We start from the raw sequence: 115,343 nt of genomic DNA, 5'->3' as shown, positions 1-115,343 counted from the left end.
TCCTCGGTAAGCATCGATTTGCTTTTAACCATTTGACTGATACCATGCTTTTTGAGCAGGCTGTAAACTATTTCGTTATGCTCTTTAGCGTCCGCGGCCCAGTGTACGGTGATGCCGTTATTGATGGCGTTCTTTTCAAACTCTTCTAAATAATTGGCAAGGTTTGATAGTACATTATGCTTAATTTGCGATGCGGTTTCCCGCAGGTCTTCCCAATCGGGAATTTGATGTGATGCCTTGTCGCGCTTTTGGCGAACGAACCAAAGGGTTTCGTCGTGCCAGTTTACACGCTGCTCATCTTTATTAAATACTTCGGCAAGTTCGGCGTGGTCTTTCATGCTACCACCTCCTTTACACCATTTAAGATCTCGGCAATATGGATCACTTTTACCCTGCTGTTTTTTCTTTTCAGGACGCCTTCCATGTGCATGAGGCACGACAGATCGGCAGCGGTGATGTATTCGGCGCCATTATGTTCATGGTCGGCAACACGGTCTTTCCCCATTTTTGATGATACCGCTTCCTCAGCTACACAAAACGTACCGCCAAAACCGCAGCATTCATCGGGGCGGGTAAGGTTTATTAACTCCACCCCTTGTACCATGTTTAGCAATGAAGCCGGTTTTGAGAATGGTGATGCAGTAAGTTCTGTCATCTGTGCAAGCTTAAGCCCGCGCTGGCCGTGGCAACTTTGGTGAAGGCCTACCTTATGAGGGAATGATGAGTCTAACTTTTCGATCTTTAAAACATCGGTCAAAAATTCAGTCAGTTCATATATCCTCTTACGGATGGACTCTGCAGCAGCCCCGTTTGTTTCTGAATGCAAGTGTTCCTTGATATGCAAAGCGCAACTACCCGACGGCGAAACGATATAATCGTACCCGGCAAAGTTGTCTACAAACAGGTCATTACAACCACCCGTTAAATGTTCGTAGCCGGAGTTTGCCATAGGCTGCCCGCAACAGGTTTGCTGTGTGGGGTAACCTACTTCTACGCCCAATTTTTCCAATAGCTCTAAAGTTGCTATGGCCGCGTTAGGGTAAAACTGATCAACGTAACAGGGTATAAAAAGACCTACTTTCATAATCGGGTCGGCTAAAACATTGCCGTGGTTTATGGGCGTAAATTAAAAACCCTGCGGCATTTAACTGTACTTAACTGTTTGGTTACACTAAGCTTTAGCGTAGGCAACCACGTTTTGTTTTGATGTACCCAAACCATCAATGCCTAATTCTACAATATCACCGGCCTTTAAATATATTGGCGGTTTAAAACCAAGGCCAACACCGGCAGGCGTACCTGTTGAAATTACATCACCGGGCAGCAAAGTCATGAACTGGCTAACGTATGATATAAGGTAAGGCACTTTAAATATAAAATTGGCTGTTGTGCCATCCTGCATTTTTCGGCCGTTAACGGTTAGCCAAAGGCGCAGGTTATCCACATCGCCCGCCTCATCGGGTGTTACCAGGTATGGGCCCATTGGCGCAAAGGTATCGCAGCCTTTACCTTTGTCCCACGTGCCGTTGCGCTCCAGTTGAAATTCACGTTCAGATACATCATTATGCAGCACATATCCGGCTATGTAATCCGCAGCATCGGCTTCTTCTACGTAAGATGCCTTTTTGCCTATAACCACGGCCAGCTCCACCTCCCAATCGGTTTTTACCGAGTTTTTAGGGATCATGATATCATCATTTGGCCCCACCAAGGAGGTGGTGCTTTTCATAAAGATGATAGGTTCGGCAGGCAAAGGCGCGTTGGTTTCTTTAGCATGGTCGGCGTAGTTTAGGCCAATACACACAATTTTTGATGGCCTGGCTATAGGGCTACCCAAACGTGATCCGTGGGGTATAACCTGCAATTCGCTTTGGTGCTCCTTTACATATTTGGCCAAATGCTCAATGCCGCTTGCTTCAAAAAACTTTTCGTCGTAATCTTTAACGTAAAAAGATGTATCGTAGTTTACGCCGTCTATTTGTACACCCGTGCGTTCTTCGCCGGGGTTTCCGTATCTTATCAGTTTCATGTTGTTAGTTATTCAATGTTATAAATCCGCCGTCTATCGGGTAATCTACGCCAGTTATAAAGCTTGCCTCGTCAGAGCAAAGGTAAAGTGCAAGCGCCGCTATTTCGTCGGGTTGCCCCATACGGCCTATTGGCTGGCTTTTAGATAGCTTAGCAAAGATCTCTGCCTGGTTATCCGGGTAGTTTTTGGCGATGAAACCGTCTACAAATGGCGTATGTACCCTTGCAGGCGAAATGCTGTTGCAACGGATGTTATCGGCAAGGTAATCTCGCGCTACCGACATGCTCATGGCATAGATGGCACCCTTACTCATCGAGTAAGCAAACCTATCGCTGATACCTACATGCGCCGCTATCGACGCCATATTAAGTATAGCCCCCTTGCCGGCAGCCTTCATTAAAGGCACCGCCGCGAATAGGCAATTGTAAGCCCCTTTAACATTTACGTTATAGATACGGTCGAGGTCCGCCTCTGATGTTCTTTCGAGGTTACCCACGTGGGCTATCCCTGCATTATTTACCAGGATATCAACCTTGCCTATAGCGTTAAATACATTTACTACCGATTGCTGCTCGGCAACATTAGCGGCATGTGCCTGTCCATTGCCACTCGCGCTTTTTATTTCGGTAATAACATCGTTTGCCGCGTCAGTATTCAATTCAATAATATGAATGGTAGCCCCTTGCCTGGCAAACAACAACGCAATTGCTTTACCTATGCCGCTGCCACCGCCGGTTATAACGGCTATTTTATTTTTTAAGCTAAACATTTATAATGGTTTATAATGAAACGCCACGTTTCCAGGGAATAAAATCGTCCTGGCCAAGCAGCACTGCTTTGGGTTTTATATCGCCATTGGCAACATCTATCACATAATTTAATAAACGGTGTGCCGACTGCTCAATAGTTTCTACTCCTTCTATCACTGTACCGCAGTTAAAATCTACAATATCGGGCATCTTGTTAAACAGTGCAGTATTGGTTGATAATTTTACCACAGGCGCTACCGGGTTACCGGTTGGCGTGCCTAAACCGGTTGTAAACAATACAAGGTTAGCGCCCGATGCAACTTCCGCTGTAGTACTTTCCACGTCGCTGCCGGGTGTACAAAGCAGGTTTAACCCGGGTTGAGTAACCTTTTCAGGATAATCTAATACCGCAGTTACGGGCGATGTGCCGCCTTTTTTAGCCGCCCCTGCAGATTTTATAGCATCAGTTATTAAACCATCCCTGATATTACCGGGTGATGGGTTGGCGTAAAAGCCCGAGCCAGCTGCCTCAGCTTTGGCATTGTAGGTGCGCATCAGGTCCATAAACTTTAACGCGGTGGCGTCGTCAACACACCGGTCGCTTAACTCCTGCTCTACACCACAAAGCTCCGGGAACTCGGCCAATACCACGCTGCCACCCATGTTCACCATCATGTCCGACAGGTAACCTAAAACCGGGTTAGCCGAAATACCCGAGAAGCCATCAGACCCGCCACACTCTAAACCTATACAAAGTTTGTTGAGTGGTGCAGGTTGGCGCTGCTGTTTATTAACCTGCATTAAACCCGCAAAGGTTTGTTTAAGCGCTTCGTGCAAAAGGCGGCTCTCGGTGCCCAATTTTTGCTGTTCTAAGATCACCAAAGGTTTAGAGAAGTTAGCGTCACGTTTTTTGATCTCGTCCTGCAAAATCCCCGCTTGCGCGTGCTGGCATCCCAGGCTTAACACAGTAGCGCCCGCTACGTTAGGATGGGTGATGTAACCTGCAAGTAACCCACAAAGCGCGTCAGAATCGGTACGGGTACCGCCGCAGCCCATATCGTGGTTAATGAACTTAATGCCATCAATATTGTGGAATAGTTTGTTGGAGATGCCGGCCTCGGGCGTCATCTCCAGATCGGCCTGTAAAATTTCCTCTACTGTTTTGCCCGCGTGCAGCATGCTTACCAATTGATCAACCTCGTTCTCATACCCACGCGGTTTAGAAAAACCCAGCTTATCCAGCAATGCATCTTTTAATACGTTAATATTCCTGTTCTCGCAAAACACCAACGGAATAACCAGCCAGTAATTAGCCGTACCTACCGAACCATCGGCCCGGTGGTAGCCCATAAATGTGCGGTTTAAGAAAGCGCTTACATCGGGTTTTACCCAGTTCAATTTTCGGTTGCCAAGGGTAAAATCCGCGGCGGCGTGTTTTAAATTATGCGTGTTAATAACCCCGCCCTGCGGTATATATTCGCTTGCTTTGCCAACAAGCACGCCATACATATATACCTCGTCGCCTGGTGCTAAATCAGTAAGGGTGAATTTGTGTTTGCCAGCAACATCGTCGGCGAGTGTAAAGCCTACCCCCTCATGTTCAATGAAGGTACCTTTCGCCATATCGGTAAGTGTTACAAGCACATTATCGGCCCGGTGGATATGTAAAAAGGTACGTTTAACTTCTTCTACCATAATATTGAATAGTTACGGATATAGTATCCGTTGTTACCAGTTCGCTAAATAGTACACCTGGTTATGTGGTTATAATTTCAAGTAAAGATAACGCACTTATATTGGTTATAATACTAATCTGAAACAAGATAGACAATTACTCAATTAGCTAAATTACTCAATCATATCAGTAATCTGCACAGGCATACAAAGGAAACGGATGCCTGCCAACAATACTTTTGCTTTATTGGCCAATTATTAAGGGATATTGTAATTATTATTAGGCACAACTGAACAGTATTTATAGACTCCAAAACAATATAACGAATAGTTGCAGGCAGTAGTTAAATATGGCTGACAGGTTTTGACAAAATGGGTGTTTTCACGGTTTTACCGCCATGTTAATGTGCGTAGATTTAAGAAACCATAAATCTCGCGTTATGAAAACACTAAGCCGCTTTTTAACTTACTTCTCAATTGTATTTACCAGTAGCGCCATGGCGCAAACCACTGAATTTTTAGGCACTGTAAAACTCGGGCCAAAAGCACATGTAGTTAAAATTGTAACCATTCCCGATTGCCCGCAGCCCTACACACCGCCGGCGGGAACCGCAGGAACACAAATTAAGTTTGAAACGAAATTAACCAACGGTAAAACGGATATAACCATTAAAGACAAAGTTACCCCAACGGCAGGCAACGCTATAATGATCAAAGCCAATAAAGTATTAAAAATCCTAATGTCGCCCAATAGTGAAGGCAAGGCCGAGCTTTATACCGACGACAAAGACAAAACGGTACTATATGTAAACTATTGGCTTAACGGAACCAATACCGTATTAGCAGGGCAAACTATAGAGCGCTACCAACCCGAGTATGATTGCAATGGCACTGCAAAAATGGTTCCTGTTGCCAACAGCAAGCTTGTTTTACAAAAAAACGAGGATTATTATCTGGCCAAAGTTTTGCCCGGTGCTAATGATATGCAAACAACCTGGTTCAAAAATTCGGAACACCTTAGGGTTTATGACAAGGCAGGTAATATGTTATATTATCTTGTAGACCATTACAGCCGCAATACAAAATACGTTTTGGAGTTAGATAACCGCGAAAGCATCAACTTCAACTCCGCATCTGTAACCCTGGGCGCATTGGTTATTCCATTCAAATATCGTTTTGGCTACAAAGGCGATAAAGCGACCGTTAAAAGCGATGCTACAGCAGCCTTGAACATAGGTGCGTTTGGCGGTATTAAAGTCACCAACTATTCCATCATTAATAAGGCGGGCACATACACACAATCATCTAACTTCGCGCTAAGGGTGGGTCCCTTTTTAAATTTGGCAACCACCAGTTTAGACAAAACCACCACCACTAATGGCCTTACCCCACTTACTGCCGACGAAAAACAGAATATAGGCGTATTTTCGACGGGTGTTGGGTTAACGGCCGAGATAAAGAAGTTTCAGTTTGGAGCTTTTGGTGGCTGGGATTTTGGCTTAGGGCCCGAACACGTAAACTGGAATTACGACAAGCGCTTTTGGATAGGCTTTGGTATAGGTTATAAATTAACCGACCTGTTTAGCCAATAATTACACGTAAAAAAACCCTCTAAACTTTCGGTTTAGAGGGTTCTGATACTTGGTATCGCTTGTTGTCGGGATGGCAGGATTCGAACCTGCGGCCTCCACATCCCAAATGTGGCGCGATACCGGGCTACGCTACATCCCGATTGGGATTGCAAAGGTAGCTTTTTTGTATAGCTGTGCAAACTTTTTTTAAAAGAATTTACAGCTGTTTATTTAATCAATTCATTTGCAAAAGCTTAGCGTCAAAAATATTTTTTACAGGCACCTTAATAGTACCCTGCAAGCATAAAATAGTACATATGTAGTATTGATAGCCGCTTTGATTGTACGTTACTTTATAGTATGCAATATTACCGGTACAAGGGTAAATGTTGCAAAAAACTTATAACCCGATAACTGGCGGGCTTTAAGCTTTATTATTATCAAAAGACCGTACTATTAAATATAGGGGGAATACGGTCTTTCTGATAAAAAGCCCCGCATCAGCAAGTGAAGCGGGGCTTAGTTTTTGGTGATCCTACTTCCCTACCTTAAAATCAACCACCTGCCTTACCAGTTTCCCCTCTAAATTCAGGCCCTCAGCCACAACATGATATGTTCCCGGCTCGTCGGCTGTAAAGTAGCTTATGCTTGCTTTGCCATCGCTATCGGTAACCACATTTGGCTGCCAGTAAATGGTAGACCTAAAGTCGGCTTCGGCATGTTTCTCGTTTGGTTGGTCGTAAGCGGGCGAATAAAATTCGCGCTGTGGCGAGTAGCCTCTTACTAAAATTTTGTCGAGATAAAATATAGGCACGTGGTACATCTCTCCCCCTTTTTTGAGTGTAATTTGTATTACGCCCCAAACGCCCGCGTCGCCATAGATAACAGTACTTGCACCAGATGTAAATAGCTCTATACCCTCAACGTCAAACGGAGAAATATCTTTAAGTGTACTTGGGTCAATGGTCATACCATTTACCATTACGGTCATTGGCTCGCCGCGCGGCCTTGTAATAGATGATACCCGGCCAATACGATAAACAACGTCATTACGCACCTCAACTCCCGCAACCCCGTAAAAAGCCTGTAATAAGCTGGAATAGGCTACTAACTTATCCTTCTTGATCACCCGGTCGGCCCCGCTTAAACCCAATGCAGCCGAGCCTTTAATACTGTTGTCACCATTTTTCCTTTCGCGAATAGTAACCTCTTTCAGCATAGTGGTTTTACCCGGCATACCAGCCGCGAACTGGTCAAAACGCTTTTGTGTATTCATCAGGTAATCAATAAAGTTATTTGCTGCCGCATCGTCAACCACGTTAAAGGAATTATATTTAGGCACAGGTACTTTATTAAGCACAATCCTAACCCTATCCTTACCCTTGGCATTTTTTGCGCGCACTACAAATTTTACATTATTGGTAAAATTAAGACCGTCTACAACAAAATTCCCTTTATCGTCGGTTACGGTATCAACCAAAAGCGGGCCCTGCGGGGTATTGCCGTACAGGGTAAGTTTTCCGTTTGGTATAGGTTTGTTACCTATAGTAGTTACCATACCGCTTACACCAATACTTTTTTCGGGCTGATAGGCAATGCCATCAACCTTACCTGCTTTTGCATCAACCCATTTAAAACGGCGCCAGCCTTGGGTAAGCAATAAATAATCCAGGTGTTTAGCCCTATCTTCGTTAGCGGGGTTAAAGTAATAATTGGGCTTTTCTACAAACCCTTTAAGGTCTGATGTAAGCAGCAGGTTTGAAAAGATGGTGGTTTGCTCATCCTCGCTTGTTTTAACCTTGCCGGCGTCTGTAATAGCTACAGAAAGGTTCCCTTGCATAGGGCTGCCATCGGCATCTTTTAAAACTAATTGCATCTGTACCTTTTCGCGCTTGCCGTATGTTGTTTTGTTATTAATAACGTTCAACTTTAATTGGTCGTTGCGTTCTACAAATAACAGGCGTTCGGCAAGCGGGTTAGCCTCTGCAGATAGTAGGGTAACCTGCAATATACCTGTGCTGAACAAGCTTTTGGCAACATTCATTTTAACATATGGCTGGTCTATTTTAGCTTTAACCGCATATTTTACAACGTTATTTTGCTGCATTATCAATGCCGCTGCTTTGCCTACAAGTAATTTACTGGTTGATATGATGATACCAAGGCTATCCGCGCGGTTATTGTTAACGGCAAGTACGTAACCTTCCTCATCTGCAGCAGGCATTGCGTAACGGCTTTCTTTACCGGAGGCATCTTTAACCACCGCCGTATATTTGTTGCCTGCAACCGGCTGCAACGGGAATACCCCCATACCGGCATGCGCCGATTCAAATTCTGCTACCGTTTGGTTTGCCTGGTCAACCACATAACCCGTTACATTGGCACCGTACCCACCGGGTAATGTTGCCTTAAACGCTACTTTAGAACGCAGGCCGTTAACCAACCGCCCTCCTTCAGGAAAAAACTGCACATCAACCTTGCCCGCGCTGTTTATCACCGCAAAGCGCCTTTTAACTGAGGTTGTTTTATTAATAAAGATCTCGGTTTCCAAATAAGCGTCATCTAAAAATTCTTTCCTGATGGTTTTATCCAGGATTATTTTACCCTCGGCATCGGTGATTAACTTGCCCGATGACAGCTCCCTGTCTTTAGATATGAGCGAGTAGTTTACCTGCTTGGCAACCAACAGGCTTTTATCTTTAACATTTGCATAGGTAATAGTGGTTTTGACTTTAGAGTCGGGTTCAAAAGCAAACCTTGCAGTGGCAAACACATCAGTTGATACGCGCGCATCGCCAATCTCTATATCCTTATTAAAAATAAACTCGTCGTTGTAGTTTTGCATCCAGCGGGTATAAGCTTTAAGGTGATATTTACCTGCCGTAACAAGCGAATCGCTAAGGGCGAATTCGCCGTTACCCAAGCCGTTATTAAGCGGCACTACTTTGGTTTCGTGTATCGAGTCGCGGTCATCAACCAGATCAACATATAAAATATTGCTTAGGGTAGAAAGCTCGTTCTTTTCGGAGTTTACAACGTATGCCTTAAACCAAATATCATCGCCAATACTGTAGTAAGGCTTATCTAAATGGAGGTGTACTTTTTCCTGCGGATGTGCGTCTCGCCATTTATTTATATTGGTTATCAGCGCGTTTAGCCAATCGTCATCGGTAAAAGCTGTGAATAAAGCCACAAATGGCAGTGTTAAACAAATAAGGAGTAGGTTTTTTCTTTTCATGTGATATTATTAGTGTTGAAAGATAGGCCAATTTAACAGAAAAGAAAAAGTAAAAAATGTTAAAAAACTATGGTAAAATCAGCTTCAATTCAGCTGTTTAACGCAAATAAATTACATTAGATCTAACATTTTTGGAAATTTAAATATCCCGTACAAACAATTTTCCCCTATTTGCATTCTTAATCATTATTTGCTTTCTGTTATAAATATTTGCTAATCATATCATAATTGAGAAATAAAAACAACGTAGCCATACTTGGCGGCGGGCCAAGCGCCCTGTTTATGTTTAAGCGGTTTGTTGACACCAAAAGGACTGATCTTAAAGTAACCATTTTCGAGAAAAACAATGTATTGGGCGCCGGGATGCCTTACAGTGCCCAGGGCTCTAATGACGAGCATGTCACCAACGTATCTGGAAACGAGATACCAGACATGGTTACCTCCATTAACGAATGGATAAAAACGGTTTCTAAAGACACGCTGGATAAATATCATATCGACCCTAAAAAATTCAATGAATACAAGGTATTGCCGCGCTTACTTTTTGGGCAATATTTAACCGCGCAATTTGGCCTGCTGCAAAAAAAAGCTAAAGACCAGGTCCTGGAGTTTGAGATTAAATATAACAGCGAAGTAACCGATATAACGGATAACCCCGATAAGGAAAATGTAATTGTAGAGATAAACCATGAGGCAAAGCATGAATTTGACCTTGTGATCATTTGTACAGGCCATAATTGGCCTAAAAAGAATGAAGGCACGGTACCGGGATATTTCGATTCGCCGTACCCACCGGTAAAGCTTGCCTTTAAAACCAATAACCCGGTGGCCGTACGTGGATCATCCTTAACGGCTATTGATGCTATACGCACGCTATCGCGGCATAATGGCACTTACACAAAAGATGACGCCGGTTTACTTACCTACAACGTTTTAGACGAAAGCAAAGGCTTTAAAATTGTGATGCATTCGCGCAATGGCCTGCTGCCGGCCGTACGGTTTCATCTGGAGGATTCGCACCTGGCTACAGGCGCCGAACTTACGCCGGATGAGATCAAACTAAACCGCGAAGAAAATAACGGTTTCCTATCGCTCGACCTTGTTTTCGAGAAAGATTTTAAACTTGCCTTTAAGGAAAAGCAGCCCGGGTTTTACGAGCGTATAAAAAACATGCGCATGGAGGATTTTGTAACCGATATAATGAATCAGCGCGAAAGTGTAGCCCCCTTTCAACTACTTAAAAATGAATATAAGGAGGCAGAAAGTTCCATTGAACAACGCCAATCTGTTTACTGGAAAGAAATGCTTGGCGTACTTAGCTTCGCGATGAATTACCCTGCCAAATATTTTTCGGCAGAGGATATGATGAGGCTGCAAAAAACGTTAATGCCATTAATATCAGTGGTTATAGCCTATGCACCACAAAGTTCGGTTGAAGAGATGATGGCACTGCACCAGGCGGGTGTTTTAGATATTGTAACCGTTGGCGATGACAGCTATGTAGAGCCTGTTGAAGGTGGCGGGGCTATTTACCACTATACCGATGAGGATTGTAAAGAACATGCCGATGTCTACAAAACTTACGTAGACTGTGTAGGCCAGCCACATTTATCTTTTAATGAATTTCCGTACAAGGGCCTTAGCGAAAACCGCACGGTTACTACGGCTAAGCTATGGTTTAAAGAACCGGAAAACGGTCAAAGGGAATTTGAAAACGGTAACGAAAAGGTTAAAGCTGACGGTAAGGGCGGATATTATTTAATAGTACCCGGCATAGCTATAAACGATAGTTTCCAGGCGGTAGACGATTATGGGGCTTTTAACGAACGTATCTACGTAATGGCCGTGCCTTATATTGGAGGCTACAACCCCGACTACTCAGGGCTTGATTTTTGCCAGGAAGCATCGGGCCACATTATTAATACTATTTTATCAAATTAGATATGACCAACCAAATACCAACCGACGCACCCAAACTTTACATGTTATTATTAGGCTCAAAAGCGCCGGGCAGGCACATAGAACAGCACGATATTTTTTTTGGAATAGGCAATTCGTTAAAAGAACTGGTGCCCGATATTAAAGCCTTTTGGCGTAATACAGGCACCAGCCTGCATATTGACGGCTACCGCGAGGTTAATGCTGTTAATGGCTACCGGGTAAAAGTTGTGCCGAAAGGTGCAGATAACCAGCCATCGGGCAACAGGCTGTTTTTTGTAAACCTTGGTGGCTACCTTTCCGGCCAGTTGGCCGAGCAGCATCATATTGTGCTTACGGTACAAAGTGATAAAGGGCTTGCCATACAGCAATCTAAAAAAACAGTGTTTTTCCGCACAAATAATATTAGCGGACCTAAAGGGGCAAGCGCACATGTAGATGATAAATATGGTATTGATGTGGATGACATTTATAATATTGAAGAAATGCTATCCCCCGCCCTTAAAGATAAATACTATATAGACATTACCCCCGCAGAGGATTTAGCCGAGGATGAGATCCACCTGGGTTATTTTAAATTAGATAAGCTTACGTAAACATTTATTTAAAGCAACGTCCATTTCAATAGACAGGTCTTTTAAAATCCCTTATCATAAAACTTCTAATTTAAATTATTTCCAACAGGTTAAAACAAGTTGGTGTTTTTTTGCTTGTATCTGTACAACTTATTGTGCTAAATAGAAACTCAACAAAAAACATCATGGCTAAAAAAGAAACCGGCACCGAGCCGAAATTCGCGACCGCGTCGCCTGAGAAAACAGATACCGGATTACTCGACCTTTTTAAGGATGGCATTATGGACATCTACTGGGCCGAAAACCACCTGGTAAAAAACCTGCCTAAAATGATAGCGGCGGCAAATTCCGCGGAGTTAAAAACGGCTATAGAAGATCATCTCGAAGAAACAAAGGGCCACGTAAGCAGGCTTGAAGAAATATTTGGTTTACTTGAAGAAAAAGTGATAGCCAAAAAATGCGACGCCATGGAAGGCCTTACCAAGGAAGGCGAAGGCATTATTGAAAGTACCGAAGCCGGCACCGACGCGCGCGACGTGGGCATTATTATGGCATCGCAAAAGGTAGAGCATTATGAAATTGCTACCTATGGCGGCCTGGCGTCATTAGCAACAAACTTAGGCTTAACAGATGTTGCCGCTATTTTACAGCAAACACTTGCCGAAGAAAAAACCGCTGATGAGAAATTAACAGAAGTTACCACAACCATTACCGCACAACCATAATTATGGCTAAAAATAAAAAGGCCGTAAAACCGGCTACCGAACCAACAAACTTAAAAAGCGAACAGTTAGGCCAGTTTAGGGATGATGCCGGCGGCCGTCAAATGACTACCAATACCGGTTTAAAAATAAACGACGACCAGAACTCTCTTAAAGCAGGCGACCGCGGCCCTTCCCTTTTGGAGGACTTTATCTTAAGGGAAAAGATAACCCATTTTGACCACGAACGTATCCCCGAGCGTGTGGTACATGCACGCGGCTCGGGCGCACATGGCGTTTTTAAATTATACGAAAACCAGGCGGCAGTTACCAAAGCCCTGTTCCTGAACGATACCGAAACAGAAACGCCTGTGTTTGTACGTTTCTCTACCGTTGCGGGTTCGCGCGGTTCTACGGATCTTGCAAGGGATGTACGCGGTTTCGCGGTACGTTTTTACACACAGGAGGGTAACTTTGACCTGGTGGGTAACAATATGCCTGTATTTTTTATACAGGATGCCATTAAATTCCCCGATCTTATACATGCCGTTAAACCCGAACCGGATAACGAGATACCACAGGCTGCATCGGCCCATGATACCTTTTGGGATTTCATTTCGCTGATGCCCGAATCTGCGCACATGGTTATGTGGGCCATGAGCGACAGGGCCCTGCCACGTAGTTACCGTATGATGGAGGGCTTTGGCGTACATACTTTCCGCTTTGTTAACGCGGAGGGCGTAGCAAGCTTTGTAAAGTTCCATTGGAAACCGCTACTGGGCGTACACGCTGTTGCATGGGACGAAGCGCAGAATATATCAGGTAAAGACCCCGATTTTCACCGCCGCGACCTTTGGGATGCCATCGAAAGCGGCAATTTCCCTGAATGGGAATTGGGCGTGCAAATTGTGCCGGAAGAAGATGAATTTAAATTTGACTTCGACCTGCTCGATTCAACTAAAATAATCCCGGAAGAGCTGGTACCTGTACAACGCATTGGTAAAATGACACTAAACCGTAACCCCGATAACTTCTTTGCCGAAACAGAACAGGTTGCGTTCCACTTAGGCCACATTGTGCCGGGTATAGATTTCACCAACGACCCATTGTTACAAGGCCGTTTATTCTCGTATACCGATACGCAGTTGCTGCGTTTAGGCGGGCCAAACTTCCAGCAAATTCCTATCAATCGCCCGGTTGTGCCGGTTCATAATAACCAGCGCGATGGCTTTTCGCGGCAGAATATCGACGCGGGCAAAACCAGCTATAGCCCCAACTCGCTTAATAACAATTCGCCGGAACAGGTTAAGGCCGAGCAGGGTGGTTATGTAACGTTCCCCGAACGTATTGAAGCGAGTAAGATCCGCGCCAGGAGCAAAAGCTTCCGCGACCACTTTAGCCAGGCCAGGTTATTTTTCCATAGCCAGTCGGATCCTGAAAAAAACCACATTGTAGATGCCTTAAGCTTTGAGCTGGGTAAAGTAAAAACCATCGCTATACGCGAACGCATGCTGGGCATACTATCATTAATTGATAAAGGCCTTGCAGCAGAGGTTGCTTACGCCCTGGGCCTGCACGTACCGCAAGTATTAGAAACGCCGGTAAACAAAAGTATCCCTGCGGATGCCAATGTAGAAGATTATGAACCGGTACAGGTAGAAGGCCCGTTAACCAGATCTGAAGCGTTAAGCATGGCTAATACGGTTAAAGATAGCATCCAAACACGCAAAGTTGCGTTCCTTGCTGCTGATGGTGTAAACGAGAAAGCATTGTTCGCTGTAAAAGAAGCTATTGAGGCCGAGGGTGGCGCTGTAAATGTTATCGCGCCAAGGTTAGGCTTTATCACCTCGCTAAACGATGAGCAGATACAGGCCGATGAAAGCTTCTTAACAGCAGCTTCCGTTTTGTTTGATGCCGTTTACGTACCGGGTGGCGGTAACAGTGTTGCTTCCATTGAGGCAGACCCTGATGCTGTACACTTCCTGAATGAAGCCTTTAAACACTGCAAAGCCATAGCGGCAGACGCTGATGCCATGCAGGTTTTAGAAGCGACATACTTTAGCAAAAAAATAGAAGTTGATGAAGGCGTTATTGTAAGCGATGATACCGCTACTTTAGCTGCCAACTTTATTGAAGCTATAAAACAGCACCGTTTCTGGGAACGCGAAAAGCCGAGAAAGATCCCGGCTTAACATTAATATTTCATTTTAAAGCGCCTTGATAACAAGGCGCTTTTTTATTGGTTTAAAATAGCGAAAGCGCCCTCATTACCCTGTTGGGCAGCAATATCATAAGCCGTTAGCCCGCGTACATCGGTTAGGGTTTTATCTGCGCCTGCATCAAGCAATTGCTTTAACATATCGTTACGGCCAAACATGGCGGCAAACATTAACGCGGTACCGCCGTTGCCGTGCATCTGGTTAAGGTTTGCATCCCTGTCAATAAGTAATTGGGCAATATCGGTATAGCCTTTAAAACACACACCCATTAAAGCTGTGTTACCGCCAAAGTCGGCGCCGTTAATATCAGCACCATTATCCAGCAAAAAACGAACGGTCTCTAACTGGTTATTATAACAGGCTATTATTAATGGCGTGTACCCTTTAGCATCTTTTGCTTCGATGCTTACACCTTGCTTCAAAAGCTCCTCAATAACGGGGATCTCGCCCTTACGTGCCGCGTGTATCAATACTTCATTCAAGTCTACGTTTTCCATATTTAACTAACTAATAATTGCCGGTATAGTTTGCTCTGCACGGTATCAATCCCAGTTAAAGGTTACCTCGCGGTTGTTCAGCTTCCATCTTTCGGGGAACTGTTTGGTCATCCAATCTAAAGGCTCGCCGTTGGGCTGCACCCTGGCAGCATTTGCAAACGCTTGCCTGATAGCCGCTTTCTTTTCCGCGTCTAATATATCCAGCTCGGCAGAAATAAATAACGGCGAACCGCTTTCGGCCAGCAGCTGCATCCATTGTTTATTTTTATCCCACGGCACATCTTTAGTTAAGCCAACACAGTCACCATCAGCCGCGTAAAAGGTATTATTTTGGGGCAGGCGGAAACCAAGCGTATTTACACCCATCTTTTTAGTGCGCGCCCACTCCTTTCCGCTGGTATCATCCCCGGTACGGTTAAGTTCAAACACCCCTGCCGACAGGTGGCTCATGGTATTACAGCCTATGATATACATATCCCCTGCCGATTCGCGGATAGCGCCGTACAGGTGGTTAATAATTTCGGCGTTGGTTTTGCTTTGATCCTGAAATTTCCAACCGGGCGCAGTAAAGTTCTCCTTCATCTGGAAACCCCATTTACCAAATATATCCCAAGTGCTGTAATCATGCTTTACCAGGTGGTAGCCCCATTGTTTATACAGGGCCATATTACGTTTTACACGTGCTATATTTTCCGGGATGGTTGGGTCGAGGATAAGCTCATCATCGTTTTGCGCGCGCCCTGGTATTTTGGGGGCAAGCAGGGCTTTGCTGTCGTCTTTACGGGCAATTAAGGGGCGTGTCCATAAACCGGGGCGCATGCCATGGCTCTTTACCTCGTCGGCCATTTTATGCATATCCTTAAACTTATCGTTCACTATCGAAAAATCGTCGGGCTGCTGCCAGCCGTCATCTATTACCGAAAAGGGGCGGTTATTGGTATCGCTCACTAATTCGGCCATGGCCGTAGTTTGGTCTTTAATGGTTTGGAAAGAGTTTTTGCCGTACACCACATACCAATCGTTAATACCGTAAACAGGTTGCTTCGGCAGGCGTGGTTTGGCACACATTACCTTACAAAAGTTGGTTAATGTTGCATAAGGGGTTTGGCCAGCTTTACCCAGGCTGCTTACAATATCCGCGGCATGCAGGGTACGCTGCCCCAGTTTTACACCTACCCCGCCGGAATGGGTATCCATAATCAATTCTATAGCCGCGGGTTTAACTTCCCAGTAACACATCGTATTCGCGCCTGTTTTTACACCGAAACAAGCTGTTTGCTTATCATCATGTAACAGCACGTACCATGGGTTTTTAGTGCCGGCGTCCGGCGAGCGCCATGCCAGGTCGCCATAACCGCGTTCCCAGTGGTCGCCAAAGATCTTATTGTATTTTACGGTCTGGTAATTCCATGTAAACTTAATGCCCTGTAGTTCGCTATTGGGCGCTTGCACATACACCGCTTGCGCATTGCCGCTGGCTTTAACTTCAACTTTAATATCCTGGTGGCTAAATGCAGCCCCGCCTTTACCTGTAAGTTTCACCCATTGGTTGTCAACTTGTGCCCAGGCCTCATCAGGATGGTTAATAAGTGAATTGCCTATAGCATTGGCAAAAGTTAAACGGCTGTACATAACCGCGGCAAAGCCTGCGGCAGATAGTTTTACAAAATTACGTCTTAGCATAGATTGATTTGAATAGTGACTAATTTAGTGATTAGAACGTTTTAAGCAACCATTAAAAAAGAAAACACGCTAACCAGCGTTAATACATTTATTTCTTAAATTGCGATCTATATGAAAAACGTTTTTGCAATATTATCATTTATAGCTGGCACTTTAACAGCATCAGCGCAGGACTGGCCAAATATTAAACGTTACCAGGAAGCCAATAGTAAACTTGCCGCGCCTGCAGCCGGGCAAAAAAGGGTGGTTTACATGGGCGATTCGATAACGGATTTTTGGATAGTTAACGACTCAACATTTTTTGCGGCCAACAATTATATAGACCGCGGCATAAGCGGCCAAACAACCGGTCAAATGCTGCTGCGTTTCAGGCAGGATGTAATTAACCTTAAACCAGCCGTTGTTGTGATACTTGCCGGCATAAATGATATTGCCGAAAATAACGGCCCGTCTAAAATAGAAGATGTAGCAGGTAACATTTTTTCGATGGCTGAGTTAGCGAGGGTGCATCATATTAAAGTAGTACTATCCTCAGTATTGCCTGCCAATAAATTTCCCTGGAGGCCCTCTATAATCCCTACAGAAAAGGTTACGATATTAAACAACATGCTGAAAGATTACGCGGCTAAAAACAATATGGTTTACCTGGATTACTTTACCGCCATGGCTGATGATAAACGAGGCCTGCCGGCAAATCTATCTAAAGATGGCGTTCACCCTAACCTGGAGGGCTATAAAATAATGGCGCCTTTAGCCAAGGCGGCTATAGCAAAGGCACTCGCCAAAAAGTAAAAAACAGGGTGTCCCATTCCGTCCCGTTTTTCAAAAAATGGGACACATCTTTAATTTGATTTAACTATTTGATTATAAAATACTTAAACCTATTCAGGATAATGTTTACTTTAAGTAAAATTGAATTTATAAAATTAATAAATACTTGATTAACAAATATTTATGTTTTATTTTTTATTAGTGTCATAAATAGTGGGACAGTGTAAACATCTCGCGGTAGAAATAGCGGTTTGTCATTTAAAAATACAATTGCTGTCACCTATTTATCAGGAAAAGAAAATCGGCATTTTATTTAAAATGTTTTGGTGAGCTTAGCGTCTACAATAGTATAACGGATGCTAAACACTATGGAAAACACTTACTTATCATTAAATACATGCCCCGCCATAAACAATTCCTCTCCCGATGAGGAGCGTGAATTGGCCATACTCTTTTTAGATATTCGCAACTTTACGGGTTTAATGGAATCGCAGCCCCAGCAATCGGTAATCACGGTGGTCCGCCGCTTGTTTACAGCCTTTAACCAGATCGTAAAAAGCTTACAGGGTAAAGTAGTAGAAATAGCTGGCGATAATCTTTATGCGGTGTTTGGTTTACAAACTTCCCTTACCGAAGCTGTAAATAATGCCTACCAGGCAGCAAAAACCATGTTTCACACAGTGAACCTTTTTAATGAGGCATATGCTGTGCCTTTTCATGGCGGGCCTTTGCAAATTGGGGTTGGCTTACATGCAGGCCGTGTTTTTGTTGGCGAGTTTGGCCTGGATGCACCTGCAGAGCTATCTGTAATGGGCCTGTCGGTTAATATAGCGGCGAGGCTGCAAGCGAAAACAAAAGAGCTAAATAACGACATGCTGATATCTGAATATGCTTACAGCATGATAAATACTATTGGTACAAGCCCCGACAAACAAACAGTGCAATTACAGGGCATAGCACAAAACCAGCAAATTCGCCTGGCGGGCAAACCTTACGATAATAGCCGCCAGCTGGCATCAAACGCCCTTAGTATGGATTATTTATTGGCTATATCGGGATAACAAGCCTTATTTTATAAGTCTATCATATATTAATGCGAAAGCCACTTTATGAAGTGGCTTTTTTGGTTTGGATAACAGTGTAACAGAGTTATATGCCGGCATTTAATTACTTTGGCCCAACCATTTACATACTTATGCAAAAAGGCAAAATAACCTTCTTAAAAAGATGCTCCCTTTTAATATTTATAGCGATTCCCTTATTATCGCTTATCAATCAAAAGGAAATTACCTGGGTAGCCATAGGCGACTCTATCACCTACCTGAATGATCATCGCGATGAAACAAAAAACAGGGTAAAGAAGGGTTATTTAACAGGCGTTACCGAGGCATTACCCTATATTAAATACATTAACCAGGGGCATAATGGCTGGACCGTACAAGGCATTGCCCGCGAGATTGAGAACCTGGGTATTGTTAAGGCCGATTTGTACACAATTTTCCTGGGGACAAATGATTGGTGGGCGGGCATCCCGGCAGGTACATTAAACGATTATAAAAATGATACCGGAATTGGCACTTCATCGGGCGCTTACCGTAAGATCATCAATAAGATCCGCAGCCTCAACCCTACTGCCAAAATAGTACTGATAACTCCCATGCAGCGAAATGACTTTGTTTATATAAACGCCCCAAACAATAATGCTTATGGCAGTTATAAAGATAAGAATGGGCAGTCTTTAGCATCCTTTGCCGAGGCTGTACTTGCAATAGGCAAGTATGAGAACTTACCTGTTGTTGACCTCTATCATAACAAGGACTTAAGCATCAAAAACACAATAAAATTTAAAAGGCTAAAGGACAACACAGGGCACTACAAGAATTACAAATACCCCGCATCTATCGGCATTCCTTTTAACCCGGGTATTGATGATTACCCTTACCCTATTGAAGCCCAGAACATGACATTTGACGGCCTGCACCCATCTGATAGAGGATATAAAGTAATTACAAAAGCCATTGTTGCCCTGTTTAAAGAACTAAAATTATAATCGCTGTCAAACAGGGGGATGTTCAAAAATATATAAACAAAAAAGCTGTTGTTGTAGTTGTACCAATAACCGGATAGTAATTTAATACATCCATTTAAAAGGAATTGATATGAAAAACCCATTTAAAAAAAAGGATAATAGCGGCATATTAATAGCCGGTTTAGCAATAGGCGCAATGTTTGCCGGAGCGATAACTTATTTGTACATCCGTAAGCAAAACGAGATACGTGCCGCAGCTGATAAACTGAAGGAACACGCTCAGGATTACCTAAAAAAGAAGGCGAAGAAAAAGCTAAAAACAGATTTGAACGAATTGTTATAGCTATTATTTGGCGGAGTGCGCACCAACTACATGGCCAATAATATAGCCAATTATTAATGCAACTATAATAAGCGCCAGTAATATATATTGGCGCTTATCCATATTTCTTTGAATCTCTCTAAGCTGAGACTGGTGCAGCAATTTTTCATTTTGCAGTTTCATGTTTTGCTGCTGTAATTTAGATAGCGTACCGTTTACCTCAACAGGCTTTTCCTGCTCTGCCTTATAACGCTTAACAAAGCCCCCAGCTTTAAGAAACTTATCGCCTTTTGGTTTTAGTACAAGCTTTTCCGGCAAATCATAATCCCCGTGTTTACCGGTTACGGCAATAAGGCCTTCCCGGGTTAATATTTGTACCAGGGCAAAAGCGGTTGCCTCATCCTGGTCAAACAATTCAAGCAGCTGGTTCCTGGTCAAACTGTCGGGTATGCCAAAGGCTTCCAAAACAGCATCCAGCATTTCGCATTCATATTCATTCAGCTCAATCATCCTTGCAAAAATAGTAATATAGCTTTACTATTTGTATTTGTGCATAAAAGAGATTATGAACGCATAGGCATGTTAAACAATCATAAATACCATTTCCCGATTTTTCCACATCCGTTTTGTGCCTAAAGAGTTTGGTTTACCTTTGGGGGTTACATTTATTTTTACATGACCGAAGAACTAAACCTGGTAGAAATTGCCAAAAAACATGTGCTGCTGTTACAAAGCCGCAAAGCTTTAAAAGGCCGTTGCCCTTTTCATACCGATGAAACCACTTCTTTAATGATTATCCCGCACACCAATATGTTTAAATGTTTTGGCTGCGGTGCTGAGGGCGGCCCTGTAGAATTTTTAATGAGGATAGAAAATAAAAGCCGTAACGAGATAATAAGCCGGTTGGCTAAACAAAACTTCCCGGCTTAATGAAGGTTATAATAGCCGAAAAGCCATCTGTAGGGCGCGAGATCGCTAAGGTGTTTGGCGCAACCAATAAGAAAGATGGCTATATTGAAGGTAAAGGCTACACCTTTACATGGGCATTTGGCCATCTGCTGCAACTTGCCGCTCCGCAGGAATACGGCTTTTACGGTTGGAACGTGCAAAACCTGCCCATGCTACCGCAAAAATTCAAATTAGCCATCCGTAAGGTTAAAACAAAGGATGGCCTGGTAGATGACCCGGGGGTTAAAAAGCAACTAAATATCATAAAAACCCTTTTTGATGAAGCTACCGAAATTATCGTAGCTACTGATGCCGGACGCGAAGGTGAACTCATCTTCCGTTATATATATTACTACCTTAAATGCAAAAAGCCATTTAAACGCCTGTGGATCTCATCACAAACAGACGCAGCCATTAAAGATGGTTTCAGGAATTTAAAGCCAGGGGCTGACTACGATTCCTTATTTAATTCCGCGCATTGCAGGTCGCAGTCAGATTGGTTGGTGGGCATGAATGCCACGCAGGCCCTAAGTTTATCGGCAGGTACACGGTCGGTACTATCACTTGGCCGCGTGCAAACACCAACGCTTGCCATGATCTGCGCGCGTTATATAGAGCATAAAAACTTTGTACCGCAAAACTTTTACCAGGTGGTGATACAGCCCGATAAAGACGGGCAGGCGTTTAAGGCTGTATCCGTAACCAACTTCAAAACTAAAGAAGAGGCCGAGGCCGTGCTGCAACTGGTAGAACCAACCTGCACAATTGAGAACGTAGAAGCAAAACCGCGAAAAGAGCCGCCACCACTATTGCATGACCTAAGCAGCCTGCAGCAGGAGGCCAATAAGCGTAAAGGTTTTACCGCCGACCAAACCCTCACCCTATTACAAAATCTTTACGAGAATAAACTTGTAACCTACCCCCGTACCGGAAGCCGATACATTGGCGATGATGTATTTGCAGGTGTGCCACAATTAATAGCAGGATTTACGGAGCACGTTGAGTTTGGCAAACAAGCTATAATACTTACTTCGGCGAAGCTGAATAAACGAAGCGTAAACGCCAAAAAGGTTACCGACCACCACGCGATATTACCAACCGGAGAAAAACCCAATCATCTTACTGACGACCAACAGGCTATATACGATATGGTTGCCGGGCGAATGCTGGAGGCTTTCCATGCCGATTGTATAAAGGAGATCACGAAGATCACGATACTATCAGGCACAAAGTTTCTGGCAAGTGGTACAGTTATACAAACCGCGGGTTGGCGGGCGGTTTTTAATGATAAGGACGAAGAGAAAAAGGACGAAGAAAACGCAACGCTCCCGGCAGTTAAGCCAGGAGAAATATTGCCTGTAACAGCTAAAGACATACTGGAGAAGCAAACCAAACCCAAACCACTTTACAACGAAGCCAGCCTGTTAAAGGCGCTGGAAACGGCCGGCAAGGAAATAGACGATGATGAGCTACGGCAGGCCATGAAAGACAGCGGCCTTGGCACACCGGCCACACGCGCCGCTATTATAGAAACACTATTGAAACGGGATTACATAGCCCGCGAAAAAAAGAACCTGGTTCCTACATCAACGGGCCTGTCTGTTTATAACGTGGTAAAGGACCAGCGCATATCGCAGGCCGAATTAACCGGCGCCTGGGAAAAACGCCTTGAAGAGATCCGCAGCGGCGCATCAGTGAGCGCATTTCAGGAGGAGATTAAGGTTTATACGAGGGCTATCACCCAGGAACTGTTACAAGCCGGTAAGGGTATGGCGCTCAAATAGCACTATAACCTTAACAAGTTATCCGATCAGCTTAAAATATTGTTATTTGGCTACCGGGAATGCAGATATCCTTAACCTCGCGCCGCCCATTGGTACTAAAGTTAGCTGAGTAACCAGCTCGCTGTTTTTAACCGGGCTTTGCGGCAGCACGCTGCATAAACCGTATTGGTCTATCGTCCAATCGGGTATTTTTTTGCCTTTTGCTAAAAGCCGTATCGGCGCGCCTGCGTTGGTAAAGGGGTTATTATCTTTAGGCCATTCTTGCTGTACAACTTTAAAAGAGTTTTCGGGATGCTGCTTATCCAATACCAGCCCGTAATTCCAGGCCGATGCCGGGTGGATCTCGTATGACGGCCATTTCTCAGGATCGGCACCGGCCTGCCAGCGCGAATCGCCTATGGCCGTTTTCTTACTATCCTCTTTTATATATTTCTCGTCTATCTTTAACGAGTAAGTTAACGGGCCGTAGTTTACACTAATACTGTTTTTATTTTTGGCCCATTCACGCACTTCTATCTTCATTGGTAATCGCAGGATAATCTTGTCACCGTTCTTCCAGGTTTTAGCCAGGCGTATATAGTCGCCTTTATCGCTCGTAACTTTTACCGGCAAGCCGTTGACTTTAACTGAGGCGCCCTCACACCATTCGGGCACGCGTAAATACATCGGGAAGTTTGTGGCCTTAGCTGTGTTAACGGTAAAATTCACCTCGTCCCTAAAAGGATAACGGGTAGTTTCGGTTATGGTTACCGCTGCACCGTTACCAACTTTCGCTTTTACCTGGCCCTGCGTGTATAACTGGGCTACCAAACCGTTATCCGGAGTAGCCATCCAGCTATTTTCGGCATAATAAACCCAACCTGCGGCGTGGTTATGCTGGCAACAACGGCTACTAAAAGGGTTCATCATTAAAAAAGGCCCGTTATTATCAATACCCGGGTTATGATTTTTGCCATCGCTTAATACCATGTTGGGCGCGGTTAAATAGCGTAGCGACCTGTAATCGGGCATAAAAGCTGCCGAAAATGTATTGAAAGCAACGTCTTCGCAATTGGCGGCCCAAAAGCTGTCGCCGGTAATGCCCAGCAGCATTTGGTCTGATGTCATTTGCTCAACCATTCCACAGGTTTCTACTGCCTGGCGTGGGTCGTCATAACCTTTACGGGCATTTTCGTCGGCGCCAAACATACCTCCCGGCACCTGGCCGTAAATATCACGTATCAGCTTAAAATCGTTATAAGTGGCTGCAATATCTTGCGGGTTATGGCTTTGCAGATAAAAAGTGGCCGGCTCCCTAAAGCATTGTGCAACGTTTACATTGTGCCAGTTGGGCAGATTGTTGGCCTGTCGCCAGTTGGCGGTGTTTTTATCAAGTTTAGATGCAAGCTCCAGCAAAAATTTGTCGCCCGTGCGGTTGTAAAGCCAGTAAACACTAGCAATATTATCCCCGCCGCGGCTGTTCTCCCAATAATCCTGCAACAGCTTACTATCCGGTAACGACAATTGAAATTTAAAATATTTGGTCATGAAAGGGATTACACGCTCATCTTTACTATATTCATAATACGACTGCAGGCACCAAAGCATAGGCATATTGGTCCATAGGTCGCGGTTACTATCATGTTCAACAGCAGGCCCAAAATCCCCGTTATCGCGCTGATTATTTAGTACGGCATCTATCCAGAACTTAGCTTCGGCTATCATCTTTTTATCGTCGAGCATATAGCCAATATTAGCATAACCCTTTAGCCAATAAGGTAATTCCTCCCAACCATATTCGCCTTTTCCCTCTTTATTAAGCCAGGCGTTGTTGGTTTTTGAGAGCCAGATGCTTATTTCACCAAGGTTACCGGTAAGGCCATCGCGCTGTAGCTCAAGCGCTTTTTTTAACCACCCTCCTGCTTTTATACTGCCTACAGGTAACTTTACAAAATACGCCTTTTGCAAGGGCGCGCGGTTGCTGATATAATTTGCATTTAAAGTACTGTTATTTATTTTTTTAAGCATAGTAGCCTTTACAGCCTGGGCAGATGATATTTCTATACACGCACAGCTAAGTATTAACGATAAACTAACAAGCTTACCAAGTGTGTTGAAGTAATTCATTCGATAGGTTTTATTTGGCAATTAGGAGAATACAATTTTACGTGTTCAGAATGTAATTTCCCTACATGCTTCGAATTAATTTTATGGCACAAAAATAAGGCACCTACACAAGTTTTGTCATCCAATCCTCATTAGTTTTATCCCGATAAAATGTTTGTAAAACTTGCTCGTCATCATATTATGGCAAAACGACTCCCTCTTGTACTGTTACTTTGGTTAATAACCAATGTATATTTTTTTCAGGTTCTAGCAACACTAACTGCAAACCCTTTGGTCCACCTGGCTTACCGCTTAATTGATATAATCCTGTTAACCGGCATGGTTTCGCTTGTTTTTTTACCAAAGGGTGGTAAAATAGCACAACATATTATAACCGGGCTTATGGCATTTATGCTGCTTACATTTGTACCACGCCTGTTCTCGGTACCTGTATTACTTATTGAAGATATTACCCGCATGTTCAGGGGCTTTCCGCCACGGGCTGTATGGGTTAGCCAGCTTACCGCGGCATTAGCAGCCGTTATATTTTTGGTGGTTTTATTTGGCGTTACCCGTGGCCGGCACTTTTACCGCATACGCCGCGAAACACTTTATTTGCCCGACCTACCGGAGGCTTTCGACAATTTTACCATAACTCAACTGTCCGACATCCATTCCGGCAGCTTTACCAGCGACACCGGTGTACAAAAAGGGCTTGATATGGTAAATGCACAGGAAAGTGACCTAATTTTGTTTACCGGCGACCTCGTTAACAATAAAGCATCAGAAATGGACCGATGGATACCCGCATTTTCAAAATTAAAGGCTGCTTATGGCAAGTTCTCAGTATTGGGCAACCACGATTATGGCGACTATATTCCCTGGGAAAGCGAAAAAGCTAAACACGATAACTTAACCCGTTTGAAACAGGTGCATGGCGATATTGGCTTTAACTTATTGCTTAATCAGTCTATCAGTATCAAAAAAGATGGGCAGGCCATTAACCTCATAGGTGTTGAGAACTGGGGAAAGGGCGGTTTTCATAAATATGGCGACCTTGAAAAGGCAGCAGCCGGCTTACCTGCAAATAGCTTTAACATTCTCATGTCGCATGACCCTTCGCATTGGGATGCGGTAACACTTGGGCATCAGCAGCATATTCATTTAACGTTTGCAGGCCATACCCATGGTATGCAGTTTGGCATCGAGCTTTTTGGCTTTAAATGGAGCCCAATTAAATATGTGTACAAGCAATGGGCAGGGCTTTACGAGCAAGCAGGTAAATACCTTTACGTTAACCGCGGCTTTGGCTATCTGGGTCTAAAAGGGCGCATTGGCATGTGGCCCGAAATTGCGGTGATTACCCTGAAACACGGTTTGGCATAATAAACCATATAGAAGCACGGCAGCTATTTAAAATTCCACCATACTGCTGTTTTAGGTGCTTGTCCCAAAGTATAGGGTTCGCCAATACGGGGAACGTTTACAGGCATGCCCAGTTTTTTGGCCGCGGGAAGTAACTTTTGAATGGGTTCATTCCAGGTATGGTCTGATGCTTCAAACCTGGCCCAATGAACAGGTTGTAGCATATCTGCCTGCAAATCAACGGCGGCCTGGGCGGCCTGCCCAAGCCACAAATGCGCCCATGGCCAATTGGGGCTATATTGCCCGCACTCCATCAGTGCGAGGTCAAACGGCCCATATTGGCTGCCAATTTTTTTAAAGTGTGAGCCATAGCCACTATCTCCACTATAAAAAATACGGTAATCACCCATTTGTAACACATAAGAAGCCCAAAGCGTTTTATTCGTACTGCCGTAGGTGCGGTTACTTCGGTGTTGCGCCGCTGTAGCTGTAATTTTAAGGCCGCCGGGTAGCGTTGTGGTTTGATCCCAATTTAGTTCGATGATCTTATTAGAATCAAATCCCCAATAAACCAAGTCAGAGCCTACCCCTTTTGGCACAACAGCCATTTTAATGTGGTTCCGCAATTTTTTGAGGGTGCTATAATCTAAATGGTCATAATGGTCATGAGATATAACCAGCACATCTATATGCGGCATATCCTTTACATGGTAGTTTGTTGTACCTTCAAAGGCCGTAACCAACCCGGGCACAGGCCCCGCATGATTACTAAAAACCGGATCAATAAGTATATTGCCCTGCGTGCTTTTAATAAGTAACGATGAATGCCCAAACCAAACTATGGTTGGCGCCGGTGTTGGCAATGTTTTCAAGTCTGTTTTTACCCATGGCAGGGGTTGGGCGGGCCGGGTAATTTTAGACCGGTTGTGTAATAATAATAGAAACTTATTGCGCTTAACCGTCGAATCAGACTGTTCAGCCAAGTTTACAAACGCCCCGTTTTTAAAATTAGGCAATGTATCTAACCGGGCAAGCGCCTCGCCTTTAGGGTTTTCTCCTACCGACTTTACCAGGCCGCAACCGACAGCCATCAATAGCAACATAACCAATCCTACCCCTATGCAACTAATCTTCATATAATAAGCCTAATAACGTTAAGGGCAGCTTATTATTTCGCCATTTCGATTAACGTAGGTACCTCAATCACTAAACAAAGGATTGGGGTAACGTATAGTTGTTATCTTTTTTTTAAGCGATCACCGTCGTGTAAACGCCTGGATCTCAAATAGGCAAGCAACTCTTTAGGCCGGTCTGTTTGTAACACAGTAGCGCCGTGGCTTATCAGCCAGTCCCAGCTATCTTTTTTGTTATTTTCTTCAACGGCCAAATCATCATCATGCCCGGCGTTTAGGGATGCCCATAACGAATTAAACCAGATCTTTGAACCGGCAGCGGTTATAAAACGGTTATCCTTAAGTATGGATGAAGTATCGCTCCTGAAGTTAAACTCGAATGCCCAGGGCTTTATATTTTTAAGATACTCTACAATAATTGCCCTTGCATTGGCCTTATCAAGGTTTACTATTGGCATAAATACAATGCTGTCTATAAGTTTGGGATACTTTCCTTTTAATTCGGGATAGGTAACTTCTGCCTTAAACAACGCTTGTTTAAGTGTGCCTGTTTCTTTTAATACAGCGTATGCTTCTCGGTAGTAAGGATAACTTTTATCGAGGTTTACCAATACGGGTTTGCCTTTTAGGGCCAGCATCACTTCTTTAAAAGTAGGTATAGGGTTGCGGGTAACGCGGCCAAGGCCATTCCTTAGCCTAAATTTTTGTATCTCGGCCAGTGTGTAGTCTGATGGCTTGCCTTTGCCGTCGGTGGTGCGGTCAAGCGTTTGGTCGTGTAAAATGATCAGTACGCTATCCTTCGTTTTATTAAGGTCAAGTTCAACAATATCTACACCCATAGCTGCCGCATACTCAAAAGCCCGTAACGAATTTTCGGGTGCATTGCGCCAGTCGCCACGGTGCGCTGCAACCATTACCTTATTTTGAGCTGCTAAATTTATAGTCTGCAATAATAGCAGCACCAGTATCAATTTTGCTTTCATAATATATGAAAGGCAAGGAGTGTAACGCCCCTTGCCTTTGTTTAATTTTGGTTATTTACTGTAGCCCGGATTTTGATACATTTTTTCGGGATTAAGCTTATACTCATCAAAAGGTATTGGATAATACCTGTCTTTGGCGTTAAAGTTGGCCAATTTAGGTATGCCAAAATCCGATTGATTTTTTGCCTTAAAGTATGCTACCAGTTCGTCGGTGGTAAAGGTGCGCAACAGATCGAACCAGCGGTGATGTTCAAAGGCCAGCTCTACGCGGCGTTCATGCAAAATAGCAAGGCGCAGGTTAGGATATTTGGCTGCATAGGCCGGGTTTGCTAATGATGCGGTATAGCCCGGCAAACCTGCCCTGGCGCGTACCATATCTAAATATCCGGTTGCACCTGCTACATCGCCTAAATAATTGCTTACCTCGGCCAGCATCAGTATCACATCGGCATAACGTATCAAAATCCAGTCGTTACCGCCGTAACCAAGGTTTGAAGCTCCGGAGCTGGCATCTCTAAACTTAGTTATAAAATAATCCTTTACAATCGGGTCGTTGGCAAATTTAACCGAGAACGCCATACGCGGGTCGCCCGTTTCGTAATCTTTGATCAGATCTGGTGTTACGTTACCACCTACCCCGGCCGATTTTACCAGCGAGTTAATAGTTTCGCCCTTTGCCTGGTTATTGGCCGCAATGGACGAACTATAGTTGATATCGCCCTGTTTATTTACGATTTGCCAGATGATCTCAGGACAGGTGGATTTTTTGGTTACGTCGAAAATATCCGTATAAGGGATTGTGCTCAAGTTACCGAACGTGCGCACATTGTAAGCTGCTAACAGGTAAGTTTTGGCATTATTAAGGTTTTCGGTACGGCCGGCTTGGTCTTGTGTGGTAGCCATAGTTAAATACACCTGGCCTAATGTAGCATTTATAGCTGCTTTTGACGCACGGCCAATGCCCGCCCCCGTTTGTAAGTTGGGCAGGTTACTGTTCAGCGCGTCTTTAAGGTCGGCAACTATCTGTGCATACACAGCGGCTTGTTTTTCGCGGAAGGTGTTCTCGGCCACTTCCTCAAACGACAGTTGTTTGGTTACCAAAGGCACATCGCCCCATAACCTTACCAGGTGGAAATACATTACAGCGCGCAAGAATTTAGCCTCGGCGGCGTATTGCTGCTTTTGCGCCGGATCGGCAAAAGTAACCTTGTCGATATTTGAAAGCACTACGTTAGCACGTGAAATTGTACCGTACAGGGATACCCAGTGGCTTTTTAAATAAGTATTACTGGCGAGGATAGAAAAATCTCCAAACTGGAATGGCTCGCCCGCGTTGGATTGATTGTCGTTACGGCCGGTGTCATCAGACCGTTCATCCGTCCATAGGCCGCTATTTTCGCCAATGTTGTTGCTGCTGCGTAACGATTGATAGATACCGTTTACCGCGGTAAGAACATCATCAGGGGTACGGAAACTTTGCCCCAGCTCAATTGCGTTGGGGTCTTTTTGCTCCAGAAAATCTTTTTTACATGAAAACTGCGACAGCGTTAGTATGGCTGCGCCTGCTGTTATGATGATTGACTTTTTCATTTCTTTTTTCATTTAAACGTTAGAATGTAGCCCTGATACCTAAATTGTATGAGCGTACCAATGGGTACACCCCGTAATCTACGCCCGGTGCCAGGTTTGGCGGCTGTGTGTTATTTGATGCACCGCTACTGTAATTGTAATCAACCTCGGGGTTGTAACCTTTATACTTGGTAATGGTAAAGGCATTAACTACCGACCCATATAAGCGAAGCCCTCCTATACCTAACTTATCGGTAACCAGCTTTGGCAGGGTATAACCTAAAGTGATATTGTTACAACGAAGGAACGAACCATCCTGCAGGTAGAAGGTTGATAAGCGTGTACTATTGCTTTGTGTACCCGCGCGAGATGCACGGTAAACGGTACCATTCCCGGGGTTGGCAGCGTTGCGGTAACGGTTTGCTACATCGGCATAGTTGTTACCGGAGCCTTCCATGTTGTATAAGTAGTAATCCTGTCCATCTAACACATCATTACCCTGCGAACCGTTAAACGATGCGCTCAGATCTATCTTCTTATAGGTAGCGCTCACGGCAAATCCGTATGTAAAATCAGGATAAGGGTTACCAATAATAGTTTTATCGGCATCGTTTACTACTCCGTTATGGTCTGTATCTTCAAAGTACAGGTCGCCCACGTGCAACGGGTTCGATTGTGATGAAGATGGCGCCACTTTATTGATGTTTTCTTCGGTAACTATGCCGGCTACTTTAAACCCATAAAACATACCTACAGGCTGGCCTTGCTGTGTAATACTGGTTAAGTAAGAACGCTCGGCACCATTAATAATAATGGTATTGTTGCTGCTAAGCTTAGTTACTTTATTACGGTTGATGGATATGTTACCACTGATGTTAAGCGTAAAATCTTTTTTGCTGATAGCCCGGCCATCTAACTGGAAATCGAAACCTGTGTTGCGGATCTCTGAATTACGCAGGTTGGTAAGAATGGTAGTAGCTCCCGAAATAGCCGAGATGGGCTGGTTATACAGCAGATTATACGATTTACTTAAGTAATAATTAGCAATAACCGATAAACGGCCTTTAAACAAACCAACTTCGGCACCAAAATTATACTGCGAGGTTGATTCCCAGCTCAGGCTTGGATCGGTTAGGCCATTTGCATAGGTGGCAGATGAAACCGTGCTGTTATTGCCAAACACAACACCGGTTGGGCTTGCTAAAGTTTGCAGGTAGCCATAGTTACCAATGTTATAATTACCGCTAAGGCCCCAGCTTGCACGCAGCTTTACGGTAGACTGATCGCCCAGGAAGTTATTGTAGAAGGGTTCTTCAGACAATGTCCAGCCGGCAGCTACCGACGGGAAGTAACCGTACTTATTTTGAGGCCCAAAACGCGATGAACCATCCGCCCTGAAAGACCCGGTCAGGTAATATTTGCCTTCGTAGTTATAAGCTACGCGGCCAAAATATGATAACAGCGTAAAGTTAGATTTACCTGTTGGGCCGCCGTTAAGCGTAAAGAAAGTCGCGTCAGCGCCTTTGCCTGTAACTTCGGGAACGTTATCGTTCTGGAAACCTTTGGCTGATACGCTAAGTGCATCGCGCATGTTTTTTTGTATTGTGTAACCGCCAAGCGCGTCTATACGGTGTTTACCCAGCTGCTTACTAAAGTTCAGGGTAAATTCTGCCAGTTGGTCGGTAACCGAGGTGGTTTGTGCCGTAGCTGTTGCAGCCGCTATAGCTTGTGGCGAACCCGGAGGATTTGCACCACTGCTAAGCGTGGTTGGCAGGTAGTAATCGTACTTTTCATTATACGTGTTATTTCCTACGTTAACCTTAAAAGTTAAATCGGGCACTATCTTATAACTTGCTAACGCGTTAATACTGGTACGATACCCTTTCCGGCTTATTTTAGTACGTGTAGCCAGAGCAACCGGGTTCTCTATACTTTGATAGCCGTAAGCCGATGATTGCGCAGCGGCAGCGTTTGTAGCCAACGAACCATCGGCATTATAGGCCGGGAAAAACGGCATATAAATAAGCGCGCCTAATATTGGCCCGTGGTCAAACCTGCCCTCTTGTATCTCGCGGTTGTAGTTTGATGTATAAGATACATTGGCGCCAACATGCAGTTTCTTGCTAATATCAGATTCAATATTCGACCGGAAATTATAACGCTCCTGCCCGGATGACAGGATAATACCCGGCTGGTTTTGATAGGCACCGCTAATGTAGTAACGCGTACCGCTACTACCGCCAGAAAATGAAAGCGTGTGTTTTTGAAATAGCGTATTACGGTAAAGCTCGTCCTGCCAATCAGTATTTACCGTTTGGTCAATAAGTTTTTGATTTGGAAAGTCGTACAGGTAATCAGGGATCTGTACGCTGCCGGCATTACCTACATTCGCCACGCGGGTTGTGTTTGGGTCGGAATACATGGCGTCGTTCCAGGTATGGCCGGTGTTCACCCACAGATCATGATAGGCATTGTTACGTCCATCGATTACCAACTGGGCAAAATCATCCGAGTTAAGTAATTTCACCTTGTGGGCCAGCTGATCTGAGCCTATCTGAATATCATACTCAAACTTTCCTTTTCCTTGTTTCCCGTGTTTGGTAGTTATTAAAACTACACCGCCTGATGCCCGCGAACCATATATGGCAGCTGATGCCGCATCTTTTAGTATATCGATAGATTCTACATCTTCAGGATTAATGTAAACATCATTATTTGCCGGGTAGCCATCAATTACATAAAGCGGATCGGAACTGGCGTTGAAAGAACCGACACCACGCACACGTATCTTTGTGCTTTGATAAGGTGCGCCGCTTGTTTGCGACACCTGCACACCCGCAACCTTACCAACCAATGCCTGCCCTAATGTAGGCGCTGCAAGGTTAAGCTCACTGGCTTTTACGCTGGATATGGCACCTGTTACATCGCTTTTGCGCATGGTTTGGTAACCTATAGCTACTACTTCATTCAGCATATTAGCCTGCGGATTTAGCTTTATATTAACCGGCCCTTCTTTTACAGTTACCTCTTGGCTTATATAACCTATAAAGCTAAACATGAGCACAGCGCCCCTATCCGCCTTAATCGTGTAGCGGCCCGTTGCATCAGTACTTGTCGCTATTGTAGTATTTTTAACCTTAACAGTTACACCGGGGAGCGGCTGGCCTGTTTCATCTATCACCCGGCCGGTGATATTATCGATATTAGCGGTACCTGCGGCTGTTGGGCCGGCTATTACCGGGGCAGAGAACATTAACAGTAAAACAATAGTTATACTGTTAAATGCTACTCTTAAAAGATTGTGGATAATCTTTTTTTGCATACATTTAAAAATTAATTGTTGAAAAACTTATGGTATGAGTTAATTGACAAGCATCACAAAACCGGATAAATGTTAGCGCAGTTTCCGGTTTTTGTGTTTTACGCTTTAAATAGAATGGAGATGGTTAATGTGCTACATAGGCAAGTAATTAGTAGAATTTAAACTTAATTAACAACTTTTATAAATTAAGCAAGTTAAAGGCTATAACTTTGTTATTTTGGCAACAAAGCTAAAGGAGCTGTCTTAATTAAACAGCCTATAAAAGTTAACTTTTTGTTAAGGAAGCAGGCTTACCAGGCGGTTTTGGTGTAGTTAACGTTATTTTTTCGCGACGAACTTACGGCAATACCTTTTTGAGCATTTATCAACGCAAAACCTTCCAGTTCATCAGCCCTGCTATCTACATCAATTTGCTTAATTACCTGCATTGTGCCCGCCTCAACAGACTTGTTAAGATCCACGTAAGTAAAGCGCCATTTACGCCCTTCTACCTGGTTTTGAATAAGTATCAATACATCTTTATCGGCCACCCAACACAAATTTTGCACCCATGGCGAGCAGGTAAATTTTTTGTAGAGTACACCTGCGTCTGATGTTTTGCTGCAATGTGCCAGTTTTTCTGGGTCGTAAAGCCTTACCTCATTATTTTTACCGCCGTAATCAGCTGTGGCTACAAACCATCTGTTCTTATATTTAACGTACTCGGGCCTGGTGCCTTGTATACAGGCATCATCATTAATTGTGCTAATGAGGTTACCATCAAGTGTGCCGGTCTTTTTTAGCCCCGGCCAGTTCACCTGGTATATCACGGCTTTCCATTGCGTGCCCTCTTTATTTAACCTGATAGAATTACCTATAAAAACCCGGTCGCCACCGTTATAAGCTATACCGGTAGGGTGGCCAATTACGTCCTGCCCATTTTGTGTAAGTTTGTATTCTTTGCCGGTATATAAAAGGCTATCGTGTTCCCACTTAAATTCCCTTATCATTCCAATCTCACGGTCGCCGTATAAAAAAAAGCGGTCGCCCTGATGAGATACGCCCTGGCAAGCGCCTAACGAATCCACAGTTGTTTCGCGGTAAATGGTATTATTGATACCCGTTTGTATAAAGCCGGTAACAAGGGCGCCAATAAATAATAATATTAAAACGGGTAAGGTACTTTTCATTGTTATGGGTCCATTGGCTCATCTGCATCAATTTGCAACGAGTTGATGAGCGGGTAAAATTCAAGTTCGGTTTCATTCACGCGTTTACCCAACCTATAAGGCACATAGTTAAGCTCGGTAAGGCACCGTTTATCCATCGTAACAATAAAATCGTTTTGATACTTATCGGTAATAATTAAGCCTGGTTTGGTAAAAGGCATCCCATATCTGAATACCAGACGTGCATCATTACGGATATTAGTGGTTGTGTGGCGGGCATGGGGTTCGATAATGATGGCATAGGCAGGCACATGCAGCTTATCAGCCATGTATTTACGCATTTCATATGCCTCATTATACTTTGTTTTGTAGGGGTGCACATTACCACCGGATACAACTATAAATGGTGCTTTGCCGGCAAAGTAAGCCCTTGCTGCCGTTTTACAACGCAGCATCCCTTCGCCGCTTAGTGGGGTGGTTAAATTATCGGGGCCCGCGCCCGGCACAAGTATGTGACTATATGGATATGCCGACCACTTTGTAGTTTTAATTTTAACTGCCGCTAAGTTATTTGCGCCGGTGGACATGGGTTCAAAATCGGCCGCGTTTTCCCGCTCATTCACTTCGAGATAGGTTAACGCCGCGGTTAAGGGTACATCAAAAAAAAGCCCGTTCTCCTTTACTGCCGCTTCAACTTCGCGTGCGCAATCATACATCAGGATGTAATACCCTTTCTTGTTCACCTCGAACGCAATAGAATCAATTTTAGGATAATTTGGCTTTTTACCTTCTGCATAAACGCCAATAGCAAAGTTTACAGCCTTAGCGTCCTGCTCCCAGGCCTTTACAAGTAAATTTGCAGGCTTTTCCGTATGGTTTAATATATATGTGCCTGAAGGTATAAGGTGTGTTTTTACTAAATTATCCAGCGCGTTACCGGGTTTATATAAACTCATCAACCGATCGCTTACTATACCGATCTCATCGTCGGTAAATTTAAGAGCGGCAGGCAGGCAAAGCCCATCTTTACAATTATTAAGAGCGTTTGTTAAGGCCGATAACTTCTTATCCCGAATTTTGTTAAATACAGAATCCTTCCTTAACAATGCCGATACATTTTTATCGTTTTGTAACAAGGTAAGCAAGTAATAATTTTTTGCTTTTACCCAGTTACCACCCGGCATTATCTTATATGCCGGCAATGCACCCGAAAATTGTGCCCATACGGTTGAAGAAAATAACAATAACAGAGAAAACAGCAGGGATTTTTTCATGTGTTAATTAGATTACGCAAAAATAACCCTACATTGTTAAGTGCATATTATGCTGCAATTAGCATAACGTTATACTATTTAACTATTTGCTGTTCCCCCTGAAGTTAAGTTAATAAATTAAAATATCGGCTATTAAAACGCTTAATGTGAACCACCTGATGTAATTAAATCGCTTTATCAATCCTTACCGCCAGCCACCACCAAGTGCACGATATAGCCCCACTTCGCTCAGGTAAATGTTCTTTTTGGTGCTTGCCAACTGCAATTCGGCATCTAATACATTTCGCTGCGCTGTAATTACCTCTAAATAACTTGCCCGGCCTAACAGGTACAGGTCATTCGCAACCGAAACAGCATTGTTAAGTGCGCTAAACTCTTGTTGCTTTAGTTGATAGTACTTGCTGTAATTCTCCATACCGTTCAAACCGTTCATCACTTCCTGGTATCCGCTTAAAACGGTTTTTTGATATTGATAAAGCGCTTGTTTAGCCTCTGCAACTTTGTAGTTGTAGTCGGTTTTAATTTTTTTACGATTAAAAACAGGTGCCGTTAAACCACCAACTAACCCAAACACCGCAGATGAAGGGTTAAAAAGCAATGCGGCTTTAAATGAATTGTAACCGGCATAAGGTGTTAAGGTGAGACTTGGAAAAAAGGCGGCACGTGCCGAACGGATATCCGCATTGAGTGCTGTTAACTCAAGTTCGGCCTGGCGAATGTCTGGCCGGTTAAGCAATAGCTGGGTGGGCACACCCGTTTTTAATTTACCGGGAAGCGGAAGCGCCGTAATGGATGTATCCCTGTGAATGGTACCAGTAAACTTGCCTGTAAGCAAATGCAGGCGATTTTCTGTCTCGGTGATCTGTTGCAGGGTGCTATATTGTAATGCTTGCGTATTTGCCAATTGCGCGGCAAATTGCTGTACAGCCAACTCAGTGGCCCTTGCGCCATCCTTCTGGATTTTTACGATCTCCAGCGCATTTTGCTGTAACACAATATTTTTCCTAATGATGCTTAACTCTTTGTCTAAAGCCAGCAATTCATAATATGCGGTGGCTATTTGCGCGGAGAGCTCAGTAACTACCATACGGTAACCACTTTGGGTTGCCAGAAAGCGCGCCAGTGCGGCCTTATTTTGATTTTTTAATTTTCCCCACAAAGGCACCTCCCAGGAACTTCGCAGACCTATAAAATAATCAGGTGTGGGATTTGGGATGCGCTGATCGCCATTGATATTGGGCGATAAGTTGGTATCGTAATTACCTACCCCATTCATTGTATAATCGCCATATCTTTCTATACCTGCGATGGCGTTCAAATTAACGGATGGCAACCTTAGGGATTTGTTATACTGCAATGTAGCAGAAGCCATTTCTATCCGCTGCAGTGCAGCCTGCATATCAAAGTTATTTTTTAAGGCCGTATCAATCAGCTTACGCAGGCTGGTATCGGCAAAAAAAGTATTTATAGGGATGCCTGCGCTGTTCAGTGTATCGGTGCCGCCTCTGTAAGTAGAAGGTAACGTCATGGTAGATTGCACAGTAACAGCTTTATAATTTTTACAACCAGCTGTAATTGCCACCATTAAAAGAACAGACAAGTAAGCGGTGTATTTATTGTACTTATACATATTAATTCAGATTTATGGGTTCGGTATCAACCACGTGTGCTTTGTGTTCGGTTACAGGTTGTGCAGGCAGCATCGTTTTAGGCGCAAATATCACATACAGGCCGGGAATGATAACCAGGCCGAAGATGGTACCAAAGAGCATACCTCCTGCGGCGGCGGTACCAATTGAACGGTTACCCAAAGCCCCCGCCCCATCGGCGATACAAAGAGGAATTAAACCGGCAACAAAGGCAAGCGACGTCATTAAAATTGGACGCAATCGAGATACGGCGCCCTCAACCGCAGCTTGCAAAACAGTAGCACCTTGTTTTTGGCGCTGCACTGCAAACTCAATAATGAGTATCGCGTTCTTACCTAATAACCCTATCAGCATTACCAGCGCAACCTGGCCATAAATGTTATTTTCCAGCCCCAGCACCTTCAAAAAGAAAAAGGCGCCAAACACGCCGGTGGGCAGCGATAAAATAACCGGAAGTGGTAACATAAAGCTTTCATACTGCGCTGCAAGCAGTAAGTAAACAAACACCAAACAAACCAAGAAAATATAGATCACCTGGCTGCCAGACAAAACCTGCTCGCGCGTTATACCCGACCACTCAAACGTAAATCCTTTGGGTAGTTTTTTCCCGGCTACCTGTTTAATTGTGTTCAAAGCGTCACCGCTACTATATCCCTCGGCTGCATCGCCTGTTATCATGGCTGAGGTGTACATATTATAACGTGTAAGCTGCTCGGGTCCAAACACCCGTTTCATACTGATGAAGGTGGAGAAGGGCACCATTTCTCCCTTGTCGTTTTTTATAGTGAGCCTTAATACATCCTCGGGCTTGGTACGAAACTCGGGCGAGGCTTGTACCATCACTTTGTATAATTGACCAAAGCGAATAAAATTAGACGCGTAAAAACTTCCCATCAGCGTTTGCAGTGTAGACATGGCCTCATCTATGGTAATACCTTTTTGAGCTGCCATAGCCTGGTCTACAGAGATCATGTACTGCGGAAAACTGGCGTCGAAACTACTGAACGCGCCGGCAATCTGCGGTGTTTTGTTAAGCGCTGCAACCAGGTCGTTAGTTACCTGGGCTGTTTTTTGCAGATCCTCAGAACCTGTTTTATCCAAAACTCTGATCTCGAAACCACTGGAGTTACCAAAACCCGGTACTGTTGGCGGCGGAAAATATTGAATGGTAGCATCAGAAAGCCCTTTTGTTTTTTCCTGCAATTCATCCATCATTTTCTTAACAGATAATTTACGTTCATCCCAGGGCTTGAGGTTAATCATTGCCATTCCATAAGATGCACCCGCCACACCGTTAGCCAAACTATAACCCGAAAGAGTAGATACCGATTCCACATCCGGCATACTTTTGGTTTGTTGCTGTATAGCGGTTAAAACCTGTTCGGTACGTTCTACAGTGGCACCCGGTGGAGTAGTGATATTCGCGTAGATCACACCCTGGTCTTCTGTAGGTATAAAACCCGATGGCAGTATCGCATTAACTCCCCACGTGGCAGCAACAAAGAATACCAGTATAATGATGGTAATTAATCGCCTGCCCGCAATACGGCCGATCAAACCGGCGTATTTGTTTGATACGCCATCATACCCTTTATTGAAACGGTTAAAAAAGCGCGCCAATAACCCTTTATGTTTGGCAGGTTCCTGATGCTTTAACATTAAGGCGCAAAGTGCAGGGGTAAGCGTAACGGCATTAATACCCGAAATTACAATTGCAAAAGCCAGCGTTAATGAAAACTGGCGGTAAAACACCCCCACCGGGCCCGTCATAAAAGCAACAGGCACAAATACCGCCGACATTACCAGGGTAATGGCAACAATGGCACCGCTTATCTCTTTCATGGCGGCAATGGTTGCCTCCATAGGCGGCAAATGTTCTTCGGCCATTTTTACGTGCACCGCCTCTACCACAACTATCGCGTTATCTACGACAATACCAATGGCCAGCACCAGCGCGAATAAAGTGAGCAGGTTGATGGAAAAGCCCAGTAACTGCAAACAAAAAAGCGTGCCCACAAGCGCTACCGGCACTGCCAGCGCCGGTATAAGCGTGGAACGAAAATCCTGCAGAAAGATAAAAACCACTACGAATACCAACAGAAATGCTTCTACAAGTGTAACGAGCACTTCGTGGATAGAGGCATCTAAAAAGCGGGATACATCATAATTGACATTATAGCTCATACCCGCCGGGAAGGAGGTATTTTGCAGCTCGGACATGCGGCTTTTAATATTATTGATCACTTCGCGGGCATTAGACCCGGGTCGCTGCTTGATCATGATAGAGGCAGAAGGCCGGCCATCTGTTTTAGATACCATTCCATATGTAAGTGCGCCAAATTCAACATCAGCCACTTGCTGTAACCGCAATACGCTGCCTTTACCATCAGCCCGTAGCACAATATCTTTATACTCTTCTGGTTTAAAAAACTTACCGGGGTACCGCAATACGTATTGCAGCAACTGTGGTGCCCTATCCGAGCTTTGGCCTGTTTTACCGGGTGCGGCCTCTACGTTCTGGCTTCGTATAGCTTTAACAACATCGTCGGTAGATACGTGGTAGGCTGCCATACGGTCGGGTTTTAACCATACCCGCATAGCGTACTCTTTAGCACCCATAATTTCGGCCCTGCCTACGCCATCAATACGCTTAAGCTCCTGCAGTACATTAATGTCCGCGAAGTTGTAAATGAATTTTTCGTCCAGAGTGCTGTCCTTACTCATTACGTTAAGGTACATGAGCATACTGTTCACTTCCTTTTCGGTAGTTACACCAGCTTTTATCACCTCTTCCGGCAATTCATCGATAATAGTTGATACACGGTTTTGCACGCTTACAGCGGCCACGTCAGGATCAGTACCAACCTTAAAAAATATCTCTATGGAAGTTAAACCATTGTTGCTGCATACGGTAGACATGTAGGTCATGCCCGGCACACCGTTAATGGCTCGCTCTAAAGGTGTGGCTACCGCTTTTGCACAAACTTCGGCGTTGGCACCGGTGTAAGTGGCGGTTACAGTAACCGATGGCGGAACAATATCAGGAAACTGGGTAACAGGCAGTTGCAATAACGCCAGTACACCCAGCAGGGTGATCAATAAAGAGATCACCAGAGACAGCACAGGCCGCCTGATGAATATATCAAACATGGTTGAATATGGTAATGGGGTAAATAATTAGTAAGACTGCTGCTTACTTTGCAATTGCTAACGCCTTGTTGGCTGCCTTTATCGGTTTAATGATCATGCCGTCCCTTACGCTTTGCGTACCTTCAAATAAAATGCGGTCTCCGGGCTTTAGGCCATCCTTTACCACATAATAGTGCGCAAGGCGTGTTATGGGCGTAAAGCTTTTTATGTGAAGCTGGTTATTAGCATCAACCAAATAAACATAACTTTTGTCCTGTATATCAAATACGGATTGCTGAGGCAGGAGAATAACGTCATTAGCACCGGTGCTTACAAAAAGTTTGGCAGTAGCACCATGGCGCAGCAAGCCATCCGGATTGGGAAAACGGGCCCTGAAATCAATAGAACCGGTGCTCTGTTCAATCTGGCCTTCCACTATTTCGATACGGCCCGGATGTTTATATTGACTACCATCAGATAGTACCAATTTTACTTCACGCCCATCTTTATCAGATTTACGCGAGCGCTGATATTGCAGGTATTCGTTTTCAGGAAAGCTGAAATAGGCATACATAGCACTGATGTCTGATAGATCGGTCAGCAGTGCCCCCTCTTCCAGTAAACTACCGGCCTTTAGCGGAATGCGGTGTATGATACCATCAAAAGGCGCGCGGATATTGGTGTAAACGATATGATTTTCAGCGCTTTTAACGCCAGATTGCGCTTCTTCTATGGTTGCTTTATCGGCATTTAGCCTTGATAACGCCACATCAAGCTCCGATTTAGAGATCACTTTCTTATCAACCAGCAGCTTTATACGGTTAGCTTCCAACTCGGTAGCCCGTGCATCTGCCCGTGCGTTGCTTAAAGCGGCTTTTGCCTTACTCAATTGTGTGCGGTATTCTTCGTCGCTTATCTTAAAGAGCAATTGTCCTTTTTTAACCAACATACCTTCGTCAACATATATTTTTTCGAGGAAGCCTTTAACCCGTGTACGGATCTCTATATTTTTTATAGCCTGTATATCGGCCACATACGGCGTTTGCAACACGGTATCAACCGCTTTAAGGGTAAGCACCGGCAAGGTTGGTTGTTCCTGTTTTTCATTGCCGTTATCTTTACTGCTTGCTGTGCAGCCTGCCATAAATAGCAAGGGTAGTACCATAAGCGCAAGGCCCGGTATAATATTTAATTTCATTTTTTTTGCTGTAAAGTATAAGCACCGGTTTGGCGCGTAATTTTTTTAGATATAAGCCAGCTTAAGGCTGGTGACATAACTAAACAGCAAATCAGAACGGACTTAGCCTGAAAAGAAAATGGTGTAACGGCGGTAGTAAAAACCTGTTTACCCAGGGAAAAATATGGTTATTGGGTATGGCTTTAATTAAATCGAGGTAATTTAACAGATCTATTGCCGGTAGCTGGATATTAAAATCAATTGTACGGGTGTTAATATATCGCCTTCGGTGATTGATCTTATGATGCTCGTGCTGGTCGTGGTCGTCAGATGCAACATGGTTAAAGAAAATGTCGACCAGGGTATTATCAGAAGATACCTGTGCTGAAGTTTGAGATACCGGGGAATTGTTGCCTTCTATAAAATTTGTAGGGTGAAAGCAAACCAGCGTATTAACTAACCACGCGGTAATAAGTATGAAAAACCATCTCTTTGGTACCATGCGCGGCAAAATTAGCGAAAAATAGTTTAAATAGCTAAACGAGTGTCAAATGCATTATAATGTATTTGTAAAAAGTACTCAACGGAATATTCTAATATTCCAAAATATTAAAGAGCTGCAAAACCTTATCATCTTCCAGGTTTACCAGGCCTTGTGCTACCGTCATTGAGGGGCTTTCTTTTAAGGCCATCGCCCAATCAGGAAAATACCGCTGTTCTATTGGCCCTTCGCGCAAGGTTGTAACCCGCATATGGCGCTTGTCGCGCTGTATATTATTATATAATTGGTCAATATGCGGCTTAGGGCCTTCTATAAGTTGAATATAATTTTCGGGAAGGCAAATGAGCATGCCGGTTACATCAAAGCGGCTATTTAAGTCCCGGGATACCTTCAGTAGTTCCCGCAGGCCGTCATCGTCCAGGGTCCGGGTGGGCGTGCTAACATAAACAGTGTAATACAAGTTCATGACTAACTGGCTTTAATGGGTAATGTGAAATAAAATACCGAGCCTTCACCGGGTGTGCTTTCCGCCCAGATATGGCCATGATGGCGTTCTACTATTTGCTGGGATAAATATAACCCCAAACCAAGCCCCGAAATGTTCTTATTTTCGGTAACACGGTAAAAACGGGAGAAGATCTGTTCTAATTTATCGGCCGGTATCCCGATGCCCTGATCGCGGACACTTAGCTTTGCCAAGCCGTTCTCCTGAGAAAGATGAACCTCTACTTCATATTTTCCCGGAGAATAACGAATAGCGTTGGTCAATAAATTAAGGATCACCTGCTCAATGCGCTGGGCATCCCCCTGGATAGGAAGCGTTTCCAGTTCGGTTTTAAGAACCACCCGATGTGTTTGATTAGAGTAGGCTATCAATTCAATGGCATCGCGTGTCACCTGGCAAAGATCGAGCGTTGCAAGTGTAAATTGCAATTTTCCCGCCTGTATCTTTGAAATATCGAGCAGATCAGAAACCAGGTCGTTCAGTTTCTTGATCTGCCGGCTTGCCCGGTTAAGAAAATCCTTCCGCCGTTCTTCGCTCATATCGTTATTCAATATCTGCAAATATCCCTGTATACTGGTCAAAGGCGTTTTCAATTCGTGGCTGGCAAGGCCAATAAACTCATCTTTTTTATCATTGAGTTCTTTGATCTCGTCATACAGCCGGGCCTTTTCTTCCTGAACGGCCAGATGCTCGCTGATATCCCGGGCTATTTTAGAGGCCCCTATTATCTTGCCGTTCTCGTCTATAATTGGCGAAACAGACAGGGATATAGGCACTTGCCTTCCCCCTTTGGCTACACGTACGGTTTCAAAGTGGTCTACCTTGTTACCCTTGCTTACTTCTCCAATTATAAATTTCTCCTCGTTTAACCGTTCGGGAGGTATGATCAGCGAGATGTGCTGGCCTAATGCTTCAGCCTCCGTGTAACCGAACATTTTTTCTGCCGCCTGATTCCAGCTGGTGATAATACCTTCCAGGGTTTTACTAACTATCGTATCATCAGAACTGCCTACAATGGCAGCCAGCATTCCCTGTTTTTCAGCGGCATGTTTAATGGCCGTAACATCACGCGCTACTTTTGAGGCACCTATGATGGTACCGCTACTACTAACAACAGGAGAAACGGTGACAGATAAATGAACTTCCCTCCCATCCTTATGGCGCCGTACAGTTTCAAAATGATCTACCTTTTTACCCTTGGCTATCTGCCCTATAATAAAGTCCTCTTCGCTCAGGCGGTCGGGCGGTATAATAAGAGATATATGCTTACCAATGGCTTCTTCCTCTGTATAGCCGAATGTCCTTACTGCAGCCTGGTTCCAACTGGTAATGATGCCTTGCAAAGTTTTACTCACAATGGCATCATCAGACGTAGCTACTATTGCAGCCAGTATTGCCTGTTTTTCGTTGGCAAGCTGCCGGTCGCTTATATCTTTGACAATCTTTGATGCCCCAATGATCATCCCCTTATTATTACGAATAGGAGACACTGTTATAGAAACCGGCACTTGGTGCCTATCCTTAGCTATCCGGAATGTATCAAAATGAGCTACCTTTTTGCCCAGCAATATCTGTCCGAGTATATAATTTTTTTCGGCGCTCTTATTCTGTGGAATGATTAGACTGATGGATTTCCCTAAAGCTTCTGCTTCTGTATAACCAAACATTTTTTCGGCCGCAGGGTTCCAGGTAGTGATGATACCTTTTGTTGTACTGCTGATAACGGCATCCTCCAACTCAGCTATTATTGAGGCTAATATGGCCTGCTTCTCATCGGCAAGTTGATCGGTTATAGTGATTAGCGGGTTACCGGAAAGCTTTGTCATTGCCATTTAAACAAAATAGGAGTTAAAATGTTCGCACCATTTAATATTTATAAAAACAATAACGGGATTAATACTTCTACTTTAAACATCATCATTTGTAGACTTGATAAATGTTCGCAGTTATTAATAGCTAATAAACAACTACTCAATTTTATTACTCATTAGTTAAAACCATCCTACTCACTGTTGGTTTAAATAATACGTCCGATACGCTTTGCATAGTTGCCAATAACGAACCAATAAGTTAAAGATAAATTTTATGAATAGATATGAAATCCAGTTGAAAGATTTTGGACGCATCCTGCTTGGGCAGGAGCCATCTATTTTTTGCTTAAAGTATTCGTGCGGATATTGATAACTTAAACTTTGTTAATATGTATAGTTAGATGGCTTGGCAAACAAATGACAGGCGAACTTACCCTGATGGACATGGCAGTAATGTTAACCTTAGGTGCAATAGTATCCTTTGCTACGCTGTGCGGTGGCTTCCCAGTGCGGCATTATTTATTTGGGATACCGCAGCCATAAGTTTGAAAACCTGGTACAAGGAAAAGCCGGCACAAGCCATGGCAGAGCAATAAAAATAAATGTGAAAGTTGCGGCCACGAGATATAGACGCCGGCTGTAACCAAACAACCATAAAACCATGCAAAAACAAACAACTATTTGGGCGCTAAGCGCCGCGGACAAAATTGCCAAATATAAAGGCGATATCCATTATCAGTACAAAGCAGACGCATATGTGTTTGATGTACGTTCAATAGATGAATCATTGTGCATCGTGAGTAATTGGAATGATAAAACCAGCGTAGCATTCCGTACGGCCTATGCGCCCGGAGGCATAACTGTTGACGATGTTAAAGAAAGCGATGCCGGAGCAATAATACAAGTTACAGGTAATACAGGAACTTTTATTGTAGAGATCAACTTTCCGTCAACTAAAAACACCCTTTTACACTACCAGGTTAAGTTTACACCCAGGGGTAATTTAAACATCCCTTACTGGCCAAAAGATGTATTGGTATTCAAAAGTGATGGCAGTTTGGCAGATACTGAAGGGGACCTGTTTGTGAAACAGATAGGTATTCGTAGCGGGGTACTATATGCAGGTGTGCAAAAACCCGGGAAAGGCTCATTCCTTTATTTTCAAAACTTAACCGCCATTAATGAATACTGCATTGAAACAGAAACATCAATAGCCGATACGGTTACCGGCCAGTGGCCGGAGTTCGGTTTTTCGTTACCGGCAACTAAAGAAAAGCCATTACCGGAAGGTAAAGAGTTTACTATAGCCGACGCTTTTGTGTCATTCAGCACGCAAACCCCTGCAGATCAGTTTGAGGTTGCCACAGCATATATAGATCACCTTGCTGCGATATACCAATTTATCCCGCGTCCCGATACAAATTACCAGCCTTATAACGAAATTATACACAACTGCATTCATGATCTAAGAACCAATAAAGGCTGCTGGAGCCAGCATAAAGGATGCTCATACCTTAATGCCTACGTATGTGATTATGCTACCCCTCCCGAAATTATGGTGCAGTTAGCCGTGCTATTACCCATGTGGGATTATTGGAACTGGAGTGGCGAGGATATGGAAAGCAGTAACGAGATATATGATAATCTGGAGACCTTTTATGATGAGGACATCCATACTATAAACCGGTGGCTGCCCGCCGCTCAGGATATGCTTGACGAGTCGGAAGAGCAGAAAGTGCCCTACACCATGGATTCATGGTACCTGCATCATCCGTTGCTTAATCTTGGCCGAATGGCACTTGCCGGCAACGAAAAAGGAAAAAAACTTTTTTTAAACTCAATAGATTATGCCATAAAGGTAGCCCATCACTTTAATTATAAATGGCCTGTGTTTTACAACATGAAAACGCTGGAGACCTTAAAAGAAGAAACACAACCGGGCATGGGGGGCGAAAAAGATGTTGCCGGCGTGTACGCTCAGGTAATGTTAATGGCTTATGACTTAACCGGCGAAAAAAAGTATTTCAAGGAAGCCGAAAAAGCAGCGCAATCACTTGTACAATTCGGTTTCGATATTTTTTATCAGGCTAATAACGTAGTGTTCTCTACAAAAGCAATGCTAAGGTTGTATAAAGACACAAAGAAGGAAGTTTATCTCAATCTGTGCCATTTATTAATAGCCAACATGCTTAAAAATGTGGCTTTGTGGGAGTGCGAATATGGCTATGGTAAAAACTTTCCGCTGTTTTTTGGTTTGTTTCCGCTTAACGATGCCCCCTACCTCGCCGTTTATGAGGAACAGGAGTGTTTTGCTTCGATACATGATTTGTTAGAGATGGCCGAGGGCATACCATTGTCTGATAATGCGCGCTTACTATTAGCCGAGTTTGTGAAATATATGATCAATCGTGCGGCGTACTATTGCCCGCCTATGCTGCCGAAAGATATGTTGTCTGAAGAAGTAAAAACCGGTGAAATAGACTCAAAACTATGGATAGCGCTTGAGGATATGCACGATGGTTGGGAAAAAGCTGGTGTTGTAGGGCAAGAGGTTTATGGCGCCGGATTATGCTTCGGCATAGTACCACGGCACTACGTTATTATCCCCGATCAGCCTTTTTTAGTTTATGTAAATTACCCGACAGGTAAAAAGCAAATAACGGGCAACACCTTAACGATGCAAGTTTTAGGTAACGAAGCCTATACCTGCAATCTTCGCTTTGTTAGGCATAACCAAGACAGTAAACTGCCAGAAATTTCGGTTATGCTGGGTAATAAGGATGACCAGAAAAATATTGATAACAGCGTGTTATCTGCCGATAGTGATATTACTATTCACGGCAATCAAACCATCATTATCAAATGGAAATCATCCACCAAAAAACAAAAAGTTAAGTAATGGAAGACAAGATGAAAGCAGCGTTTAAAACACTGGAGGGTACAATTGAAATGGCGAGGCCGAACCGGACTACATGACTGGGGAACGGAACATAAAGCATTGATTCCACACACAAAATAGTGATGATGAATGCCATATCAGCTCTATTGTTTAAGTCCATAAGCCCGCAACAGGATGCAGACTTATGGACTTAGTTTAAAGGAGATATGCTCTATTACATTTCTAACTAAGATGCAGAGATCACTCCGTTGGTTGTGCATACCCCGGCAACTCCTATCAACACTGCAACAATTCTTGAACGCTCGTTCGCAATATTAACTTATAATGGATCAATATATTTTCTAATATATTGAAAATCTGCAATACATACTTTTTAGTACATAAGATACAAATAAGTACATACTTGCCACATTTATTTAACTGTGTAATTTTGTAACACCAAACAAAATAGGATCCATAATTCATATAAGATGGCACCTCAATTAAAACACTAAAATGAGCATACAAGAGTTAGAAGACCGGATATTACTAAGAGAACTTGTAGATAATGTATCTATCCTTGGAGATCAGAAAGATTTTAATGCGCAATTGAACCTCTTTGCAGAAGATGCGTTGTCAGAAACGTTTGCCGAAGGGGCCTTAGTATTAGAAGTGAAAGGCCGGGAAGAAATGGCAAAGGCATTCAGTAAGTTTCTTAAAGAATATGAAACCGTTTATCACTTTAACGGGCAGCATGTAGTAACATATAATGGTGACGAGGCAAGCGGTACATGCTATTGCTTTATTACGTTAATAAGCAGCGAGAACGGAAAAAAAGTGAAGACATATATAGGGGCCGTTTACCACGACGAATATATACGGCAGGATGGGCGCTGGCTTATAGCAAAGCGAATAGGTAATTTTGAATGGCAGGAAAAAATGCTTTTAACCAACCGGAAGATTTAAATTACAACAAACATAACGACAGGCTGCCATATTTAGAAGCCTGTCGTTTTATTTTAGCGCTCGGGCATTTTTGCTAAACCCGGTTTGTTCGGTTAATATGCCAAAATAGTTTTTAGTTAGGCTTGTGCTAAAGAAGCAAGCAGTTCAGGCAGTGTGGTAATGCCCCAGTGCTCAACGTATTTGCCGTCTTTCACCCTTACCATGTCTATCACCTCAATGTTTACTTTCTTCCCGGTAGCAGCAACACCCAGCAACGGCCCTGTTTGTGTACCACTAATGGTTTTGCGAGTAGTAACCATATCCTCTTCCGCAACCTGATCATGTATAGCTACGCTTACATCCGGCATGGCCGGGCGTAACACCTCATTAAAGAACCAGATCATGCCTTGCGGCCCGTTATCCATTCCGGCCGGGGCCGACCGGTTTACAAACTTATCATCTATAAGTGCATTAAAACTGTCTATATTTCCCTGCTCAATTACTTCTTTGTTAAAGCGGCGCACTACGGCTTTGTTGTTTTCTGTCATCGTTTCCATTGTTATTTGTTTTGATGATACAAATTTACCTGAGCTAAGCGGTGCACGTTAGGGCCAAACGTTCAGGTGTTACGGCACAACGTTCAACCGTTGTAATTGATAATCGCTTGGGGTGTTACCAAAATGGTTACGAAAAGCCTCCGAAAAGCTGGAATGGTTTTGATAGCCCACCTTTAAATAAACGCCCGAGGGGCTCTCCCCGGCCGATCTAAGCAATTCGGCGGCCAGCTCCATTTTCCTGGTGAGCAGCCATTTTTGAGGAGTGGTATGATAGATCATACTAAATCGTCTTTTAAAAGTGGAAGTGCTCATATGGCAAAGGAATGCCAGTTCGTCTACCGTTATTAACTGACCTATATGGCTTTCTACTACTTTTTTTATCTGCAATTGCTCCTTGTCTTTTGTAATGATCTGGATAGCCCCGAAACGCGCAGGGTCGGAAAGTAAAAGATACAAAAGCAATTCTTCGAGTTTGAGCTGCCTCACCGCAGCAGGTAACCTGTATTCCGTATTTACCAATGCCTGTGTTGACGAGATAAATTGTTTAATATAATTATCCTGCTTAAAAATGAGGAAAGGTTGTTTACCGCTTAGCGGCGTTACGCTTTGCAGCAAATGATCATACTTAATAAGAAACCTGTTAAACACCTCGTTACTAAAGTAAAACAGTACGCTGGTAAACTGTTGCCCCGTTGTTAAAAGTTCGGAAGTGAGCACGTTTCCGGTTGATAATACTACGAGTTCGCCGGCATTCACTATGGCGGTAGCATCAGGGTAAACAACGGTTTTTGTACCACTAACCAACAGGTTGATCATATTTTGATTTAAAACGATCCTGTTTTTAACAGAGTCATGCCCCGAGGTATATGAACGGATCACTACCTCATCTGCACCGGTAGCAGGTTCATCTAAAATATCGTCGGGTAAATAATAGGTATTCATACGGCTACAGCCTTTTATACGTTTAAGTTAGCATTTATACGGTGCATATTTATGTGGCCAATTATAAGCTAATGAGCAAAATTAATAAAAGCAACTTTTGGAATCCACTGGGCTGTTTGCCGTTATTGAAGGCAACAACCCGGTGGAGATTTAACCAGATTTTGAAATTATGTGTTAGTAGTTGCATATTGGTGCAAAATTATAACTCAGGACGGACTATAACATTGTAAATTCCTGATGACCTCTTGCAATACAACTATGCATAAAAAGATATTGTTAATCTGCATTAATCTATTGGTGATAATGGGTTTTGCTCAAAGTCAGCAATTGCCTGTAGACCGGAATACCCAAGCAGCTTATTTAAATAAAACGCGGGCTGTAAACGGACTGCCGGGCCAAGCCTACTGGCAAAACAAAGGAGATTATAAAATAGATATAAGCTTTGACCCTACTACCCGAAAGGTAGATGGTACTGTTTTTATCGACTACTATAACAATAGCGCAGACACTCTTAAGGTTCTCGCACTCAAATTATATCCTAATCTTTATAAAGGGAACACGATGCGCAACACCGTTATTTCCACAACCGATATTGGAGAAGGGATGCTTATAAGCGATTTAAAGATTGACGGCCACCAGGTAGAGAACAATGAGCAAGTAACACGGGGTACCAATATGACTATTAAGGGCGTACAAGTATTACCCCACGGCAAAACCATGGTGTCTATTAATTTTAATTACACGCTCAACAAAGGCTCTTTTAACAGAACAGGGCAAATTGATGAAGGAACGTTTTTTATTGCCTATTTCTTCCCCAGGATCACCGTGTATGATGACATCGACGGGTGGAACCAATATCATTACTTGGGTAAAGAAGAATTTTATAATGATTATGGAAACTTTAAAGTTTCTGTTACCGTTCCCGGCGAGTATCAGGTTTGGGCTACAGGTGATCTGACCAACAGAAATGATATTTATCAGAAAACGATAATCGACCGTCTAACAAAGGCAGAGTTAAACAACGACATAGTTGATATTATTACTAAAGATGATCTGAAGAACAGGAACATCCTAAAAAACAACCGACCTAACACCTGGAAATTTGAAGCCAAAGACGTTACTGATTTTGCATTTGCCGTAAGCCGGAATTATATATGGAAATCTTCGAGCATAATGGTTGACAGTGTTTCACAGAGGCGTACGCGGGTCGACGCGGTATATAATCCCATTCATAAAACCTACGATCCGGTGATAATATATAACCGTAAAATAGTTGAAATCATCAGCCATAGCTTTCCGGGCATACCCTTCCCATATCCTCATCTTACCATTATAGATGGGCTTGACGCTATGGAATACCCAATGATGGTTAATAACCTGCCTTTTGAAGATCCTAAAGATGTTGTAGAGTTTACCGCGCACGAAGTATTCCATACTATATTTCCGTTCTATGTAGGCATTAACGAAACTAAATATTCATTTATGGACGAAGGCTGGGCAACTATGGCGGAGTTTATGTTTCATTCTAAAATCGCACCTGAGATCCCTTTGAAATATGACATAAGCCCGGTTAATGATTTTGCAGGGATGGCCGAAGATGTGCCTGTGATGACACCAACAGCTCAGTTATACGGTAACGCGCGTTATGCTGATAAGGATCTAAAACCGGCTCTTGCGCTATGGTATATAAAAGATCTGCTCGGCGAAAAAAAATTCGCCGAAGCAACCCGATATTATATACTTGCCTGGGCAGGCAGGCACCCAACGCCTTACGATTTTTTTAACTGTTTTAACAAAGGCGCCAATATAAACCTGAATTGGTACTGGAAGAAGTGGTACTTTGACAAAGCTATACCCGATTTATCGATCAGCAAGGTATTGGTTAATAACCAGAACTATCTTATCACAATATCAAACATTGGCGGTGCACCTGTACCTGTTCACCTGAATATTTATTTTACTGATAAATCAAAACAGGTTATTTCTAAAAATATTACAGTATGGCAAACGTCAAACAAACTCAATCTAAAGATAAAGGCCAAATCCAGGATCGTTAAGATCACACTCGGTGATGCTTATGATGCCGATATTGATACTAAAAATAATGCCTGGAGTATCGATTGATAAAGGTAATTAGTTTGCTTGCGGTCAAGATTTGCGCTGATAACCCTAATGAACAAAGTGTATTAAAAAGCCCGTCCATTCCTGGACGGGCTTTGATATGAAACAGCTAAACTAACACTTACAACTCGGGGCGTTATTTTAGATATAGTTATTTCGCTTCTATCTCGCTCGAATACTTGTTGCCAAACCTATCTGTTACCTCTACCCTTACTTTATTTACCGTAGGCGAAAAATGTGTCACAAACAGGTGGTCGGTTTGTATAGGCTCAACAAATTTACGCCCAACAGGCAGCTGGTCGCCTTTGTATAAAGTAACCGACAATGGGTCGAAGCCGGTTTCCCGAGGCAGCGCACCCATTGGTTTACCGTCCAGCAGGTACTCTACTTTCCACTGCGGGTCGTAGTTCCAAACATTGGCCATCAGGCGCATCTGGTCGGTAAGCTTCTCTACGTATAAACTTAACTGATTTTCTTTTGGCAACCCTGTGGATTTGTAATACCATTTCAGCTCGGTACCATTCACCTCGTAAACAGCATAGCCACGTGGGGTGCCGTCGCCGCAGATAGGGCCTGTCCACCAGCCGCCGCAAACGGTGCCGTGGTTGTGCTCGTAAACGCCGTTGCCCAGATTATTATCGTTATAATGCGTATGGCCCGACATGATGTGCACATTTTTAAAGCCTTTTAACAGCGCGTAAAAATCCTGGTTGTTCTTCACCTGGTTATAAACCGGGATGTGCAGGTTAATAATAAGCAATTGGCTTTTATCTACATATTGCAGATCTTTAGCCAGCCATGCCAGTTGGTCTTCGGTAATGTAGCCATCGTACTCACGTTCGGTTCCTAAGTAGCGTACATCATCCATCACTACGTAATGTGCCTTGCCGCGGTTAAAGGAATAATAGGTAGGTCCGTAAACCTTTTTGAAGGTAACGTCTGATGTTTCGTCGCCGCCCATGCGGTAATCCATATCGTGGTTGCCCAACGCCTGGAAGAACGGAATCCCCATCTGCGCTACCGCGGCATTATAGTCAGGATATAATTCATGGTTATCCCAAACAATATCGCCCACGCAAATACCGTGAATGAGCGCGTCTTTGCCGAGGGATTTGATAGTTTCGATGGTATCCGGCACAGAGGTATCCATCATTTGTTTCACGTCCTTTTTATTCTTCACCTGCGGATCGGCCCAAATGATGAAATGATGGTTAGTATCGTTACGTTTTAAAGGTTGCAGCTTAAAATCAAAACTGGTTTTGACAGCGATATTCTCATACTGGCGCACCACGTTATAATCTGTTTTAAACTCATAACCCGCCGGGGTGCTCATGAAAATACTGATTGCCTTCTCGTGCGGGGTAAGCGAATAATTACCTTTCGCGTCGGTGACAACTACCGAAAATCCGTCGGATATCACCACATTTTTAATGCCTTTTTTGCCGTCTGTCACCCTGCCCTTTACCGGTGTGCCGGTTTGTTTTACGCCTAATGCATCGGCATTAAATGCTATGAACGCGCTTCCGGTTAATATCCCAACGCTTTGTATAAATGATCTTCTGTTCATCTTTTTATATTAAAGCAGGCCGATATTGCCATCGGCCTGCCGGATTTTTAATTCTGAATCTTAGTGCTTTTATCAGTTTCTATCTCGCTCAGTGCCGATGTTTTGGTAAGCGGGATGCTGGTAACGGTCCGGCCGGTTGTCCACCTGCCTGTTACGGCATCATACACGCCACCCAACTGGGTAAAGTTCACCAAAAGGTCAAATTTGAATTAAATATTACTTCTGCCTTTGCATTTTGACTGTGAATATATCGCCAGAAAATCCTGCTCAGCATATTAATGCGCTTCCAATTGTTCAAACTCACCACTTTTCTCCAAAGCAACATAGCCTTTAAAATATCCTTTCTCCGTGATCATGTAACAAGGCCGCGCCTCACCCGGCATAGCTTTTATCAAACTGATGTTTTACTTCCTTGCCCCCGATCAGACATTTAATATGTTTCCCATCCATTTTATAGATTATGAAATGATCGGATTGGGTACTATTGGCAGTTTTGCAAACTTGTGCACCTCTATGCTCGCAAACCCGAATTTTCAACCACCTTACTCAGTATCAGATAGCAGCCTGCCCCGCGAAAGGATAAACGGGCATGTTATTCAGAAAATGCACCGTATCAAACGTATTTCCCTCCACATCCAGGAAATTGCCGAACCACATCCTTTGGTTATTTTTAGTATGGAGCGTCTTCTTACAGACGTACTGACCAACCATTCGCACCACCTGCCCGACATGATTGACCAGGTCGTTCGCCCCTATTTCAAGGAGGTATCCCATTTGAAGCAGTTCAAACATCGTCATACTTAACGGAAAGCCAAGCAGCTCCAGTTCATGATAAGCGTTTTCCAGGCGTGTATTGACCAATATTCGCAGCCGGAAAGCTAAATCAGAAGGTATTGTACCTGATGCCTACGCCGATTGGGGCGAAAAACTGCCGATATACGACTGAAACCACCTTCGGAAGAACAAACCAGTCTTTTCTGAAGCAGTGAAACTTATTTTTTGCCGAATCCTTTAGCGGTTAGCTGGAAATTATATAGGTCTAGTTGATAAGATTTTTGAAACATTGCCGCTATACTTTTACGATAGGCGTCTGCGGTGTTGTTTTTCAACGATTCCTGTAAACCCAAGGCTAGTATTACCGTTTGCAATTTCAGTTCTTCCGCCGTTCTCGCCCGGGTCGTCTCTGAACTGAATTTTGAATTGTTCGCCAGAATCCCGGCAATCTGCGCTCTGGCAGCCCGCTCCTTATCTTTGGTAACCTGGTCATCAGAGACATTATTCACAATTTGGTAACCCGCTAAAATAAGACCTGTAAGAGCGTCGGCGGCATCGTTGTCATGCAATGCGGATGTCTTTAACATTTCGGTATAGACAGTTCCGTAGTCAGCTTTGCCGGGGCCAAATGTGGTCATCACCGCCTGGGCGCCTCGTGGACTTTGGGTTCGTAATCGTTTTGTGAATGAGGTCACAACCGCTTGCCTGAGCGCCGGTGTTGATTTATAGGGATAGCTGCTCTTTGCCTTAGTTGAACCTCTTGGCCCCCAGGTATTGCCATAGGCGAGATTGCCCGACCATCCTGCCATAAGCGTCGGGTCAAGTGCCATGATGGGAGCATCCTGGGCTATAGCAGTGGATAGCCAACCTGAAAAAATACAAATGAAAAGGCTGATCTTCTTTTTCATGATCAAAAATCTAACCCCTATATAACAAACCCATTTAAAAAAGTTTGTCCGAAAACCTCGCGGTAAAGAAATTGTTAGTCAAAAGATGGAAACAGCAGTACCTGGATTTTTTCTTTACCCTGATTTTATTGATGAAGCGCGAGAACATCAACTCATAAATGAAATTGACGACCAAACCTGGATCGTCGATTATATGCGCAGGCTACAGTATTACGGTTATCGTAACGAATTAGAAAAGCCGTACAACTTGGTGCCTTTCCCGGTGGAAATGCCGGTGCATATGCGTGAATTTTCAGCAGAGTTGGTGGATAAAGGCATTATTCAGTTGGTTCCTGACCAGGTGATTATCAACGAATACCTACCCGGTGAAGGGATCAAGCCACATAAAGATAGAATGTATTACGAAAACCAGATCTGTGGAGTGAACTTGGGAAGCGGCTGTATTATGCGGTTCATCAAGGGTGAGAATGAGGAAGTGATCGACATTGAAGTGCCAAGACGCTCGGTGTATGTGATGCAGGATGATGCCCGGAAAAAATGGAAACACGCCATCCCGCCTCGAAAAAAAGACGTTATTGATGGGGCGGCTCAACACCGGGATAGACGGGTATCAATTACTTACCGCAAGGTGAAGCCGAAACAAGTACATGCAATTAACCCGAACGGCAAAGTCTCCGGCATGCTTGAGAAACTACTTAACATCGATACAAAATAAGTTAAGCGGTGATGTTAACCACTTACCGCAGTGTTCAGGAACGTCGTGAATGTACCGTTTATATTATTCCGGTTTACGACAAATCTTCGAAACGGTCGGATACAGCGTGGTTTAAATTAAAGATAAGCAAGCCGGTAAGAACTTTAAATAGCCGCAAATGGAGGAAACCGGCATTCGCTCCGATAAGATGCTTACCATCCTGAATACCTGCAATCCCCGGACACAGCGCCTACCACATTCACTTCGGGTATCTCCGGCACACTCCTAATTTGAATTGCTTTTATTTTTTGACGCCTCCTCCATGGCCTTCTTGATCTCATCGCCCCAACTGGCGGTTTCCTTATCAATGATGCTGTAAAATTCTTTGACCAGCGTGTTGGACAATTCAAAAAATGCGACCGGCTCAGCAGACCTGGCTAATAGTTCATTCCAGGCAACCCGGTAAGTTGTCAATTCTTTCTCCAGCATTAATTGTGTAGTAACCAACCGGATGTGTCCGGATGATATATTGAACAACCTGTCAAATAAAAACATCGCTGTAGAGATACCGAAAAAAATATAGCCCAATGGCGCTAGCTTATCCCAGTCATAAATCGGTTTTATCAACGGGCACAAAAAACCAAGGGTGGTAAATATCCATATCAACGCTTTAACCCAGGCGGAACCTGTTTTTTTCCTTTTTCTTTTCCAATAGTAATATTCAATTTCCGCGTGGAATAGATGGTTGATCTCTTCAAATAATTTATTGGACGCTTCCTTGGGGGCGCTCCAGTCCAAACTTAGCGTAGCGGTTAAAAAATTCTTTAACCGGACAGGATCGTCAATCCTTACTTTTTTCTCGAAAAACATTGGGATAGATTTAGGTAAATAATCAGCAATGGTTGGCTTCCCCCCCCATTTCTTCCTAAAGGAAACAATAATCTTAAACAAATCAAAATCTTACGGCGAACGCCGGGTGATGGACTATGCTGTATGCTAAGCCTCCCTTATTTATGAAGTAATTTGCAAGACGAATTTTATGTTTTTACGCTTTCCTATCATCAGATCAGTTGTAAAGTCGCCTTATCCTTTTCTCCCTGAAAATATTTGCCGATCACAGCTTCAAAAACCGGGTCGGCTCCCGGTACGAGGGAAAACAAGGTCATTGACGAACGCAGTTTCAGATCGTCCGGGCTGCCCATAACGGCCGTCGCATTACTCCCGGGTAAGGCCAGCAATACATTGCTGATCTCCACCAGGCGCGCGCCTAATGCCGGATGGGCAAGGTAATCGATCGCTTCTGCCAGGCCCCTAATGGCATATCGCCTGGACATCTCGGTGTATCCCAATCCGGCCACCTGCGGAAAGATATACCACATCCAATGGCTGCGTTTACGGCCATTCCGTATCTCTGCCAAAGCTGCGGCATAATCTACGGATTGCGCTTCAAGGAATCGTTTCAAATCGTTCATCGGTTTTCTGATTTCCAAAGGAACAAAATTAAGGGCATTTTGATTGTACCATTCTTCTTCCGCATCTGTCCTGTGTATTAAGGCGTTTGGCCGCTATCTTTCATACCGTATTGGTGATACTTTCGACGTCGAATTGCAACTGGTGATTTTTTTAGTTCTGCCGTCCCGATTTTCCATTCTAATTGATATTGACTTCAAAGAATGTTGTGCCTGCCTTCGATAAGATAGTTAGAGTTCCTTTTTCATAATAACGCCGTTGACCTTCTCGCCATTCTTGATGCCGATATCGGCGATGAATTCGGGGCTGACCTCGAGTGGGATGAACACGTCGTAACCCGGTAGCTGGATAAAGGCATTATAAATAGTTGGATTTAAGATAAGACTATTGTAATCATCAAAGGCAATCAGGCTACAATAGGTGTGAAAGCGATGATTCTATGTTTATCCACAACTGACAATTTCAGTTCTATTTGCAAAGGCTCGAACGCCGCCTTTTCCATTCTGTACCTCGTTACGAACTAAGGATTACTACACTTATATGTCGGATGAGTATGAAAGCCACCGCGCACTCCATTAGACGATAAACACCAACGACCTTAGCCTGATCCGGATGAACAATATGCATTTAAGTGACCAATGGCTCCTTTGCATTCATTTAACTAAATAACACAAAATCTAAACAATGCGCCGTGTGTCGGGTTAAGTGTCTACAAAATGCCACCTTCTTTACAACTTTACCCCCTATTGGTATGCAGGGCGGCTGCGCGGCCACTCCTTAGTCATCATACCGAGACATTACTCTCAGACGCTTATTTTCGGACGGCCATTTGGCTGGCTAGCCCCGATTTCTATGCTGTGTTGGAGAAACATACCTTTGATTTTAACAAATTGGACAGCAGGTCCAAAAGATCATTGTCCAACTACGTCAACAGAATCTGCAACCGGGCAACGCCCTTTGGTGCTTTCGCGGGCTTTGCCGCTTTAAGATTCGGGGACAGTAACCAAAAGATCCGGATAGGCCTAACGGACAGCCTCCTTTTCCTTTCACCGGATTTCAGGGAACTGATCGCGGCGGATAAGCGGCATTCTGAAACTGCGATGCCTAATATTATCAAAACGAATACGACTGTTTATTACCCAGCGCACGACATTCGTTTTATCGCTTTTGATCAGGAAACGGCAGAGAAGCGCCGGTTCCGCATCGACTGCATCAGAAAAGATCCGTTGACGATGCGCATTCTCAGTTATTGCAAATCTGAAAAAAATCACGCGGAAATTATGGATTACCTCCATAATTACCTGGGCAACGACGAGGCAGACGCATTGATCCGGGAATTACTAAAGCTGCAGCTGCTGACGGGCACTGCCTCGCCCCCCCTTACACTTACCGAAGCAGCTGTTCAAACCTCGTTCTCCAAGGCCATATCAGTTTCTTCAGAAGAAATGAACCAGATTCCACTACATCATAAAGGCCATTATTACGCTAATCTCAGGCTTTCTGTCAAAGGGATGATGCCTCCCAGTGTCAAAGAAAAATTAACTCAAGCAATCCATAACTTATCATTTTTAGCCAGCGGCAGCGAACCGGAAACGCTTACCCGCTTCAAGAAAGATTTTAAAGAGCGTTTTGGGGGCCAAGCCGTACCACTAATGGCCGCGTTGGATCCTGCAACCGGCGTTTCATACGGTGGGCTTGGGCAAGCTATAAACGATTCGCCACTTTTACAGGATCTCATGCAGGATGTTAATGTATCCGTGCGTGAAACGATACTTGAATGGCGGCCAATTCATCAGCTGTTGTTAAAGAAGTGGCCCGAGGGCAGGAGCAGTGAAATAAACTTAACATCTTCGGAACTTGAAGCGCTGGGAAAACCAAGCCTGCCCTGGCCTGCCGGTTTTTCCGTCCCTTTCCGGATCAGTGGAAATCGGTTGTTACTCGGCCAGGCAGGCGGCGTCAGCGCCACTGCCCTCATAGCCAGGTTTGCGCCTTTTGACCCCGAGCTGAGAGATGCTGTAAACAATATTGCCGAATCGGAATCGAAAAATAATCCGGGCGTTCACTTTGCAGAAATCATTTGTATCACCGACGGCAAAACCGATAACATCAACCAGCGGTCGGTGATCCTGAAAAAAGAAATTCCTGTCAGCGGTGCATCAAGCGTCCCTGAAACAGACCAGTTGCTTCCTTCAGAATTATACTTAAGTATGCATGGTGATGAACTGATTCTCTGGTCACCGCGGTTCTCCGAAAGAATTGTTCCCAGACTCAGCAGCGCTTATAATTTTCAAAGGGCAGAACTTCCACTCTTCCGCTTTCTTTGCGACCTGCCATATCAGTCTGTACTTTATAACTGGACGCTGGACCCCGCGCAATTATTTCCGGGCCTGAGCTATTATCCAAGGATTTCAGTTGGGGACAGTATATTGTCTCTGGCCAAATGGCAGATTTCCGAGCAGGAGCTATCCACAGTAAAAAAAGCCCCATTTAAGTACCAGTTGGCCGCTTTTCGGGAGCTAGCTGCAGCGATTGGCTTACCGGCAAGGGTGGCGCTTACGCGGCATGACCAGTTCCTGGTCTTTGACATTTTACAAGATCAAAGCCTCCGTTCGCTGCTAAACGAGGCGCTGCCTGAAAAAACGATCGGCCTAACGGAGGTCTTTGAAGAAAATACCCTAAGCGGAACAGTAGTCAATGCGGAAGGAAAAACACATGCAAGTGAATTTGTTGCATCGGTGACATCCACAGCTCCGGCCTATAATGGGAACACGCCTAAGCCACCAAACCCTTACCGCCGAAAAGTTAAAATCAGTTGTCATCCCGGCAGAGAGTGGCTGTATTATAAGTTGTATATGCCCGAATTTAATACCAATCCCGTGCTTTCAGTAATAGGACAGTTGATTGAAAAGCTGGTCAAGTCAGGAATAGTAAAGGAATGGTTTTTCGTTCGGTATTACGATCTTAAACCGCACATCAGGTTAAGAATAAAACCGACGAACATAATTTCCGGCGAGGTTATGCATCGGTGTCAAAGCTTGTTTGAAAGGTTTCTGAGGCAGGGAAAGATTCATATGATAAGCGTTCACACCTATGAGCCGGAGACCGCGCGATACAAGTATGCTGGCATGGAAACTGCCGAGCAGCTATTCTGCCTGAGTTCCCGGATGATCCTGGCCGTGGTCCGTAAAGGCGCCACACCTGCCTATTACACCGGTATAAAAATTTGCTACGACACCATAAGGCTATTTTTCCCTTCACCGGCAGAAAGACTGGGACATATTAAGCAAGTACATGACAGCCTGCGAGCGGAGATAGACCCAGACGGATTGATGAAGAGCAATCTTGAAAAAACAAAAAGACGAATGAATAAAGATACAAGAGAGCTGCTGGATAATGACAGGTTTTATATAGAAAATAACATTTCAAAGCTCGCCCGTAACTACCTAAGGATACTAAAAAGTGTCCGTTCTGCGTATGCTGTTACCGATGATAGTTTCGTTGCTGACATCAACCACATGCATATCAACCGGTCCCTTTTGCGGGACATGCGCAAACAGGAAATGGTCATTTACCACCTGTTGTACCAGTATGAAATTTCGCAAATCAAAAGGCAGTTATAACTTTTTCTGCACCTGATCATTTTTGACACGGTCAAAAAAAGCTTCTCGGTATTGCGGCCCTACGGTCAGTTCAGGAGACTTCTCCAAGAATATCCGGTTGCCTTCAATCTGTTTGATACGGGAATAGTTGATGATGAACGACCGGTGTATCCGGCAAAACCGGGCCTCAGGCAATTGTTCCAGTATATCTTTTAGCGGCATATAAACAATGTGTTTTTGATCACTCGTATGAATAACCACATAGTTATGTAGACCTTCAATATAGTAAATGTCATCCAGCCTGATTTTAAGAAGTTTTGATTTAGTTTCCGTCTGGACAAAAATAAAGTCCCGCGTTGATCCGGTATCCGCGGCTTCATTTCGCACCGGACCGATCTTTTGCAGGCACTTCAAAAAGCGTTCATAACGGATAGGTTTTAGCAGGAAATCGCGGGCATCCAAATTGTATGCATCAACTGCATATTTGGGGAAGGCGGTTGTAAATACGATAGTGCATTTACCGCTCAACAAATCATAAAGGTCAAACCCTGAAAGAACCGGCATATCCACGTCCAAGAATAAAATGTCAGGTGGATTTTGTAAGACCTCATGCAGTCCCAAAACAGGATCTAATGAAAAGCCAGCCAAGCTAATGTCTGGTGTACGCGAAATATAATCTTTTAAGAGCTCAACAGGGTGCTCTTCATCGTCTATGATATAGCAGCTAAGCATAAGCAATCCGTGTGGATAGTAAGGTCTGTAAAAAACATATCTTCCGTTTCGTTGGTCCGCAGACTAAATTTACCCGCATAGGCATTCTGCATCCGCATTCTAATATTTTCCAGACCGAGGCCGTTACCTTTAAGTTTATGCAGGTCGTTTAACTTTTTATTCCTTGTTGAAAAATGCAAAAAGCCATCCTCCAATTGAACTTTGATCAATGCCGGGTGTTCTGCATCGTGCAGGTCGCCGTACTTAACCACGTTTTCTACCAGGGTCAGCATAACCAGGGGCACGATCCTGATTTCGCCACCTTCGACCTTATTCTCAAAACGTATATGCAGCCTGGAACTGAACCGGATTTGATTTAGACTGATCAGGTCTTCAATACTGGCCAATTCGTCCGATAGCAGCGCCATACCATTTTCGTCCGTTTTGGTGATGGAATACCTGGTAATGTCCGCTAACAGCATGACTGCCTCTCCTGCCTTGTCAGAAACTTTATAAACGGCGTTATAGATAAAGTTTAAGGTATTAAAAAACAAATGCGGGTTAATTTGCGCACGGAGCAGAGCGTTTTGCGACCTCAGCAAATCCTTTTCCAGGGAAATACGGTCGTTTTCCTTCTGCAGCTTTTCTTCCTTTAAGGCATTGATCGTTCTTCCCGAATACAACAGGTTTGAGGCAAATCCATACAGTGTACCCAAACCGATGAAATAGATCCCCCTGTAAAAGCTAGAAACAAGAAAACTTCTCAGCGAATTCACGGGATGGCTTTGTTTGACCACATAGGATTCTAAAAACGTGTTAAGCCAATAGTTGATAAATATATACGAAAGAAGGATGGAGGTTACCCAAAGGTATTTATAACGGTATTTGTTACTGGTGATGATTTTAACGATCAGGTAAAACAGAACGATGTTCATTACATAGTGTGGCAGGTAATCCATAAAGGCTGCTGTCCTTCCTGTCAGGAAATAGATGGTGGATACCTCATAGGCAATAAATATTATCCAGGCAATCGCATGGTAAAAGACTACTTTTTTGATAATTATCATTCGAATACGGTCATTTAGCCTGTGGAAATGACTCCTAAGATAATAATTTTTTTCACTGCCCAAAGCCAACTTAATTTTAAGGAAACCTTAAAAATAATGCGCATCAATCAAAAAAAACGCCCGGTTTTGAAAGCTTCAACACTTTTCAATTTCACTGAGACGACATTGACCAACCAGGGATTTCCAACCAATGACCCAACTATCACAACGATCAGTTCGATCGGTATTTTAAAAACCAGGCCTTCGCGATAATAGCTTCCCTTACACGTTAACTGAACCTTAGTAATGCGGGTGTTAAGCCATCCGCATTACGTACTATGCACTATTGATTTAATTCTATCATCCGATGAAAAATTATTTGAACAGCTTACTCGAGCCCCAAAGTAACGCGACCGAAATAACTTCGCTGCTGGTTAAAATATTGAATGTCAATATTTCTGATAGCTCTTTAAAAAATAACATTGAACATCATCCCAATTATCCCAGTCTGCTGAGTATCAGTGATGCGCTCACGTCCTTTGGAGTAGAGAACCTGAGCATTAAATTTGACACAGCCCGCTTTACCGAGATCCCTTGCCCCTTTGTCACACAAATCAAGGGAATGCGCGACGGAATATTTTACTTTACGGTCGTTAAAGAAGTGAGTACTTCGTCTGTAAATTATTTTGATCCGGAGACCCATCTCTGGACACAAAGCAGTCATGAAACGTTTCTTGAAATCGCATCGAATGTCGTTTTACTGACCGAGACGAGCGCAATAGCCGGCGAAGGCGACTTCATTAAAAAGGTCAGATCGGAGAAACGCCGTAAACAGGCGAGAAACCTGATAATTTTCACCCTTCCTTTGTTAGTGGTGCTGGCGGCTGCATATGATCTCGTACAAAGGGGTAACGCTGTTTGGGTTCCTTTTATATTTTCAATATTTGCTTTGACCGGCACATTGGTCGGCGTGCTTTTGTTATGGTATGACCTGGACAAGTTCAACCCATTACTACTGCAGATATGCAGCCCTCAAAAGAAAGTGAATTGCGGGGCTATATTGGAGTCCAAAGGGGCCACGATAGGTGGAATAAGCTGGAGTAAAATCGGTTTCAGTTATTTTACCGGACAATTACTTTTCCTGATATTCCGGGGCTTTACAGATCCTGCGGGGCTAACGCTTTTGGGCTGGTCAACTGCCCTGGCATTACCTTACACCGTTTATTCTATATATTATCAGTCGGCTGTCGTTAAACAGTGGTGCAAACTATGCTTGTGGGTTCAAAGCTTGCTGGTTTTACAATTTATCGCTGCTTTAATCGGAGGATGGCATACACTTGCACAACTACAGTCAATTCCGGTGAATGTCTTCCTGCAATGGATTACCGCTTCGGCGATACCTTTTATTGCGGTCGTAATTTTGTACCCCGCGTTGCTGGATGCGAAGGAAAAAAAGAGTGTTACAGCCCGATTAAAGCAACTTAAACACAATTTCAGTGTATTCTCAACCCTGCTGGAACAACAAAAAGCACTTAGCAAAAATGCAGAAGGTTTGGGAATTAGTTTTGGAAAACCAAATGCCAAATATCAAATCATCAAGGTATGCAATCCCTATTGTGGCCCCTGTGCCAAGGCGCACCAGCCGATGGAGGAGTTGCTTCACAATAACCCGGATGTACACCTCCGTATTGTATTTACACCAAAAAACAACGACCCCTATCAGGCCGTGGAACCGGTAAGGCATTTCATGGCGATTGCTGAAAAGTTAGGTACGGAACAAACCAAGGCCGCGCTGGATCAATGGTATCTGCCGGAAAAGAAAGATTACAAAATTTTCGCTGACAAATATCCGATGAACGGTGAGTTGCTAAAGCAGGGAAATAAACTTGACGCGATGGGCGACTGGTGCAATGCCGTTGATATCCGGCATACACCAACTTTTTTCATCTCGATCAAGTCCAACGAAAACCAACCGTCAAGGTTCTTTCAATTGCCGCCGGTATACGAAGTTTCCGACCTCAAATACCTGCTGGCAGAGTGATGCGTAGCTGCTAAAATAATATTTTCATTCTGTATAAACTCGAGTACTTACAGAATGAACTTTGCCTTAATGTTTCCGGGCAATAAAAAAGGGAACAGGTATATCTACTAAAAATTAAATTATGAAATCTTTAAAACTGAAAGCTTTGAAACTTGGTGCTGAACAAGTACTGGACAGAAGCCAAATGAAAAACGTAATGGGTGGTTTGGTAAATGAAAGTGCATCAACCCAGGATTGCGTTAAGGATGGCAACACTTGCCCTTGGGGCGTGTTTGCACATTGCTGTAATGCGTGCGTAGCGTTTGTATGCGGTGGTAAAATTCTTAACTAATCGTATCAGATGACTAAAAGCGGTAGTGAACTATTACCGCTTTTATTTCAACTTTAAGAATCGCTAAATTACGAAATCCATCCATGATCTTCTTATCCTCACAGCCCGACGATTACTATTTTTTATGGCAGCTACAATTACAGGTTTTTAATTTCCGGTCATTAGGAATAAAAAGATCAGATATCCATATCCTATTGGGATATGATGTTGACAAAGGGCTAAGTTCAGTCTTTGAACAATTTATATCCGATAATCCCGGAGTTAACATTCACGCTTATCCGGACACGAGAGAAAGCAAATCCTATGAGCCATCCCTTCGCTGGCATATCATCGCCAAGCATTTCCGCAAATTTCCGGCCCTTCAGCAGGCGACTGTCTTTCATCACGACTCGGATATACTTTTCAAATCCCTACCTGATGTTAAATTGCTGACTTCAGACGATACCTGGTACGTTTCGGATTGCAGGCATTATCTGGAAAGTTCCTACATTAAAGATAAAATCGGTGAAAGCGGCTTTAAACGCATGTGCAGCCTGGTTGGTGTCGAAACACACCATGTGATCGCTGAAGATCACAATGCGGGCGGGGCTCAGTATGTCCTTAAAGCTCTTGATGTGGCTTTTTTAGAAAAGATGGAAAAAGACTCCGAGATCATGTATAAGTTTCTACTTGAGGAAAATAAAAAATTGATTGGCCTTTGCACACATGATGGAGACAATAGAACGATACAAGCCTGGTGCGCAGATATGTGGGTAATCTGGTGGACAGCGCTGTATTTTGAAAAAAAATTTGTTATTCACAAAGAACTTGAATTCGCATGGGCAGGTAGCCCCGCCGAGATGCTGGAAGAACGTAAAATACTACATTATACCGGAGCAGGGCAAGACCCCGCTTCCATGATATTCAAAAAGGGCGATTTTATTCATTACAGCCCTATTGATCATGATCTTAGCAGCATAGACAGAAAATCAGCCAGCGGATATTTACTGGAAATTATAACTGGATACAAACGAAGCAATCGTTCCAAAAGGGTCGATATGCTTGATGTTACCATTTTCCTACCTGTCAACATCAGGTCGGACGAGGACCTGGAAACAGTTTACGCAATAACCCGTTTTCTCGACAAGCACTTCAGCACTTGTACGATTCTTGTCGAATACGGGCTGAAGCCTAGTATCGACCGACAAAAATTACCGGAAGAACTGAATCACCAATATCATCGAAATGCGTATTTAGACACTTATGGTCTGGTCAGCACCATTAATACGCCATATTTCGCGATATGGCCGGTTGACGTCATAGTAACTATAAAGCAGATTCAGCAGACTATGTTTAACTTGCGTACCGGTCAACACTCACTAATAAGGGCTTACAGCGCAGCAGGAACTCAGGTTGACCTCCTACTGAAACAAATGTTCTTAAAGATATTGAGCGTGGATCTATTTGAAGAAAATCATGACAAAATGCGCCCAATATCCAATGGCCAGACATCAGGTCCAGTTTTCGGCAGCCTAAAAAAGATTCAAGAAAATATAAAATATCAAAAATTGGATTGGCTGACAGCCAATCTTACAGATACTGATATTGCCTTTGTTAACGGACCAGTTTACCGTTTAAGTTCCCCCGTCCATCAATGTATTCTATCATGAGCGAACTGGTCAAACAAATAGAACGCTGGCTGGTCGCCAACGAAGAAGTCATGAGTGCATCTTGCAGTTTGAGAGACGGGCTGGCCGGAATGATCCTCGTCTATTTTAAGCTCCATGTCATCACACATGACCCCCGCTATAAGGCAAGCGGCCTAATGATGCTGGACCAGCTGAGTGAACAGGTCGCCGCTGTAGAGCGTGCTGATTTCAGGGATGGTATGGCCGGTATTGGCTGGTTGATCGAATGGCTGGCACAAAACAAGCACATTGAAGCGGATACCAACGAACTACTTGCGGACATGGATGATGAACTTTATAAAAGTGTGTTATACAATGTCCATCCTTCAAACGCTTCCATTGGGCAATTTACTGGCAGAGGCCTTTATTTTTACCGGCGCCTGTTATCAAAAAATAAAAATTCCAGCCGTTACAGAATGCTTTGCCTGCGCGAATGCTTGACCCTGATGACCGACGGGATTTGCGACCAGTTGCCTATTCTCGTAAAAAAAATGATTTCCTGCGCGCATCCTCACCGCATGGACGAAGCAGAGTCTGTTTCGATGGGTCTTATATTTCTGTCATTGACAAAAAATTCAAAATTAAATGCAAATGAATGCAAAAATATCATTTGCGAAACGCTTAATGAGCTGTCTAAATATCTGCTGTCCAAGCCAGTTGAAAATTGCTGTTCGTCAGCCGATCTTGTCCTGATCCGGGCGTATTATCGATCGGGCATCCTGTTAAACGATGCCCGAACCATCACTAGAGCGAGGGATATGGCTAATATGCTGCAGGATTTAAACCGTCCCTTAACGGAGCGGCTTATGCTTGCAGAACTGCGGCCTGAAACGGATGCATTCAAAGCTAATGATATGGAAGCATCAGTACGTTGGACACTGCCTGATGTGCTGAATATCCTAAGAAACACATACAAAAAACAGTCGCTTCCAACAGATGAAGAAATTTTCATCTGACTAACGATTCCAAAAGCCCATTTAAAATCAACAAGCGCCGATAAGATATATTAGCCAATCGAAAAAATCGGTAGAGTGTTTTGGCTCATAAGCGCCGGTGTCGTCGCCCTCAACCTTGCCATTTATAACAGTGAAACCTGCGCATGCTATACCTTATGGCAGCACCAATGATGCTTGATCTAACTTCCAGTAATATTATGTAGATCATATGATATCAATCAGATTCTGGATGGAAAACCTTTGACGGCCGAATACAAGAAAAAGGTTGACTTGCAGGAATCAGATCTGCAAAAATTCATCGGTACTTACGTTGATAAGCATAACAAAGATGAGATCCAATACATCACGTCTCTCAACGGACATCTTATCCACAACTCAAAACAGGAGGCCTGGAGCATGCGCTTTTTTCCCATATCATCCATCAGTTTCAGGCAATAAGACAAGGTGGCGCAGATGGTGTTTTGAGATTTACCGCTTTACAAATGGAGATATAAGGCTTGAAATCTTAGAAAACAGTTAGACAGATGTAAGTTTTCCATCTTATGAATTGTAAGAAATTTGTGTAATTGACCTTGGCATCGGTTTCTAATAACTTGATGTCCGTATGTTCACACGATTCTTTTAAATTTGCACAATCTGATAAAAATGGTGCGAATACAACAATTGTTACAGCTTAAAATCATAAGTGACTAAAATTAAACTTATGCTAAAATCCGTTCGAGTCCCGACCACAATTATAAAGCAATGCAGGGACTGATCACCAATTTATACAACTGTCAGTGGAGGTGAACAGCCCTTTCAATTGATATAAAGTTGCCAATTTTTTCCCTGGCTCTAATGTATTTAGTAGTTATTAAATCCAGCGATTAGCATAGACCCATCAAAACTAACCTGGTTTCTCCTCGTAGTAAGTATCACTCAACATGATCTTCGACATATCATGCCTTGTGGCAGCCGTAATTCATGCAGCCGCAAGAGTACATTTATATCTGATCAAGTTAACAGATAACAACGGTTTTTAGCCCTAATAATTCACCAAGTTTCTCAATTTTTGAAGCGATATGCCCCCTCCCTATCGCACAGTGATGGGCCGGACCCTGTTCATTCCATTTTTCTACAAAAACGGCAGCATCGATAGGGAACCGATAACGGCTGTTTGTGTTACCAATTTCAAGAACCGGCCCCGGCACGCTTTCAGCTTCCGCCACGAGGAACAGGAGCTTGCCATCAGGAGTTTCTACAACAGATAGGAGCGTTACCTTACCATGTGCCACAGACATTTCTACCGACAGGCCATTACCGACCTTGCCATGGTAGATCTTTAGCGGCTTTACTTTAACCCTTCCCTCTGCGATTTTGGGGTGGCACGGGCCATCATGCCCCATCAATACAACGTTATCATTAAAATCCATTGCATAATACTCGGTAAAAGATCCTCCTGCCCCAAAAATATCCATAATTTTCATGGCCTGAACATTCTTCACCTCATATTCTCCTGCAACCGGAACACCATTTGCCGTAAGCATGGAAGTGCCTAAAATGATAGAGCTCATGCTATGCTCATTTGCCGGTATCCCTACCCCTTTATGATAGTAGGCTAACGAGCCCAAACCATATTTTTCCACTAATTTATCAAGCGCAACGGCTGTGTTTGCAGCGCGCGTAAGCTCTGTTGCAGAACAATCCGGTTCAATGTCAAATGCTTCGTTAAATTCGGTTATTTTAGTCTTTACTTCATCCGCAGTAACATTTTCCCTTAATTTTGATAGCTCATCAACCTCAATGATCTCTATATGGCCGCCAAAGATGGCACAGTGAAGCCGCAAATTGGAATAGATATCCAGCATACCCGAGTAATAATTACCCATTAAACCAAGCACATTGCGGGACATTTCGTGAGCTACCCTGGCAGCCTCTATCCATTCGCCGGCTTTTTTCCACACATGCTCATCATCCAGTGTCCCGGTGATCTGATAAAATGGAACTCCCGCGCTTTTTAGAACATTAGCGGCTTCGGGCACCGGGCAACTGCCGCAATAGGCCAGCCATTCCGCCGTCATGCTGGAACGGTCGGGTAGCTGATTGAATGCACTGTAATCAATTGCGGCAGCGGGGCTAAGGTTAAGCATAATAACAGGTGCTTTTGACTTACGGACCGCAGGCAAAACTGTTGACGAGAGTGCATATGTGGTGGCATAAAGAAAGATAAGCTCCACGTCGGCCTTCCGGAAATCAACGCCGGCCTGAAACGCCTTTTGTGCATCGTCAATAAGGCCGAGGTTTATAACTTCTGCTTCGAAGATGCCAAGACGCTGGCTTACGGCTTCTATGTAGCCCAATAAACGATCTTTTAAACCAGGGAACTGATCCCAGTAGGTCTTTAAACCGATTCCGAACAAGCCCACTTTAAATGTGTTTTTTTTTGATGTATATTTTTCCATTGGGAAGCCGTTTAAACCTAAACGGGCGGTTATTATAATATAATATTGAGTTGTAAATGAGCTAAAGACGGTTGCAATTTATGAGGCCGTATGTGTTAAAGCATCTTAGGATGATCCCATTACTCATCGCTTAGAAAACCCGAACCTTTATTTATCCGCTTCCGGTATTCTAAGGGCGTCATGCCCGTTCTGCTTTTAAAAAGCCGGCAAAAGTAAAAATACGACTCAAAGCGCAGGTCGTTTGCTATCCATTTGGTTGACAGGGACGGATCACTTAATAAATTTTTAGCACGTTCTATCTTCAGTTGTATGAAATATTGCCCCGGAGAAAGACCCGTATGCGCCTTAAAAACCTTCCGAAACCATGAATAGCCGACCTGAAGCTGATCGGCGGCAATTTCCGGAGAAAAATCCTCATTTATGTTTGAACGGAAGAGCAAAAGAGCCTTATGAATAACCGGGTTCTTGATATCAAAATCAACCGTCCCCTGCCTTATAATGGCATGGCAACTACCCAACAACGATAATGCCGCGCCTGAAATGTCTGGCTGATACCCGGGGTTCTCTGTCTTTGTTTGCTCAATAATATAATTAAGGGTGTTAAATACCTTTTCATTATAGCCAATAAACAAACACGGCAATTCCTGCTTAAAAAAACCGTTAGAAACTAACCTGTCCATTATTTCCCCCTTTAAACCTATCCAGTATTCATCCCAGCCGGTATAAGCATGTGGTTTGTAACGGTGCCTGTCCCCGGGGTAAAGAATGATTATGGTTCCGGCCCGGATATCCACAACACCCGAACTGTCTGACTCAAAAACCCCCTTCCCCGCCGTGATATAAATAATTTGATATTCGTTTAATACCCTTCCTTTTTTCCAATTAAAATTATGATGCCCCGGATGATTGGGCACCGGATAACAACTATCGGGCTTTACGCGCGTGCATCCGGCATTGACAATGGATAGGCCCCATCCTGCATCCTCATCACTTATTGGTAAATATTTGTAATAATTGTTCATCCAAACATAATAGGTAAGCATTAGCCATTAAAATTCAGTATTGATGTATTTGATCTGCAAATAAGGCATAGCTGTTCATAATGCCTTTATTACGGTTTTAAGATGCATTGTTTCACCTGGTATTTTAGTAAAGGTATTACCGTCATCCTTGCTGCCCGTAAGGTAAATACCTGCAAGTTTAGATTGCTTTTGTGCTAAAAAACCGTAATAACCTACAGTAGAAGTAGTACGTAAAATAGCCGCATACCCCCTACCCTTTTTCACCTTAAAACCGGGCAGGATCGTGAGCTTCTTCGCCGACCAGCCAATGTCAGCCACGGGTATAATTTTTTTGAATATAGGTGCAGACATTTGTACCTTATTATTCGCTATAGCGCAAATATAGATCTCCAGGTCCTTATCAGGATGGTGATTTTTAAACAAAACCATTTCAATTTTTGTAAGCCGGCCATTGCGATAAGCAACAAATGTTTGACCCCATTGCGTTTTTTTATCGATCGTATCCTTAGGAATAAAATAGTTTTTTTCGGGCATCGAAGCGACGACACGCTTTTGCAGAGATGAAACTTTTGCTTTAAGGTATGCTTCTGCACACTGTAATGGTTTGATGCTGCCATCGGTATCAAACTTTAATTGCGCCCAATAGTAATTTGCAAGGGCTTCATTTTTGGCTGCGTTGTTCCATAGATCGCTGCCATAAAGAAATATATCGTCTGATTTGATTTTGATGGTTGAGACAAACGATGGCTGGCCGCCACAAGAATTGTTGCTGATGGAAACACCTTCGCTCCACGGGCCTAATGGGTTACCTGCCATACGGTATGATGTGCCGGTACCTGAGCAATAACCGCAATTCGGATCGGAATAGGTGACGTAATAGCGGCCTTTTCTTTTAAAAAGCGCGGGTGCTTCAGTTGATCCAGGTGTTACCATTTTTACACATTCGCCGGTACCTGATAAATAATCATTGCTTAGCTTTTCAATAACGATCGTACCCTTGGTTCTCCAGTCTGTATAGGCGATATAACCCCGGCCGTCGTCATCAATAAAAATATCATGATCCCCATTGTTTAGCCCTGCCGCGGGTTTATCGGCATTTACAGCAAGCTCTGGCTCTGCTGTCTCTTTAAAGGGCCCTACAGGCGATTTGCTGGTAAACACCCGGTAGCCGATAACGTTATCGTAGACATTTATCCATAGAACGTAATTGTTATTGAGCTTGTTATAGACCACGTGCGGGCGAAAACAGCCATAAGTTTTACCATCGCAACGACTTTGCCATACAGGCGTTTTAGCATCAAACAGATACCCTTTATCTATCCAGTTAACCAGGTCTTTAGAAGAATAAACTTTAAAGCCGCAAAACGGGGCGCCTTTATTCCCCCACTCAAACCCGCAATCATAACTGGTGCCATACAGGTAGTAGACACCATTGAATTGTGCAATTTCCCCGTCATGAGCATCTATTGCATCCCCTGCCTTGCTAAGCCGTATAAGTTGGCGTCCTTCTTTGTCAAAATTTTTTATTTGGCATAACGCACCCATACTGCCAGACAGGCAAATCAGTAAGGTAAGGGTAAAAGTCAGTAAACGTACATGAGTCATCTGCAAAAGGCTTATATTGATCAAGGTTACTATGAATAAAACAAATTCGTTGGTTAATCAAATTTATAATTATATAAGGGCCTGCTCCTGACTTGTATGGCTTATTGTTTGTCTTTTTTGATAATTTAAAATAGGATAATATCGTTTTCGGGATCACATATTACTCTAATTGAACCATTATTTTTCTTTGCACTAATATCAAAAAGGTTAAAAATTAGTGCGTTAAATCCAATGGTGCTGCTATCGTTTTACAATACATTTGATTGACCCTAATATGAATCTTTCAAAATGCCTCAGTATTTGCTTACACCCATGAAAAGCCACCAGAAACGAGCTTTGTTGAATAGCTTACTTATTAAGATGGCCTGGTTATGCTCTATTACATTAACCAACAGCGTACCTGTACTGGCTACCCGTAACACATTGCCGCGTCCCGGAAAAACGTATGTTATCGAAAACGGTAAAATTCAGCTTGTAATCAATTGCGGCAACCAAGCCAGCGTTGTATCCATGGCGCTGAATGGCAGGCAGGTAATTAACGCCCCTGACGGCATGTACACCGCTCTGAATTATAACGGTAAAACCTTTACTTCTCTTCATCTTCTCCGCAAGCCGGCGGCTGTGCCGGGGAAAGATGGCATCGTAATCAATAATATTATCTATGGCGATGATGAACTCTCTGTAGCGGAATGCTGGACATTTTTAAGAAAAGGCGATGAGATTGTTTGGCAGATCGCCCGTAAATTTTCTAAAAAAGTAGCGCTTACCGCAAATTCCGCCCCTGTTATCAATTTTAAAAGCATAAAAACCTGGGACGGTGCCTTCCAGGGTTATGGCGGATTAGCCTGGTTCTATCTTTTTACAGACAAGCCTTCAAGTTATGGGGTACATTCACAAACATCCCGTTTTTGGAACAGCCGCAACGCCGACGGGTTAGACGTATCCGTCAGCTCGCCCGGAAATAAGGTAGCCATGACGTACAAGTATACCGCTGATAACCGGTTGGAGTACACCATCGTTGTTTCACCACAGGCAATTATTCCGCGGTTGGATAAAGATACACACAGGAGACTATTTATCAGAGGCGACGGAAATGTGTGGGAACCGGTGCCGGGAGTAAATAATTCAACCCAGTCGGTTATATTCAAGTACGCTAACAATACTAAGCGGTATGACCGGGGACACCTCACAGGTGTCAACGGTAAACAGATAAGTGCCGTTTTAAATACAATTGCCCGCATTGGCGTTATTGATTCGCTCCACTACGGCGGTAACAGCTGGGCAACGCCTTATGGCCCTATTTGCCTGCATGAACAATACATTGCGCAATTAGGCTTAGGCATAAACGATCCGGCCTACCTAAAAGGGTATAAAGCCTGCCTTGACTTTTACCGTGATCATGCGATCAAAGCTGATGGCCGGGTTTATTCCCGCTGGGCCTACTCTAATGAAGACGCGGCCCCCGGCCAATATAATAAGTATGGTTTTTATGAAGCACAATGGGGAACACTGATGGACTCTAATCCCGATTACGTTAGTAATGTTGCAGACCTTTTTGATCTGACGGGAAACAACAATTGGGTAAAGGGCCAGCAGCAGGCTTGTGAAAAGGCGCTCGACTGGATACTTAACCGCGACAAAAATCATAATGGACTGGTGGAAATGATGAATGATAACCAGGACGAGCAAAAAAGCAGCGACTGGATAGATATTGTGTGGGCATCTTATGAAAATGCCTTTGTAAACGCTAAACTATACTACGCGCTCAGCAAATGGGCTAAAATTGAAAAATTACTTGGTAATATCACCAAAGCTGAATATTATAAAAATTTCGCTGCAAAGCTTAAAGAGAGCTTTAACAAGCCATGTAGCCAGGGTGGCTTGTGGGATGAAGAAAATAACTGCTACGTACACTGGCGTGATAAGAGCGGCGCTATACATGGCCGTAATATGGTAACACCGGTAAACTTCATGGCGATCGCTTACGGCATTTGCGACCAGCAGGAAAGACAACAACAGATACTGGATGGCATTGAAGAGCAGATGCAAAAGGAAAAACTATTTTTTTGGCCACTAACCCTTACCTCTTACGAACCGGGTGAATTGCGTAAAGATCAGCTTCCGTTCCCGAATTATGAAAACGGAGACCTTTTCCTGTCCTGGGGGGCTGTCGGGGTTGCGGCATATGCCAAATACAAGCCTCAAATCGCTTTAAAATATGTAAAGAATGTCCTTCAACAGTATGGTAACGATGGGCTGGCCTTTCAGCGCTACAGTCGCAAAGATCAACATGGACAGGGTGACGATATCCTGGCCGGGAACAGCCTTGCCATTGTCGGTCTTTATCAGTCCATCTATGGTGTTAATCCGTTGTATAACCGGTTGTACCTGGATCCGCATTTAACACCCGAATTGGCTGGCACCATGCTTAAATACCATTATCAGGATCAGTTGCTAAACATCAGGTTGAGCCCGGGTGACTATATCATTGCTGACGGCAGAGTTGAATTACGCGCCGCTGAGAAATTTGGATTTTATGCAACAGGCAACCTGCTCAGTTACTTTGATAAGGGCGATGAAAATCCTGCAATGCAGATCACAGGCAGCACAAGATATCGGTTAACCATTAATTTGTGGACCGGACAACAAAAAACATTCACCATAAATTCTTTAAACGGAAAAGCGCAGCGTGTAACTTTCCGCATCAGGGCTCTCAAGCCATTAACCATGTATAGTTTACGGGTTGGCGGGAAAATAAGCAGCACAAAGAGTAACAGCAAGGGAGACATCGTATTTACAGACAATACTTCAGCCGGAGGCCGCAAGATCAGTATAACGGCTTTTTAAAAGGTCTTTCATAAAGCAGTTAACTTCGAACTGATCAGCTACAGGAATATTACTGAAGGGTACAGTAGGCATGTACGGGGGCGGGCCAAACTCGGTTGTAAAAGTAAGTACCGCCCGCCCTGAACGTTTGTTCGCCAGCACGATAAGCTCCCACCAGTCAAGAAACTTTTCCGAGGCATAACGCCATTCTGATGCCCTTGGGTCCGGCACCTGGGGGCCGTTTTCATAGCCTATTCTCGCATGTACATGCCGCGTCCTTTTTATAGCCTCATGTATGGCCGGCTCAAAATTCTCCAACATGCTTTCTGTTACGCAGGTCCAATGTGAAAAGTCTGCCGTTATTAAGTAATCATCGCGAAGGCTGAACAATTCCGTGGCAGACTGCGGAGAATAACCCAAGCGCCCCCGATGGGTTTCATGAACCACGAGAATGCCTGTCTTAGTAAAGAAATTATGAGCGATGTCTATCAGTTCGATATTTTGTTGCGCCGTAAACCAGTCGCGGCCCGTATGGGAATTGATAAGTATTGGTTGCGCTGCCGCACATTCCGTTAGGCGCTTTTTAAAAGACGCTTTGAACTGTTGGAAGGTACTGCCCTGCGCCTGGTACTGATGTGCCAACAGCGGCATCTCGAATTGCTGAAGATAATCATATAAGATCTTACGATCACTTTTATACTCAGGTATCCAGGTCTCCAATCCGTCAAAACCGGCAATTCTCACTTTTTCAAGAAATGAAAACAGCGGCAGATGCTCATGCCCCCAAATCGGACATAATATTTTAATTTCCACCAAATTATTCTTTATTATATATAAGCGGGGTTTGGTGCTCATCATTCAGCAAGTCACCAATTTTAAGCTCACTTATCTGCTCATCGGTAAGTATATTTTGTATGCCGTTATACCTGCTTCCATTGGGCATGTAAGCGCAGGTCATAGCACGGCGGGAACCGGAAGTCATATTGGCATTGGCGCCATGGATGGTTAAACCGTTGTGAAACGAGCAACTCCCGGCTTTCATGGGAGCGGCAACGGACGGCAAGTTTTTAATGCCCGGGTAATATTCAAAAATCGAGTCCATGTTTTTTCCAATTCCGGGATTTTCAAAACCGGTTTTCTTGTGAGATCCCGGAATAAAAAATAAGCAGCCGTTTTCGAGTGTAGCATCGTCAAGCGCGATCCAGATAGATAAAGCCCTTCGGTCAGAAAAAGACCAGAATGGTGTATCTAAATGCCATGAGGTTGGATTTGCCCAGGGCTTCTTAAACAAAGCCTGATCGTGCCATATTTTTATGCCATCTACACCGGCCAGATTCGCCGCCATTTCTCCTATACAGGGGTTACAGATCAATTCCTTTACCTTTTCATCAGTTTGCCAAAGGTTAATCATCTGATCAAAAACCTTGCTGAAGTAGTCAGCATCATTATTTATCCCATCGTCTTCACCAACCTTCCCGGCTTTGCCCGGTATTTTTTGGCCAGCCCTGTTAGCAATGGCGTTCATGACGGTTTCTCTCCAGTAATTAAGCTCATCCGGTGTAAGAAAATCTTCAATAACAACAAACCCGTTTTCCTGGTAATAATCAATTTGTGACTGGCTAACTGAGGTATTCATATATTTAGAGGTTTTGACAGTTATGGCAAACGTACCTAATAAGTGGTAGTGCTCCTTTTTCAAAAAACAGCAATCTTTTGTATCTTTTGATATACAGTCTGAGATAGCATAGCATACTATATAGCATATTCTTTTGCCTTGAATATCAAAAAGGATAAAAAAAAACTAAAAGAAGAAATACGGGCAAAAGATCTGATGATTACTTTCGGTAATATTTATAGACGATCTATTGAAAAAGAACTTTTTTAAATATCTTAACATCACTCCGGTTGAAGAGAAGTGGGGAATATATGTAACTGCTGCGGGTTACTCAAAGGTGGATCCATTTGACAATTATCCGAACCAGGAACACCCCGAAAGCCATCATTTAACCTGGAACAGGGGGCGGATACTGAACGATTACTATATCGTATTCATTTCAAAAGGCAAGGGTATCTATGGTTCATCACTTGTCGAACCAACTGAAATTAACGAAGGGACATGCTTTTTTTTGCACCCCGGCGTATTACACAGGTATAAACCTAACCGCAATGAAGGATGGGAAGAATATTGGGTGGGCTTTAACGGCTCATTTGCAAAGCAATTAATTGAAGGCAATTTTTCAAACGCTCAATCGCCTTTTGTTTATCTGGGTCTAAATAAAGATCTACTTATTCTTTTCAGAACGATGATCGAGTGTATACAGGCCTCATTAATTGGTTACCCTCAACAAATCGCAGGCACTACGATGCAAATATTAGGGCTTATACATGCTACATTACTGCATGATGCTGCAACTGATGACCCTGTTGTTAAATTAATTTCCAAAGCTAAATTTGTGATGCAGAAAGATTTGGACGGCCCCCTTGATATGTCAGCTGTGGCAAAGCAATTACCCATGGGCTATTCCATGTTCAGGAAAGCTTTCAAGCGGGTTACGGATCAGTCGCCCAATCAGTACCACCTTAATTTACGCCTGGAGCACGCCAAAAATTTACTAAGCACCACCATCCTAAACGTTTCTGAAATTGCAGATCAAACCGGGTTTGAATCTGTATTCTATTTTTCAAAACTATTTAAGAAAAAAATAGGAATTTCTCCGCTTCACTACCGCAGCGCAATAAAATCTGAAACTATAGATTAATCTTTTTCTGCAAGTACTATCCAATAAACGCCCGTAAGCTTCTCATTACATTTCACTTTCCTAACAAGGTCATTAGCTGTTTGTTGGCGGCATCTCCCTTCAACAAGATTTATCAAAAAGCGCAAATAATTGTCCAAATCGGGCATTCCATAGCGGCCCATGCTAAGATAACTTTGATTTAATCATTATAACCTGAAGCCCCCGGGGCTCAAAAAGTTAAGCACTAAACAAATTAACAGCTACATGAAATTTCTTGCAGGAAACTTAACCATGCTGTGTACCGCCATTAAAACAAGTAAGGGTACACCTTATCGTTTGGAAAGCGGATGAGAAGCTATTGCCTCCTGCCTGCCTTTGTTAAACTACTGTATAGCGAATTTTCAAGAGCAATAATGAAGCTCGACTTTCACTTTTAAAACCAACTAACCCTTAATTTATGAAACCAAAACTTTTACTATTAAAAATCCGGAAATGCGGACTGTGTCTTTTGGTAGCGCTTATCGCTTTATTACCAAAAGTCAGTCATGCACAAACTGAGGTCCGCGGGGTCGTACGAGACTCTACCAATTCCGCTACCATGCCGGGGGTCTCCGTCGTCGTAAAAGGGACAAGCAACGGCACCCAAACCGATGCCAACGGCAGGTTTACTATTGCCGCAGCCAATGGCAGCACTTTGGTGTTTTCTTTTATTGGCTACAAAACAAGCGAAAGTGTGGTAAGGGACAATACCTTATTAGATATACGCTTAGCAACCTCATCCCAGGGACTTAAAGAAGTAGTTGTTGTAAGCTACGGAACACAAAGCAAACGGGAAGTAACGGGATCTATAGGGCAGGTCAAAGCATCCGAACTGAAAGATATGCCTGTACCCAATGTTGGACAGCGGCTGCAAGGCAAATTAGCCGGGGTACAGATTAGCAACAATTCGGGCACCCCCGGTTCAGAAATGAGTTTTCGTATCCGTGGTTCTGCTTCAATCAATGCAGGGAATAACCCATTAGTAGTTATCGATGGATTCCCTTCACAAAGCGGCCTGCAAACGCTGAGCCCAGAGGAAATAGAGAACATTTCCGTTTTGAAAGATGCATCTGCTTCGGCGCTTTACGGTTCGAGGGCGGCAAACGGGGTGATCCTCGTAACTACCAAGCAGGCAAAGGTTGGCCAAAAGAGCCTGACTTTTAGTGGATATTACGGTGTGCAATCTGTTCCGCAACGCGGCCGCCCTGATCTGATGAATGCGGAGGAATTCGCTCAGTATAAAAAAGAATATTTTGAAGATGCGGCTAAATATGAAGGATACACCGGAGGTGTACCCTCAGTTTACGCAAACCCGTCACAATATGCCGGTAAAAACGGAACCGACTGGTTTGGGGTATTATTGCGCAACGCGCCTACTCAAACTTATAATATCAACTTCGCCAATGGCACAAAAGATTATAAGGCAGTTGTAAACGCCAGCTACAGCCGGCAGGATGGTGTAGTATTAAACTCTGCCGACGAGCGGTACACTGTACGGTCTAACAATATTTACACGCCATCAGATAAATTCACGCTGGGAACCAATGTGGAACTCTCTTACGGTAATAACCAGGTGGTTCCGGGCCTTGATAATGGCCGTAACATTATTGCAAATGCTTACCTGATGGATCCGACGCTGAATTATAAAAATGCTGACGGATCATACCCTATCTCTTTCAACCAACCCGGTATGTTCCCAAACCCCAACTATTACCTTGTAGTAACCCAGAGAGTAAATAAAACTGCCGCGGCACGTGTGTTGGCCAATGCCTTTGTAGAGGTTACGCCTATAGCAGGTTTAAAATTAAAATCTACCATTAATGTAAACACCGATAATACTAAAAACCGACAGTTTACACCTTCAACCGCGCAGGGTGGTTTAGGCTCGGCACCTCCGAGGCCTGCTACCGGCAGCTACTCGACAAGTAATTTCGTTTCATGGCTGAACGAAAATACCGTTAATTATAAAAAGTCTTTCGGTGGTCACAATTTTGAGGCATTAGCAGGTTATACGGTACAAAAATTCTCGGCCGAGAATAGCGTGATCAATGGTAGTCAATTCCCTGACGATAATATACCCTGGGTTTCTGCTGCTACCACACGTATTGGCGATGTAGGTGCCGACCAATGGTCGCTCCTGCGTTTTGTAGGCCGGTTGAACTATAACTATAATGAGAAGTATCTGTTTGAAGCTGCCTTTAGCAGGGATGGTTCTTCCCGGTTTGGGACCAATAACAAGTATGGTAACTTTCCGTCTGTTTCTGCCGGTTGGGTAGTGTCTGATGAAGAATTTTTGAAAGATATAAAACCGATAAATTTTTTAAAACTGCGCGCAAGTTACGGTAAGGTAGGCAACAACAATATTGGTAATTATACTTATCTCGCTGCTATAAACACCAGTAATTATGTATTTGGGAATGCCGTTACGCCTGGTAAACTGCTCAGCGGCATCGGCAACAATAACCTTACCTGGGAAACAAGTACCAGCTACGATTTAGGGTTAGACCTTTCAATGTTTGACAACCGTTTATCATTCACTTATGATTATTACTGGAAAAAGACAGATGGATTGCTGTATGCTATTGATATCCCGGTACAGTCGGGCTATAATTCCATCACTTCTAATGTCGGGCGTTTTGACTTTTGGGGGCATGAATTCACCATTTCAACAAAAAATTTAACCGGCGCCCTAAAATGGAACACCAACTTTAATATTTCTTTTGACAGGAACATCGTTAAAAAACTGGGTACCAACGATGCCCCTATCGGCGGTTATAATGAATACTGGGATGACAACCGGACGGCGGTAGGCCAGCCTATAGGCATGTTTTATGGCTACATCAATACCGGCGTTTATATGACACAGCAGGAATTTGACACGCAGCCCCACGGCGCTACATCTATGGTTGGAACCGCCCGTTTTAAAGACGTTAGCGGGCCGAACGGCGCTCCTGACGGTAAAATAGACAGCTACGACCGTACCTGGATCGGAAACCCCAACCCTACATTTATCTATGGATTAACAAATACATTCACTTATAAAGACTTTGACCTAAGCATTACTGCTGCCGGTACGGTAGGTAATGACATTGCAGACGATGCCATCCAGTCAACTGAAAATTTGGACGGTGTTTTCAACGTATTGAAAGGCGTATCCCGCCGCTGGCGTTCAGAAGAAAATCCCGGGGATGGTATTTACCCAAGAACCCGCACAGGCACAACTGCAGATTTCAGGAATTTTACGAGCAGGCAGGTTTTTAGCGGCACATTCCTTGCCATTAAAAATATCACATTGGGCTACACACTACCGGTTAAAGCCACCAAGTACTTTAAAAGCTTCCGGGCTTATCTCAGCGCTCAAAACGCGTTCATATTTACAAAATATCCCGGCATCAATCCCGAGGCAGGTTTTGCCGGATTGAATGGCCTTAACCAAGGCCGAGATTGGACCAGTTACCCTGTCCCTCGTACGCTATCTGTAGGCTTTAACGCAGGGTTTTAACAAATACTTAAATGATCAAGATAATGAAAAAGACAATATATACCACACTGTTGATATTAGCATTGGTATCTTGTAAAAAGGATACGCTTAATCTTGTGCCGCAAACGCAACTTAGTTCCGGATCTTTTTATAAAGATGCAGCCCAGTTTAACCAGGCACTTACAGGGGCTTATACTTACCTGAGAGGCATAGCATTCATGGGTATTTATATGGACGAGATGCGTTCGGACAATACTTTCTTTACCTTTTATTCTGCCGACCGCGGCACGGGAACCAGCGCGGAGGCCTATGCTGAGTTTATTGATAATGGTACAACCAGCCAGGAGCCAAATACACCAGGCAATCGTTATGGTAATGCTTATTCCGGTATTGCTGCTGTAAACACTATTTTAACACAACTTAACAACTCATCTTTATCTTCAGCTGAAAAGAACCAGATCACAGGCGAAGCACTCTTTCTACGCGCTTTTTACTATTATGATCTGGTAACTCATTATGGTGGCGTTCCGCTGCAACTGGAACAGGTAACAGACGTAGACGGCGCTTTTATGCCGCGAAGCACAGCTGATGAAGTATATAAGCAGATCATTGGAGATCTTACGTCGGCTATGCCTAATTTGCCTGTTGCCAAAACTTTTCCGCAAACCGGACGTGCAACGCAGGGGGCGGCAAAAATGCTGCTGGCCTACGCCTATATGTCTGAACCTACCCGCGAGTATCAAAAAGCAGAAGCCGCCCTTATTGATATTACCAAAATGAATTACTCCCTGTTGCCAGACTATACCAGCGTGTTTGACCTAAGCAATAAAAATAGCCAGGAGTCGATCTTTGAAGTGCAATACAAAATGGGTAACGATGGACAGCAAAGTGATTTTGCCTGGCGCTTTATTCCAAAATCCAGCAGCGCGAAACTGCTGATCGGGATTGACGTCAGTAATGGCGGCGGCAGTCTTCGCAGCGGCGGATGGAATGTGCCTACCCAAGAATTGGTTGATTCATACGAAAACGGCGATAAACGTTTGCCAGCTTCGATCGGTGTTGTCGAAGGCACACTTGCCAGCGAAATTTTAACACCAACCGCTGTTAAAAGTCCGGTTGGATATACGCCAACCGCTGGGGTAAACTTCTATTATTTCGTAAAAAAATATCTTCATCCGCCATACCAGGTGGATTGGAATACAGATGACAACTTTCCGGTTTACCGTTACTCCGGCGCGTTGCTGTTACTGGCCGAATGCCTCGTTGCCGAAGGAAAGGCGGGCGAAGCCCTTCCTTACCTAAACCGGGTACGGGCAAGAGCAGGTTTGCAGGCATTAACAGTTGCCAACAAAGAGAGTGTAGCGAACGAAATGCGGCATGAACTGGCGTTTGAAAACCATCGTTGGACCGATCTGATCCGTAATGGAATGGCCATAGATGCTTTGAAAGCAAAAGGGCAGCGCCTGAAAGCAATAAACGGCTGGTTGCTTCCGGGCACTTTCAACGTCACACAAGAACGGTTGATCTACGCGATCCCCTTCAGAGAGCTGCAGATCAATAACAAACTAACTCAAAATCCCGGCTATTAACGGCAGCAAGGATAGTCATAACAGCTTAGGATAAATACATGCGGACAGTGCCGCTACGACAGCCGCGCTTCACGTCGTTAAATGTTATTACAACAATGAAGCTATCATAATCACTTATGAGATGGGATTCATACCCCAATTATTTAATTCAAATACTGTATTTGAATTAAATAATTGGGGTACTTTATTTTATTAAGATTAGCGACACCTGGACACTTTCATCATGACAAGCCTACAAGGCTATTTTAATTGCTAATTTAATTAGTAATTAAGTGAGTTTTTGTAATTTTGCTTTAAGATAAATTTAAGAATTTATAAGCAACAACAAAGGTGTCTGAAATTTATCCTTTATCAGTAAGAATTATATAACCGGGCGTATATAAGCTACGTTCTAAAGGATCAAGGATTAAAGTGATTAGCATCGACAAACTACTACATCGGCGTATTTTGACGCAGAAAATAAAGGTAAGGTGAACCACATGGAAAGCAACAGTATTTACAGGTAAGTGCCTTTTCAGGACTGATAGGTGCTTTGTTGACACAATTGTTAACTGGTTTATTTGCTTATCTGGGAGACAAAAGGAAATCGGATACCGAACTTAAAAATACGTTCCGCAACAAACTGGTAGAGATCACCGAAAGTTTTTATTTCGTTACCGGTGAAAAGATGGCCATCATCAAGAAGAACATGGGTTACTGGGCCAATTACAATACTTCAAGAAGCGGAAAAAGCCTTGATTTCCTCCAACAGGAAATCTCGAAGTTAAACGGTCATATGGAGAAGCTGGATGCCAAAAACTGGAAGTCCAATTTGGTGGAATTATATTTTGATGTTTCCTTAACCAGCGAGAGAGTGATCACAACTAACCTGAGGTCTAAGGAATTATATCTTAGGGTCTTGGATATTACCGAGCAAATCGCGCACGCTCTGCCAGAAGAACAAACCGATCTTTATCGATTGCGCAACGATGCTGTAACTGACATGCTGCACCATTATGATCAGGTGTATCACGATATGTCCGTTGATATGGGTATTGTCAAAACCGGACTTTTGAAACAGTTTCATTTGTAGTACGTGGTTCGAATGGCCTTGTTTACGGATTAGTGTTGATAGTATTAAGCAATCAAGTGCCCAACAAAATTAGTTATTTAATTGCCCGAGCGTTTGCCGTCTCGAACAACTGGTTAAGCCGCTGTTCTTTTTCTCCATATCCCTGGTATATGTATGTTGCGAAGCAGAAAGCGCAACGTCAGTCGAATTCACCTCACTTTTTTGGCTTGCTCCCGATCGACAAGACTTTTCTTATTTAAAACAATCCGTTTCTGTGTTAGGGATAGGAGTTGTAACTATATCCCTACCAATTCCATCCTCCAACAGGAATACAGTGCTGAAGGTTCATTTTAATTTTACGATGTGTTCAAATGCGACACGCTCGCACACAGGTTTGGCCAGTTCATCATACTCAGAACCGTAATTCACGATATAATCAGATTTTAAAGGCCCTTTACGTGTAACATTGATTTTTATAAAGTAAAATGAATTTGTTCCTATCCGGAAATTCAACACCTTTTTATCGAAAACGGCAAGAACGCTAAAAGCCTTTTCCTGTAAATAGCGAGACGGAATACTGAGCTTTTTATCGGCGTACGCCAGTAATGTTGCGGTATCCTTTCTCAAGACTTCATAATCAACGTTTTGGATTTTTTTCCCGAATTTTAAAAATTCAACATCGACCTGTTTCCATCCTGACTATAGCCTACTTTAAAAAACAATAAAAAAAGACTGCAAATAAATATATATTTCATGTTATGTTGATTATTTGCGATCTTTTTGAAATCACCATATGACATGGTAAAGATAACTTTATCTCCATTGTAAAAATTTACCTTTTTGCCTGCAGACGTTCCGACCTAATAGTTGTGGCGCTACGTTTTCCCCTTCCATTGCTCCGACTATACCCAATATTTATGATAATTGTATCTATCTTGTTAAGATTAACGAGCACTTAATGTATAAAATAAAATTAATCATAAAAAATATTTACTTTTAAAAATCTGATTATTAAGCATTTAAATTATGTGTGTGTTTTACAATATGTAAATTTAACAACAAATTTACTTTTACCATAGTGTATAAATACCATAGATTTGCGGCAACTATTACCAAATTTAACCGGTATGTCAACAGCTATTACGCTTGGCCAGTTTATTATAGAAAAGCAAGCCGACTTTCCATATGCAAAAGGAGAACTTTCCAGAATACTCGGTCGGAACAAGCGCTTTAACGCTTCTATTATGATCCTCGAATATTTTGATTAGATATTATTTTCATCAACACCGAAAAGCAAGTTCTTAATGGCTATGGCAGAAACTTTCTTGTTGCCATCGATGAGCTTTCTTCTCGCCTCATGAACCTTATGAGAAAGAATATCAATAAAGCTGTTCAACGCCCTGGTGTCATCTTTTGATCCGGACGCCCTCCCCTTCCGCGAATCTCATCTAGAAGGTTCCCATTTACGTTTGGTTGAAATTTCGCTTGATACGCCATCTACTGTAATCCTCAGGTAAACGATCATGACTCCGCCACGATAGTTTTGTGGCTGTTTGAGGAAGAATAAAATCCCCAGTGTTTTTTCTAACATAATTACTGCAATTAAAGGGTTAACAAATGTCGAAAAGCAGTACTTATGAATCAAGATGTTCAATTTCTGAACAGGCTACATATCAGTGAGTTACATCACTTTCAGTGCGTGTTTTTTTGGCTAAACCACCACGCACCGAATCACGCACTTTTATATTGCCTTTTTTTGCATGTTTTGTGTAGTATAAAGAACAAAAAAGCCGCTAAATCATGCGATTTAGCGGCTTTTTGCGTGTTTAACTAGTATTTCAGCGGTGAGGGAGGGAAAAGAACCCAACTTTTAAACCACTTATTTTAAGCACTTTAATATCTTCTTAGTTAAACACTACACGAATCACGCACTTGATTCATATAACGCCTATCGCGTATCAAATTTAAGCAAAATCTAAATACGTTAGCAACTAAAATCTATCTGACTCTCAAGCTCATAACCCAAAGGTCGTAGGTTCGAGTCCTGCTCCCGATACCGAAAAGGACAAAGAGGCATAATCGAGGCTTAGCTCGGGTATGTCTCTTCTTTTTTATGATATAATCTGCTGTAAAAAGCTATATACAAAAACACCGAAGTTATTTGAGTGGTTCGACACGCATTTAATTGATAAAACGAATTTACCAAATAATTTAGTGTAAAAGAAATAACCTATTGTAAATAAGGTATTAAGCGGCCATCGCTGTATATTTTATTATTTGATAAAAATCATTGATTATTAACCACTTTTAAATTTTTATCGCAATACTCTCCAAATGGCAGCAAACTTAAAGGCTTATTTCAAAGAACGGATTATTGAGTCGATCGCTACATTATCATCTCAGGTATTCCCGCAGGTCGTAAAGGTAATTCTCGAACAACAAACTGGCGAAAGGTTTGAATTACGAGGACAAACAGTGACCGGTGAACCGGTTGGATATACGCTCGATGCCAATTCAAAACACTTCGAAAAGGTCTTTTGAAGTTGGCAAAGAGGCACTTTATTTTAAAGATAAACGAAACCTGAAAATAAAAGGTGATTTACCGCACGCTATACAAGTAGCGCCGCATTGTCAAAAAATATTCCTGGTATCCAGCAGAACCTGCGGCCCTCAAAAATATGCTTACCTGAATGCTTACACTGTCAGGGTCTTTAAATTATTAAATAAGGAAATTAATATATATGATGGCAGATATCTTGGTGAGTACATTGTTGATCAATTCCTTGAAAAACAAGATACATTTAATATAGATAAGCTGGTCCCTCTAATACCTGCCTTACAACAAATTAAAAATGAGTTTCTCTTCACCAATGATTTGCCACAATCTCCGAAATCCAATATTGAAAGAAAAGATGCAAAAGACATCGTAAAAAAACTCGGCACGACCAAACAGATCATTGTTCACGCTAAAAAGCTTTTGGAAGTAAATGCATGAAAGCCAGTATCTAATTGGCTAAAGGATCATAAAAAACTCTGTGTAGAAGCTGCCGAGGGAATACAATTGCACAGCAAAGCCGTTTTCTTCACGGTCAGCCAGGAAAGTGCCCTGCAATACGGCATTGGCTTTTTCGGTTTCTGTCAGCTAATCAAAGTCGTAAAGCGTGAGCATCGTTCAAAGATAAGCATACGGTTCCGCTAGCAAAATAGCCTGGGTCTAATATTCTTTTTCTAAGGTTATTTTGAGGGTTTCGGACAAGCAGGGATGGCTTTGCAAAAAAGCGGTTCTTTGCTGGCCGGTCAGGTTCTTATCAAGCCAGGTTTTTACGTCGCCGCGTTCGAGGATGGCCGGTATGCGGTCATGAATTTCGGCCATTTTTCGGTTGGGCGGCATGGTAATCATCAGGCAGGTGGGCAACAGGATGTTAGTGTCTACATCCATCCAGATATCCCATAGCCCGGCAATATAAAATGGTTTGCCGTCGGCGCGTTCGATGCGGTAAGACTTTTTTTGCGTTACGTTGTATTCAAAAAAGGCCTGGATGCGGATGACGCAATGTTTTTTGCCTAATTGGTTGCGCCAGTTGGTATGCAGGTTTTCGATTTTTGCATGCTTATGCTTATTATGAATCTTTTCATCATCGGCAGTTAGTAAACCCCAGCGGTATTGCTGTACTTTATCGGGTAGGGCGTCGGTGACTACGGTTAGCATGGAACCGGGGTTACCTGTAGTATTAGGTTTGGGTTTAAACTGACGGCCGTCGCGACCGGTGATTAAAATATCTTTTTGTTCGCCTATTAAAACTCTTCCGCACATAATCTTCAATTAACGCACAAAATTACTAAATATTTTAGTAATCGATTAAACATTTAATTGAAACAATATTTAGCTGTTTCTAAACATTCCTAGCACTTTAGTATATTTGATCGGTATTGATAATTATCCCTAAACAAATTGTAATTATCCAGCAATCTCATATTCATGAAAATCTTCCGGGCTTTGAACAGGAATCAGATGTCTACGACCTGCAAGACCTGTTTTTTGAATTAGAATCTAAAGAAATCGGTTGCTTAAAGCAAATTTCAAAGCTGGTAAAAGGCGAACTGCAATACGGTAAAAAATGAACAGGGTTTCAAGATCCGCTTGCTAAAAGCGAAAGAGGTGCAGGTTGTCCCAATAGATCTGCCACACGGATTGGCCTATTACGAAAAGATTCTTTTAGGATTGTAGCAAGAATTATATAATAACTTCTGCTACAGATAAATAATTCATTTGGTAACAATAATATCTTGCCAATCGGTCGTATACTGTTTGCTCAGGAATTCCTGCTTCATTTTCCAGGTCTTTTCATAACCTTCAGCGGCGATGCGGAGTTTGCCGCGACCGTAGCGGTCATTGATTTCATCCATCAGGTTGCTTAATGCCAGTTGTTTGCTGTTATCGTAATCGCTGAACAGATTGTACTGCACTTCTCCGGCGGGGATGATGCCGGTAGCCCTTATGCCTGTTTTCAGATAATTATAGCCGGGTTCATAAATGGCCCTGAGTCCCTGAATGCAGATTTTGGTCAGTTCATGGGTGCTGTTGATGGCAAAGGGCACCTTGACCGTGATGCTCGGGTAATGTTGGTCATGCTTGATATTATGTTTATTGGTGCGCAGGTAAATGGTGAGCTGCAGGGCCATGCTTTTTTGCTGGCGTAGTTTGATGGCGACCGTCGCGGCGTGCATGGCTGCGGCTTCTTCGATCATTTCCAGTTCGGTTTGGTAAGTATTAAAGCTTTGGCTGCTTTCGATGCCTTTGGAGCGGTCGGCGATATCTTTGATTACATTGCAGGGTTTGCCCCAAAGTTCCTGGTGCAAGCGCCAGCCCTGCACGGTCATGTACTGGCGGACGGTTTCTGGTTTCATTTGCCGGAAATCTTCGGCGGTTTTGATGTCGAGTTCCGTTAACTTATCGTAATACTGCCGGCCTACGCCCCAGACATCTTCAATAGGGAAATCTTTAATAGTTTGATAGATCTTGTCTGCGGTATCGAGGACGAGGTAATCTCTTTTTTGTTTCTTCGCGGCTTTGTTGGCGAGTTTAGCCAGGGCCATGGTTGGGCCTATGCCTATGGTGATGGACAGGCCGGTATCACGCATGACGTTTTTGCTGATCATGGCGACATGCTTTTCAAGGTCGGTTTTCAGGTTGGCCAGTGCCAGAAACGCTTCGTCGATGCTGTAGACCATAAGCATATAGGTATAACGCGCAAGGTTATTCATCATGCGGGCGCTCATATCGGCATACAGGGCGTAATTGCTGCTGAAAATGACGGCATCGAGTTCCTTTAGTCGCTGGCGTACCATAAACTCGGCATCGCCCATTTTGATACCGGCGGCTTTGGCTTCATTGCTGCGGGCGATGACGCAGCCGTCGTTATTAGATAAGACGACCACCACCCGGCCTTTCAGTGTGGGGTTGAACAGGGTTTCGCAACTGACGTAACAGTTATTGATATCAACATGCGCAAACACGGCCGTACCTCCCTATTTTTTGCTGCGGCTGTAAGAGCGGATTGAGGGTGAGCATCACCACGCCCCAGCAGGTAAAGTTTTGCAGGTCTTCTATGGTGATGGTATCGGATTTAGTATTAGCTTTAAGCGTAAGTTTGCCGTTTTCTGGGCAATACTCGCGGGTATAAAAATCGCCTTCATGAAAGAAAACGACAATGCAGCCGGGTACGGGTGTGATGGAGCGGTCAATAACCAGGATATGGTTTTCCAGGATATGGTAGGCGGTCATGGCTTCGCTGCCCATTTTCATGTAATAGGTGTTGTCTGGATCGATGACGGTGATATCGGTAATGTCCAGCGCGGGTTCTTCGTGCGTCAGCATCGGCAGGCGAAATCCCAGCACATCCCTCTTAACCCTATGTTTCCGCATTTGCAACATTTTTAATTACTAATTTATTTAGCAAATATAAACGAATTATTGATTGTATTTCCAAATCTGGTTTACAACCTGTCGTGGTTTTTGCATAACTTTCTTTGTTTTATGCTCGTATTGGCCTTTTTAAAATCTTTCCACAGACTTGTGCAAAATTATTTATAAACAAATGTTTTATTTACTAATATCATTAGTATTATATTTGTATTTGTTTATGATGATACCGGAATTTTATATCGAAGTGGAATTGGAACGCGGGCTGAGCCGCGTGCAGGTGGAAGCTATTGATTTTAGTGGCTGGGATATACCCGGCTGCCCGCAGTTCATCATCGAGTATTTTACCGGCCATGATTTTTTAACACTGACGGTTCAACTGGAGAACGGCACCTGGCATGACCGGAATACACCGCTTTCGGAAGATGATTTCTTCTTGCGCTATTTTGAGTTAGGGCCTGAAAAAGCTTGGGAACCGGCATATGAAAGCCCGCTGAGTGCCGGCGAACTAAAGCTGATCGGCAATGGCATCAGTAATTATATGGTTGTCATGCTTTGTGATTATATGGGGCTGTTCGTCCCGCAATACCGTACCCCGACTTTAAACTGATGGCCTATGGAAAGCAAACAACAGATCATCAGCAAACTCCGGCAGGAACTCCTGCAATGGGAGGGCTATAAAGCCCCGGTAGCCGGGCAGCGTGATCAATTGGGCCTTGGGCCATTATTTTACAGCAAGCCATCGCATAGCCTTATCCTTTCTTTATTATCAGATGAGATAGTGCTGGATCACTTAACAACCGCTCCATTTCCAACTCAATAATATCCCTGATGTCCTGCTTGATCTGTAGGTAATTCCGCTCAACAATTGCCCCTCTGGCTTTCCTGACCTCGGGTAGCGGCACATAGCCATCGATCTCTTTTTTCAACGCCACATGGTTATTGACGATCTCCCCATGAAAAGCTTTCAACTCAATCTTACAATCCGGGTTATCCGCCACCGTCCCCACAAACTCGCCGGAGCTTAACGCAGAGATGCGCGAAGCAGGCACTGCTGCCTCCAGCTGCTTGGAACGACTGATGGAAGTATCATTGCTATTAATCGATAAACTCTCCCTGTCCTGCATGATACGGCCGATCTTTTCTGACACATATTTTGCCGTATCACCCGACACCTGGCCGACCGCCATATTACCGACAATGTTCATGATCACATCCGCCTGCTCACGCCCGTAATCCTTACGCAGCTGGCTGGCATCCTGGATACCCAGGGTAGTAGCAATCAGGTTCGAGCGGCCCGTCGCGATGGTAGGTATAATATCCGTCGTCAGCGTAGGAAACTCGTCAAACACCAAACTGCATTTCAACTTGTCTTTTTGGTTAATGATCTTTAATAGACGGTTGGTAAAAAGCGACAGCACCGCGCCATAGATCTGTATCTTCTGCGGATTGTTACCCATGCAAACGATCTTCGGCTCCTTCGGATTGTTAATGTCCAGCGTAAATTCATTGCCTGATAACACATAGTACAGTTGTGGCGAAGCGATGCGCGCCATCGTGATCTTCGCCGAAGCGATCTGTCCCTCCAACTGCTCCACTGCATCCCGCTTGTAAGCGCTGATAAAAGGGTTGATCAGCACATCGATTTCCTTTTGCGTACCCAGCAACGTAAACAAACTATCATAATCTGCCTGCATCAATTCGATCACATGCGGCAGCGTACAAAACTCGCCATCCTTGTACTTCCGCAGATACCAGATGATCGCTGTCAGAAAGTTGATCGGCGACTCCACAAAGAAGTCGCCTTGCCGTTTGATCCATTCCCGGTTCAGGCCCAGCAAGATCGTGCGTGCCGATTCCACCGCGTCCGTCAGGTCCAGCATCGCTGAAGGGTCCAGCGGGTTACAGCGATGACTGCGGGAGAGGTCATCGAAATTGATGGAGTAGAATTGGGGTTCCACCTGATACCCGCCCTTATGCTTCAACCAGGTATTATATGCGATCACCGCCAGATCCGGCATCTTAAAGTCATACACGAACATCGCAAACCCCTTACGGATATGTTGTGTGATCACATGCCGGATAATGAAATAACTCTTACCGGAGCCCGGTGAACCCAACACCAGCAAGGCCCTGAAGAGATTGATGAAATTGATCCAGCCATCCCGCACTTTTCCTTTCAGAACATATTTCGTCGGCAGGTTCACCGAAAACTCATTTTCCAGCAGTCGCTCCTCCTGCGGAAACGTCTCCTGATCTCGATTGAATATGTCACCCTCCAGCTTATCGCGAATGATCCGTGACAACATCGTGCCGCCACTAAGGATCAACAAAAACCCCAACCCTGTTGTACCCATGTATATTAGCGCCACTAACTGAACTCCAGCCGGAACCAACAACGATAAATAGCTAACGAAATACACCACTAAGCCCACCAATACATACAATAATGCGCCCTTCAAATTCTGCTTTTCATCCTTCTTTCCCTTAACACCGATCAACGCTATAGCCAGGAAACCTAAGGCAATCAACTTCGGCTTCAAAAAGCTGCTGAACAAACCCGTTTTCACCACATTGCCCAACAACCGGTCGGACAAATCCGACATCCAGCCCCACTCCACAAAAGCCCCGTAACACACCACATAAAAATGCAGCAACAATATCCCAATACTGATCAGCCTCGTCATGTCCAGGATCTTGCGCATCGCCTGATCGTTCTCTCCAGTTTGCATATCTAACTCTCCCAACCCTCCCTGCTTCGGCTTTGCTCAGCACAAACTCCAGCGGAGGGCTTTTCTAATCCATTCATCAATTTTCTTTTCCCTCACCAGCACAATTTACAGTGACAACCGCACCTTCTTTTTCTTCTTCTTCGTCCGCTTCAGTTCCCAGTCCATGACCTCAGCCGTGCCGCTCGTATCCAATAGCAGCTCCACCAATCCCCCACGAGAATTAACCGAACCACTCAGATCCGGAAAACCGACAGGTTTTTCACGCGATTCCCCCCGTACTCCACCCCCATCAGCCGCCAGTTTTTCCCTTAACCCGTTTTGTTTTTTTTCCTCATCAGCCACCACGTTTTGGCAGCGTTCCCTAATCGCATTGCACTATAAGCTTTACCCAAAGCACTACCATTAAATACGATCTTGCTGTAATGATCAACATAAGTCATACCGTACAATACGCCTTGCTCATTCCGCCGCAAGACCATATCAATTCCATTATTTTTAAGAGCTCCAATCAAACCATTCAGACTTTTATCACCCTTTAAAAAATACAGGTCAATGGCATTCTTCAACCGCAATTTTGCTTTCGGCTCATCCTTCGCCACCTTATTCGCTTCAAACTTTCTTTCCAAAGACTTCAAGGTAGGCTTGTCAAAGAACAAACTCGCTTTTATCGGCACACCAACCTTGTTACCATCAACATCCAGCACCCTGTAAACCAAACCGCCATGCTGAAAGACACGCGATTTCTCATCACCACGATCCGCAGCTAAATTGTATTGTCGCAACACCGCATTCAGCTCCGCCAGCGAGGCATATTTGTATTGTCCCAAGACTTTCACCAGCACATTATTGATCGCCTGTTTCGTTTCTGATTTACCATAGATCACTCTAGCGGCATCCACCGGCTTCACCTGGAACACCTGCCGGTTTTGCTTCTTGTCCGCTGCTACCAAACCAAACATTTTTTCGATCGCTACGGATGCCGTTTTAGACTTATCGCGCCCTAAATAATTCATCCTAATCGCTTTCCCGTCGGACTGAATATTAGTTGTCACCAGATGCACATGCGGGTGGCCTGCATCCTCATGTTTGTATAACAAATAAGGCTGACCGCCAAAGCCAATCTTTTCCAGATAGACCGACGCGATCTCCCGCAAACGATCATCCGAAAGCTTTTCCGATGGATCAAAATTCAGCGACACATGCAGGCAATTATGCTTCGTCCGCTGGTTCAATTCTGCCAGCATTTCCAACCGCCTAAGCTTCTGATGAAAGTTCAAATGCTCCGGTCCTACCGGATAAAATCCCGCCTCCAGGCACACCGCCAAACCGTTCTTTACTTTATGCTCATTGTAGTTTAAAGCGATGCGTAAATGCTTCGACTGATGGATCACTGCAACCATATATCATTCAGCGAAACAAGCTTCCTTTCAATCGCAGCAACCGCTGCAAAATAGTGCTCCCTATCCTGTTCAAATCGGGCCAGCCAAACCCGCATTTGGGGCGCATGATCCAGCATATTTAAGCGGTGCACGGCCTGGTTAAAGTTCACCCCGATGGCATTCAATTCCCGACGCAGCAAGGCCATTTCTTCCAGTAGATCATCCATGGATTTGTTACGCGTATAGACCGTAAACTTGCGCCCAAAGATCAGCCGGCGCACCAGATCCGACAGCTTGCGCAGCGTCGAATTCTTCCATTGGTTCTCTAATTCCAAAAACTCCTCATTCGTCAAACGCAGCGTTATTCGCCGCTTACGCCCTGAATTTTCCTCTCCCATCATATCATCTCCCACACAGAAAAGCTTCAACAAAACAATTAAAAACACCTTTAAATCAAGCGCCCCGACTTCGGAGAAGGGCGCTCCTCTCCCATTGTTGTCAGACAATGGTACACCTTGCCGATCGCAAAACGGGCGATCTAAAGCATTCTCCCGGTGAGGGAAAAAACGAAAAATGGCAAGATCATTTAACAGGCAGCCGCCTACCCATCGCTAACTGCCGCACTTGCTTCGGCACTTCACCCTTGTGCATCAGCCACTCATTCAAATCCTTAAATTTCTCATAGTAACCGCTCCTGTCCACGAAATTACTGCCCAGCGATAAGGCATACTTCGTATAAGCCTGTCCCGTCACATCCCGGTCCAACCAAAGGCCGACCTCCTCATGCCGCCGCAAAAACGGCAACGCCCGGTCGAACATTCCCGCGCCATTCAGCACCACAAAATCCGTCTTGCCCGGCTCCTCATAGGGATGCAAAGTCTGATAAGAAAGGAAGTCCATAAAGCCCTCAAATACCTGCACCCTGTCCGATCCAAAACGAATCGTCGTAATGTCTTTGGGCGAGGCACTTTGCTTGTAGTTTTTGTTGCGGATTTCCCAGCCGCCCATATCATTGGCAAAGCCCAGCCCGTAGTACCTGCCACCACCTATTTCATACACCACTTCCTTGCAGTAATTATCTGCGACAGCAACCGGAATAGATCGCTCATGCAAATAATTTTTGAGGGGGTAGGCATATAAAGATTTCACAAACCGGATCACCAAATGATCGTGGTCCCTTGGCCGTTCAGACTGCAGTCCCGGCTCAAAAGCCTGCACTCGCTGCCTGCCAAAATTTTCGTTCATGCGAACAAGCATTTCGGCCACCGAGCAATCGTAATACCGCAATAGAAAATCCACCGGGTTACCTCCCGCCATCAGCCCGAAATCATACCATTCGTTGTCTACCCGGTTCACGTGAAAACTTGCCGTCCGTTCATTTCGCAAGGGTGACAGGTACCACCAATCGGTATCATTCTTTTTACGCGCAGTTGGCTCATGGCCCAGCTTCTCCAGCAAGGACACCAAATCCATTTGCCTTACCTGCGTTAACGTCAATCGTCCATTTCTCTCATCCATCTTGCGATCCTTTCTATTGACGAGACCAAAAGTAAAGCGACCAAACCGCATTCACCCAACCACCCCAAATATTGGGTAGGATCGTTTCAAAACAACCACCGACCTTTGAGCCATTGTTTAATCAAAAAATTAAATGCGTATGGCAACGAAAAGTATGTTAGGAACAGTTTATGAAACCCTGTTATGCAGTCCGGGCATGAACGAAGCGGTAAAATTGGACTTTAAGCTGAACCGTAAAACGGTATTGTTATTGAACAGCGTGGTGGAGGCGGGGCTTGGCAATGGCTCCGATAGCCAGGAACTGCTGAATTTTATACCGACTGAAGATGCCGACGAATTGAAGAACTTCGTTGATGAGTGTTTGAAAAAGGCGGGGTTGAAGGATCTTAATGAAAAGATGAAAGGCCTCATCAGTCAATGAAGGATACCAGAAAAGAGCGGCCCGATTCCGGGCCGCTTAGCTGAACATTCCTAACGGATTTTTATATTTTTGTTAAGATCACAATTAACTTGAATGTTCGACCGCTCCAGATATTATCCACCAACAAAGTCTATACCTCCCGCATTGTATTCGGGGAGGGACGCTGAAGTTGAGTTTCTAAAAAACCGGATCGTAAGCGAGGGAAAAAAAGTTGGTTTAATTACCGGGGGAAACCGGGTTGGAAAAACATCGTTGGCCATGTTTATAGGAGACCGTCTGCGCAAAGAGTTGGGAGCTATTACCGAATACATCAGCCTGGAATTAACAGGGAGAAGCTTTCCAAAACTTAAGGAAAACTGCCGGTTCGTGATCTTCGATGATTTGGAAACCGGATATTACCCCGACGCCAGCTCAAAAATTTTTGCCTTCATTAAGGAGAATCCAGGCCCTCAATATTTGCTTATCGATCAAACCGGAGACGCCTTTCTGAAGCAAAACATCGAATATGAGCTAAAGCTGGAGCCAATCAAAACTGTTGACAACCTGCAAATATTAATTCATGAATTACAGAATCGAATACCTTTTATCGATACCCTTCACCTGGTTGAGTTGACGAGAGGGAAGCCCGATATCATTAAAATTATTTTGCGTTATGTGGAGAATCTTCGCGAGCCTTATACGCTTGCAGAAGTGGAAAAATTCATTTTTGAGAAGATTGCTTTTGCCGGCATTCGGGATACCGCCGGACAAATCATTTTGCCTGAAAACCCAATTTTCCAGGAAATCAAGAATGATATCATCATCGTCAATGGGAACACATTAGAAAAATTAAAAAAGAACCCTGAATTGATGCACAAACTCACGCCCAGGGAGTTCGAGGAAATGACCGCTGAATTATTCGAAAAACAAGGCTACAAAGTTGATCTGACGCAAGCGACAAGGGATGGCGGAAAAGACCTGATCGTAGCCCGGCGAGATGATATTGGCGATTTCATTTATTACGTGGAATGTAAAAAATACGGCCCTAAAAATCCGATTGGTGTTAATCTTGTGCGGGAGTTATTGGGAACTGTTCATGCTGATAAGGTTACGGCGGGGGTAATGATCACCTCATCTTACTTTTCCCCTGATGCGATCGAGTTTTCAAAAAAGGAGAAACATCGACTAAGCCTTGTCGACTACGTTCAGCTGAAAGAATGGCTCAGTAAAATTTAAAGCCGCTAAAACAGCGCCAACTGAACACGGCTTACTTCTAAAGCCGCTATCGATTTCAAAGTTTTCAGAATCACATCCTGTTTATGATTTGTTGTGTCAGTCGATCCTATCTTAGCCGTAAACATTGATTTCAATTTAGCCAATGCAGCATCCCGGCTGGCAAATTGCGGATCATAAACCGACAAGGCAGAACCACCGCCTTCGCACCCGAAGGTATAGCTCAAGGCATACGACCAGATGCCGTTAGGACCGCGACCCATAAGGATCTCGCTGTACTCACCGTAGCGCTCCGAATTACCCAGCTGAATCACTTCATAATCCAGGAAAATTGGACGCGCAAACCAGCCATATTTATCAAAAGCAATTTCTGTGAAGCCAAATTCCAGACCCTTGCGGTAGGCATGAACATTCATCACAATTTTGCGGATACTATCGCCAAATTCATTGAACCAGGCCAGTTTGTCAGCGTCCTTATTTTCGATAGCAACGAAAATTTCTTCCAGTAAACTTTTTTCGTAACGGACATGAAAGCCGCTTGCGGCGTATTCCTTAACGGCGGCTTTAGAACGAAGGGTTAATGCAAATTTTTCCATAACAAGGCAATTAAGTTTTTATGCCCCAAAAGCGCGGCACGGCTTGCCTGCCAAGGGCCGCGGCATCGCCGCGGTTCATATACCCTTGACGGGCGGGCCGGGATCGCGCTAACTTTGTATAAACACTTAATTGCCGGGAAAAATTACCCGCCCGCTAAACCGGCTGGCAGGCACGGCGGCCCAGTTCCAGCGCGGCCAACAGGATTCCCGCTTTAGCCGCGCCGATGCCACGAAATTTGCAAAAGTCTTTTGCCGTCCGCGTCAGCAAACGTGAAGGTTCATCCTTCACCGACTTCATCACCTTTTCGCAGAGGTCAAGCACTGAAAGATCATGCGAACCAGTGCAAAGCAATACCGCCAGCAGCTCCGCATTGCTCAAATTATCCGCACCCAAAGCCAGCAATTTTTCCCTTGGCCTGTCCTTCTCCGGCAAGGCCAGCACCCCTACCGGGTCCAGAACCACCTTCATCTCCGGCCGGTCAAAAAAACGCGCGCCCTCATCACTTGTCATCCGCGATAACACCATGGATAGCGCCTCGACAAAAAAGGCCAGGTCCTCTTCCCAAAGCTGCACCGTTTGCCGGTAATATTTGTCGCTGTCATACTTTTCGCTCGATGTGATCAGTACGAAATGACTGTCGTTAACCGCTTTTTTTACATCAATAAAATAATGCATTCGCCCGTGGCCGAAGCTTTCACTATCCACATTCGGATAGCGTGTTTTATGCGCTGTTTCCATACCCATTGAATTTGATTCCGTACAAAACTCCAACATCATGCAATCAAAACCGACAAACAACTGTTATTTAAACGTTTATAAACGTTTCAGCCCATCCGCCAAATGAACGAGGACACTCCATCAGAACCAGTCAAAACATGCCTCGAATGCGGGCAGCCTTTAGGACCCGGTCGCAGGGACAGGCGATACTGCAACGATATTTGCCGGACCGCTTACAATAACCGCAAGCGCTTCGATTCAACTGTGACGATCATGCCATTGGAAGAACCCAGTGCCGAGCAAAAAGCGATAGACAGGGATATGTTGGCCATACAAAGAGTTTACAATATTTTGCTTCAAAACCGAATCAAACTGTACAATCTTTTTAACCTGTTTGAGCGCGCCGTACCAATTGAAGATTTCAACCGCTGCGGAATCAACCTAAACTATTTCACCAGCGTGCATACCGACGACTATTATGAAAAGCCGTTTAAGATGTGCTTCGACTATGGCTACCATATTGATGGCAATACCGTCTACCTCACTTACCACGGCAACGAGATTTTCATAAATTAACAAAACGCTTATCGTTTCCAGGATAGCATCGCTGCTAGTGCTAAAGAAAGCCCTATGGCCAAAGAAGCTACACCAAAGGCAAACTGGATTCCTTCAGCCCTCGCGCCGTCCGGCGCAAGCGTAAAGAAAAGCCCACCGATCAAGGCAACAAAGACCGCTGCGCTTACTTGAAAAGTAGCAGTAACCAGACCCGCCGCCAGCCCAGAAAACCGCGGATCAACTTCATCAACGTTTAAACGCACCACTGCCGGGACGGCAATGCCTTGACCCAATCCTATCATAAAAAGTGGAAGGAACAAATAGAAAGTAATCCCGTTCAGGGCAAGTACACCCGCAACGATCAATCCGGTAACTTCCAGCAACATGCCAAAGGCTGCCGTACGAGAACCCAGTCGACTGACAATTGCCGGGCTGCACCAGGGCCCCAGAAAAAAGCCAATTCCCAGCGGCAAAATGGCCAAACCTGTTGCCAGCGTATCATGTCCCAGGGCACCCTGCTCATAGACAGCAAAGATCAGGAAGAATGAAGCAAGGGCGTAAAAGAAAAACGCCGCGCTCAGGTTTCTTCGTAATCCGCCTTTCTTGAATAAGGATGGATAGACCAACGGCGAGCCCCCGCTCGATTCTTTCGCCCTTTCTAAACGCCAGAACAGGATGAGCAAAGGCACGCTTACGATCAACAAGCTGATGCACCACCATGGCCAGTTATTTTCGCGGCCCTCGATCAGCGGAAGTACCAACGCCAATAATCCCGCGGCCAGCAATAACGCACCCGGAATATCCAGCACTTCCGACGTTTCAGCGCGGTTCTCCCTCAATAAGCGTGATGCCGCCGGCATTGCAAGCAGTATCACCGGCAGATTAATCAGAAACACGCTACGCCAGCCAAGACCAAACAGGTCAGCCGATACCAGTACACCGCCCAGCAACTGTCCCGCCACAGATGCCAGTCCGAAAGTGGCCCCGTAAAAGCTCAGTGCCCGGTTCTTTTCCTCTGTGGGAAAAATGGCATGTATAGAAGCCAGCGATTGGGGACCCATTACAGCGGCCGACACGCCTTGCAACAACCTGCCTGCAACCAACACAGCCGGCGAAGGAGCAAAACCGCATAAAGCCGACGCGATGCCAAAACCAAGCATTCCGAAAATGAACACCCGCTTCCTGCCATAAATATCCCCTAACCGGCCACCCAGTATCAGGGTGACCGCATAGGCAGCCGCATAAACCGATACCACCAATTGGGTATCGGCGGGAGAAGCGTGCAGGTCGGTTCGTATAGCAGGTAGCGCCACATTAACGATAAAGAAATCCAGTGGCGGCAACAATGTACCAGTCAGCAAGACAGCCAGCGCCATCCAACGGCGAGGGTCAATTGTATGTGGTTCCATCTAAATCACGTAAAAGGTTCAAAACAGTCGTAATTGCGTTGACGGATGATCCTCTCTCCATCAAATTCAAAGAATTGGGCGAAGTAAGCCTTCATCTCGCCGCCTGCCGAAATAGTACCCAGCGGTATGTTCAGCGTCGCTCGCCAGATCACTTCAACAATAACCGTATTTCCGTAGCAATAGGCGTTCATGATTTCATAACTTTCCTTTTGTAAGACCTGCAAACCCCGGTCAGATGCCGCCTTTAATTCCGCTAAGCCGCGTTTGGTCAGGTTCCTGGTCAGGGTGTTAGGATATTCGATCTGTAGCACATCGGGATGGTAGAAACGCAGCAATTCTTCAGATGAAATTCTGCAGGCTAAGACCAAAAGGAAATCCTTAACGATATCAACTAAATTCGATTCCATCGTATCAGATCAGTGAAATCAACTCCGCGATCCGGTTAGAAATGCCAACCTCGTTATCATACCAGGCCACAACTTTTACCAGTTTGCCCATGGCCTTCGTCATTCCGCCGTCTACAATTGACGAATGCGTATTACCTAAAATGTCCGACGACACGAATTGCTCTTCGGTGTATTCCATAATACCTTTCAGACTGTTTTCCGCGTAGTGCTTCAGCACTTCGTTGATTTCAGCCGCCGTAACTTCCCGGTTCAGGTTGATCGAAAGGTCGACAATGGATCCATCGATCACCGGAACCCGGTAAGAGTAGCCATCCATTTTGCCCTGCAGATTGGGCAGCACATTTCCGATCGCTTTCGCTGCACCTGTTGTGGTCGGGATGATGGAATAAGCTGCGGCACGGGCCCGGCGCAAATCTTTATGCGGCGCATCCTGCAAATTCTGATCCGCCGTAAAAGCGTGAACGGTGACCATGTAGCCTGACTCTATTCCAAACTCTTTATCCAGTGCAAAAAGAACCGGCGCGATACTTCCCGTTGTACAAGATGCTGTTGAATAGATCTGGTCGCCACCGATCAGCTCATTATTCACGCCATGCACGATCGTTTTTACACCGCCTGTAGCCGGCGCAGTGATCAATACCTTTTTCGCACCTGCGATAATATGCGCCTCAGCGCTCTCCTTATCGGTAAAACGGCCGGTCGATTCGATTACGGCATCAACACCCAGTTCATCCCAGGATAATTTCGCCGGATCTTTTTCCCGGTACATGGCGATGGTTTTACCATTGACTACGAGACTTTCGCCTTCGGTAGATACCTCCCCCGGAAAACGGCTGTGTGCCGTATCATATTTTAATAAATGGGCGAGTGTAGTTACATCGGTCAGGTCATTGATGGCGACCACTTCAACCTCATGATGGGACTGAAGCGTGCGTAAAGTCATCCGGCCAATGCGGCCGAATCCATTGATAGCTATTTTCATAAGTTATTAAATTAGTTGACTAATAGTTCAGAGATGCCTGCATCCTGCAGCGCCGTTCGGAAAGTCCGCCTGTAATCAGAAGGTGTAACGTTAAGATGCCGTAAGAACGTTCGCCGCATACCAACCAGGTTGACGAGTCCGCATTTTTCGGCAATCCTTTCCAGCGGCCGGTCCGTGTCCTCCAGTAGTTTACGCGCAGCTTCCACCCTCATCTTTTCTATGAATTTGGCTGGAGGCATACCCGTTTGTTTATGAAATACCCTTGTAAAGTTGCGGCTGCTCATGTTCAAATGTCCGGCAATGGTGGCTACGTCCAGCGATTCATGCAAGTTGGCATTTAAAAAAGGCAGCAGTTTTTGTGCGATATGCTCCGTTTCAAACACCGGCAACAGGTTGCCGAATTGTGACTGAAAGCCCGGCCTGCTTAAATAAAAGACGAGCTTTCGGGCCACACGAATAGCCACGTCTCTCCCGTGATCTTCTTCCACCATGGCAAGCGACAAGTCGATGCCCGAGGAGACACCTGCTGAGGTATATATATTTCCGTCTTTGGTAAAAAACTGATTGGATTCGACGCGAATAGTCGGGTACTCCTTTTGCAGATTTTCACTACGCTCCCAATGTGTCGTCGCCCGTTTACCATCCAGCAATCCGGCTTTCGCCAGGGCGAATGCACCACCGCAAACAGAGGCGATACGTCTTGTCTCAGCTCTTTCAGGCTTAGCCAGCCACTCATGAAAATCGCCCAGGCGCTTAATACCCGCGGGACTGCGGTCATTACCGGCAATGATCAGCGTATCGATCGGCGCTGTAATGTCACCAACATAATGAGGACACTGTATCTCGACGCCGGTGTGCCCGGTCAACTTACGATCAACCGTCGGTGAAGCGATCAAAACCTCATAACCTTCCGGTAATCCGAAACTCCTGAGGCATTCGTTAGCATTGGTAAAAACATCGGAAGGCCCGGCAAAATTCAGGAGCATATTACCGGACATGACCACGATCACCACCTTCTTTTTCTGAGCATCGCTATTCATAACCCAAAGTTAAAAATCGAACGCCTTGTCTCAAAGGACATAAATTAGTCAATTTAGGCCAATCACAAACTAAAGTCGACAAAAATAAACAAGGCCTTAAATGAAACAGCAACTGCAGGTGTTTTGGTCAGCGCAGGAGGCTTCAGCCGCCTGCGCTGGCGAAGCGAAACCAAAAGATCAGCTGTTGCAGCGGCGCGTTTAGCTGGTGAACCGGAGCGACGTGCGCGTAGCGCGCATAGCGCAGGCGAACCGGCTAAACCGCCCGACAACCGAATCGAGCCCAATAAATGAGGCTTCAGGCTTAATTCGGTTACAAACCTCCTTGATTCGGTTAAGTCAGTAAATCGCTTTCTGATGATCTTTGTATCAACAAAAAATCACTAATAACATGGACAATAAAAATTTAGGTCATAATCAACCTATTGCGCTGGTGACCGGCGCCAATCAGGGTGTAGGTAATGAGATCGCCAAAGCACTGGCAGCCGAGGGCTATGTCGTATACGTGGGTTCACGTAATTTAGAGAATGGGAAAAAAGCCGCCGCAGCAATCGGCGCAAAGGCCAAAGCGTTACAACTGGACGTTACAAAACAGGGAAGTATAGATGCTGCCATAGCAAAAATCAGTGCTGAATACGGCCAGCTTGATTTATTGGTCAACAACGCGGGTATCTCCCATGCCGGGAACGCACCCAAAAATCCAGAAGAACTTATGGCTACCGGCCGTGCTGTAAACGTTTCGCTGGACGAAGTCCGTACCGTATGGGAGACTAATGTTTTCGGCGTAATCACGATGACGCAGGCAGCGCTTCCATTACTGCGCAAGTCTAAAGGAGCGCGAATTGTCAATGTATCCAGCGGTCTGGGTTCATTGACCTGGATCGCCGACCCGGCGTGCTGGGCACGAGAACATTTCGGCATTGTGTATGGAGCATCCAAAACCGCGCTGAACGCAGTAACCCTGGCCTTTGCCATTGAACTGGAAAAAGAGGGTATCAAAGTGAATGCTACCAGCCCAGGATATACTGCTACCGCCCTCAACAACTTTCAGGGAACAGACAGCCTGGAAGTGGGGTCGCGTGAACCGATACGGGTTGCACTGGAAACAGATGGCCCGACGGCCGGCTTTACAGGCCCGGAAGGCAAACTCCCCTGGTAAATTTCAATCACTCATCATGCTGAATATGACCGGCGGCTGAAACAGGAACCGGTCATATTCCTTACTTTTAATTATGAATCCGCAAAAGCCTAAAATCCCCGTAATCCAATCCATAAACGAGGTCCATCGGACGCTGGGTCTGCCCGGCCCGGTGCATCCATTGATCACGTTATTCGACACACGTGATGACCGGATCAACTTGAGCCGTTTGCCGGTCAGCTATGTGACCACGTTGTACAAGATATCTTATATCGAAAAACTGGGCGGCAAATTCAGGTATGGTCAGGGCTATTACGACTTTGATGAAGGCAGTATGGTATTTACAGCACCGAATCAGATTGCTGGGAGTACATCGATATACAAAGGTAATGAAGGTTATTCACTGATCTTCCATCAGGATTTTTTAAACGGTTATCCGCTTGCTGCTAAGATCAAACAATACGGCTTCTTTTCTTACTCGTCAAACGAGGCACTGCACCTCTCTGAACAGGAAAGAGCCACGGTGGCTTCCATTTTCAGGATCATTGGCGAAGAGCTGAATAGCCGCATAGATGATTTCAGTCAGGAAGTGGTGATCGCACAGATTGAATTATTGCTCAGCTATGCCAAACGTTTCTATAAACGCCAGTTCCTCACCCGCCAGGCAGCGACCAGTGATCTGTTGCAACAGTTCGAAGCTGCGATCAGCAGCTATTTCGAAACCAACGGGCCGGTCAATAACGGACTCCTTACCGTCCAGTATCTGGCAGGTCGGCTGAACTACACCCCGAACTATCTGAGTGATATGCTACGCTCACTTACCGGGCTCAATGCCCAGCAACATATTCATGAACAGCTAATCGAAAGGTCCAAACAATTACTCTCGACCACCACCTTCAATGTAAGTGAGATAGCCTATCAACTTGGTTTTGAACATCCGCAATCCTTCAGCCGGCTTTTCAAGAGCAAAACGGACTTGTCGCCTGCACAGTTCCGCCTATCCATCAATTGATTCTTCCGATTAACCGCGCTCATAAGCTTCAAAGGCCAGCTTGAAGTCGCCATCACACAGTAGCAAAGCATCTGCAAGGGTCGCAGCACCCTGCATGGCTAAAGAGCCGCCCTGTCCGGATGCAGGCGAGGGGCAATAAGCCGCATCGCCGATCAGCGCTACGCGTCCTTTTGACCAGGCCGGCATCTTGATCTGGCTGAATTTGTCAAAATAAAAGCTATCTGACTTTGCCACCTTTTCCAGCAATTCCGTGCTGCGCCAACCTGTATCCTTGAACTGATCCTGAATAATCTGTCGCTGGGCCCTAATATCCTTGTAATCGTAGACGATCTCCTGATCGGACAGGAAAATAAAGATGATATCCGTTTTACTATTGTAGGCATTGAGCATGACCGACTTTTAAGGAACGCTAAATGAACCGGGCACTTTTCATATTTGATAATATTTAAGGCAATTTGATCTTAAAGACTTTGTAAGGTTGAGTCCGCTTATTAACGCCCTCATTATAAGCCGGTTGCTTGTTGATCTGTGAAGTGGTCACATAGATATAGCCGTCTTTAGATACCGCATAGGTATCCGGCCAGATCAGATCGGCGCTTTTGATCCATGAACGGCGTTGGTGATTTGGACCTACCTGCACCAACTCATAGGTGGTCGGGTCGCCTAAATACAAATTGCCTTTCCAGTCGAACTCCATACCATCTGTATACGCGACATTGCCCAGATCCTCCACCGCACCTGCGAGTTGCTGACCAGTCAGCGTAGTATCCAGTAAGGCACTTGTTTTGATCCGGTTGAGCTTCTTGTCCGAGATCGTTTTGTAATACAGGTAGCTGGCGTCACGCGTCAGCGCGATACCGTCTGATTGAAATTTCACAGGATGACCCTGTTTCTTTAATTCATGTCCATCAATGATGAATTTGACATAAGGATCGGGGTGCACGGATCGGTGATTCTGCAGCACCTGCCTTGACTTGCCGGTAGTAAGATCTAAAATTACAATGCCGCCTGTTCCGGAATTAGTCAGATAAGCAACCTGCTTTTTCGTATCCACACGTATATCATTCAAATAGCTGTGGTTATCGATCGTTTGCGGAAAGTTATAGACGCGTTCAACCTTATTCGTCTGCAGGTTGAACTTGACCACTTTTGCAGCCTGGTTAACATCAACTACTTTCTCCAGCTTTGGTGCTGCCGGGTCAACAATGTACAGAAAGTCGTTGTCATCGATGTAAGCGGTCTGCACGCAAACCCATTTGTTGCGCCCGTCCTGACCTGGCATCCATTCGTTCATCGCTGCATCGGGGAAAGGCTTTGCCGAGCCGTCCTTCATGACCTCGACAACCGCATATTTATAGGGTCCCTCCCATCGCGGGTAGGTAACAAACAGCCTGCCTTTGGCGGATATGGCCACACCGGTAAACTGGTAGGTATTGTCGCTGTATACCTGTTCTAATTTGGGCTGGGCAAGGGCGGCAACCGCTGTTACCGACAGGGCGAAACTTAAAAATGCTTTTTTCATAACCGCTTGATTTAAGAGATGGAAGCCGTCATACTTACAAACGGCCTTATAAAGCTAACACCATTAATCTACAATAGTTGCATAATAGTTTAAAAAATTAATTTTATAGTTAATCCACCATTTCCTGATCGCTATCAATTCATTTTTTAGCTACCTGCCTTAACACCATAGCATGCCAGCAGAAACCACTCAGGCGTTTTGTCCGCCGTCAACATTTAAGGTAGTTCCTGTAATATACTGTGTTTCATCGCTGGCCAAAAAGGCTACGCATTGCCGATATCTTTCGGCTCGCCATAGCGGCCTAAGGCAACCGCCTGCAGCATATGGCTGCTGATGGGTCCGTCTGAAGGGTTCATGTCCGTATTGATAAGGCCCGGCTGGATGATGTTCACGGTGATATTTCTGGGGCCTAAATCACGCGCCCAGCTTCTCGTATAAGCCGCGAGCGCGGCCTCGGTGGCGGCATACTCGCCGATCCCCGGGTAAGGTGAGCGATTGGCACCGGTCGAACCTATGGTAATGATCCTGCCGCCATTTTCCATGTGAGGTAACACTGTTCTTACCGTGTGGGCTACACCTAAAACATTGACCTTCCATTTCCGGCGGACGACAAGGATCCTAGCGCTAAAACACTCCATTTGTCCATGCTCAACGCTCACCGAAAATCCGCTTTCACGGTTTTCATCAATTGGCGAGGATCAAATGGCTCCGGTTTTTCCTTTTGTTACCAAGGAAACATGTAAGTCGTAACCGCTAACACGTGTTATTCCGTGAAGGTGACGGTAAAAATAAGCTGTATGATTCTGCGGCAATGATCAAGGCGCCCGACGTTATGGGTGGGGACGCTCAGCCGGCAATTTTTGAGACTGCACTGATAACACCAATTGCTACTATCACCCGCGCTATGATGTTGCCCTGATCCATCTAGGCACTTATTATTAAACCAATAATAACCAGTCGCTGCATCCCAGCTATCGTGAAGAAACCATTCAAACGCAGTTGTCAACTAATGCTGCGCAATTCTGCGTGCAACCCGGTGCCATTCCCTTAAATGAAGTGAAGGTCAGTGCTGATATCTTTATTGCCGGTTACCCAACATCGCTCGGCGTGGAGGGCTATCTCGATTTCTTTGACATTGACCGCCCAGTGCTAAGAAAGGGAATCGCCTCTCACGTCAATTACAAAAGTCAGCGCATCATCCCGGATCGCAGCAACCAATACAAACGTTGTCCAGGGCCGGTGAAAAGGCTGCGCCGATCGTTCGATAGAGAAGCCCTGAAGTTATAGCAGGCGGAGGACAGCTTTTATAAGCGGAGGAATTTTAGGTGAAACAACCTTAACTTAGCGCGTCGAAATAAAAGATGCACCCCGATCAAAAATCCTTTATACGTCCGGCAAGTTCTTCCAGCACGCGCAGGACGACCTCCTTGTCATTTTGTTCCATTTTATACGTACTGCTCCGGGCGCTTTTCCAGGATATCTCTTTGAAACGTTCAGTAGACAGATAAGGAACAATACTGCGCAGCAACTCGCTGAACGACCGTGCGATAATCAGATGCATACTGTCGGCCGCCTTTAATAAGATGCCGATCTGGTCAACACTTAATCCGCACCTGACTTTACTGTTTTGAACGGTTTCAGTCGAAGATGACGCTGCCAGGTAACTCGTATACCTTTGCCGGATACTTTCGTATAACTCATTCAAATGCGCGATGACGAGTTCGCCCGTTTCATACAGGTGTCCATCCCGCGGATACTGACTGATGTTGATCCTCATCTGTTGGTTCAACAACCGGATTGACGTGTCATAATGCCCGGCAACAGCTTTGACGTATCGGTTACGGTACAGGCTGAAAGATTGCAGCTTAAGCTGCCTCCCGATGGCAGCCATTTCGGCCGGTAAGCGCTCCCGGATGGTCCTCGTTTCCGATACCGTTATTTGATTCACATCGTTCTTTTCAGGATTTAACCGGATCTCAACCAGTTCATCCAGCCAACTGAAAGGGTAACCATTCCCACTCTGATCCACCTTGCTCATAAGTTAAATATTAATGACATTCTATAAACTTTGATACCACACTTATTAGCTAACTTTTCATTTAAAACTTTCCGGAGACAATAAACAAGCTAAAATATGGTTAATTAATAAGCACATGTTATTAACCGCAAGGTAAATAGACGCTTACTCATTCACTGTTGACAATTATCAAAATCGCAAACGGTAACTGTTATGAACGCGGAATTGCTGATACAGACATTAAATTTTATCTCCCCACTGTCCGGCGCTCTGGACAAAAGGTTTCGCGAGAACCTCATAGAAGAAAAGTTGCCCCGGCGCCATTTGCTACTGGAAGAAGGGCGGGTCAACAATAAGATCTACTTTATCAATAAAGGGTTTGCCCGCGCCTTTTATTATACCCGGGAAGGCAAAGAATGCACTTCCTGGTTCATGGGTAAAGGCGAGCTGATGATATCCGTATACAGCTTTTACACCCAGACACCTGCAGCCGAAAACATCGAACTGCTGGAGGACAGCGAACTCCTGTCCATGACCTGGAGCCAGTTGCAATCCATTTATGCCGACTTTCCCGAATACAATTTCACCGGTCGTATCGTGACCGAAAAATATTACCAGCTTTCCGAGGAAAGGGCCGTACTGTTACGCACGCTCACGGCGCGGGAACGCTACGAAAAACTCTTGTCTACCCACCCGGATATCCTCCGGCAAGCCAGTCAGGGCCAGATCGCTTCCTATCTTGGAATAAGTCCTGAAACGCTCAGCAGGGTCAGGTCCGGCAAAAGCAATTTGACAATTGTCAAAAAAACAGGCACATGAACTAATGAGTTAAACCCTTGATTTTCCCATATGAAGAACTTCCTGCTCATCATGATCATTTCCGCAGCCTGTCTCACCGGCTGTAAAAAAGAGGAAAACTTTCCGAATGAAACCGTTAACAGTGATACCTCAGCGAACACCAGCGCATTTTCTGTTGAAGAGCTAAAAAATTGGTATAGCACAAATCGTGTCCATGCCAAAACAGCAACTACATCTGACCAAGGATCCCAAGCTCAGGAACAGGCCGGGATCGCCTGGAGTAACGTCAAAAGCGGGAAAATGAACAATAAGCCAGACCAGCCATCCGGAAACTACCTGTATGTCAGTATAGCCGGTACCCCGACCTTCCAAAATATCCATGCAGGCAGCAGGCGGTTGCTGTTCACCAAAACGTCCGGACAGATCAGGTCATTTGCAGTCGATGTTGTTCCCGACCCGCTCGCCCAGCAACAAAACGGGACCATGAAAGCAGCCAATTTCACAGGCCGGACGTTCATTTATGACAGCACCCGGCACAACCTCATCGGCGGCTATATTTATATTAACGGCAAACGGGCAGGTACCATCAAACCAGCTGAAAAGAGCGGCAGCAAATTGCAGGTCAGCGAACTCCCTGCCGGCTCAACGACCTGCGAATGGGTGCAAAGCAACTACGTCAACGCAGACGGTGAACTCGTCATTTACGCCGAAAAGGTTTGCACCGTCGACCTCAGCGATCTCAGTCAGCATGGCCCTCCTGACCTGCCACCCATAGACCAGAACCCGCCTGAATATGCAGGAGGAGGCGGAGGCAGTGGTTCCGGTGGTGGTTCCGTATCCAATCTCCCCGGCGAAACCAACCCTAAGATCAACCCAAAAGCTTACATGCAGTGCTTCTCCAACCTGCCGGACATTGGGTCTAAAATGACCATCACGGTCTACGTCCAGGAACCGGCTCCCGGCTTACCTTTTAATATTGGCCCCAACTCTGTCGGCCATACCGCCATTGGCCTGACCAAAACCTATAACGGACAAACCATCACACAGGTCGTCGGCTTCTATCCAGACGCAACAGGCAAAGATAAAATGCACGCGCCGTCGAAAGTATTAGATAATGCTGGTCTGAAATACAATGTTAGTATCAGCTATTCAATCATAGCTTCAGAGTTCAACAAAATTGTAAATTATATCGCTAATCCTCCAAATACATACGACCTATTCACTAATAACTGTACAAGTTTTACGTATAATGCATGTCTTGCAGGCGGAATAAAGTTACCTGATCCAAACGGCAATATGGGTTTAGGGCAATCTGGTATGACCCCTGCTGCTCTTGGTAATTCTATAAGAAACACTGGTAATGTTTCAAATGCAAATACCAAGGGCGGAGATGTTGGAAGAACACATGGACCATGTAATATTTAAGATATGAAAAGAAGCATTCTTATCATCATAATCATTATAGTAGCTATACTTAATTTTACACCCCTATCTTTCCTTCTGAAAAAGAACTATTCGTATAGTAATTTTGATCGGAGTTTTAGATTTCAAGAAGAAGGTAGCGGTATCGATTTTAACATGGCAAAGACTAGATATAAGTGGTTTTTGCAGGATAATCAATCTACCAAAAACGGTGATACAACTCTATACCGAACTTTTACAATCAAGCCCTGGCAGGTTTGGTCATGGCGAGATTATGTCCTTCAGCACGAACGTTTTACCCTTCCTTATCTTGATACAAATCGTGTCAAATAATTATCCATTATAAATGATTATGACACCACTCATTGCGTAAATTTAAATATGACGCCGTTGCCAAGGCAACTAATTTGGGTTTCCATCGACCTTGTATTTGCCAGCATTTTCGAATCGATTTGGTAATTGAAAGACAACAAACTTTAATTGCCAAAAATAAATCCAGCGATTAGAGGCTTGCTATTCCAAAGATTCAAATGTCAGACCTCCTCTTTTTCTAAGCGTTGGCTTCATAAAAAAGGCCCTTCCTGAATATAGAAATTCAGATAAGGTCACTAAGGGTTTTGCCAGATTATTTTTTTTAGAATCCTTTGAAGTGAATTCGCTATTAACTAACGAGTCAGTTAACAAATGTTAAAGCCTCTCATTTGTCAAGCTTAGAAGAGCCGTCAGTCAATTAAGGAAACCGAACGAAACGCTCTTTAAATTATTGATCAAATGTCTTATAAGATGAAGCTTACTTCATAAAAAAGGCTGGATGATATCCAGCCTTAACTTACAAATCCTTGATTTCACAATCCGAATTACTTTTTGCTTTTGGTTGACATTGATGTTTTTATATACGCTTTTTTGCTCGCCTTCAATAATTCACCAACTTGATTCTTTAGAAAATCCATCTCAGCTTGCTGCCTGTTTAATTGCTCATCTTTAGCGATCATATATAAAGTAAGCTCCTCCACTTTTTGAAGTAAAATTTTGTTCATCTGCCCCAGGTTTACGCCGCTTTCGATCACCTCCTTTTCAGATGGCACTTCAGGTAGGTGGTGGTTCAGCACAATAAATTTTTTGAGGCCTTTAAGAGATGGAAGCGTGTAATTACTGCCAAAAACAAAATCAGGCCATCCGGTTAGATCAACTTTAACTTCCTTCGCGTGTATGGTACCGTTCACGGCGAGCTTATCGGTCGAATTGGTTATCGTCGCACCAATACCGACACTTCCTCCAAAGTAATTGTTACCTGAAGGAGAATATAGCGCGTAATTATTTGTCCCTGCGGAAGAAGCACCGTCGATATATAAGCTGGCTGTATTGGTGACGGCTGCCCCGCCTGATGTAACCGTGCCAACTGGTTTTACTAAAACATTGCTTAGCCAAGCATTGGTTCCGCTAGCGGGTGTGTTGACCGTAGTCGATGCGAAAATAGTTCCCGAATAGTTGGCGTTTGTGGTAAGTGGTGCCGCACCGTTACCATAGAAGGCAGTTCGTAAAAAATTTGTAGCCGATGAGGCATACTGATATATTGAGTAACCGGTAGACACGGCAGTGTAGGTAGAAGGGATATATAATGTGGAGTTTATACCGTAGGTGATCAATCCCCCTGATACAGCGAAAACACCGCCTGAAGGGGTGACGGTAATATTCCCGCCGCCAGTCGACGACACTGTTAACCCACCGTTTGAAGAAGCGAGAAAAGAAGCATAATTTGATGAATTATAAGAAAGGCGGAGTTGTTCTGTTGGAGCAAAGAGGTCAACTCTCGCGTTTGGCGATGAAGTACCAATACCAACATTCCCGTTGCCCAAAACTCTCAAATACTCAGCAGCTGTATTCCGAATAACAAATCCCGGATTACCACTTGACCCGGTAACTGCCAGACCGGTAAGACTGTTAATATTGTCGGCGAACATGTTAATGCGGTAATTGTTTGTCCCGTCCCCTACTGCTGTACCAATCATAGCAGCGCCATTTGTCTGGAAGTTTGTAAGTTGTGCGGTTCCGGCTGTACCACCTCCATTGTAAAATGTTATTCCTACGGAAGGAGTTCCGATTTGCAGCATATTACCCGGAGCGGTAGTACCAATACCAACATTACCTGTGTTAGAGTTGTAAATATTAGAACCTGCCGTTGTCCATTGCGCAGAAGCCCCAAAAGGAACAAAAAATAGTAAAGCAAAAATAATTTTTTTCATCGAGAAATAAGGTTTGGATAAAATTTGGTATAACTATTACCAAACCATAAAGTTAATTAAAATTACTTAGATCAGTGACAACTATTGTTAAGGTAACTTTACCAGCATTGATATCGCTACCTGTTGGCTTTTCGACTTCCCTGGTTGAAAGTCATGAGGGAATCAACCGACCGACTTGGCGTAGCTCAAACAGTTTAAGGAACTGGAGTTATTTAGTCCGGAGGACAAACATTTTGTAAAGACATTCATCGATGCTTTATCACTAAGAGGCGTATTCAGGAACACGAAGTTGGGCTTGAGTTTAGCTTTGTGTTACCAACGACTTTGATACACTACCTTATTTATTACTAACGACCTTAAGCAGTGTAAGTGTTTGAAGAACAGAATTATTTTTCTTACTACGAACAGATAAGGTGATACTATCTGGCAGATTGACACCTTTAAACTCTCTGTAGATTATGTTACTACTATAAACTTTGAAACTAGGAATATCCCAATCAACGCTATAACCTCTTCCATCGCTAGCTAAGTAACTTTTAGACACTATAACGATTTGTGAGTTACAGCAGTCGATATCATACTTGGAAAACAAGCCTCCATCGGAGCTATATGCATGTTCTGCAACCACGTTCTTGATATTTACCCCATTTATAGTTGAATCATTAAGTCTATACTCGCAAATGAAAGATCCATTGTCTCTTGATTGAGCTGCCGACCAACTATATTGCGGACCGGTTCTATTGTTGACATGAAAATCACATGAAGTTAGTAAAAGAATACCTACTATCCAAAGTAATACACTACGGTCTGATAACCTTCCCATTTTCATTTTGCTCTTTAATTCGTTTATATATTAGGTTTGGTGTTTTGCTACCGGCTATGCCTCCCGCAACCGGACCCATAATTGGACCGAGGATAGGTCCCAGAATAATACCACCAGCAGTTACTGCCTTGGCCGATTCCAGAAAGGTTGGACGGCCATCTTTTTTTCCTCCGCTCTCCAGTGCGCTCTGTACGGTACAAGCACAATTAGATCCTAACACATTGTAATCTTTAGCCAATTCTTTCTTAGCTCCAGCCTCAGCAGCTCTATCTTCTTTTGCAGTGGTTGGAATTTGATAACCTTCGGTATATTCTCTCTCACCAGTCTTTTTATTAACGATAGGATTCAGATCGCTTTTCATAAACTCCCCCGGAGAGTTAAACGATCCCACACCTGCTTGATCTCCTTTGTTATTAGCCCCTGCCATTCCAGCATTGTCATTTGTTCCGTTCTTTGACCATAAGCTAAAATTACCCTGCTTGTTCTGAATTAAAACAGCCATGTGGCCAGTTCCTCCAGCACCGCGTGGCGCTGTAAGCACTACGACGGTATCACCATTAATATCAATGTTCGATAAAGGGTTATTTAGTGCATAGTGATAAGAGGTATTGGAATGATACTTCTCAGCAAACCTATCAATAGTAGTAAATCTCCCAATCACCGGATCATAGAACCTTGCACCATAATCGTATTGGCTACCACACTTTTTTACTGTTTTCCGAGTTTTCGGTTTGCGCTTTTTGGGCGTTATAAAGAACGTTTGTAAGGGTAAAGATAAGCGTTAGTTTTGCTTCCGCAAGGCCGTGGGTGCGTTGGTTTTTTCAGCGAGTCGGTGGCTATTAACCTGGTTAAGCCGACCATCTGTTACCGCAAAGGTAGCCTCCGAAGCGGAAGCAGTAAAGGGACTTTCGCGGCATAAATCCGCACAGCCTTTCACGCACCATGCCATTTATTCCACGTTCCCTTGACAGCTCCGTCTTCTTCCGCTTTTGGTTGCTTAACAGAAGATCACCTGAACCCTCATGCTCTTGTTTTTGAGACTACCCCGGCGACTTCGGAGCGGTCGGGGCAAGATCGATTGTCGGACAATCGTTTATCTT

Annotated in this window: 100 protein-coding genes, 1 tRNA gene and 2 pseudogenes (1 of these 103 running past the window's edge); 44 read left to right on the top strand and 59 right to left on the bottom strand. The window is 44.2% G+C overall.

Going from position 1 to position 115,343, the window contains the following annotated elements:
* The 5 genes from ACFQZI_RS00520 to ACFQZI_RS00500 form a co-directional block, all read right to left on the bottom strand.
* A protein-coding gene (locus ACFQZI_RS00520; RefSeq protein ID WP_377137270.1) for a lactate utilization protein B crosses the window boundary here: on the bottom strand, window positions 1–338 show its start. Its footprint begins 1,024 nt before the window's first position; the window shows 338 of its 1,362 coding nt (coding positions 1–338); the start codon lies at window positions 336–338; its stop codon lies off the left edge, out of view.
* Window positions 335–1,084, bottom strand: a complete 750-nt coding sequence (locus ACFQZI_RS00515) for a (Fe-S)-binding protein (RefSeq protein WP_377137268.1) — start codon at window positions 1,082–1,084, stop codon at window positions 335–337. Before ACFQZI_RS00515 ends, ACFQZI_RS00520 begins: the two co-directional genes overlap by 4 nt.
* A gap of 87 nt (window positions 1,085–1,171) precedes the next feature.
* On the bottom strand, window positions 1,172–2,029 hold the full coding sequence (locus ACFQZI_RS00510; protein ID WP_377137266.1) for a fumarylacetoacetate hydrolase family protein: 858 nt from the start codon (window positions 2,027–2,029) through the stop codon (window positions 1,172–1,174).
* A gap of 4 nt (window positions 2,030–2,033) precedes the next feature.
* A complete protein-coding gene (locus tag ACFQZI_RS00505) occupies window positions 2,034–2,798 on the bottom strand; it encodes an SDR family NAD(P)-dependent oxidoreductase (protein WP_377137264.1) in 765 nt (254 codons plus the stop codon).
* A gap of 10 nt (window positions 2,799–2,808) precedes the next feature.
* Entirely contained in the window at window positions 2,809–4,473 is a 1,665-nt protein-coding gene (locus ACFQZI_RS00500; RefSeq protein WP_377137262.1) for a UxaA family hydrolase, read from the bottom strand.
* A gap of 419 nt (window positions 4,474–4,892) precedes the next feature.
* Between ACFQZI_RS00500 and ACFQZI_RS00495 the strand changes: the two genes are divergently transcribed.
* Complete coding sequence (locus tag ACFQZI_RS00495) at window positions 4,893–6,044, top strand: hypothetical protein (protein ID WP_377137260.1); 1,152 nt, start codon at window positions 4,893–4,895, stop codon at window positions 6,042–6,044.
* A gap of 65 nt (window positions 6,045–6,109) precedes the next feature.
* Here ACFQZI_RS00495 and ACFQZI_RS00490 read toward each other — a convergent pair.
* Window positions 6,110–6,183 (bottom strand) — tRNA-Pro (locus tag ACFQZI_RS00490).
* 375 nt (window positions 6,184–6,558) lie between these two features.
* Window positions 6,559–9,261, bottom strand: coding sequence for a TonB-dependent receptor (locus ACFQZI_RS00485; RefSeq protein ID WP_377137258.1), 2,703 nt, complete (start codon window positions 9,259–9,261; stop codon window positions 6,559–6,561).
* A 228-nt stretch (window positions 9,262–9,489) separates the two neighbouring features.
* On the opposite strand from ACFQZI_RS00485, the gene ACFQZI_RS00480 reads away from it, so the two are divergent.
* The 4 genes from ACFQZI_RS00480 (at window position 9,490) to ACFQZI_RS00465 (ending at window position 14,667) form a co-directional block, all read left to right on the top strand.
* Window positions 9,490–11,202, top strand: coding sequence for an FAD/NAD(P)-binding protein (locus tag ACFQZI_RS00480; RefSeq protein ID WP_377137256.1), 1,713 nt, complete (start codon window positions 9,490–9,492; stop codon window positions 11,200–11,202).
* Window positions 11,203–11,204: 2 nt separating this feature from the next.
* Window positions 11,205–11,795, top strand: a complete 591-nt coding sequence (locus ACFQZI_RS00475; RefSeq protein WP_377137254.1) for a DUF1543 domain-containing protein — start codon at window positions 11,205–11,207, stop codon at window positions 11,793–11,795.
* 164 nt (window positions 11,796–11,959) lie between these two features.
* Complete coding sequence (locus tag ACFQZI_RS00470; RefSeq protein ID WP_377137252.1) at window positions 11,960–12,499, top strand: ferritin-like domain-containing protein; 540 nt, start codon at window positions 11,960–11,962, stop codon at window positions 12,497–12,499.
* 2 nt (window positions 12,500–12,501) lie between these two features.
* Window positions 12,502–14,667, top strand: a complete 2,166-nt coding sequence (locus ACFQZI_RS00465; protein ID WP_377137250.1) for a catalase — start codon at window positions 12,502–12,504, stop codon at window positions 14,665–14,667.
* A 44-nt stretch (window positions 14,668–14,711) separates the two neighbouring features.
* On the opposite strand, the gene ACFQZI_RS00460 is transcribed toward ACFQZI_RS00465, so the two are convergent.
* Together ACFQZI_RS00460 and ACFQZI_RS00455 are read right to left on the bottom strand one after the other, a co-directional pair.
* The gene (locus ACFQZI_RS00460) at window positions 14,712–15,191 is read right to left on the bottom strand and encodes an ankyrin repeat domain-containing protein (protein WP_377137248.1); all 480 of its coding nucleotides are present in this window, start codon (window positions 15,189–15,191) and stop codon (window positions 14,712–14,714) included.
* 45 nt (window positions 15,192–15,236) lie between these two features.
* Window positions 15,237–16,874 (bottom strand): hypothetical protein, encoded by a 1,638-nt coding sequence (locus tag ACFQZI_RS00455; protein ID WP_377137246.1) that lies wholly within the window; start codon window positions 16,872–16,874, stop codon window positions 15,237–15,239.
* A gap of 111 nt (window positions 16,875–16,985) precedes the next feature.
* Here ACFQZI_RS00455 and ACFQZI_RS00450 point away from each other — a divergent pair, with 111 nt between their 5' ends.
* The 4 genes from ACFQZI_RS00450 (at window position 16,986) to ACFQZI_RS00435 (ending at window position 20,017) form a co-directional block, all read left to right on the top strand.
* Window positions 16,986–17,666, top strand: coding sequence for an SGNH/GDSL hydrolase family protein (locus tag ACFQZI_RS00450; protein ID WP_377137244.1), 681 nt, complete (start codon window positions 16,986–16,988; stop codon window positions 17,664–17,666).
* Between the two features lie 347 nt (window positions 17,667–18,013).
* Entirely contained in the window at window positions 18,014–18,706 is a 693-nt protein-coding gene (locus tag ACFQZI_RS00445; protein ID WP_377137242.1) for an adenylate/guanylate cyclase domain-containing protein, read from the top strand.
* A 92-nt stretch (window positions 18,707–18,798) separates the two neighbouring features.
* The gene (locus ACFQZI_RS00440) at window positions 18,799–19,695 is read left to right on the top strand and encodes an SGNH/GDSL hydrolase family protein (protein WP_377137240.1); all 897 of its coding nucleotides are present in this window, start codon (window positions 18,799–18,801) and stop codon (window positions 19,693–19,695) included.
* A 109-nt stretch (window positions 19,696–19,804) separates the two neighbouring features.
* Complete coding sequence (locus ACFQZI_RS00435; protein WP_377137238.1) at window positions 19,805–20,017, top strand: hypothetical protein; 213 nt, start codon at window positions 19,805–19,807, stop codon at window positions 20,015–20,017.
* 3 nt (window positions 20,018–20,020) lie between these two features.
* Here ACFQZI_RS00435 and ACFQZI_RS00430 read toward each other — a convergent pair whose 3' ends face one another.
* Window positions 20,021–20,506: a hypothetical protein gene (locus ACFQZI_RS00430; protein ID WP_377137236.1), complete on the bottom strand. Its 486-nt coding sequence runs from the start codon at window positions 20,504–20,506 to the stop codon at window positions 20,021–20,023.
* A gap of 165 nt (window positions 20,507–20,671) precedes the next feature.
* Here ACFQZI_RS00430 and ACFQZI_RS00425 point away from each other — a divergent pair, with 165 nt between their 5' ends.
* Window positions 20,672–20,926, top strand: a complete 255-nt coding sequence (locus ACFQZI_RS00425; RefSeq protein ID WP_377137234.1) for a CHC2 zinc finger domain-containing protein — start codon at window positions 20,672–20,674, stop codon at window positions 20,924–20,926.
* On the top strand, window positions 20,926–22,728 hold the full coding sequence (locus tag ACFQZI_RS00420) for a DNA topoisomerase 3 (RefSeq protein ID WP_377137232.1): 1,803 nt from the start codon (window positions 20,926–20,928) through the stop codon (window positions 22,726–22,728). The genes ACFQZI_RS00425 and ACFQZI_RS00420 overlap by 1 nt, the downstream gene beginning before the upstream one ends.
* A gap of 42 nt (window positions 22,729–22,770) precedes the next feature.
* On the opposite strand, the gene ACFQZI_RS00415 is transcribed toward ACFQZI_RS00420, so the two are convergent.
* Window positions 22,771–24,834, bottom strand: a complete 2,064-nt coding sequence (locus ACFQZI_RS00415) for a beta-L-arabinofuranosidase domain-containing protein (protein WP_377137230.1) — start codon at window positions 24,832–24,834, stop codon at window positions 22,771–22,773.
* A 318-nt stretch (window positions 24,835–25,152) separates the two neighbouring features.
* Between ACFQZI_RS00415 and ACFQZI_RS00410 the strand changes: the two genes are divergently transcribed.
* Entirely contained in the window at window positions 25,153–26,199 is a 1,047-nt protein-coding gene (locus ACFQZI_RS00410) for a metallophosphoesterase (protein ID WP_377137228.1), read from the top strand.
* 23 nt (window positions 26,200–26,222) lie between these two features.
* On the opposite strand, the gene ACFQZI_RS00405 is transcribed toward ACFQZI_RS00410, so the two are convergent.
* From ACFQZI_RS00405 to ACFQZI_RS00350, 12 genes are all read right to left on the bottom strand, one after another.
* Window positions 26,223–27,314 carry an MBL fold metallo-hydrolase gene (locus tag ACFQZI_RS00405; protein WP_377137226.1) on the bottom strand — a complete coding sequence of 364 codons (1,092 nt, stop codon included), beginning with the start codon at window positions 27,312–27,314 and terminating at the stop codon, window positions 26,223–26,225.
* 101 nt (window positions 27,315–27,415) lie between these two features.
* On the bottom strand, window positions 27,416–28,294 hold the full coding sequence (locus ACFQZI_RS00400) for a glycerophosphodiester phosphodiesterase family protein (protein WP_377137224.1): 879 nt from the start codon (window positions 28,292–28,294) through the stop codon (window positions 27,416–27,418).
* 51 nt (window positions 28,295–28,345) lie between these two features.
* Window positions 28,346–29,884 carry a RagB/SusD family nutrient uptake outer membrane protein gene (locus ACFQZI_RS00395; protein ID WP_377137222.1) on the bottom strand — a complete coding sequence of 513 codons (1,539 nt, stop codon included), beginning with the start codon at window positions 29,882–29,884 and terminating at the stop codon, window positions 28,346–28,348.
* A 19-nt stretch (window positions 29,885–29,903) separates the two neighbouring features.
* Window positions 29,904–33,185 (bottom strand): SusC/RagA family TonB-linked outer membrane protein, encoded by a 3,282-nt coding sequence (locus ACFQZI_RS00390; protein WP_377137220.1) that lies wholly within the window; start codon window positions 33,183–33,185, stop codon window positions 29,904–29,906.
* 290 nt (window positions 33,186–33,475) lie between these two features.
* Window positions 33,476–34,354, bottom strand: coding sequence for a hypothetical protein (locus tag ACFQZI_RS00385; RefSeq protein WP_377137218.1), 879 nt, complete (start codon window positions 34,352–34,354; stop codon window positions 33,476–33,478).
* A 2-nt stretch (window positions 34,355–34,356) separates the two neighbouring features.
* Window positions 34,357–35,607: a YdcF family protein gene (locus tag ACFQZI_RS00380; RefSeq protein WP_377137216.1), complete on the bottom strand. Its 1,251-nt coding sequence runs from the start codon at window positions 35,605–35,607 to the stop codon at window positions 34,357–34,359.
* A 184-nt stretch (window positions 35,608–35,791) separates the two neighbouring features.
* The gene (locus tag ACFQZI_RS00375) at window positions 35,792–37,237 is read right to left on the bottom strand and encodes a TolC family protein (protein ID WP_377137214.1); all 1,446 of its coding nucleotides are present in this window, start codon (window positions 37,235–37,237) and stop codon (window positions 35,792–35,794) included.
* A 1-nt stretch (window position 37,238) separates the two neighbouring features.
* A complete protein-coding gene (locus tag ACFQZI_RS00370) occupies window positions 37,239–40,406 on the bottom strand; it encodes an efflux RND transporter permease subunit (RefSeq protein WP_377137212.1) in 3,168 nt (1,055 codons plus the stop codon).
* Between the two features lie 43 nt (window positions 40,407–40,449).
* On the bottom strand, window positions 40,450–41,583 hold the full coding sequence (locus ACFQZI_RS00365) for an efflux RND transporter periplasmic adaptor subunit (RefSeq protein ID WP_377137210.1): 1,134 nt from the start codon (window positions 41,581–41,583) through the stop codon (window positions 40,450–40,452).
* A gap of 91 nt (window positions 41,584–41,674) precedes the next feature.
* Window positions 41,675–42,064: a hypothetical protein gene (locus tag ACFQZI_RS00360; protein WP_377137208.1), complete on the bottom strand. Its 390-nt coding sequence runs from the start codon at window positions 42,062–42,064 to the stop codon at window positions 41,675–41,677.
* 91 nt (window positions 42,065–42,155) lie between these two features.
* Window positions 42,156–42,530 carry a BLUF domain-containing protein gene (locus ACFQZI_RS00355; RefSeq protein ID WP_377137206.1) on the bottom strand — a complete coding sequence of 125 codons (375 nt, stop codon included), beginning with the start codon at window positions 42,528–42,530 and terminating at the stop codon, window positions 42,156–42,158.
* Window positions 42,531–42,532: 2 nt separating this feature from the next.
* Window positions 42,533–44,395 (bottom strand): sensor histidine kinase, encoded by a 1,863-nt coding sequence (locus ACFQZI_RS00350; protein WP_377137204.1) that lies wholly within the window; start codon window positions 44,393–44,395, stop codon window positions 42,533–42,535.
* Window positions 44,396–44,781: 386 nt separating this feature from the next.
* Here ACFQZI_RS00350 and ACFQZI_RS00345 point away from each other — a divergent pair, with 386 nt between their 5' ends.
* From ACFQZI_RS00345 to ACFQZI_RS00335, 3 genes are all read left to right on the top strand, one after another.
* Window positions 44,782–44,976, top strand: a complete 195-nt coding sequence (locus ACFQZI_RS00345) for a hypothetical protein (RefSeq protein WP_377137202.1) — start codon at window positions 44,782–44,784, stop codon at window positions 44,974–44,976.
* A gap of 65 nt (window positions 44,977–45,041) precedes the next feature.
* Entirely contained in the window at window positions 45,042–47,279 is a 2,238-nt protein-coding gene (locus ACFQZI_RS00340; RefSeq protein WP_377137200.1) for a hypothetical protein, read from the top strand.
* 495 nt (window positions 47,280–47,774) lie between these two features.
* Window positions 47,775–48,224, top strand: a complete 450-nt coding sequence (locus ACFQZI_RS00335; RefSeq protein ID WP_377137198.1) for a nuclear transport factor 2 family protein — start codon at window positions 47,775–47,777, stop codon at window positions 48,222–48,224.
* 116 nt (window positions 48,225–48,340) lie between these two features.
* Here the strand turns inward: ACFQZI_RS00335 and ACFQZI_RS00330 are convergent, their stop codons facing one another.
* Both ACFQZI_RS00330 and ACFQZI_RS00325 read right to left on the bottom strand, forming a co-directional pair.
* A complete protein-coding gene (locus ACFQZI_RS00330) occupies window positions 48,341–48,760 on the bottom strand; it encodes an ester cyclase (RefSeq protein ID WP_377137196.1) in 420 nt (139 codons plus the stop codon).
* A 69-nt stretch (window positions 48,761–48,829) separates the two neighbouring features.
* Window positions 48,830–49,702, bottom strand: coding sequence for a helix-turn-helix domain-containing protein (locus ACFQZI_RS00325; RefSeq protein WP_377137194.1), 873 nt, complete (start codon window positions 49,700–49,702; stop codon window positions 48,830–48,832).
* Window positions 49,703–49,960: 258 nt separating this feature from the next.
* Here ACFQZI_RS00325 and ACFQZI_RS00320 point away from each other — a divergent pair, with 258 nt between their 5' ends.
* Window positions 49,961–51,826: a M1 family metallopeptidase gene (locus tag ACFQZI_RS00320; protein ID WP_377137192.1), complete on the top strand. Its 1,866-nt coding sequence runs from the start codon at window positions 49,961–49,963 to the stop codon at window positions 51,824–51,826.
* Window positions 51,827–51,974: 148 nt separating this feature from the next.
* Here ACFQZI_RS00320 and ACFQZI_RS00315 read toward each other — a convergent pair whose 3' ends face one another.
* Complete coding sequence (locus ACFQZI_RS00315; RefSeq protein WP_377137190.1) at window positions 51,975–53,390, bottom strand: calcineurin-like phosphoesterase C-terminal domain-containing protein; 1,416 nt, start codon at window positions 53,388–53,390, stop codon at window positions 51,975–51,977.
* A gap of 47 nt (window positions 53,391–53,437) precedes the next feature.
* Window positions 53,438–53,581, bottom strand: a complete 144-nt coding sequence (locus ACFQZI_RS00310; RefSeq protein ID WP_377137188.1) for a hypothetical protein — start codon at window positions 53,579–53,581, stop codon at window positions 53,438–53,440.
* 208 nt (window positions 53,582–53,789) lie between these two features.
* On the opposite strand from ACFQZI_RS00310, the gene ACFQZI_RS00305 reads away from it, so the two are divergent.
* Window positions 53,790–54,194, top strand: coding sequence for a hypothetical protein (locus ACFQZI_RS00305; protein WP_377137186.1), 405 nt, complete (start codon window positions 53,790–53,792; stop codon window positions 54,192–54,194).
* Between the two features lie 188 nt (window positions 54,195–54,382).
* Here the strand turns inward: ACFQZI_RS00305 and ACFQZI_RS00300 are convergent, their stop codons facing one another.
* Window positions 54,383–55,072: a hypothetical protein gene (locus ACFQZI_RS00300; protein WP_377137184.1), complete on the bottom strand. Its 690-nt coding sequence runs from the start codon at window positions 55,070–55,072 to the stop codon at window positions 54,383–54,385.
* Between the two features lie 85 nt (window positions 55,073–55,157).
* On the opposite strand from ACFQZI_RS00300, the gene ACFQZI_RS00295 reads away from it, so the two are divergent.
* Window positions 55,158–55,787, top strand: coding sequence for an alpha-ketoglutarate-dependent dioxygenase AlkB (locus tag ACFQZI_RS00295; protein WP_377137182.1), 630 nt, complete (start codon window positions 55,158–55,160; stop codon window positions 55,785–55,787).
* Between the two features lie 264 nt (window positions 55,788–56,051).
* Here ACFQZI_RS00295 and ACFQZI_RS00290 read toward each other — a convergent pair whose 3' ends face one another.
* Entirely contained in the window at window positions 56,052–56,717 is a 666-nt protein-coding gene (locus tag ACFQZI_RS00290; protein WP_377137180.1) for an SLATT domain-containing protein, read from the bottom strand.
* 110 nt (window positions 56,718–56,827) lie between these two features.
* A complete protein-coding gene (locus ACFQZI_RS00285; protein WP_377137364.1) occupies window positions 56,828–57,238 on the bottom strand; it encodes a DUF1810 domain-containing protein in 411 nt (136 codons plus the stop codon).
* 714 nt (window positions 57,239–57,952) lie between these two features.
* Here ACFQZI_RS00285 and ACFQZI_RS00280 point away from each other — a divergent pair.
* On the top strand, window positions 57,953–60,856 hold the full coding sequence (locus ACFQZI_RS00280) for a lantibiotic dehydratase (RefSeq protein ID WP_377137178.1): 2,904 nt from the start codon (window positions 57,953–57,955) through the stop codon (window positions 60,854–60,856).
* Here the strand turns inward: ACFQZI_RS00280 and ACFQZI_RS00275 are convergent.
* Together ACFQZI_RS00275 and ACFQZI_RS00270 are read right to left on the bottom strand one after the other, a co-directional pair.
* Window positions 60,851–61,567 carry a LytR/AlgR family response regulator transcription factor gene (locus ACFQZI_RS00275; RefSeq protein WP_377137176.1) on the bottom strand — a complete coding sequence of 239 codons (717 nt, stop codon included), beginning with the start codon at window positions 61,565–61,567 and terminating at the stop codon, window positions 60,851–60,853. The two genes, ACFQZI_RS00280 and ACFQZI_RS00275, sit on opposite strands and share 6 nt — an antisense overlap.
* A complete protein-coding gene (locus tag ACFQZI_RS00270) occupies window positions 61,546–62,613 on the bottom strand; it encodes a sensor histidine kinase (RefSeq protein WP_377137174.1) in 1,068 nt (355 codons plus the stop codon). The genes ACFQZI_RS00275 and ACFQZI_RS00270 overlap by 22 nt, the downstream gene beginning before the upstream one ends.
* A 346-nt stretch (window positions 62,614–62,959) precedes the next feature.
* Here ACFQZI_RS00270 and ACFQZI_RS00265 point away from each other — a divergent pair, with 346 nt between their 5' ends.
* The 5 genes from ACFQZI_RS00265 to ACFQZI_RS00245 all read left to right on the top strand — a co-directional run bounded on the left by ACFQZI_RS00265 (window position 62,960) and on the right by ACFQZI_RS00245 (window position 68,025).
* A complete protein-coding gene (locus tag ACFQZI_RS00265) occupies window positions 62,960–64,633 on the top strand; it encodes a vitamin K epoxide reductase family protein (protein ID WP_377137172.1) in 1,674 nt (557 codons plus the stop codon).
* Between the two features lie 121 nt (window positions 64,634–64,754).
* Window positions 64,755–64,964, top strand: a complete 210-nt coding sequence (locus ACFQZI_RS00260; RefSeq protein ID WP_377137170.1) for a hypothetical protein — start codon at window positions 64,755–64,757, stop codon at window positions 64,962–64,964.
* An 83-nt stretch (window positions 64,965–65,047) separates the two neighbouring features.
* Window positions 65,048–66,613: a hypothetical protein gene (locus ACFQZI_RS00255; protein WP_377137168.1), complete on the top strand. Its 1,566-nt coding sequence runs from the start codon at window positions 65,048–65,050 to the stop codon at window positions 66,611–66,613.
* Window positions 66,610–67,587 (top strand): lanthionine synthetase LanC family protein, encoded by a 978-nt coding sequence (locus ACFQZI_RS00250; RefSeq protein WP_377137167.1) that lies wholly within the window; start codon window positions 66,610–66,612, stop codon window positions 67,585–67,587. The genes ACFQZI_RS00255 and ACFQZI_RS00250 overlap by 4 nt, the downstream gene beginning before the upstream one ends.
* Before the next feature lie 240 nt (window positions 67,588–67,827).
* Complete coding sequence (locus tag ACFQZI_RS00245) at window positions 67,828–68,025, top strand: hypothetical protein (protein WP_377137165.1); 198 nt, start codon at window positions 67,828–67,830, stop codon at window positions 68,023–68,025.
* Window positions 68,026–68,585: 560 nt separating this feature from the next.
* Here the strand turns inward: ACFQZI_RS00245 and ACFQZI_RS00240 are convergent.
* The 3 genes from ACFQZI_RS00240 to ACFQZI_RS00230 all read right to left on the bottom strand — a co-directional run bounded on the left by ACFQZI_RS00240 (window position 68,586) and on the right by ACFQZI_RS00230 (window position 72,655).
* A complete protein-coding gene (locus ACFQZI_RS00240; protein ID WP_377137163.1) occupies window positions 68,586–70,028 on the bottom strand; it encodes an arabinose isomerase in 1,443 nt (480 codons plus the stop codon).
* 119 nt (window positions 70,029–70,147) lie between these two features.
* Window positions 70,148–71,050, bottom strand: coding sequence for an AraC family transcriptional regulator (locus ACFQZI_RS00235; protein WP_377137161.1), 903 nt, complete (start codon window positions 71,048–71,050; stop codon window positions 70,148–70,150).
* 75 nt (window positions 71,051–71,125) lie between these two features.
* The gene (locus ACFQZI_RS00230) at window positions 71,126–72,655 is read right to left on the bottom strand and encodes a family 43 glycosylhydrolase (RefSeq protein WP_377137159.1); all 1,530 of its coding nucleotides are present in this window, start codon (window positions 72,653–72,655) and stop codon (window positions 71,126–71,128) included.
* A 312-nt stretch (window positions 72,656–72,967) separates the two neighbouring features.
* On the opposite strand from ACFQZI_RS00230, the gene ACFQZI_RS00225 reads away from it, so the two are divergent.
* On the top strand, window positions 72,968–75,502 hold the full coding sequence (locus tag ACFQZI_RS00225; RefSeq protein WP_377137157.1) for an alpha-L-rhamnosidase-related protein: 2,535 nt from the start codon (window positions 72,968–72,970) through the stop codon (window positions 75,500–75,502).
* Here ACFQZI_RS00225 and ACFQZI_RS00220 read toward each other — a convergent pair.
* Window positions 75,464–76,294, bottom strand: a complete 831-nt coding sequence (locus ACFQZI_RS00220) for a sugar phosphate isomerase/epimerase (RefSeq protein ID WP_377137155.1) — start codon at window positions 76,292–76,294, stop codon at window positions 75,464–75,466. The genes ACFQZI_RS00225 and ACFQZI_RS00220 overlap by 39 nt on opposite strands.
* Window positions 76,295–76,298: 4 nt before the next feature.
* Complete coding sequence (locus tag ACFQZI_RS00215; protein WP_377137153.1) at window positions 76,299–77,117, bottom strand: phytanoyl-CoA dioxygenase family protein; 819 nt, start codon at window positions 77,115–77,117, stop codon at window positions 76,299–76,301.
* 229 nt (window positions 77,118–77,346) lie between these two features.
* Between ACFQZI_RS00215 and ACFQZI_RS00210 the strand changes: the two genes are divergently transcribed.
* The 4 genes from ACFQZI_RS00210 (at window position 77,347) to ACFQZI_RS00195 (ending at window position 84,400) form a co-directional block, all read left to right on the top strand.
* Window positions 77,347–78,240, top strand: coding sequence for a helix-turn-helix transcriptional regulator (locus ACFQZI_RS00210; RefSeq protein ID WP_377137152.1), 894 nt, complete (start codon window positions 77,347–77,349; stop codon window positions 78,238–78,240).
* Window positions 78,241–78,676: 436 nt separating this feature from the next.
* Entirely contained in the window at window positions 78,677–81,760 is a 3,084-nt protein-coding gene (locus tag ACFQZI_RS00205) for a SusC/RagA family TonB-linked outer membrane protein (RefSeq protein WP_377137150.1), read from the top strand.
* A gap of 23 nt (window positions 81,761–81,783) precedes the next feature.
* Complete coding sequence (locus tag ACFQZI_RS00200) at window positions 81,784–83,328, top strand: RagB/SusD family nutrient uptake outer membrane protein (protein WP_377137148.1); 1,545 nt, start codon at window positions 81,784–81,786, stop codon at window positions 83,326–83,328.
* A 544-nt stretch (window positions 83,329–83,872) separates the two neighbouring features.
* A complete protein-coding gene (locus ACFQZI_RS00195) occupies window positions 83,873–84,400 on the top strand; it encodes a hypothetical protein (protein ID WP_377137146.1) in 528 nt (175 codons plus the stop codon).
* Between the two features lie 324 nt (window positions 84,401–84,724).
* Here the strand turns inward: ACFQZI_RS00195 and ACFQZI_RS00190 are convergent, their stop codons facing one another.
* A complete protein-coding gene (locus ACFQZI_RS00190; RefSeq protein ID WP_377137144.1) occupies window positions 84,725–85,006 on the bottom strand; it encodes a hypothetical protein in 282 nt (93 codons plus the stop codon).
* Window positions 85,007–85,506: 500 nt separating this feature from the next.
* On the opposite strand from ACFQZI_RS00190, the gene ACFQZI_RS00185 reads away from it, so the two are divergent.
* From ACFQZI_RS00185 to ACFQZI_RS00175, 3 genes are all read left to right on the top strand, one after another.
* Window positions 85,507–85,647 (top strand): hypothetical protein, encoded by a 141-nt coding sequence (locus ACFQZI_RS00185; protein WP_377137366.1) that lies wholly within the window; start codon window positions 85,507–85,509, stop codon window positions 85,645–85,647.
* 1,066 nt (window positions 85,648–86,713) lie between these two features.
* Window positions 86,714–86,920 carry a hypothetical protein gene (locus ACFQZI_RS00180; protein WP_377137142.1) on the top strand — a complete coding sequence of 69 codons (207 nt, stop codon included), beginning with the start codon at window positions 86,714–86,716 and terminating at the stop codon, window positions 86,918–86,920.
* Complete coding sequence (locus ACFQZI_RS00175) at window positions 86,886–87,374, top strand: hypothetical protein (protein ID WP_377137140.1); 489 nt, start codon at window positions 86,886–86,888, stop codon at window positions 87,372–87,374. Before ACFQZI_RS00180 ends, ACFQZI_RS00175 begins: the two co-directional genes overlap by 35 nt.
* A 219-nt stretch (window positions 87,375–87,593) precedes the next feature.
* Here the strand turns inward: ACFQZI_RS00175 and ACFQZI_RS00170 are convergent, their stop codons facing one another.
* Window positions 87,594–88,193 carry an SOS response-associated peptidase gene (locus tag ACFQZI_RS00170; protein ID WP_377137138.1) on the bottom strand — a complete coding sequence of 200 codons (600 nt, stop codon included), beginning with the start codon at window positions 88,191–88,193 and terminating at the stop codon, window positions 87,594–87,596.
* A gap of 116 nt (window positions 88,194–88,309) precedes the next feature.
* On the opposite strand from ACFQZI_RS00170, the gene ACFQZI_RS00165 reads away from it, so the two are divergent.
* Window positions 88,310–88,501: a hypothetical protein gene (locus ACFQZI_RS00165; protein WP_377137136.1), complete on the top strand. Its 192-nt coding sequence runs from the start codon at window positions 88,310–88,312 to the stop codon at window positions 88,499–88,501.
* Window positions 88,502–88,645: 144 nt separating this feature from the next.
* Here ACFQZI_RS00165 and ACFQZI_RS00160 read toward each other — a convergent pair whose 3' ends face one another.
* On the bottom strand, window positions 88,646–89,896 hold the full coding sequence (locus ACFQZI_RS00160; protein ID WP_377137134.1) for a Y-family DNA polymerase: 1,251 nt from the start codon (window positions 89,894–89,896) through the stop codon (window positions 88,646–88,648).
* On the bottom strand, window positions 89,880–90,305 hold the full coding sequence (locus ACFQZI_RS00155) for a LexA family protein (protein ID WP_377137132.1): 426 nt from the start codon (window positions 90,303–90,305) through the stop codon (window positions 89,880–89,882). Before ACFQZI_RS00155 ends, ACFQZI_RS00160 begins: the two co-directional genes overlap by 17 nt.
* A 172-nt stretch (window positions 90,306–90,477) precedes the next feature.
* Here ACFQZI_RS00155 and ACFQZI_RS00150 point away from each other — a divergent pair, with 172 nt between their 5' ends.
* Together ACFQZI_RS00150 and ACFQZI_RS00145 are read left to right on the top strand one after the other, a co-directional pair.
* The gene (locus ACFQZI_RS00150; protein WP_377137130.1) at window positions 90,478–90,912 is read left to right on the top strand and encodes a hypothetical protein; all 435 of its coding nucleotides are present in this window, start codon (window positions 90,478–90,480) and stop codon (window positions 90,910–90,912) included.
* A gap of 6 nt (window positions 90,913–90,918) precedes the next feature.
* A complete protein-coding gene (locus ACFQZI_RS00145) occupies window positions 90,919–91,125 on the top strand; it encodes a hypothetical protein (RefSeq protein ID WP_377137128.1) in 207 nt (68 codons plus the stop codon).
* Here ACFQZI_RS00145 and mobC read toward each other — a convergent pair.
* From mobC to ACFQZI_RS00120, 5 genes are all read right to left on the bottom strand, one after another.
* On the bottom strand, window positions 91,055–93,034 hold the full coding sequence (mobC, locus tag ACFQZI_RS00140; RefSeq protein WP_377137126.1) for a conjugal transfer protein MobC: 1,980 nt from the start codon (window positions 93,032–93,034) through the stop codon (window positions 91,055–91,057). The two genes, ACFQZI_RS00145 and mobC, sit on opposite strands and share 71 nt — an antisense overlap.
* Before the next feature lie 105 nt (window positions 93,035–93,139).
* Entirely contained in the window at window positions 93,140–93,376 is a 237-nt protein-coding gene (locus ACFQZI_RS00135; RefSeq protein ID WP_377137124.1) for a hypothetical protein, read from the bottom strand.
* Window positions 93,343–94,434 (bottom strand): relaxase/mobilization nuclease domain-containing protein, encoded by a 1,092-nt coding sequence (locus ACFQZI_RS00130; RefSeq protein ID WP_377137122.1) that lies wholly within the window; start codon window positions 94,432–94,434, stop codon window positions 93,343–93,345. Before ACFQZI_RS00130 ends, ACFQZI_RS00135 begins: the two co-directional genes overlap by 34 nt.
* Complete coding sequence (locus tag ACFQZI_RS00125) at window positions 94,422–94,919, bottom strand: plasmid mobilization protein (protein ID WP_377137120.1); 498 nt, start codon at window positions 94,917–94,919, stop codon at window positions 94,422–94,424. Before ACFQZI_RS00125 ends, ACFQZI_RS00130 begins: the two co-directional genes overlap by 13 nt.
* A gap of 76 nt (window positions 94,920–94,995) precedes the next feature.
* Window positions 94,996–95,931 carry a toprim domain-containing protein gene (locus tag ACFQZI_RS00120; protein WP_377137118.1) on the bottom strand — a complete coding sequence of 312 codons (936 nt, stop codon included), beginning with the start codon at window positions 95,929–95,931 and terminating at the stop codon, window positions 94,996–94,998.
* Between the two features lie 139 nt (window positions 95,932–96,070).
* Between ACFQZI_RS00120 and ACFQZI_RS00115 the strand changes: the two genes are divergently transcribed.
* The gene (locus ACFQZI_RS00115) at window positions 96,071–96,352 is read left to right on the top strand and encodes a hypothetical protein (RefSeq protein WP_377137116.1); all 282 of its coding nucleotides are present in this window, start codon (window positions 96,071–96,073) and stop codon (window positions 96,350–96,352) included.
* A 93-nt stretch (window positions 96,353–96,445) separates the two neighbouring features.
* Complete coding sequence (locus ACFQZI_RS00110; RefSeq protein WP_377137114.1) at window positions 96,446–97,567, top strand: restriction endonuclease; 1,122 nt, start codon at window positions 96,446–96,448, stop codon at window positions 97,565–97,567.
* 5 nt (window positions 97,568–97,572) lie between these two features.
* On the opposite strand, the gene ACFQZI_RS00105 is transcribed toward ACFQZI_RS00110, so the two are convergent.
* Both ACFQZI_RS00105 and ACFQZI_RS00100 read right to left on the bottom strand, forming a co-directional pair.
* Complete coding sequence (locus ACFQZI_RS00105) at window positions 97,573–98,160, bottom strand: hypothetical protein (RefSeq protein ID WP_377137112.1); 588 nt, start codon at window positions 98,158–98,160, stop codon at window positions 97,573–97,575.
* 154 nt (window positions 98,161–98,314) lie between these two features.
* Window positions 98,315–98,899: a UPF0758 domain-containing protein gene (locus ACFQZI_RS00100; protein ID WP_377137110.1), complete on the bottom strand. Its 585-nt coding sequence runs from the start codon at window positions 98,897–98,899 to the stop codon at window positions 98,315–98,317.
* A 102-nt stretch (window positions 98,900–99,001) separates the two neighbouring features.
* On the opposite strand from ACFQZI_RS00100, the gene ACFQZI_RS00095 reads away from it, so the two are divergent.
* Entirely contained in the window at window positions 99,002–99,454 is a 453-nt protein-coding gene (locus ACFQZI_RS00095; protein WP_377137108.1) for a hypothetical protein, read from the top strand.
* Window positions 99,455–99,462: 8 nt separating this feature from the next.
* Here ACFQZI_RS00095 and ACFQZI_RS00090 read toward each other — a convergent pair whose 3' ends face one another.
* From ACFQZI_RS00090 to ACFQZI_RS00075, 4 genes are read right to left on the bottom strand one after another with little or no spacing between them, the layout of a single operon-like run.
* Window positions 99,463–100,842, bottom strand: a complete 1,380-nt coding sequence (locus tag ACFQZI_RS00090; protein WP_377137106.1) for an MFS transporter — start codon at window positions 100,840–100,842, stop codon at window positions 99,463–99,465.
* A gap of 5 nt (window positions 100,843–100,847) precedes the next feature.
* The gene (locus ACFQZI_RS00085; RefSeq protein WP_377137104.1) at window positions 100,848–101,249 is read right to left on the bottom strand and encodes a nuclear transport factor 2 family protein; all 402 of its coding nucleotides are present in this window, start codon (window positions 101,247–101,249) and stop codon (window positions 100,848–100,850) included.
* A gap of 4 nt (window positions 101,250–101,253) precedes the next feature.
* On the bottom strand, window positions 101,254–102,231 hold the full coding sequence (gene gap / locus ACFQZI_RS00080) for a type I glyceraldehyde-3-phosphate dehydrogenase (RefSeq protein WP_377137102.1): 978 nt from the start codon (window positions 102,229–102,231) through the stop codon (window positions 101,254–101,256).
* 11 nt (window positions 102,232–102,242) lie between these two features.
* Window positions 102,243–103,271 carry a GlxA family transcriptional regulator gene (locus ACFQZI_RS00075; protein ID WP_377137100.1) on the bottom strand — a complete coding sequence of 343 codons (1,029 nt, stop codon included), beginning with the start codon at window positions 103,269–103,271 and terminating at the stop codon, window positions 102,243–102,245.
* Window positions 103,272–103,659: 388 nt separating this feature from the next.
* Between ACFQZI_RS00075 and ACFQZI_RS00070 the strand changes: the two genes are divergently transcribed.
* Together ACFQZI_RS00070 and ACFQZI_RS00065 are read left to right on the top strand one after the other, a co-directional pair.
* Window positions 103,660–104,427 carry an SDR family NAD(P)-dependent oxidoreductase gene (locus tag ACFQZI_RS00070; protein WP_377137098.1) on the top strand — a complete coding sequence of 256 codons (768 nt, stop codon included), beginning with the start codon at window positions 103,660–103,662 and terminating at the stop codon, window positions 104,425–104,427.
* A 73-nt stretch (window positions 104,428–104,500) separates the two neighbouring features.
* Window positions 104,501–105,418, top strand: a complete 918-nt coding sequence (locus ACFQZI_RS00065) for a helix-turn-helix domain-containing protein (RefSeq protein ID WP_377137096.1) — start codon at window positions 104,501–104,503, stop codon at window positions 105,416–105,418.
* A gap of 9 nt (window positions 105,419–105,427) precedes the next feature.
* Here the strand turns inward: ACFQZI_RS00065 and ACFQZI_RS00060 are convergent, their stop codons facing one another.
* From ACFQZI_RS00060 to ACFQZI_RS00050, 3 genes and pseudogenes are all read right to left on the bottom strand, one after another.
* Window positions 105,428–105,808 carry an FAD-dependent monooxygenase gene (locus ACFQZI_RS00060; protein WP_377137094.1) on the bottom strand — a complete coding sequence of 127 codons (381 nt, stop codon included), beginning with the start codon at window positions 105,806–105,808 and terminating at the stop codon, window positions 105,428–105,430.
* A 55-nt stretch (window positions 105,809–105,863) separates the two neighbouring features.
* Complete coding sequence (locus tag ACFQZI_RS00055; RefSeq protein WP_377137092.1) at window positions 105,864–106,940, bottom strand: L-dopachrome tautomerase-related protein; 1,077 nt, start codon at window positions 106,938–106,940, stop codon at window positions 105,864–105,866.
* Between the two features lie 189 nt (window positions 106,941–107,129).
* Window positions 107,130–107,578: pseudogene (locus ACFQZI_RS00050) on the bottom strand (SDR family oxidoreductase).
* 361 nt (window positions 107,579–107,939) lie between these two features.
* Here ACFQZI_RS00050 and ACFQZI_RS00045 point away from each other — a divergent pair.
* Entirely contained in the window at window positions 107,940–108,227 is a 288-nt protein-coding gene (locus tag ACFQZI_RS00045) for a hypothetical protein (RefSeq protein ID WP_377137090.1), read from the top strand.
* An 85-nt stretch (window positions 108,228–108,312) separates the two neighbouring features.
* On the opposite strand, the gene ACFQZI_RS00040 is transcribed toward ACFQZI_RS00045, so the two are convergent.
* Window positions 108,313–108,969, bottom strand: a complete 657-nt coding sequence (locus ACFQZI_RS00040; RefSeq protein WP_377137088.1) for a hypothetical protein — start codon at window positions 108,967–108,969, stop codon at window positions 108,313–108,315.
* A 201-nt stretch (window positions 108,970–109,170) separates the two neighbouring features.
* Between ACFQZI_RS00040 and ACFQZI_RS00035 the strand changes: the two genes are divergently transcribed.
* Genes ACFQZI_RS00035 through ACFQZI_RS00025 form a run of 3 tightly spaced genes read left to right on the top strand, consistent with a single transcriptional unit; the run spans window position 109,171 to window position 111,510 of the window.
* Window positions 109,171–109,776, top strand: a complete 606-nt coding sequence (locus ACFQZI_RS00035; RefSeq protein ID WP_377137086.1) for a Crp/Fnr family transcriptional regulator — start codon at window positions 109,171–109,173, stop codon at window positions 109,774–109,776.
* Between the two features lie 30 nt (window positions 109,777–109,806).
* Window positions 109,807–111,180, top strand: coding sequence for a hypothetical protein (locus ACFQZI_RS00030; RefSeq protein WP_377137084.1), 1,374 nt, complete (start codon window positions 109,807–109,809; stop codon window positions 111,178–111,180).
* Between the two features lie 3 nt (window positions 111,181–111,183).
* Entirely contained in the window at window positions 111,184–111,510 is a 327-nt protein-coding gene (locus ACFQZI_RS00025) for a hypothetical protein (RefSeq protein ID WP_377137082.1), read from the top strand.
* 524 nt (window positions 111,511–112,034) lie between these two features.
* On the opposite strand, the gene ACFQZI_RS00020 is transcribed toward ACFQZI_RS00025, so the two are convergent.
* The 3 genes and pseudogenes from ACFQZI_RS00020 to ACFQZI_RS00010 form a co-directional block, all read right to left on the bottom strand.
* Window positions 112,035–113,420, bottom strand: coding sequence for a hypothetical protein (locus tag ACFQZI_RS00020; RefSeq protein WP_377137080.1), 1,386 nt, complete (start codon window positions 113,418–113,420; stop codon window positions 112,035–112,037).
* An 800-nt stretch (window positions 113,421–114,220) separates the two neighbouring features.
* Entirely contained in the window at window positions 114,221–114,745 is a 525-nt protein-coding gene (locus tag ACFQZI_RS00015) for a hypothetical protein (RefSeq protein WP_377137078.1), read from the bottom strand.
* 63 nt (window positions 114,746–114,808) lie between these two features.
* Window positions 114,809–114,994: pseudogene (locus ACFQZI_RS00010) on the bottom strand (RHS repeat-associated core domain-containing protein); the annotation flags it as partial.
* Between the last annotated feature and the right edge of the window lie 349 nt (window positions 114,995–115,343).

It is taken from the genome of Mucilaginibacter lutimaris, from assembly GCF_042676625.1.
Classification (GTDB): domain Bacteria; phylum Bacteroidota; class Bacteroidia; order Sphingobacteriales; family Sphingobacteriaceae; genus Mucilaginibacter; species Mucilaginibacter lutimaris.
This window is presented reverse-complemented; position numbering and strand designations above follow the sequence as displayed.

Bases quoted from the DNA above. Each gene is read 5' to 3' on its own strand.
- ACFQZI_RS00365 (WP_377137210.1), bottom strand. From the start codon at position 41,583: ATGAAATTAAATATTATACCGGGCCTTGCGCTTATGGTACTACCCTTG.
- ACFQZI_RS00150 (WP_377137130.1), top strand. From the start codon at position 90,478: ATGTTTTATTTACTAATATCATTAGTATTATATTTGTATTTGTTTATG.
- ACFQZI_RS00170 (WP_377137138.1), bottom strand. From the start codon at position 88,193: ATGTGCGGAAGAGTTTTAATAGGCGAACAAAAAGATATTTTAATCACC.
- ACFQZI_RS00360 (WP_377137208.1), bottom strand. From the start codon at position 42,064: ATGGTACCAAAGAGATGGTTTTTCATACTTATTACCGCGTGGTTAGTT.
- ACFQZI_RS00445 (WP_377137242.1), top strand. From the start codon at position 18,014: ATGGAAAACACTTACTTATCATTAAATACATGCCCCGCCATAAACAAT.
- ACFQZI_RS00185 (WP_377137366.1), top strand. From the start codon at position 85,507: ATGTCAACAGCTATTACGCTTGGCCAGTTTATTATAGAAAAGCAAGCC.
- ACFQZI_RS00380 (WP_377137216.1), bottom strand. From the start codon at position 35,607: ATGAAAAAATCCCTGCTGTTTTCTCTGTTATTGTTATTTTCTTCAACC.
- ACFQZI_RS00105 (WP_377137112.1), bottom strand. From the start codon at position 98,160: ATGGAAAAATTTGCATTAACCCTTCGTTCTAAAGCCGCCGTTAAGGAA.
- ACFQZI_RS00485 (WP_377137258.1), bottom strand. From the start codon at position 9,261: ATGAAAAGAAAAAACCTACTCCTTATTTGTTTAACACTGCCATTTGTG.
- ACFQZI_RS00375 (WP_377137214.1), bottom strand. From the start codon at position 37,237: ATGTATAAGTACAATAAATACACCGCTTACTTGTCTGTTCTTTTAATG.
- ACFQZI_RS00235 (WP_377137161.1), bottom strand. From the start codon at position 71,050: ATGAACAATTATTACAAATATTTACCAATAAGTGATGAGGATGCAGGA.
- ACFQZI_RS00300 (WP_377137184.1), bottom strand. From the start codon at position 55,072: ATGAAAAAGAAGATCAGCCTTTTCATTTGTATTTTTTCAGGTTGGCTA.
- ACFQZI_RS00120 (WP_377137118.1), bottom strand. From the start codon at position 95,931: ATGGATGAGAGAAATGGACGATTGACGTTAACGCAGGTAAGGCAAATG.
- ACFQZI_RS00240 (WP_377137163.1), bottom strand. From the start codon at position 70,028: ATGGAAAAATATACATCAAAAAAAAACACATTTAAAGTGGGCTTGTTC.
- ACFQZI_RS00180 (WP_377137142.1), top strand. From the start codon at position 86,714: ATGGCAGCAAACTTAAAGGCTTATTTCAAAGAACGGATTATTGAGTCG.
- ACFQZI_RS00430 (WP_377137236.1), bottom strand. From the start codon at position 20,506: ATGATTGAGCTGAATGAATATGAATGCGAAATGCTGGATGCTGTTTTG.
- ACFQZI_RS00265 (WP_377137172.1), top strand. From the start codon at position 62,960: ATGAAAAATTATTTGAACAGCTTACTCGAGCCCCAAAGTAACGCGACC.
- ACFQZI_RS00110 (WP_377137114.1), top strand. From the start codon at position 96,446: ATGTTCGACCGCTCCAGATATTATCCACCAACAAAGTCTATACCTCCC.
- ACFQZI_RS00460 (WP_377137248.1), bottom strand. From the start codon at position 15,191: ATGGAAAACGTAGACTTGAATGAAGTATTGATACACGCGGCACGTAAG.
- ACFQZI_RS00020 (WP_377137080.1), bottom strand. From the start codon at position 113,420: ATGAAAAAAATTATTTTTGCTTTACTATTTTTTGTTCCTTTTGGGGCT.
- ACFQZI_RS00200 (WP_377137148.1), top strand. From the start codon at position 81,784: ATGAAAAAGACAATATATACCACACTGTTGATATTAGCATTGGTATCT.
- ACFQZI_RS00395 (WP_377137222.1), bottom strand. From the start codon at position 29,884: ATGAAAAAGTCAATCATCATAACAGCAGGCGCAGCCATACTAACGCTG.
- ACFQZI_RS00295 (WP_377137182.1), top strand. From the start codon at position 55,158: ATGGAAACAGCAGTACCTGGATTTTTTCTTTACCCTGATTTTATTGAT.
- ACFQZI_RS00250 (WP_377137167.1), top strand. From the start codon at position 66,610: ATGAGCGAACTGGTCAAACAAATAGAACGCTGGCTGGTCGCCAACGAA.
- ACFQZI_RS00350 (WP_377137204.1), bottom strand. From the start codon at position 44,395: ATGACAAAGCTTTCCGGTAACCCGCTAATCACTATAACCGATCAACTT.
- ACFQZI_RS00030 (WP_377137084.1), top strand. From the start codon at position 109,807: ATGAAGAACTTCCTGCTCATCATGATCATTTCCGCAGCCTGTCTCACC.
- ACFQZI_RS00500 (WP_377137262.1), bottom strand. From the start codon at position 4,473: ATGGTAGAAGAAGTTAAACGTACCTTTTTACATATCCACCGGGCCGAT.
- ACFQZI_RS00095 (WP_377137108.1), top strand. From the start codon at position 99,002: ATGAACGAGGACACTCCATCAGAACCAGTCAAAACATGCCTCGAATGC.
- ACFQZI_RS00055 (WP_377137092.1), bottom strand. From the start codon at position 106,940: ATGAAAAAAGCATTTTTAAGTTTCGCCCTGTCGGTAACAGCGGTTGCC.
- ACFQZI_RS00060 (WP_377137094.1), bottom strand. From the start codon at position 105,808: ATGCTCAATGCCTACAATAGTAAAACGGATATCATCTTTATTTTCCTG.
- ACFQZI_RS00015 (WP_377137078.1), bottom strand. From the start codon at position 114,745: ATGGCTGTTTTAATTCAGAACAAGCAGGGTAATTTTAGCTTATGGTCA.
- ACFQZI_RS00355 (WP_377137206.1), bottom strand. From the start codon at position 42,530: ATGAACTTGTATTACACTGTTTATGTTAGCACGCCCACCCGGACCCTG.
- ACFQZI_RS00175 (WP_377137140.1), top strand. From the start codon at position 86,886: ATGCCAATTCAAAACACTTCGAAAAGGTCTTTTGAAGTTGGCAAAGAG.
- ACFQZI_RS00450 (WP_377137244.1), top strand. From the start codon at position 16,986: ATGAAAAACGTTTTTGCAATATTATCATTTATAGCTGGCACTTTAACA.
- ACFQZI_RS00330 (WP_377137196.1), bottom strand. From the start codon at position 48,760: ATGGAAACGATGACAGAAAACAACAAAGCCGTAGTGCGCCGCTTTAAC.
- ACFQZI_RS00260 (WP_377137170.1), top strand. From the start codon at position 64,755: ATGAAATCTTTAAAACTGAAAGCTTTGAAACTTGGTGCTGAACAAGTA.
- ACFQZI_RS00320 (WP_377137192.1), top strand. From the start codon at position 49,961: ATGCATAAAAAGATATTGTTAATCTGCATTAATCTATTGGTGATAATG.
- ACFQZI_RS00400 (WP_377137224.1), bottom strand. From the start codon at position 28,294: ATGAAAGCAAAATTGATACTGGTGCTGCTATTATTGCAGACTATAAAT.
- ACFQZI_RS00230 (WP_377137159.1), bottom strand. From the start codon at position 72,655: ATGACTCATGTACGTTTACTGACTTTTACCCTTACCTTACTGATTTGC.
- ACFQZI_RS00130 (WP_377137122.1), bottom strand. From the start codon at position 94,434: ATGGTTGCAGTGATCCATCAGTCGAAGCATTTACGCATCGCTTTAAAC.
- ACFQZI_RS00280 (WP_377137178.1), top strand. From the start codon at position 57,953: ATGCCACCTTCTTTACAACTTTACCCCCTATTGGTATGCAGGGCGGCT.
- ACFQZI_RS00465 (WP_377137250.1), top strand. From the start codon at position 12,502: ATGGCTAAAAATAAAAAGGCCGTAAAACCGGCTACCGAACCAACAAAC.
- ACFQZI_RS00440 (WP_377137240.1), top strand. From the start codon at position 18,799: ATGCCGGCATTTAATTACTTTGGCCCAACCATTTACATACTTATGCAA.
- ACFQZI_RS00495 (WP_377137260.1), top strand. From the start codon at position 4,893: ATGAAAACACTAAGCCGCTTTTTAACTTACTTCTCAATTGTATTTACC.
- ACFQZI_RS00255 (WP_377137168.1), top strand. From the start codon at position 65,048: ATGATCTTCTTATCCTCACAGCCCGACGATTACTATTTTTTATGGCAG.
- ACFQZI_RS00335 (WP_377137198.1), top strand. From the start codon at position 47,775: ATGAGCATACAAGAGTTAGAAGACCGGATATTACTAAGAGAACTTGTA.
- ACFQZI_RS00085 (WP_377137104.1), bottom strand. From the start codon at position 101,249: ATGGAATCGAATTTAGTTGATATCGTTAAGGATTTCCTTTTGGTCTTA.
- ACFQZI_RS00115 (WP_377137116.1), top strand. From the start codon at position 96,071: ATGGCAACGAAAAGTATGTTAGGAACAGTTTATGAAACCCTGTTATGC.
- ACFQZI_RS00425 (WP_377137234.1), top strand. From the start codon at position 20,672: ATGACCGAAGAACTAAACCTGGTAGAAATTGCCAAAAAACATGTGCTG.
- ACFQZI_RS00325 (WP_377137194.1), bottom strand. From the start codon at position 49,702: ATGAATACCTATTATTTACCCGACGATATTTTAGATGAACCTGCTACC.
- ACFQZI_RS00225 (WP_377137157.1), top strand. From the start codon at position 72,968: ATGAAAAGCCACCAGAAACGAGCTTTGTTGAATAGCTTACTTATTAAG.
- ACFQZI_RS00415 (WP_377137230.1), bottom strand. From the start codon at position 24,834: ATGAATTACTTCAACACACTTGGTAAGCTTGTTAGTTTATCGTTAATA.
- ACFQZI_RS00035 (WP_377137086.1), top strand. From the start codon at position 109,171: ATGAACGCGGAATTGCTGATACAGACATTAAATTTTATCTCCCCACTG.
- ACFQZI_RS00515 (WP_377137268.1), bottom strand. From the start codon at position 1,084: ATGAAAGTAGGTCTTTTTATACCCTGTTACGTTGATCAGTTTTACCCT.
- ACFQZI_RS00145 (WP_377137128.1), top strand. From the start codon at position 90,919: ATGGAAAGCAAACAACAGATCATCAGCAAACTCCGGCAGGAACTCCTG.
- ACFQZI_RS00155 (WP_377137132.1), bottom strand. From the start codon at position 90,305: ATGCGGAAACATAGGGTTAAGAGGGATGTGCTGGGATTTCGCCTGCCG.
- ACFQZI_RS00285 (WP_377137364.1), bottom strand. From the start codon at position 57,238: ATGAACGATTTGAAACGATTCCTTGAAGCGCAATCCGTAGATTATGCC.
- mobC (WP_377137126.1), bottom strand. From the start codon at position 93,034: ATGCAAACTGGAGAGAACGATCAGGCGATGCGCAAGATCCTGGACATG.
- ACFQZI_RS00275 (WP_377137176.1), bottom strand. From the start codon at position 61,567: ATGCTTAGCTGCTATATCATAGACGATGAAGAGCACCCTGTTGAGCTC.
- ACFQZI_RS00405 (WP_377137226.1), bottom strand. From the start codon at position 27,314: ATGAAGATTAGTTGCATAGGGGTAGGATTGGTTATGTTGCTATTGATG.
- ACFQZI_RS00305 (WP_377137186.1), top strand. From the start codon at position 53,790: ATGTTTTACTTCCTTGCCCCCGATCAGACATTTAATATGTTTCCCATC.
- ACFQZI_RS00100 (WP_377137110.1), bottom strand. From the start codon at position 98,899: ATGGAAACAGCGCATAAAACACGCTATCCGAATGTGGATAGTGAAAGC.
- ACFQZI_RS00075 (WP_377137100.1), bottom strand. From the start codon at position 103,271: ATGAATAGCGATGCTCAGAAAAAGAAGGTGGTGATCGTGGTCATGTCC.
- ACFQZI_RS00505 (WP_377137264.1), bottom strand. From the start codon at position 2,798: ATGTTTAGCTTAAAAAATAAAATAGCCGTTATAACCGGCGGTGGCAGC.
- ACFQZI_RS00025 (WP_377137082.1), top strand. From the start codon at position 111,184: ATGAAAAGAAGCATTCTTATCATCATAATCATTATAGTAGCTATACTT.
- ACFQZI_RS00385 (WP_377137218.1), bottom strand. From the start codon at position 34,354: ATGAAAAGTACCTTACCCGTTTTAATATTATTATTTATTGGCGCCCTT.
- ACFQZI_RS00205 (WP_377137150.1), top strand. From the start codon at position 78,677: ATGAAACCAAAACTTTTACTATTAAAAATCCGGAAATGCGGACTGTGT.
- ACFQZI_RS00510 (WP_377137266.1), bottom strand. From the start codon at position 2,029: ATGAAACTGATAAGATACGGAAACCCCGGCGAAGAACGCACGGGTGTA.
- ACFQZI_RS00090 (WP_377137106.1), bottom strand. From the start codon at position 100,842: ATGGAACCACATACAATTGACCCTCGCCGTTGGATGGCGCTGGCTGTC.
- ACFQZI_RS00410 (WP_377137228.1), top strand. From the start codon at position 25,153: ATGGTTTCGCTTGTTTTTTTACCAAAGGGTGGTAAAATAGCACAACAT.
- ACFQZI_RS00345 (WP_377137202.1), top strand. From the start codon at position 44,782: ATGGCTTGGCAAACAAATGACAGGCGAACTTACCCTGATGGACATGGC.
- ACFQZI_RS00475 (WP_377137254.1), top strand. From the start codon at position 11,205: ATGACCAACCAAATACCAACCGACGCACCCAAACTTTACATGTTATTA.
- ACFQZI_RS00070 (WP_377137098.1), top strand. From the start codon at position 103,660: ATGGACAATAAAAATTTAGGTCATAATCAACCTATTGCGCTGGTGACC.
- ACFQZI_RS00340 (WP_377137200.1), top strand. From the start codon at position 45,042: ATGCAAAAACAAACAACTATTTGGGCGCTAAGCGCCGCGGACAAAATT.
- ACFQZI_RS00390 (WP_377137220.1), bottom strand. From the start codon at position 33,185: ATGCAAAAAAAGATTATCCACAATCTTTTAAGAGTAGCATTTAACAGT.
- ACFQZI_RS00065 (WP_377137096.1), top strand. From the start codon at position 104,501: ATGAATCCGCAAAAGCCTAAAATCCCCGTAATCCAATCCATAAACGAG.
- ACFQZI_RS00470 (WP_377137252.1), top strand. From the start codon at position 11,960: ATGGCTAAAAAAGAAACCGGCACCGAGCCGAAATTCGCGACCGCGTCG.
- ACFQZI_RS00420 (WP_377137232.1), top strand. From the start codon at position 20,926: ATGAAGGTTATAATAGCCGAAAAGCCATCTGTAGGGCGCGAGATCGCT.
- ACFQZI_RS00270 (WP_377137174.1), bottom strand. From the start codon at position 62,613: ATGATAATTATCAAAAAAGTAGTCTTTTACCATGCGATTGCCTGGATA.
- ACFQZI_RS00315 (WP_377137190.1), bottom strand. From the start codon at position 53,390: ATGAACAGAAGATCATTTATACAAAGCGTTGGGATATTAACCGGAAGC.
- ACFQZI_RS00370 (WP_377137212.1), bottom strand. From the start codon at position 40,406: ATGTTTGATATATTCATCAGGCGGCCTGTGCTGTCTCTGGTGATCTCT.
- ACFQZI_RS00455 (WP_377137246.1), bottom strand. From the start codon at position 16,874: ATGCTAAGACGTAATTTTGTAAAACTATCTGCCGCAGGCTTTGCCGCG.
- gap (WP_377137102.1), bottom strand. From the start codon at position 102,231: ATGAAAATAGCTATCAATGGATTCGGCCGCATTGGCCGGATGACTTTA.
- ACFQZI_RS00435 (WP_377137238.1), top strand. From the start codon at position 19,805: ATGAAAAACCCATTTAAAAAAAAGGATAATAGCGGCATATTAATAGCC.
- ACFQZI_RS00215 (WP_377137153.1), bottom strand. From the start codon at position 77,117: ATGAATACCTCAGTTAGCCAGTCACAAATTGATTATTACCAGGAAAAC.